This window comes from Acinetobacter sp. SwsAc6 (assembly GCF_013391565.1).
GTDB classification, from domain to species: domain Bacteria; phylum Pseudomonadota; class Gammaproteobacteria; order Pseudomonadales; family Moraxellaceae; genus Acinetobacter; species Acinetobacter cumulans.
This window is the reverse complement of sequence record NZ_JACAXE010000011.1, coordinates 1-101,939: the sequence shown is the minus strand read 5'-3', so window position 1 is coordinate 101,939 and position 101,939 is coordinate 1. Positions and strand designations below refer to the sequence as shown.

Annotated in this window: 79 protein-coding genes and 3 pseudogenes; 52 read left to right on the top strand and 30 right to left on the bottom strand. The window is 40.3% G+C overall.

Going from position 1 to position 101,939, the window contains the following annotated elements; all coding sequences use genetic code 11:
- The 8 genes and pseudogenes from HYG93_RS09740 to HYG93_RS09705 form a co-directional block, all read left to right on the top strand.
- Nucleotides 1-108, top strand: a pseudogene (locus tag HYG93_RS09740) (IS5/IS1182 family transposase); the annotation flags it as partial.
- 283 nt (nt 109-391) lie between these two features.
- The gene (locus HYG93_RS09735; RefSeq protein ID WP_178962443.1) at nt 392-3,019 is read left to right on the top strand and encodes a DUF11 domain-containing protein; all 2,628 of its coding nucleotides are present in this window, start codon (nt 392-394) and stop codon (nt 3,017-3,019) included.
- Between the two features lie 36 nt (nt 3,020-3,055).
- Complete coding sequence (locus HYG93_RS09730; RefSeq protein ID WP_178962442.1) at nt 3,056-5,695, top strand: hypothetical protein; 2,640 nt, start codon at nt 3,056-3,058, stop codon at nt 5,693-5,695.
- Nucleotides 5,682-8,732, top strand: a complete 3,051-nt coding sequence (locus HYG93_RS09725; protein ID WP_178962441.1) for a DUF11 domain-containing protein — start codon at nt 5,682-5,684, stop codon at nt 8,730-8,732. The genes HYG93_RS09730 and HYG93_RS09725 overlap by 14 nt, the downstream gene beginning before the upstream one ends.
- 199 nt (nt 8,733-8,931) lie before the next feature.
- A complete protein-coding gene (locus HYG93_RS09720; RefSeq protein WP_120365774.1) occupies nt 8,932-9,423 on the top strand; it encodes a hypothetical protein in 492 nt (163 codons plus the stop codon).
- Between the two features lie 54 nt (nt 9,424-9,477).
- Nucleotides 9,478-12,249, top strand: a complete 2,772-nt coding sequence (locus tag HYG93_RS09715) for an NEW3 domain-containing protein (RefSeq protein ID WP_120365775.1) — start codon at nt 9,478-9,480, stop codon at nt 12,247-12,249.
- 116 nt (nt 12,250-12,365) lie between these two features.
- The gene (locus HYG93_RS09710) at nt 12,366-18,377 is read left to right on the top strand and encodes an SdrD B-like domain-containing protein (RefSeq protein ID WP_228198918.1); all 6,012 of its coding nucleotides are present in this window, start codon (nt 12,366-12,368) and stop codon (nt 18,375-18,377) included.
- Nucleotides 18,377-19,441, top strand: coding sequence for an OmpA family protein (locus HYG93_RS09705; protein ID WP_120365776.1), 1,065 nt, complete (start codon nt 18,377-18,379; stop codon nt 19,439-19,441). Before HYG93_RS09710 ends, HYG93_RS09705 begins: the two co-directional genes overlap by 1 nt.
- 59 nt (nt 19,442-19,500) lie before the next feature.
- Here HYG93_RS09705 and rsmB read toward each other — a convergent pair whose 3' ends face one another.
- Entirely contained in the window at nt 19,501-20,811 is a 1,311-nt protein-coding gene (gene rsmB / locus HYG93_RS09700; RefSeq protein ID WP_106986446.1) for a 16S rRNA (cytosine(967)-C(5))-methyltransferase RsmB, read from the bottom strand.
- A complete protein-coding gene (gene fmt / locus HYG93_RS09695) occupies nt 20,808-21,770 on the bottom strand; it encodes a methionyl-tRNA formyltransferase (protein WP_106986447.1) in 963 nt (320 codons plus the stop codon). The genes rsmB and fmt overlap by 4 nt, the downstream gene beginning before the upstream one ends.
- Before the next feature lie 293 nt (nt 21,771-22,063).
- Between fmt and HYG93_RS09690 the strand changes: the two are divergent.
- The 8 genes and pseudogenes from HYG93_RS09690 (at nt 22,064) to HYG93_RS09655 (ending at nt 31,581) form a co-directional block, all read left to right on the top strand.
- Nucleotides 22,064-23,038 (top strand): annotated as a pseudogene (locus HYG93_RS09690) (IS110 family transposase).
- Between the two features lie 78 nt (nt 23,039-23,116).
- Nucleotides 23,117-23,937 (top strand): IS5 family transposase gene (locus HYG93_RS09685; RefSeq protein WP_120364608.1). Its coding sequence is split into 2 segments (ribosomal slippage): nt 23,117-23,528 and nt 23,528-23,937, totalling 822 coding nucleotides; the frame shifts between segments, so codons are not numbered across the junction.
- A gap of 76 nt (nt 23,938-24,013) precedes the next feature.
- Entirely contained in the window at nt 24,014-24,820 is an 807-nt protein-coding gene (locus HYG93_RS19660; protein ID WP_252149968.1) for a YadA-like family protein, read from the top strand.
- A 54-nt stretch (nt 24,821-24,874) separates the two neighbouring features.
- Nucleotides 24,875-25,667 (top strand): annotated as a pseudogene (locus tag HYG93_RS09675) (OmpA family protein).
- A 356-nt stretch (nt 25,668-26,023) separates the two neighbouring features.
- Entirely contained in the window at nt 26,024-27,853 is a 1,830-nt protein-coding gene (ilvD, locus tag HYG93_RS09670; RefSeq protein ID WP_117007677.1) for a dihydroxy-acid dehydratase, read from the top strand.
- A 310-nt stretch (nt 27,854-28,163) separates the two neighbouring features.
- Nucleotides 28,164-29,480: a hypothetical protein gene (locus HYG93_RS09665; protein ID WP_120364606.1), complete on the top strand. Its 1,317-nt coding sequence runs from the start codon at nt 28,164-28,166 to the stop codon at nt 29,478-29,480.
- Complete coding sequence (locus HYG93_RS09660; RefSeq protein WP_106986452.1) at nt 29,467-29,754, top strand: chorismate mutase; 288 nt, start codon at nt 29,467-29,469, stop codon at nt 29,752-29,754. The genes HYG93_RS09665 and HYG93_RS09660 overlap by 14 nt, the downstream gene beginning before the upstream one ends.
- Nucleotides 29,755-29,901: 147 nt before the next feature.
- A complete protein-coding gene (locus HYG93_RS09655) occupies nt 29,902-31,581 on the top strand; it encodes a bifunctional diguanylate cyclase/phosphodiesterase (protein ID WP_120365778.1) in 1,680 nt (559 codons plus the stop codon).
- A 109-nt stretch (nt 31,582-31,690) separates the two neighbouring features.
- On the opposite strand, the gene HYG93_RS09650 is transcribed toward HYG93_RS09655, so the two are convergent.
- The 3 genes from HYG93_RS09650 to HYG93_RS09640 form a co-directional block, all read right to left on the bottom strand.
- Complete coding sequence (locus tag HYG93_RS09650; RefSeq protein WP_117007680.1) at nt 31,691-32,995, bottom strand: solute carrier family 23 protein; 1,305 nt, start codon at nt 32,993-32,995, stop codon at nt 31,691-31,693.
- 307 nt (nt 32,996-33,302) lie between these two features.
- Nucleotides 33,303-35,987, bottom strand: coding sequence for a phosphoenolpyruvate carboxylase (gene ppc, locus HYG93_RS09645; protein ID WP_106985635.1), 2,685 nt, complete (start codon nt 35,985-35,987; stop codon nt 33,303-33,305).
- A gap of 151 nt (nt 35,988-36,138) precedes the next feature.
- Nucleotides 36,139-36,756, bottom strand: coding sequence for a TetR/AcrR family transcriptional regulator (locus HYG93_RS09640; RefSeq protein ID WP_106985634.1), 618 nt, complete (start codon nt 36,754-36,756; stop codon nt 36,139-36,141).
- Between the two features lie 151 nt (nt 36,757-36,907).
- Here HYG93_RS09640 and HYG93_RS09635 point away from each other — a divergent pair, with 151 nt between their 5' ends.
- From HYG93_RS09635 to dnaJ, 4 genes are all read left to right on the top strand, one after another.
- Nucleotides 36,908-38,011: an efflux RND transporter periplasmic adaptor subunit gene (locus tag HYG93_RS09635; RefSeq protein WP_106985633.1), complete on the top strand. Its 1,104-nt coding sequence runs from the start codon at nt 36,908-36,910 to the stop codon at nt 38,009-38,011.
- Between the two features lie 2 nt (nt 38,012-38,013).
- Nucleotides 38,014-41,151, top strand: a complete 3,138-nt coding sequence (locus tag HYG93_RS09630) for an efflux RND transporter permease subunit (protein ID WP_178962440.1) — start codon at nt 38,014-38,016, stop codon at nt 41,149-41,151.
- A gap of 123 nt (nt 41,152-41,274) precedes the next feature.
- Entirely contained in the window at nt 41,275-41,652 is a 378-nt protein-coding gene (locus HYG93_RS09625) for a hypothetical protein (protein WP_106985631.1), read from the top strand.
- A 106-nt stretch (nt 41,653-41,758) separates the two neighbouring features.
- The gene (gene dnaJ / locus HYG93_RS09620; protein ID WP_106985630.1) at nt 41,759-42,880 is read left to right on the top strand and encodes a molecular chaperone DnaJ; all 1,122 of its coding nucleotides are present in this window, start codon (nt 41,759-41,761) and stop codon (nt 42,878-42,880) included.
- A 74-nt stretch (nt 42,881-42,954) separates the two neighbouring features.
- Here the strand turns inward: dnaJ and HYG93_RS09615 are convergent, their stop codons facing one another.
- Nucleotides 42,955-44,598, bottom strand: a complete 1,644-nt coding sequence (locus tag HYG93_RS09615) for a PglL family O-oligosaccharyltransferase (RefSeq protein ID WP_178962439.1) — start codon at nt 44,596-44,598, stop codon at nt 42,955-42,957.
- 212 nt (nt 44,599-44,810) lie between these two features.
- Between HYG93_RS09615 and dapB the strand changes: the two genes are divergently transcribed.
- Both dapB and HYG93_RS09605 read left to right on the top strand, forming a co-directional pair.
- Nucleotides 44,811-45,632 (top strand): 4-hydroxy-tetrahydrodipicolinate reductase, encoded by an 822-nt coding sequence (dapB, locus tag HYG93_RS09610; RefSeq protein WP_117007684.1) that lies wholly within the window; start codon nt 44,811-44,813, stop codon nt 45,630-45,632.
- Nucleotides 45,633-45,689: 57 nt separating this feature from the next.
- Nucleotides 45,690-46,334, top strand: coding sequence for an START domain-containing protein (locus tag HYG93_RS09605; protein ID WP_120365779.1), 645 nt, complete (start codon nt 45,690-45,692; stop codon nt 46,332-46,334).
- 3 nt (nt 46,335-46,337) lie between these two features.
- Here HYG93_RS09605 and HYG93_RS09600 read toward each other — a convergent pair whose 3' ends face one another.
- Nucleotides 46,338-46,775 carry a hypothetical protein gene (locus HYG93_RS09600; RefSeq protein WP_120364604.1) on the bottom strand — a complete coding sequence of 146 codons (438 nt, stop codon included), beginning with the start codon at nt 46,773-46,775 and terminating at the stop codon, nt 46,338-46,340.
- Nucleotides 46,776-46,873: 98 nt separating this feature from the next.
- On the opposite strand from HYG93_RS09600, the gene HYG93_RS09595 reads away from it, so the two are divergent.
- Entirely contained in the window at nt 46,874-48,316 is a 1,443-nt protein-coding gene (locus HYG93_RS09595; RefSeq protein ID WP_120364603.1) for a PLP-dependent aminotransferase family protein, read from the top strand.
- 87 nt (nt 48,317-48,403) lie between these two features.
- On the opposite strand, the gene HYG93_RS09590 is transcribed toward HYG93_RS09595, so the two are convergent.
- From HYG93_RS09590 to mutY, 5 genes are all read right to left on the bottom strand, one after another.
- A complete protein-coding gene (locus HYG93_RS09590; RefSeq protein ID WP_120365780.1) occupies nt 48,404-49,426 on the bottom strand; it encodes an NAD(P)-dependent alcohol dehydrogenase in 1,023 nt (340 codons plus the stop codon).
- A 1-nt stretch (nt 49,427) separates the two neighbouring features.
- Entirely contained in the window at nt 49,428-50,009 is a 582-nt protein-coding gene (locus HYG93_RS09585) for a DNA-3-methyladenine glycosylase I (RefSeq protein WP_106985623.1), read from the bottom strand.
- A gap of 18 nt (nt 50,010-50,027) precedes the next feature.
- Entirely contained in the window at nt 50,028-50,273 is a 246-nt protein-coding gene (locus HYG93_RS09580; protein WP_120364601.1) for a hypothetical protein, read from the bottom strand.
- Nucleotides 50,274-50,289: 16 nt separating this feature from the next.
- Nucleotides 50,290-50,796 (bottom strand): M23 family metallopeptidase, encoded by a 507-nt coding sequence (locus tag HYG93_RS09575; RefSeq protein ID WP_120365812.1) that lies wholly within the window; start codon nt 50,794-50,796, stop codon nt 50,290-50,292.
- Between the two features lie 87 nt (nt 50,797-50,883).
- The gene (mutY, locus tag HYG93_RS09570) at nt 50,884-51,915 is read right to left on the bottom strand and encodes an A/G-specific adenine glycosylase (RefSeq protein ID WP_120364600.1); all 1,032 of its coding nucleotides are present in this window, start codon (nt 51,913-51,915) and stop codon (nt 50,884-50,886) included.
- 341 nt (nt 51,916-52,256) lie between these two features.
- Between mutY and HYG93_RS09565 the strand changes: the two genes are divergently transcribed.
- Complete coding sequence (locus tag HYG93_RS09565; protein ID WP_120365782.1) at nt 52,257-52,643, top strand: hypothetical protein; 387 nt, start codon at nt 52,257-52,259, stop codon at nt 52,641-52,643.
- Between the two features lie 203 nt (nt 52,644-52,846).
- Here HYG93_RS09565 and HYG93_RS09560 read toward each other — a convergent pair whose 3' ends face one another.
- From HYG93_RS09560 to HYG93_RS09530, 7 genes are all read right to left on the bottom strand, one after another.
- Nucleotides 52,847-53,209 (bottom strand): HIT family protein, encoded by a 363-nt coding sequence (locus HYG93_RS09560; RefSeq protein WP_106985619.1) that lies wholly within the window; start codon nt 53,207-53,209, stop codon nt 52,847-52,849.
- A gap of 49 nt (nt 53,210-53,258) precedes the next feature.
- Nucleotides 53,259-54,005, bottom strand: coding sequence for a dienelactone hydrolase family protein (locus tag HYG93_RS09555; protein ID WP_120365783.1), 747 nt, complete (start codon nt 54,003-54,005; stop codon nt 53,259-53,261).
- A gap of 191 nt (nt 54,006-54,196) precedes the next feature.
- The gene (locus HYG93_RS09550; protein WP_106985617.1) at nt 54,197-54,889 is read right to left on the bottom strand and encodes an FKBP-type peptidyl-prolyl cis-trans isomerase; all 693 of its coding nucleotides are present in this window, start codon (nt 54,887-54,889) and stop codon (nt 54,197-54,199) included.
- 58 nt (nt 54,890-54,947) lie between these two features.
- Entirely contained in the window at nt 54,948-55,661 is a 714-nt protein-coding gene (locus HYG93_RS09545; protein ID WP_120365784.1) for an FKBP-type peptidyl-prolyl cis-trans isomerase, read from the bottom strand.
- Between the two features lie 270 nt (nt 55,662-55,931).
- Nucleotides 55,932-58,127, bottom strand: a complete 2,196-nt coding sequence (locus tag HYG93_RS09540) for a polysaccharide biosynthesis tyrosine autokinase (protein WP_117007722.1) — start codon at nt 58,125-58,127, stop codon at nt 55,932-55,934.
- A gap of 19 nt (nt 58,128-58,146) precedes the next feature.
- A complete protein-coding gene (locus tag HYG93_RS09535; protein ID WP_106985615.1) occupies nt 58,147-58,575 on the bottom strand; it encodes a low molecular weight protein-tyrosine-phosphatase in 429 nt (142 codons plus the stop codon).
- Nucleotides 58,575-59,630 carry a polysaccharide biosynthesis/export family protein gene (locus HYG93_RS09530; protein WP_120365813.1) on the bottom strand — a complete coding sequence of 352 codons (1,056 nt, stop codon included), beginning with the start codon at nt 59,628-59,630 and terminating at the stop codon, nt 58,575-58,577. Before HYG93_RS09530 ends, HYG93_RS09535 begins: the two co-directional genes overlap by 1 nt.
- A 445-nt stretch (nt 59,631-60,075) precedes the next feature.
- Here HYG93_RS09530 and tviB point away from each other — a divergent pair, with 445 nt between their 5' ends.
- The 21 genes from tviB (at nt 60,076) to HYG93_RS09425 (ending at nt 82,756) form a co-directional block, all read left to right on the top strand.
- A complete protein-coding gene (tviB, locus tag HYG93_RS09525) occupies nt 60,076-61,353 on the top strand; it encodes a Vi polysaccharide biosynthesis UDP-N-acetylglucosamine C-6 dehydrogenase TviB (RefSeq protein ID WP_117007688.1) in 1,278 nt (425 codons plus the stop codon).
- Nucleotides 61,354-61,366: 13 nt separating this feature from the next.
- Entirely contained in the window at nt 61,367-62,389 is a 1,023-nt protein-coding gene (locus HYG93_RS09520; RefSeq protein WP_178962438.1) for an NAD-dependent epimerase/dehydratase family protein, read from the top strand.
- Nucleotides 62,390-62,399: 10 nt separating this feature from the next.
- Nucleotides 62,400-63,572 carry a lipopolysaccharide biosynthesis protein gene (locus HYG93_RS09515; protein WP_178962437.1) on the top strand — a complete coding sequence of 391 codons (1,173 nt, stop codon included), beginning with the start codon at nt 62,400-62,402 and terminating at the stop codon, nt 63,570-63,572.
- 23 nt (nt 63,573-63,595) lie between these two features.
- Nucleotides 63,596-64,165 (top strand): DapH/DapD/GlmU-related protein, encoded by a 570-nt coding sequence (locus HYG93_RS09510; RefSeq protein WP_256733414.1) that lies wholly within the window; start codon nt 63,596-63,598, stop codon nt 64,163-64,165.
- 93 nt (nt 64,166-64,258) lie between these two features.
- On the top strand, nt 64,259-64,807 hold the full coding sequence (locus tag HYG93_RS09505) for an acyltransferase (protein WP_178962434.1): 549 nt from the start codon (nt 64,259-64,261) through the stop codon (nt 64,805-64,807).
- A 31-nt stretch (nt 64,808-64,838) separates the two neighbouring features.
- On the top strand, nt 64,839-65,957 hold the full coding sequence (locus HYG93_RS09500; RefSeq protein ID WP_178962433.1) for a glycosyltransferase: 1,119 nt from the start codon (nt 64,839-64,841) through the stop codon (nt 65,955-65,957).
- Complete coding sequence (locus tag HYG93_RS09495) at nt 65,954-67,048, top strand: glycosyltransferase (protein ID WP_178962432.1); 1,095 nt, start codon at nt 65,954-65,956, stop codon at nt 67,046-67,048. The genes HYG93_RS09500 and HYG93_RS09495 overlap by 4 nt, the downstream gene beginning before the upstream one ends.
- Nucleotides 67,045-68,187, top strand: coding sequence for a glycosyltransferase family 4 protein (locus HYG93_RS09490; protein WP_178962431.1), 1,143 nt, complete (start codon nt 67,045-67,047; stop codon nt 68,185-68,187). Before HYG93_RS09495 ends, HYG93_RS09490 begins: the two co-directional genes overlap by 4 nt.
- On the top strand, nt 68,184-68,792 hold the full coding sequence (locus HYG93_RS09485; protein ID WP_178962430.1) for a sugar transferase: 609 nt from the start codon (nt 68,184-68,186) through the stop codon (nt 68,790-68,792). Before HYG93_RS09490 ends, HYG93_RS09485 begins: the two co-directional genes overlap by 4 nt.
- Entirely contained in the window at nt 68,785-69,441 is a 657-nt protein-coding gene (locus tag HYG93_RS09480; protein ID WP_178962428.1) for a NeuD/PglB/VioB family sugar acetyltransferase, read from the top strand. Before HYG93_RS09485 ends, HYG93_RS09480 begins: the two co-directional genes overlap by 8 nt.
- 35 nt (nt 69,442-69,476) lie before the next feature.
- Nucleotides 69,477-70,646, top strand: coding sequence for a DegT/DnrJ/EryC1/StrS aminotransferase family protein (locus HYG93_RS09475; protein WP_178962426.1), 1,170 nt, complete (start codon nt 69,477-69,479; stop codon nt 70,644-70,646).
- A gap of 60 nt (nt 70,647-70,706) precedes the next feature.
- Nucleotides 70,707-72,551 carry a nucleoside-diphosphate sugar epimerase/dehydratase gene (locus HYG93_RS09470; protein WP_178962424.1) on the top strand — a complete coding sequence of 615 codons (1,845 nt, stop codon included), beginning with the start codon at nt 70,707-70,709 and terminating at the stop codon, nt 72,549-72,551.
- Nucleotides 72,552-72,788: 237 nt separating this feature from the next.
- On the top strand, nt 72,789-73,958 hold the full coding sequence (locus tag HYG93_RS09465; RefSeq protein ID WP_178962423.1) for a nucleotide sugar dehydrogenase: 1,170 nt from the start codon (nt 72,789-72,791) through the stop codon (nt 73,956-73,958).
- Nucleotides 73,959-73,993: 35 nt separating this feature from the next.
- Complete coding sequence (locus HYG93_RS19655) at nt 73,994-75,415, top strand: lipopolysaccharide biosynthesis protein (RefSeq protein WP_178962421.1); 1,422 nt, start codon at nt 73,994-73,996, stop codon at nt 75,413-75,415.
- Nucleotides 75,412-76,287 (top strand): hypothetical protein, encoded by an 876-nt coding sequence (locus tag HYG93_RS09455; RefSeq protein ID WP_178962419.1) that lies wholly within the window; start codon nt 75,412-75,414, stop codon nt 76,285-76,287. Before HYG93_RS19655 ends, HYG93_RS09455 begins: the two co-directional genes overlap by 4 nt.
- A gap of 160 nt (nt 76,288-76,447) precedes the next feature.
- Nucleotides 76,448-77,566 carry a GDP-mannose 4,6-dehydratase gene (gene gmd, locus HYG93_RS09450; RefSeq protein ID WP_178962417.1) on the top strand — a complete coding sequence of 373 codons (1,119 nt, stop codon included), beginning with the start codon at nt 76,448-76,450 and terminating at the stop codon, nt 77,564-77,566.
- Between the two features lie 3 nt (nt 77,567-77,569).
- A complete protein-coding gene (locus HYG93_RS09445; protein ID WP_178962415.1) occupies nt 77,570-78,547 on the top strand; it encodes a GDP-L-fucose synthase in 978 nt (325 codons plus the stop codon).
- A gap of 159 nt (nt 78,548-78,706) precedes the next feature.
- Complete coding sequence (locus HYG93_RS09440; RefSeq protein ID WP_178962413.1) at nt 78,707-79,936, top strand: O-antigen ligase; 1,230 nt, start codon at nt 78,707-78,709, stop codon at nt 79,934-79,936.
- Nucleotides 79,933-80,796: a glycosyltransferase gene (locus tag HYG93_RS09435; protein ID WP_178962411.1), complete on the top strand. Its 864-nt coding sequence runs from the start codon at nt 79,933-79,935 to the stop codon at nt 80,794-80,796. Before HYG93_RS09440 ends, HYG93_RS09435 begins: the two co-directional genes overlap by 4 nt.
- 31 nt (nt 80,797-80,827) lie before the next feature.
- Nucleotides 80,828-81,997 carry a glycosyltransferase family 4 protein gene (locus HYG93_RS09430; RefSeq protein ID WP_178962409.1) on the top strand — a complete coding sequence of 390 codons (1,170 nt, stop codon included), beginning with the start codon at nt 80,828-80,830 and terminating at the stop codon, nt 81,995-81,997.
- Nucleotides 81,998-82,756 (top strand): WecB/TagA/CpsF family glycosyltransferase, encoded by a 759-nt coding sequence (locus HYG93_RS09425; protein ID WP_178962407.1) that lies wholly within the window; start codon nt 81,998-82,000, stop codon nt 82,754-82,756. It abuts the gene before it with no gap.
- A 48-nt stretch (nt 82,757-82,804) separates the two neighbouring features.
- Here HYG93_RS09425 and HYG93_RS09420 read toward each other — a convergent pair whose 3' ends face one another.
- The gene (locus HYG93_RS09420) at nt 82,805-84,232 is read right to left on the bottom strand and encodes a mannose-1-phosphate guanylyltransferase/mannose-6-phosphate isomerase (protein WP_178962405.1); all 1,428 of its coding nucleotides are present in this window, start codon (nt 84,230-84,232) and stop codon (nt 82,805-82,807) included.
- Nucleotides 84,233-84,532: 300 nt separating this feature from the next.
- Between HYG93_RS09420 and HYG93_RS09415 the strand changes: the two genes are divergently transcribed.
- The 5 genes from HYG93_RS09415 (at nt 84,533) to galE (ending at nt 90,806) form a co-directional block, all read left to right on the top strand.
- Nucleotides 84,533-85,897, top strand: coding sequence for an undecaprenyl-phosphate glucose phosphotransferase (locus tag HYG93_RS09415; RefSeq protein ID WP_178962403.1), 1,365 nt, complete (start codon nt 84,533-84,535; stop codon nt 85,895-85,897).
- Nucleotides 85,898-85,964: 67 nt separating this feature from the next.
- Complete coding sequence (gene galU / locus HYG93_RS09410; RefSeq protein ID WP_178962401.1) at nt 85,965-86,840, top strand: UTP--glucose-1-phosphate uridylyltransferase GalU; 876 nt, start codon at nt 85,965-85,967, stop codon at nt 86,838-86,840.
- Between the two features lie 18 nt (nt 86,841-86,858).
- On the top strand, nt 86,859-88,127 hold the full coding sequence (locus HYG93_RS09405) for a UDP-glucose/GDP-mannose dehydrogenase family protein (RefSeq protein ID WP_178962399.1): 1,269 nt from the start codon (nt 86,859-86,861) through the stop codon (nt 88,125-88,127).
- Nucleotides 88,128-88,162: 35 nt separating this feature from the next.
- Nucleotides 88,163-89,794 carry a glucose-6-phosphate isomerase gene (gene pgi / locus HYG93_RS09400; protein ID WP_256733422.1) on the top strand — a complete coding sequence of 544 codons (1,632 nt, stop codon included), beginning with the start codon at nt 88,163-88,165 and terminating at the stop codon, nt 89,792-89,794.
- Nucleotides 89,787-90,806, top strand: a complete 1,020-nt coding sequence (galE, locus tag HYG93_RS09395) for a UDP-glucose 4-epimerase GalE (RefSeq protein ID WP_106985587.1) — start codon at nt 89,787-89,789, stop codon at nt 90,804-90,806. Before pgi ends, galE begins: the two co-directional genes overlap by 8 nt.
- Before the next feature lie 45 nt (nt 90,807-90,851).
- Here galE and HYG93_RS09390 read toward each other — a convergent pair whose 3' ends face one another.
- From HYG93_RS09390 to HYG93_RS09350, 9 genes are all read right to left on the bottom strand, one after another.
- A complete protein-coding gene (locus tag HYG93_RS09390; protein WP_106985586.1) occupies nt 90,852-92,222 on the bottom strand; it encodes a phosphomannomutase CpsG in 1,371 nt (456 codons plus the stop codon).
- 53 nt (nt 92,223-92,275) lie between these two features.
- Nucleotides 92,276-94,114, bottom strand: coding sequence for a glutamine--fructose-6-phosphate transaminase (isomerizing) (gene glmS, locus HYG93_RS09385; RefSeq protein WP_106985585.1), 1,839 nt, complete (start codon nt 94,112-94,114; stop codon nt 92,276-92,278).
- Between the two features lie 12 nt (nt 94,115-94,126).
- A complete protein-coding gene (gene glmU / locus HYG93_RS09380; RefSeq protein ID WP_106985584.1) occupies nt 94,127-95,491 on the bottom strand; it encodes a bifunctional UDP-N-acetylglucosamine diphosphorylase/glucosamine-1-phosphate N-acetyltransferase GlmU in 1,365 nt (454 codons plus the stop codon).
- Nucleotides 95,492-95,511: 20 nt separating this feature from the next.
- Nucleotides 95,512-96,033, bottom strand: coding sequence for a phosphatidylglycerophosphatase A (locus tag HYG93_RS09375; protein WP_106985583.1), 522 nt, complete (start codon nt 96,031-96,033; stop codon nt 95,512-95,514).
- Nucleotides 96,011-96,928 carry a thiamine-phosphate kinase gene (gene thiL, locus HYG93_RS09370; RefSeq protein ID WP_106985582.1) on the bottom strand — a complete coding sequence of 306 codons (918 nt, stop codon included), beginning with the start codon at nt 96,926-96,928 and terminating at the stop codon, nt 96,011-96,013. The genes HYG93_RS09375 and thiL overlap by 23 nt, the downstream gene beginning before the upstream one ends.
- Before the next feature lie 21 nt (nt 96,929-96,949).
- Entirely contained in the window at nt 96,950-97,399 is a 450-nt protein-coding gene (gene nusB, locus HYG93_RS09365) for a transcription antitermination factor NusB (protein ID WP_106985581.1), read from the bottom strand.
- A 4-nt stretch (nt 97,400-97,403) separates the two neighbouring features.
- Nucleotides 97,404-97,874 carry a 6,7-dimethyl-8-ribityllumazine synthase gene (gene ribE, locus HYG93_RS09360; RefSeq protein WP_067731440.1) on the bottom strand — a complete coding sequence of 157 codons (471 nt, stop codon included), beginning with the start codon at nt 97,872-97,874 and terminating at the stop codon, nt 97,404-97,406.
- 18 nt (nt 97,875-97,892) lie between these two features.
- Nucleotides 97,893-99,008 carry a bifunctional 3,4-dihydroxy-2-butanone-4-phosphate synthase/GTP cyclohydrolase II gene (gene ribBA / locus HYG93_RS09355; protein WP_106985580.1) on the bottom strand — a complete coding sequence of 372 codons (1,116 nt, stop codon included), beginning with the start codon at nt 99,006-99,008 and terminating at the stop codon, nt 97,893-97,895.
- Between the two features lie 341 nt (nt 99,009-99,349).
- Nucleotides 99,350-99,919, bottom strand: coding sequence for a TetR/AcrR family transcriptional regulator (locus HYG93_RS09350; protein ID WP_178962395.1), 570 nt, complete (start codon nt 99,917-99,919; stop codon nt 99,350-99,352).
- A gap of 128 nt (nt 99,920-100,047) precedes the next feature.
- On the opposite strand from HYG93_RS09350, the gene HYG93_RS09345 reads away from it, so the two are divergent.
- Nucleotides 100,048-100,797, top strand: coding sequence for an SDR family oxidoreductase (locus HYG93_RS09345; protein WP_178962394.1), 750 nt, complete (start codon nt 100,048-100,050; stop codon nt 100,795-100,797).
- Between the two features lie 49 nt (nt 100,798-100,846).
- A complete protein-coding gene (locus tag HYG93_RS09340; protein WP_178962392.1) occupies nt 100,847-101,431 on the top strand; it encodes a 2-hydroxychromene-2-carboxylate isomerase in 585 nt (194 codons plus the stop codon).
- Nucleotides 101,432-101,513: 82 nt separating this feature from the next.
- Here HYG93_RS09340 and HYG93_RS09335 read toward each other — a convergent pair.
- On the bottom strand, nt 101,514-101,939 hold a 426-nt coding region (locus HYG93_RS09335), incomplete at its 5' end, for an aldehyde dehydrogenase family protein (RefSeq protein WP_178962390.1).

Here is a 101,939-nt window from a genome sequence, read left to right as displayed (position 1 = left end):
AAAACCTTCAAAATCCTTGCTGAGCGATATCGTAACCGTGGCAAAAGATTGGGCTTAAGATTCAATTTAATTGCGGGAATCTATAATATGGAACTGAGTGAAAAATGACTTATGAAAGAAGTCTATTGGTTGAATAATAATTATATAAATAGAGTTAAGAATTTTTAAAATTTGATGTTATTAAATCTAATATTAGAGTGTTGTGTTAAGTTTATTTATTTGAATAGATTTGAAAAAAAATAAATAATGTAATCTACAGTATAGAAAATATACTGATTTTTATGGAATAATGTATAAATATGTGAACTAATATTATGTTTTGTTTTTTTATGTGCATTGGGTGGCGGGCGATATTTTGAATAATATAAAAAAGAACAGACTTCTTGCATCAATGACTCTATTGTTTTCGAGTAGTTTATATGCCTTTCCTTTACCTGGTAGTTATATTTCTAATATTGCATCTGGTGATTATGTTGATGAAACGGGCAGTACCTTAGTCGTCAATTCAAACCCTGTTTCGCTCGAAGTTCAAAAAATATTGGCACTGACATTGGTGCAAAATCAGCAACAACAAAGCACGATTGGTGGATTGGTAAATTTTCCACATGTTTTGACCAACACAGGTAATACTTCTGATCGCTATGCCTTAAGTTTGACTCATTCTGTGAGTGATGAGTTTGATTTAGCTTCTATTAAGGTTTATGCCGACCGTGATCAAAATGGTGTTCCAGATGATAATGTGGATTTACTGTTACCAAATTCATCGATTGATTTGAAGGCAGGGGAGTCACTTTCGATTGTCGCTGTTGGAACTGTACCGAGCTCTGTGCTTGCCAATCAAAAAAGTATTTTTGAGTTAAAAGCAACAAGCCAAACAACGAATACGATTGATGCACGTGTCAATGACACGGTTGTAGTAGTTGATGATGCTGTAATTTCAGTGGTAAAGGCTCAAGATAAAAGTCAAGGTAATGAACAAGAGCTTATCACCTATACCTTAACCTATCGAAATAACGGTACAGATACTGCTAAATTAACGCTTACAGATTTACTGGATGATTCCTTACAGTACGTTAAAGAAAGTGCTCATTGGAATCAGAATTCTATTGCGCTGACAGACAGTAATGATACTGAAAACACAATTAATAGCGGTATAAGCTATCAATTACTTTCTGATCAGAAAACTCTACAAGCTGAGATTCAGTCAGTTCCACCATTGACCTCAGGCACATTGAGTTTTCAAGTTCGTGTAAAAAATACAGATAAAAATAAGATTCCGAATACTGCAAAATATACTTATGTAGGTGAGAAATCTAAAGTACCTTATAACCAAGATTCGAATACGGTCCACTATACGCTGTTGCCATCTTTGGGGGTTGTACTCAACAATAACCCTAACAGCAATAGTGATGCTGGTAATCCAAATAAGGATCCAGACAACTTGTCGACCATTAATGAGTTAAAACCTGGTAAACAAGTTTTTTTCCAAAACTATGTTTGGAATAAGGGAAATATTACCGATGTTTATAATCTGAGTTATAGCACGGCAAATTTACCTGAATGTGCCCAAGTCCGCCTGTATCATAAAGATGGTAAAACCCTGCTGACCGATACCAATGGTGATGGTATCGTTGATACAGGTTCTTTGGCTAGTTCTGCTGTTAAAGAGATTCGTGTTGCTGTATTGGCATCTACGAGCTGCAATACTGAAAAGAGTAATATCGTCATAGATGTGGTCGCTACGTCTGTACTTTCAAGTGATATCTCTAACCCTACGCGCAATGTCATTACTAAATTGGTGGCCTCATCTTCAGAAAGTGATCTGTATAACTCAGATAACTCAGGTAAAGATGTTGGCAAAATTGACAACAATGGTAATGCATGGCTGAAAAAGTCAGTTTTGGATGGCAAAGTTGTATTTCCATTAATTGCCGAAAACAAGTCAACTCAAAGCAATAACTACAATTTATTTGCCTCTTTCTCAGCTATGGATATGCAAAATATTTCAGTTGTTACAGCCTCTGGTTTTACTGTGAAGTTTTATGAGGGGGATGCCACGTGTTCAAATTTGGGCAAACAAATTACCAATACTGGAACGATGGCAGCAGCGGCCACAAAGGCCTATTGTGCGGTCATTCAGGTTGATGCTTCTCAACAGAATTTTGTGAAACCCATCTGGTTTGCTATTCAATCGCCTGTAAATCAACAAGCCGACGTCATTAAAAATGAAATTTCGAGTAGTACTGCACGTCAGCTGATTTTAAGTAACGATCAGCAAGGTCAGGTGAGTGTTGGTGGTACGATTGTTTATGTTCATACTTTAAAAAATACAGGGACAATCACAGAGGGCGCTGACCAAGGCTCAGTTGTAAAACTAAAAGTGAATCCGCAGAAACTGGATGACAACTTTATTTACAGTCTTTATTACGATGTGAATAAAGATGGAAAAATTGATCCCTCTGATAAATTTATTGATGCAAATACAGATTTAAATTCACTTAGTGCTGGATTAGGTATTGCACCTGATCGAGATATTCAAATATTACTCAAGGTTCAAGCACCAGTCACAGCAACTCATGGGGTTGTGAGTGTTGCAGATCTTATTGTTGAGGCAGGAACTTTTGCCAACATTAAATTGGAAAATCTTAAAAATACGGATGTGACCACTGTATCAACATCTGCGATGCAACTGCTGAAATATCAAGTTAAAGCACCGACTTGCACGATGACATTTGATCCAGCCAATGTCACATCACTGAGCTTTAGTGCACAGCCTTTGATTATCAAACCGAATGAATGTGTCATTTATAAGTTAGAAGTTGAAAATAGGGGCTCATCTATTGTCACGAATGTGCAGTTTCAGGACGCCGTTCCTGCTTATACCACATTAGTGGGTACACCATTTTTAGTACCTGCAGGTGTTAATGCTTCAACTGCAGCTAGTATTAAAGGGACCATTGCAAGTTTGTCATCTGGTCAAATGGCGAATATGTATTTCATGATTCGTGTGAACCCATAAGAGTAAAGGCTTTCAGAAATGTTTAAAGAAAAAATAATGGTTCGAAGCCTACGTTGGGCAATCTCTGGATTGTTGGGTTTAACTGTATCTACTGGAGTAATGGCGAAAACTTCAATGGTCATTAGTAATATGGCCACAGGTGAATATAAGGAAGAAGGTTCCACGCTTGTTCAAACTTCGCGTTCAAACTTGGTGCAAACCACGATTATTCCAGTTTACAGTTTTACATTGGTGAATAATAATAATGTTTACGGCGTAGCCAATCAGCCAATTTATTTTAACCATGTGCTGACCAATACGAGTAATGCGAAGGACAGTTATAACTTAAGTATAGATAATATTTCAGGGCCTATATCCCAACCTGGTTATGCGGTTTACCTGGATAAAAATCGTGATGGCATACCAGATAATGATCAGCCCATCACCAATTATGCGCTCAATGCTGGAGAATCCATTGCATTGATTGTAAAAGCATTACTGGGTACAGCTGTAGCAAATGCGACAGGATCTTTAAGGCTTACAGCAACATCAAATCAATTGGGTACAGCTGGGGCGATTAGCAATACCGATACAGTCACTATTTCAGATAAAGCTGTAATGACGATTCGTAAAGCATTTAATAAAAGCACCGTCGTTGCAAATGATGAAGCAATCGTTCGTCTCACTTATTTTAATAATGGTACTGAAAGTGGTGAAGTAGACATCACGGATGTGTTAAATACAGCTGAATTGACTTATGTGAAAGGATCAGAAGTTTGGAATGGCCTTGCACTTAATCCATCGAACGTGGTTGGTGATGATCCAGCGGGTATTAATTATTATCTAGATACGGATAATAAAACCATTCGTGCAACAATCACCAAAGTTCCTGCGAATGCTCAGGGGTATATAGAGTTTAAAGTAAAGGTTGTAAAGCCTACACCAGGGCAAATTCCTAACGTTGCTCACCTTAACTATGATCATGATAAAGATACAGATACAGCTAAATTAACGACACAATCCAATACTGCTTATTTGGAAATTTTACCCGTGCATGGTGTGATTATTAATGCTGATGCTGGTTCGGCTTCAAATGTTAATGATATTGACGATAAAGGATCTGTCGCTACAGGTTCAACTGTTCTGTTTAAAAACTGGGTATGGAACACGGGAAATACGGCAGATCGTTTTAATTTGACATTTGATACGCATAATTTCCCTGCAGGAACTGTGTTTGAATTTTATCGTGCCGATGGCGTAACCCCAATTTTTGATAGCAATGGCGATGGGGTTGTTGATACGGGCTATCTGGCCGCAGGCGCGAGTTTGCCGATTGTTGTTAAAGCGATTTTCCCCAAAGATTACATAGACAACAGTAATACCTTATTTGCGGTAAAACCGAAAGCGCAGTCGATTGGTGATGCGACTAAAACAGATACGGTGACCGATCAGGTGCAATTAAGCCAGAACACGGCTGTGCGGACGGTGGATTTAATCAACATCAATGAACCTAAATCCAACAATAATGGTTTGGGCAACGGAGCAGTTTCAAACAATGGCAAAGCATGGGAAACGAAGAGTGGCGATAATGGAAAAACAGTCATTTTCCCATTGCGGGTCAGTCATGTAGGCCTTGCAACTTCATATCAGTTCAGTGCAGATGATGATGGTGTATTTAGCACATTAAAGCTTCCAGCAGGCGTAACAACTGTACGCTACTTTGAAACTACGGATAACTGTAGCACTTTAGCTAAGGAAATATCGTCTACACGCATTTTACAAAATGGTGAGTCGCAAACATATTGTGCTGTCGTGAGCCTTGATGTCTCAGCACAAACAGCAACAACACAGATTTATTTTAGAGTAGCTTCTTCAGAATTGCCGTCGCCTAATGCGCAAAATGGCTACGATACTATTCACAACGCAATTGAAATTGGCTCAAAAAATAGCTCAGGTACGATTAGTTTAGATCCTGACTTGCGCGGGCAAATTGCACCTGGTGGCACAATCACGTATAGCCATATTTTAAAGCAATGGGGCAGTCAAATATTAAAGTCAACAAATACCTTAACGGTTGAAAATGACCAACAAGGGTTTATTACAACGCTATATTTTGATGCCAATGATAATGGTGTGCTGGATGCTAGTGATGTATTGATGACGAACTTATCTGATGTTCCGACTTCTACGTTAACAGAGAAAAAGCCGATCCGTATTTTTGCCAAAGTCGAAAACTCGTCTTATGGCACAGTTGGGGTAACCAATACCTCTGTTATTCGCTTAAAAGATGGTGTCACTGAGCTAGATAGCGCAACGGATATCACCACGATTACCACTTCACCTATGCGCCTAACCAAATTGCAGGCCAAAGATAATAATTGTGATGGCATAGAAGAAGGTGCATTCACCACCAATGTTTTGCCTATTACTAAAAATACTGATGGTTCGGGGCAATGTGTGATTTATCAGCTGACCGTTAAAAACATGGGTGCGTCTGATATTGGTAAATTCACTTTTTATGATACGACACCAGAAGCAATGGTGATGAGTAAACTGCCAGTTTGTTCAGATTGTGATACAGGTTCAATTATGGCACCTGCAATTGGTCGAAGTGGTGCAATTCAGGGCGCAGTCCCAGCAGTAAAAAGTGGTGCAAGCCATAGTTTGGAGTTTGGGGTGAAGTATGTGGGGAACTGAGTTGAATTATAAGCAAATGAAAAAACAGTTTGGTCATATATTTGCAACTGCATTGGCACTTACAACTGTAAATGCGTATGCGATTCCGACTTTGGAGGTGATGTCTGCTAGTGGAACTAACCGTACTGGAAGTACTACCACTAGCAAAGACACTAAATTCGTATTTAACCCAAAAAACCCAACGGATAATGCAACCCAAAACTATTACCCTGAAGTGAAAGTAAATTATTCGATTTTAAATAATGTTTATGCGAATGGTATTGTGTTTGGTGGGGATAATATTGGAGATTTTGTTCCACTAAAAAGTCAAGGTTTTCCTAGCTCTGGCTATAACAATTATAGTAATAGCTTATCTTCAAGCCGTGCCAGTGGTGATATAGGAAAAGGGATTAGTTTAGATGATAACTATGGTGTTAGATTTTTAACTGCTTTTTCAAAGCTAGATGGGAAAAAATGGTATACAGCAGGTGAAAATAGTGGGATGGGCTATCAAATGGGGGATATTGTTCTCACTTGGGATAGACCTATTACGAACCCAGTGATCAATATTTCAGGGGTCGGGGGCCAATATGATTATGGTATTGCAGCGCAATTCAAACTTTTAACTACGACTGGTGTAAGTAGTTTAGGTTTATTGTCTGGGACAAATGTATCTGTCAATGGGTGGGATATTAAACATACAGGAGCTTATACAAATGAAATAGAGAGGGATTGGTGGGGTAGTATTATTAAAAATAATCTAACGATAGGGCCAACCATTGACGATAAAGGGGCAACAGGAAGTATACAGGTCTATACATCAGCGCCTATTACAACATTAACATTCCGAGTCTATTTTAGAACGGATGCAAGTAGTTCTATTAGAACAGATATTCCCTATAATACTGGCGGTGATGCATTTATCTTTAGTGCTTCTAGTATTGATTCTATGGTGGGTGACTTGCTGATAGAGAAAACAAATAATGTAACTCAAGTTGCAAAAGGCTCGAATACTACCTATACCGTCCGTGTGACCAATAAAGGGCCAGATACTTTTACAGGTACTTTTTTAAATGACCGTCTTGCACAAGGATTGGAACTGGTAAAAGTAGAATGCAGTACCGCTACAAATAACAAATGTACAGATTCTTCAAAAATTGACGTAGCAAAACTTTTTGTTTCCGATGCCGATTTGACATCATCGGCAATCACTGGACAAGATACAGGTGCTTTGGCAAAAGATGCTTTCTATGAAGTGCTAGTTACCGCCAAAGTAACGGGTGATGTGGGTACAACTACACTAAATAAGGCTAGTGTTAAGTTGCCAACGATGGGTTCTTCTACTGGGGTAGCCTGTAGTAACCAAACGGGCGTAGGTGGCAGTACGGGATTGACCCGCTCATTTAATAAAACTTTGGGTATTTGTAGTGTCACAGATACAGATACGATTATAAAACCAATTGTAGACCTTGCTGTGTCTAAGACGGCAGATAAGGCTAGTTATAATGTTGGTGAAACTGCTGTATACACTATTAAGGCATGGAACACTGGTATGCACGCCATGCCTGATGCCGTACTCACAGATGTTATTCCTTCAAATCTAGCACCTTTAAATGTGAGCTGTAAAGCAGTCGGCTTAGGTGTTGATGGTACAGCTCTAAGTTGCCCTACAGCAGATAAAATTATTTTGGTTAACAATCAGCTTACTGTTAAAGACATGGTTTTACCAAAAACCACAATAACAGGAACCAATCCAGTTCTTCCTGCTAGTTATCTTGAATTTACAGTAACGGCTCTAGCAAATACAGCAGGTACAAGTATTGCCAACACAGCAAAGATTGCCGTACCGCTAGTAGGTGGTGTTGCTACTGCAACAGAAACGATTACTGCAAATAATAGTTCAACAGCAACTATTGCAATTAAGGCGCCTTATCTCTTCAGTGGTCGTGTGTTTAACGATAATAGTGGCACGACAAAGGTTGCAGCCAATGCTTATAATGGCATCGTCAATGCAGGTGAATTGGGTATTTCAGGCAGTACGGTGACTTTAAAAAATTGTTCTGGCACTCCTGAGTACGCATCAGTTCAAACCAATGGCAATGGCGATTTTGAAATTCGTACATTTCAAGAAGTATTTGATGTTAATAATCGTGTTTGCCTTGTACAAAAGAATGTAGCTGACTATCAGTCTGTAAGTACTAACAAGTCTGCATCCGTGACTGCAACGACTGACTCTAGCTTTGATTTATTTACCATCACTAAAAATGCAAATACTTACGATGGCTTCTTATTTGGTGACGCACAGCTTCAGCTGATTTTGACTCAAAATGGTCAGAAAAATATTGCTGCTGGAGATGTTGTTGAATATCCCCATGAAATTATTTCAAAGAGCGTACATAAGCTTGGTACGTTAAATTTATCTAACCAGCAGCAACCAGCAATAGATCCAGTTTGGCAAAGTCTTATTTATTATGATGCCAACTGTAATGGTGCTGTGGATGCTGGCGAAAAATCTTATGAGCTAGCCCTACAAAGCGCGCCACTGTCGGCACCGATTTTACCTGAGCAAAAAATCTGTTTAGTTCAGCGTGTAATGTCACCTTCAAATGCGAAAGCAGGTGACAGCTTAAGTGCGCAATTCTCAGTGAAGCATACACCCACGATGAGCGCGGGTGTTACAAGCTTATCAAATTCTGTTCGAGATATCACCACTGTTGGTTCTGCAGGTTTAGATCTCGTAAAAAGTGTCCGAGAAGTAAAGTCTTGTCCTTCTACAAGTACAGATACAGCCACTTTTGTCAAAAGCAACATTTTGACCAAAGTCCAAGATAAAGTGAGCTATTTGGAATACCAAATTAGCTATACCAATAACTCAGCCAAAAATTTAGTAGATGTTGTACTTAAAGATGCAGTGCCATTGGGTACATCACTAAAGAGTATGTGTACTGGGGGGGATTGCACTACTGTAGATAGTGCTACTCCGCTGAGTTGGAATATTGCAGGGGTATTAGCACCTCGTGCAACGGGTACAGTCCGTTTTTGTGCACAAGTAGAGTAGTTTTTTAAATAATATTGTACTCAGCACAATTGGGTTGAGTGCAATTTACCTTAGAAAACACATTATGTACTTTGTAAAAAAATGAACAATAAGTAATTAATTTGTTTAAAAAATGTTTAATTTCATAGTTGAGTTGATATAAAATTGTGATAAACATAACCAAAATGTAATTTTAATTGAAATTGAAATGGATCGAAATATGTTGAAGGCAAATATCGTGCTAAAAGGGCTAACACTTAGTCTATTAATGGGCTTGACTACAACTCAGGTCGCTATGGCTGAAAGTAAAGTCAAAGAGCCTGTATCTATTCAGCTCAAAGCATTTAAAAAAACAGTCGATAACAAAGGCAATTCCCAGTTTATTGCGTCAGATGTGACCAAACCAAAAGATATTATTGAATATCGTGCAACGTATACGAATAACACGGCCGGAACCATTAAAGGTTTGAAAGCAACGTTACCGATTCCTGCGGACACGCAATATACAGGTACAAGTACACCAGCAGGCGCCTTTGCAAGTACAGATGGCATTAACTTCGCAGTTGCGCCACTGAAAAAAACAGTAAATGGCAAAACCGTGAACGTTCCGCTAAAGGACTACCGCGCTTTGCAGTGGCAGGTGGCAGAACTGCCATCTAAAAAATCTGTGACGGTAACAGCACAGACCAAAGTGAATTCTGTAAACGAATAATTTTTTATTACTTTTTAAGCAACATAAACATAACCATTTGGGGTCGGGGCAAGTATGTCAAATCCAATACAAACACTTAAGCGTAACAGCTTATCTTTGTCTATCGCGACAGCGTTGGGCGGTCTAGCTTTAGTTTCTACAGGTGCTCAAGCAGCTACACCTGCAGCGGGCACAAACATTAGTAACATTGCAACAGCAACATATAGCGATGGTTCAACTACACGCACAGTAACGTCAAACGAAGTAAAAACGACAGTTACTCAAGTAGGTAGCTTCCGTTTAGTACAGAGTGTGACGACTTCTGCCAACCAAAACTCAGAAGTACAGTTCCAACATACTTTATATAACGATGGTAACGGTACAGATACGTTTACGATTGATTTGATAAACTTGAAAACTGGTGATGACTGGGATTTTAGTAATATTAAAGTCTTCCTAGACACAGATGGTGATGGTAAAGCGGATTCAAATACACCATTGACATTGGGTGCATCAGGTACTGTTGTGACTGTAGCTGCTGGTGGCAAAGTCAACTTGATCGTGGTTGCAACAACTGCTGGTGGCGTATCAAATGCGACTGCTGGTAAGTTAGAACTCAGTGCAACAAGTAAAATTATTTCTGCAGATACCACAGCGACTACAGCAGATAAGACTAAATCAAATACTGATACAGCAACCATTACAGCTGGCGCAGTCTTTGCTGTAGAGAAAAAAGCTTCAGTCAATGAAGTGAATGTTAAAACTGCTGCTCAAAAAATTGAATACACTTTATCTTACCGTAACAAAGGTAATGATAAAGGTGATTTGGTTATTGAAGATACCTTAAATACCAATCTTGAATTTGACTCAGCAAAACATGTTGTCAAGCTGAATGGTTCGCTACTATCTTCTACGGTATCTACTACAGCAAGCTACTATAAATATGATTCAGGCACAAAAAAATTAACTTTTGTGATCAAAAGTGTAGAGCGTAATACTGACGGTAACATTACCTTTGAAGCAGACGTAAAAGCAGGCACGGTTCCAGGTACTGTACCAAACACCGCAATGTATGACAGTGATGGTCCAGATACATCAGGCAACGCTGTTCCAGATGTACCTACGAACAATACTGAAATTAAAGTTCTTTCAACCAATACTGGTGTGATTAACGATAGTGCAACGACTAAAACACCACAAGGTGTTGATGATACTATTACTGCAGCGTCAGTTGCGCAAGGCAGTAGTGTGAAATTCGGTTCTGGTACTGAGAATACAGGTCTAGAGGTTATCTATGTACACAACAATGGTGATACAACAGATACCTTTACTGTTGAATTAGATGCTTTATCTAATTTACCAGTAGGTACAACAGTTACGTTCTTGCAGCCAAATGGCACGCCACTTACGTCTACTGTAGGCAATGCAAAAGATACAGGACCAATTGCTGTAGGTGGAAGCTATCAGTTGATTGCTGTTGTGAACTTACCGCCAGAGTTCAGTGGCACAAAGGTGAATGAAAAGGATATTCAAGCTGTTGTAAAAATCACCTCAACGAAAGACGCGTCACAAACTGACCCAATTACTTTAAAAATCTCAGAAGTGACTAAAAATTCTGTCGATTTAAGTAATGGTAAGGGTAACAAAGACGGTAAAGATGATGCCAGTGAAAAAACAGGTGAAGGCCAAAATACAAGCTATATCGTAGACAAGATTACAACTAATCCTGGTCAAACGGTAACTTTCCCAATTGCTGTGACCAACCATGGTTCAAGCACAGATAACTATAACCTGACAACTGATCTTCCATCAGATTGGAAAGTTGAGTTCTTTACAGCAGATAAGGATGGGAAATGCACAGGTACAGCACCAATTTCTAACACGGGTGATGTTAAACCGTATGAAAATGCAACAACGCATAATACTCAACATTTCTGTGCAAAAGTAACTCCTCCAGCAAATGCGCCAGCAGGTGACAAAGACATTACATTTACGGTTACATCTGTAGCGACAAAACTTTCTGACACAATGAAAGACCAAGTTGTGGTAAATGCTGTGCGCAATTTAACCTTAGTGACTGGTCAGGAAAGTTCAGTAGCACCAGGCGGTACAGTGACCTATGAACATACATTAACCAACCTTGGTAATGTCACTGAAGGTTCAGCTGCTGGCACACTTTACTTAGACATTACACAAGATGATGCAACTGCTGGCTTTACGACGACTGTATATGTAGATACTAATAGCAATGGCGTACTAGATTCTGCTGATGTGGTATTAACTGCTGCTGAAAAAAATGACTTAGGTGCTGCGCTTGCAGGTCTAGCTCAGAACGAAAGCGTTAAGTTGTGGGTAAAAGTTCAGGCGCCAAGTACAGCGACGAATGGTTTGGTTGATGTTTCAACAATCAAGGTATATGCAGACGGTAAAATTTCAACGATTGATCCAGCTGCTGCGGTTTCAAACAAAGACCGTACTACAGTGACTGCTGGTCAAGTTCGTTTAGAGAAAACTCAAGCGCTTGATGCTAATTGTGACGGAACATCGGTTGGTACATTTGGTACGGCAACCTTGGCTGCTAAACCAGGTGAATGTGTTGTTTACCAAATTAAGGCAATTAATGATGGTAAAGCTGAAGTAACTAACGTTCAAATTACTGATGCTGTTCCTGCTTATACGACAGGAAAATCGCCAACTACAGCTACGAATATTTCTTTCGTACCTGCATCTACAGAGACACCGGCACCAACTTATACATTAAATGGCAAACAACTCTCTGTTAGTCCGTTTAAATTACAGCCAAATCAAAATGCGATATTACAATTCACTGTTGAAGTAGATAAGTAATTGAAAATTTAGGTTCTTAATCTTTTAAGTTTGTAGATAAGCATGAACTTCGGTTCGTGCTTATCTTTGATTCTTTATTTTTATTATTAAAATTTTTTTGGGGTATTGTCGTGTTTATGCGAATTGAGCCAGTCAATAGCAGACATATTGCACTTGTATTCACTACTTTGGCTTCGTCCATTGTTTTGGTGAATGAAAGCTATGCCTCTATGCCAGCGGCTGGTATCACGATCAGCAATACCGCCTATGCCAGTTATACCACCCCAGATGGTGGATTCATTAAAAACTCCCCATCCAATACTGTAGGTGTGACCATTACGCCATTGTATGTGATTGGGCTAAGCACACCACCTTTACAAGAAGTCGATGCAGGCTCAAAAGTCATTTGGTTAAATGAACTCAGAAACGACAGTAATGCACCTGTAGATGTATTGTTGGATCGTTTGAGTCACCCAGATTTAAGTAATGTTAAGATATACCTAGATAGTAATGGCAACGGACAGTTCGACAGTTCCGATCTGGTTATTACAGATAAAATTCCACTCCAAATAGGTGAAACAGTTAACCTATGGGTTGTGGCTGATACTTCTGCGACTTTAAAAGATAAACAACAGGTTGATTTACCGATACGAGCGTATACGGTACAAGATACGACAGCAGAAGCAAAAGCGACCGATTCACTCATTAGCTATATTCCACAACTGATTGCGACAAAAACAGTAGATAAGCAAAAATTTGAACCTGCTGCAGGTCAGTCTTATGACCTTACATATAAATTAGAAGTTAAAAATAATTCGGCAAAAAACTCAGGATTAACCACGATTAATGTGGATGGGGTTTCCACGCAGGCTGTTCTGCTTGTAGATGAGTTACCTGCCAACACAGTATTTAAATCTGCAAAACCTGCCAACTCGAATGCAATTGTGCTCTACAAGTCTGGCAATAATAGCTATACCAAGCAGATTCCTACCAATAAAGATGCCATCAATGAGCTTGTGGTGGCTTATCCGCAAGCCTTAGCAGGGAATGCAACAGAGGCTGTTGAATTGGTTGTCACCATGAACTCGAATATTTCGAGTACCACATTAACTAACCGCTTTAGTGTGGAACATGGGACAGCAACGGGAATTAAAAAAACCATATCAAATGATGCGATTACCCAAGTGGGTGGACACTCAGATGTTTCAAATAATACAGGGGATTACTCAAGTATTATTGGGACAGTCAGTCTCAAAAAACCTTTGTTTATTTCTGCTTCGAGCGCCGTATGTAATGCAACACGCACAACGCTAGATAAAGTAAAAATTAAAGTTGTATCGAATACGACAGGCGATACAGAGTATGTTGAGGCTGTTGAAACAGGCTTAAATACAGGCGTATTCCGCTTTGAATTGCCAACAGAAGAAAACACCAGCCCGAACTCTGGCGACTTTGTATTACAAACGGTCAAGCGCGATAAAGTCTTGATTAGTCTAACGGACTGTTTAGACGAAAATGGCAACTCAACAAAGACCATTACAGACGTTAATGCAGATGTTTTAATTGACCCTTATGGGGTTGTATTTGATGCTAAAACTGGATTACCTGTTGCGGGCGCAACCATTACTTTACGTGATGTAAATGGTCAACCGATTGGAAACAATGTTGCATTCCGTATAGATGAAAAAACGGGTCAATTAATTGCAATACCCGCGACCCAAATTACGGATAGTAATGGACAATTTATTTATCCTTTGGTAATTCCTGGTACATATAGCTTTCATGTAGATACCAGTACAATTCCGGGGGGTACGAGTTATACCTTTACCAGTGACAAGACCATTTACAATGATTTTGGAAGCCGTCCAGTTGACTCGAGTTGGTCTTATGGGGGGAACTTTAGCCTGAAAACAGGTGATGCTGCGTTAAATATTGATATTCCAATTGATCCGCTTGCAACACCATCTGTAAATAATCGTTTGGTGGTCAAAAAAGAAGTCAGTGGCAGTAAGTCTGCTGAGATTGGTGACTTTAAAGACTATATCGTTACGGTTGCGAATAAAGGCAATACCACATTGTACGATGTGGATATGAAAGATACCTTACCACGTGGTTTAGTCTATGTGACTGGAACTACACGTGTGAATAGCAAAAAAGCCAGTGATCCTGAAGGTGGGAAAGGGCCTTTTTTATCATTTGGTTTAGGTACACTGACACCACAACAAGAAATGAAGGTGCAATACCGCGTTTATATTGGTCCAAATGCATTAAGTGGTGATGGCATTAACCGTGCTTATGCAAAAGATCAATTAGGGACAACTTCCAATGAAGCTCAAGCACAGCTAAAAATTTCTCCTGGGGTATTTAGTACTGATGGTTTTGTTGTTGGTAAGGTATTTACAGACTGTAATCGTAACGGCGTTCAAGATGTAGGTGAAGCAGGTGTTCCGGGCATCCGTATTTATATGGAAGACGGGACTTTTGCAGTGACTGATCGTGAAGGAAAATATAATTTCTACGGTGTAAAAGCAATTACACACGTTTTGAAATTAGATACCACGACTTTGCCAGCAAATGCTGAGATGGTACTCATTAATAACCGTCAGGCAGGTGATCCTGGAAGCCGTTTTGTAGACATTAAACGTGGTGAATTACACCGCGCAGATTTTGCGATTACAGACGGCATGGGACAATGTAGTCAGCCTTTGTCAGATCAAATTGATGAGCGTAAAAAAAATATAGACGCGCAATTAGATGCTTTGGAACAGGCGATACGTGCAGATTTAAGTGTTGATCCTATTACAAACTATGTTTCTGATGTACAGGGTCAGCCTTCGAGTGGATGTATTAGTGCAAATGGTGCATCTGCAAATTGTAATATTGAATATAAAAAAGATCATGTCCGCGAAGTTAAAACAGTACAGATCGAACCCATTAAAGCACCAGTGATTTTAGATTTAGAACAGGAATTACAGCGTTCTGAATCCAATCATTTGCATATCTTAAATTTAAAAGAGCAACAAGTACTTCCTGCGACCCAAACGACTGTGCAGTTAAAAGGGGTATATGGAACTGATATTCAATTGTTTGTAAACGATGTCAAAGTCGATGAAAAGCGTATTGGTAAAAAAGCAGTTAATGTTGATGCTGCGGTGGCTGGTTTTGATTTTATTGGTGTCGCGCTTAAGCCGGGTAAAAATGAAATAGAAGCACGTCAGTATGACAATTGGGGCAACATCCGTGAGCGCAATAAAGTTACTGTGATTGCTCCGGGTAATATGTCTAAGTTGGATACCCAAGTTGTTGAACCGAATGTATATGCCAACGGCAAAGATGTATTTCAAGTTCTGGTCAAAATTACCGATGAAGAACGTACGCCGATTGCCTCTCGTACCCCAATTAATATTGAATCAAGCATAGGTGTTGTTCAGCTTAAAGACCTAGATCCAAATAAGCCAGGAATCCAAGTTTTTGCTGAAGGTGGCTCAATTGTTGTTCCTGTGCTTGCTCCAACAGAAGCAGGGGAAGGTGTTCTCAGAATTAGTAGCGGTGTGTATGAATCGAACATCCCCGTTCGCTTTCTTGCAGAGCTCCGCCCAATGCTTGTGGCAGGTATTATAGAAGGCTCATTTGCGCTCAATAATTTTGATCCAAAAGAATTATCAAAATCTTCAACTCAAGATGGTTTTGAAGAAGAATTAAATGATATTTCAAGTTCAGCGGATGGTACACATTCGGCACGTGGACGAGCAGCATTTTTCTTAAAAGGTAAGGTCCGTGGTGATTATCTACTCACCATGGCGTATGACTCTGCCAAATCAGATAATCAGCGTTTATTCCGTGATATTCGCCCTGATGAATATTACCCAGTTTATGGTGATGCTTCTGCCAAAGGGTTTGATGCGCAGTCGACCAGTAAGTTTTATGTTCGCGTTGATAAAGGTCGCTCATACGCAATGTATGGCGATTATGTTACCCGTACAGAAAATGCAGAAGGCCTATCACTTGGGCAATACAGCCGATCGCTTACAGGTGTTAAATCTACAGTAGAAGGTGATCGCTATAAACTGAGTGGTTTTGCTTCACGTACGAGTACGACACAAGTTGTCAATGAATTACGTGCTATGGGCGTTTCTGGGCCATACTCACTTGGTATTAGTGCTGATGAAGTGCTCGAAAATAGTGAAAAAATTGAAATTATTGTTCGAGATCGGAACAATCCAGGTTTAATTATTTCACAACAAACCTTATCGCGTTTCAGTGACTATGAAGTTGATAGTTATAGCAATAGTATCTATCTTACTACGCCTTTGAGTAGTGTCGATCAAGACCTGAATCCTGTGTATTTAAGGATTACCGTTGAAACCGATAAAGGCGGTGATGAATATACAGTGGCTGGGGTAAATGGCTCACTTAAACTGACTGAGAAATTGAGTGTAGGTGGTTCATATATTCAAAATGAAGATCCAGTTGATGAAGAAAAAATAGCCAGTTTAAATACGGTTATTAATGTAAATTCAAAGACTAAATTGATTGCTGAATATGCATATTCAGAACACGATTCAATTAATTTAGACAGCTTAACCAATGTCAATGCATCCAAAGGTGTAGACACGCCTACAGATGGTACGGCAGGTCGTGTTGAGCTGGATTATAAAGATAAGAATATTGAAGTAAGAGCCTATCATCATCAAGCGGATGAAGGATTTAAAAATGCGGCCTCTTCAATTAGCTCTGGCCGTAAAGAAAGTGCAGTCAAGCTAAGTGCACGTGTAGATAAGTTAGGTGTTATTCGTCTTGAAGCATTGCGTACAGAAGATATCGCAAATGCGGGTATACGTAATGGTGTGAGTGCAACAATTGAGCGTGCCATCAACCGTATATTAAGTGCAGAGCTTGGTGTGCGTTATTATGATGAGACCATTGTAGCTGCAAGTGAATCAACGTCTACAGTATCTACGCCTTATAATGGCACGACGATTCGTTCTAAGCTCAAAGCTAGCCTGCCATTTAATGGAACAAGTGTATTTGCGGAATATGAGCAAGATGTTGCGGACAGTGAACGCAAAGTCTTTGCACTTGGTGCAGATACCAATGTTTATAACAATGTACATGCATACGCGCGCCATGAATTTATTTCGAGTATTGGCGGTTTATATGAGTTGAATGACTCACAAAGCCGGAATACGACAGTATTTGGTTTAGACAGTCAGTACATGCGAGATGGTTCGGTATTTAGTGAATACCGCGTGCGTGATGGCATGAGTGCACGTGAAGCTGAAGCTGCTATGGGGGTACGTAACCGCTGGCAGTTAAAAGAAGGCTTATTCTTTAATACCAGCTTTGAAAAAGTTAAAGTGATTGAAGGTGACAATAAAGATTCACTTGAATCAACCGCTGCGACTTTAGGTATTGAGCACCTGAGTAATCCACGTTGGAAAAATGTTGCACGTTTAGAAGGGCGTTGGGCAAGTCAGTCAAATAGCTACTTAAATACGCTAGGCACAGCGTACAAACTAACCGATGAAGTAACGCTTCTTGCTAAGAATGTACTGAACTATACAGATAACAAAGCAAAAGATTCTGGCGATCGATTTATCAACCGCTTCCAATTGGGTGCTGCATATCGCGATGTACAAACCAACCGCTTTGATGCGCTCAGTAAAATAGAACATCGTTATGAAAATAATGAAACCACTTTAAGCGCTCCATACGAACGTAGTGCATATATTTTATCGACGCACCTTAACTACCATACTGTCCGTGATATTCATTTATCTGGACAGTATGCAGTGAAATATCTAGATGAAACTTATGGTTTTATTCAAACCAGTGGTATGACACAAATGCTCAATACACGTTTTATGTATGACATTAGCGAGCGTTGGGATGCGGGTGTGAATACTGGTGTGATGTGGAATAACGTATCTGATGGTATTCGCTATCTTGCAGGGGTAGAAGTGGGGTATTTACTGGCAACCAATTTATGGGTGTCAGGTGGCTATAACTTTATTGGTTATCACGACAAAGACCTCACGGATGGTGAAACCACTATGGATGGAACTTATTTTAGATTCCGATTCAAATTTGATGAAAACTTATTGAATCGAAAAAATAAGTTCGTCAACAAAGCATTGGAGCCAAAATAATGTCAGTTTTAAAATCAAAAATGATGATGTTAATTGGCTGCTTGATGACATCTGGTGCGATGGCGACCGAAGTAGAGCCATATAGCAAAGCGAATGTACAACAATTAAAGCAATCTATTAATGAGCGTATTGCTACAACGACCTCTGGGATTGAGCGTTATCAGTTGGCAAAAGCTGAAGCTTGGTTGAGTTATGCTAATCATGAGTATAGCGAACGCGGATTTACATCAGCAGGTAAAGAGGCTTATGTGCAGGCTAACCAACTTGTTGAGCCGTCCAATATCAATTTAGTGACGCAAATTATTTCGCCTTCACAGGTGATGCGCCGTGATTTGTGGTGGCAAATTGAATATTTAAAGCAACGTGGTGCTTTGGATGCTGAGCCTCAAGCGTTGGCCAATGCCGAGGTCATGTTAGTTTGGGCTGCTGCTGAGTATTGTGAGTTGGGATGGCGTCATGCGCGTGAGCATTTTATAAGTGCTGAACGTCAATTGCAAAAAGTGATTTATGCTTTGCCTGAAGAAAAGCCGTACCTGAATTGGAGCGAGGCAGAAGTCCCTGAGTTATCTGCATTGAATGGCAAAGGCTGTCATGGCGTAAACCCAGATGTATGGCCATTAAAGCCTAAAACATCTGTAGAACCTGAAGTGATTGAGGCTGCTTTACCTAATGTTGTGGTTGAAAATATTGTACATTTTGCGGTAGATCGGGCGGTATTAAATGCAGAAGGCAAAGGTGTTTTGGAGCGAATTGCAAGTATTTTGGCTGAATATCCTGATATGAGTATTACTCTAAAAGGGTATACCGATAGCCGTGCCAGCGTCGCTTATAACATTGCGTTATCTCAACGCCGTATCGATGCAGTGCGTGACTATCTCCTTGAAAAAGGGGTAAATGCGAGTCGAATTACTGCAGAGGCAAAAGGGAAAGTCGAACTGCAGGATGATCAGCAGATTGAGATGGCTCATGCAAAAAGCCGTCGAGTCGTGGTGTATTTTAACGATGCCGAGACGAATTCAATTACTGTACAGCCTCAATGGCGAGACTTGCAAATTGAGCACTGACCGTATGTTTTTGCATAAAAAAGGTGGCCATGGCCACCTTTTTTATTGTGTAAATCGGCTTATGCTGTCTTTTGGATCAAGCAATAATAAAAACCATCACCTTTCGCTTGCTGTGGTAACAATTGACGACCGTGGATTTGTTCAATTCCCCAATCTGCATCAATTTTAATTTCTTGAGCATCTGCATGCGTTGCAAAAAAATCAACCATCTGCTGTTCATTTTCCGCTTTTAAAATTGAACAAGTGATGTAGAGCAAGTGGCCACCAGCTTTCACTTGTTGCCACATGTGTTGCAAAATTTCTTTTTGCAGCGCAACGGTTTGAGCAATATCACTTGATTGGCGCAGTAAGCGAATATCTGGATGGCGGCGCATTACACCAATCGCCGAGCATGGTGCATCTAGAACGATACAATCGACAGCTTCAGGTACAATCCAGTTGGTCGCATCGGCTGTCAAAATTTCAACATCCGCGTGCTGTGTCAATTGAAGGCGTTCTAGATTTTCAGAAACGCGTAATAAGCGTTTTGAATCTTGATCAATGGCATATAACTTTTTCAGGTCAAAGCGTTCAAGTAAATGTGCTGTTTTACCACCTGGTGCTGCACATGCATCTACCACCACTTTGCCATCTAAGTTTGGCAAAATTTGTGCGCAGAGCTGAGCGTGCTCATCTTGTACAGAAAAACCGCCATCTTCAAAGCCAGGAAGGTTTGGAATTTGAACAGCTTGCTCGAGCACGATCCCAACATCTGAAAGTTCACATGCACGGGCAGCAATATTGTGTTCGGTTAAAATGTCTAAGAAGTCACCACGGCTCACTGCACTGTCGTTGACACGGAGTGTGAGTGGGGCAATTTGTTTTAAATCCCAACATAATTTTTCAAGGGTTTCTTCGCCCCAGTCTTTTTTCAAGCGTTTAAATAACCAACTTGGTAGACCATGCGCGTGAGCGAGTTCTTCTTGAAAATGCGTTGTTTCACGTGAAACACGGCGCAGCACCGCATTAACCAAACCACTGAGTGGGCCATAACCCAATTGCTTTACAGCTTCAACAGTTTCAGAAATTACCCCATGTGGTGCAAGTCGTGTGCAAAGCAGTTGGTAAATACCTACATACATGCAGGTTTCGACGGTTTCGTTGTTATCTGATTTTGTCAGTAACGGCAAAGTAATACTTTTTAAGCTATACCACTGGCGTAGTGAACCCAGTACTAATTCATGAAAAAGTGCACGATCACGATCCGCGACTTTTTGTAAATGAATTGGGAGCACGCTAGCAAGAGATTGACCTTGATGGACGGCCAATAAAGTACGAATCACTTGAGCGCGTAAATTAAGGTGGGAAGTTCCCGGTTGTGGCTGACTCATGGGAGAATTTGTCCTACCTGAAGTTTTTGAGTTTGGTTAATTTGAACGGGGTTGAGGGCTTTGCCACCCGGCCATTGAAGACTGGTCAGGCAAATCGCTTTTTCATCGCCGCAAGCAACGTGAACGCCTTGCTTGTCTATATTTAAAATGGTGCCAGCTGTTTTGCCTGAAGCATCTACATTTGACAGCATAGAGCCCCAAACACGCAGATTATTGCTTTCATCTAGCGCAATAAAAGCCACAGGCCATGGGTTAAAGGCACGAATGTTACGGTCAATTTGTACCGCTGTTTCAGACCAGTTAATTTGCGCTTCAGCTTTAGAAAGCTTGTGTGCATAGACTGTTAATGCTTCATCTTGCACTTCTCGTTCAGCCAAATAACGCTGCAGGCTTGCTTCGGAAGCCAAGACTTGAACAGTGGCTTCTGCACCTTGTTGCGCCAATTTGTCGTGCAAAGTAGCAGAAGTATCTGAAGCTTCAATCGGACAGATGGTTTTCAGCATCATATCACCCGTATCTAAACCAGCTGCCATTTTCATAATGGTTACACCAGTTTCGGCATCACCTGTGCTGATAGCACGCTGAATAGGTGCTGCACCGCGCCAGCGTGGAAGCAAAGAACCATGAATATTCAAGCAACCATATTTAGGCATGTCTAAAACAGCTTGAGGGAGAATCAAACCATAAGCTGCAACCACCATAACATCTGCGTTGTGAGCACGAAGTTCTGCTTGAGCTGCTAAGCCGTCTTCAGTAGAAGATTTAAAATGTAAAGGTTGATATACCGGAATGCTGTTCTCAAGTGCTAACTGTTTCACTGGAGATGCAGTGAGTTTTTGACCGCGACCAGCTTTACGGTCAGGTTGGGTGTAAACCGCAACAATTTCATGTTCTGTTTTTAATAATGCGTCCAAAGCTACGGCCGCAAATTCGGGCGTGCCTGCAAAGATGATTTTCAACGTGAACACGCTCAAAAAATGAAGTGAGCTCTATTATACCAAACTCGAAATTTATAGTTTTGATTAATAGACCTTGTATCTTGGAGCTTGTAGTGATTAGCTTCCACTATATGCAAATTGTAGAGTTTGTAATAGACCTAAGACTTTTAGTCTGTGAAAGAGATAAAACCTACAATTTGCCCTAACCACTTGCACAACTCTGGACGGTAACTAAGCACTTTGATGCAGTATTCACAAGAAAAGACGGTGGTTATGCTAAAACAATAATTGGATAAATAAAGCAGGTAAAGATTATGTTTTATCTTGGTATTGATGTTGCTAAAGCTAAAATTGATTGCTGTTTAATTTTAGAAAATTCTGCAAGTAAAAAGAAAACCAAAACTTTTTCAAATACGCCAAAAGGTTTTGAGCAACTTCAAACCTGGCTAAAGTAGCATGCTGCAACTTCTACGCAGACCATTATCTTAATGGAAGCCACATCTATTTATCATGAACTCTTGGCTAAATATTTATTTGATGCGGACTATCAAGTCTGTGTAACCAATCCTGCCAGAGCTCGATATTTTGCTCAGAGTATGTCTAAGCTAAATAAAACAGACAAGGTGGATAATGAAGTTCTAGCTCGATTTGCGATGACTGCCGATCTACATTTTTGGCAACCTTTACCCCAACCTATTCAATTTCTGAATGCTTTGCTAGATAGAAGAGCTGTGCTTTGTGAAGATTTACAACGTGAAAAGAATCGTTTGGAAAAAGCAGAGTCTACCTTCACGATGGAACCCGTACTTTAGTCTATCCATAAGAGTATTAGGCAGTTAAACAAGCACATTCAGGGTATCGACCAGCAAATTGATGCTCATATCGATCAGAATCCTGATTTAAGAAATGATAAAGAACTGCTCAGCAGTATTCCAGCTATTGCAGATCGAACCGGTTTATTAATGCTTAGTTTCTTGCGCAGCCATACTTTTGAAAGCGCTAGTCAAGCGGCCGCCTTTGTTGGCTTGGTCCCCATTCAAAAGCAATCAGGTAGCTCCATTCATGGCAGAAGCCGTTTATCCAAAGCGGGCTCTTCCAAAATACGTGCCGGTTTATATATGGCAGCCATTGTCGCAACTCGGCATAATCCCCACATTAGAGGGATGAATGAAAGATTATTGGCCAATGGTAAAACCAAAATGATGGCGATTGGAGCTGCGATGAGGAAGTTGGTTCATCTTTGTTATGGTGTACTCAAACACCAACAACCTTATCAAGCGGATTATTGAGCATGAATTCTCAATAATTTGCTTGACGTTTCAGACGGTATCTCTTGCGAAAGTAAAAATCACCTCCATATAAATTTCATGAGATATCAGAAATTAAATCGTTTTTCAGATTCTGAATTCAAACGCTTGGTTGGCGTACCTCGACAAGTTTTTACTGAGATGGTAGACGTTCTAGAAAAAGCAGAATCACTCAAAAAGAAATCAGGTCAACCTCATACTTTAGATATAGAGGATCAATTGTTATTAACTCTCAATTACTTACGAAACTACAGCACTCAACTGGAATTAGCGGCAAATTACCATATTGCTGAAAGTAATGTGAATCGGACGATTAAAAAAGTTGAAAATGCATTGATGAAATCAAGACGTTTTACCCTGCCAAAACGAAGCATAACCACAGTAGAAGAACACTTTAACTGGGTCATTATTGATGCGACAGAATGTTCAATCGAACGCCCGAAAAAAAATCAGAGTAAGTTCTATAGTGGTAAAAAAAGAAACATACGCTAAAAGCTCAAGTGATCTATCATCCGAAGAGTAAACAAATCATAGGGCTAGATATATCGAATGGCAGTCAGCATGACATTACACTGGCAAGAAAAACGGTTAAGAAATTTAAACATTGTGAATATGTTATGACCGATTTAGGGTACTACGGATTAGAGCAACATGGCTTTAAATTATTGATGCCCATAAAGAAAAAGAAGAATTTCCCCTTATTTAGTGTTGAGAAAAATTACAATAAACTGATTGGAAAAATACGAGTTGTGATCGAACACATCAATAGTCAATTGAAAACATTTAGAATATTGAGTGAGCGCTATCGAAATAGACGGAAAAGATTCGGTTTACGCATTAACTTAATTGCTGCACTGGTAAACCGAATAAACTCGCAATAAGGACTTTCGCAAGAGGTCTAATATTAATGATGCAATTTCGAGCGTAAATACGGCAGCCACCAAAGCCAAAACCACAGTGACACAAGGTGCAAATATTGTCGTTACACCATCGACCAATACCGATGGTTCTACGAACTATCAAGTTGCAACGGCGAAGGATGTTAATTTTGATAATGTGAATGTCAGCAACAACGTGAGTGTCGGTGGAAATGTCAGCGCAAATGAGTTCAAAGCTGGCAACACCAGTGTGAATAACAACGGCATCACCATTGCTCATACTGACCCGAATAAAGTGGTGAGCGTGACAGATAGTGGCATTAGTGCAGGAGGCAATAAAGTCACCAATGTTGCACCGGGGGCCATTTCATCAACATCTACAGATGCGGTGAACGGTTCACAATTGAATGCAACGAATAATGCCTTCAATAGTTTCCTTGGTGGTGGCGCAACCTATAACGACAATACCAAAACCTATACGGCACCAACTTATGTGATTAACAATGGTTCGGGTAGTAATAGCTATAACAATGTTGGTGATGCGTTGGGTGCACTCAATCAGGCGGATAGCACCATCAATAACAGAATCGATGTGTTAGGCGACCGCTTAGAACAAAGTTTCCGTAATACCAATAACCGAATTGATGATGTAGAGAAAACAGCAAATGCAGGTATTGCAGCAGCTATGTCCTTAGAAAACGCACCTTATATTGCAGGTAAATATACTTATGCAGTGGGTGCGGCCTATCACGGTGGTGAAAATGCAATTGGTGTGACCTTACGTAAAACAGCGGACAATGGTCGCTGGTCATTAACAGGTGGTGTTGCAGCAGCCTCTCAAGGTGATCCAAGTGTTCGAATTGGTATCAGTGGTGTGATTGATTAATACACGGGATATCTACACTTTTCTTAGATTCAAACAATTAGAGAGAATATAACAATGAATAGAACACAGAAGATTGCGATGATGGGCCTGATCGTTGTGGGTATGGCATCATCAGTATGGGCAAATGAAAACCTAAATTTAAACCAAGCCTCTGAGGATGTGACTTTTCCAGAGCCAAAAGATAGTTACTTAAAACAAGTGCATCGTTATGAATATGCAGATGTACTGCGTTTGGATAATGGGCTGACTAAAGATCAAATTCGACGCTTACTGGGTAATCCACAGTTTAGTGAAGGGTTGTTTGCGGTACGCCAATGGAACTATGTTTTAGATATTCGAGTTCCAGAAACACAAAACTACCGCAGATGCCAATTACGAATTGATTTTGATCAACACTATTTGGCAGAACGTTATTCATGGCGAGGCTTGTCAGGGTTTAGCACAGTATGGCGCAAATAATGAAACGCCTCCTGTTGTACCAGCTCCAAGCCCAGAAAAGCATGCAGCTCACTTTCTATTTGCATTTGACCGTAGTGATGCATCCTCGATTGAGCAACAGTCTATTCAATTTAATGAATTGGTAGCTGCATTAAAAAACAGTAATCAGCCGATTCAAATTACAGGTTATACCGACCGAAAAGGCCATGCTGCTTATAATCAAAATTTATCTGCACGACGTGCACAAACTGTGGCGGCATTGCTCACCCAAAATGGAATTGCTGCTGATCGCATTCATGTATCAGCACAAGGCGCGACAGGAGAATACCAAAGCTGTGAAGGGCAATTAAAACGCTCAAGTGAAATCCAATGTTTAGCACCCAATCGGCGAGTTACCGTAAATTGGTAAGCTTTTAAATTTTAACCATATAAAAAAAGCATTCTGAGGAGTGCTTTTTTTATGGCATTGGATCAGTATTTATATAAATAAAACTCATGCAAATTGTAAAAATTATTCATGAAAGTTTTGTATTTAATCATTGATGATAGCGTTATAGTAGTTTTAACATAGAAATTTATTGTGCCTGCATCGAAGCAGATATAGACATATCTAAGCGGTCACACGCATTTTTCGCTACGTTGCATAACAGTAGCTTATTTTATGGTATGTTTAAAATTAAACTGTTTTCATGCTCACAATCATAAAGATTTTGCCAGAGTAAATGCGATCATTTACTCCAGCACAAACATAGTTGGAATAACACCATGCCTGATTATCGTTCAAAAACATCGACACACGGAAGAAACATGGCGGGTGCGCGTGGCTTATGGCGCGCAACTGGTATGAAAGACGAAGACTTCGGCAAGCCAATTATTGCGGTCGTTAACTCATTCACGCAATTCGTACCAGGCCACGTTCATCTCAAAGACTTAGGTCAACTTGTGGCGCGCCAAATTGAACAGGCAGGTGGTGTAGCCAAAGAATTCAACACTATCGCTGTAGATGATGGTATTGCAATGGGCCATGACGGCATGTTGTATTCATTGCCTTCACGTGACTTGATTGCAGACTCAGTTGAATACATGGTGAATGCACACTGTGCAGATGCAATGGTATGTATCTCTAACTGTGACAAAATCACCCCAGGGATGCTAATGGCATCAATGCGTTTGAACATTCCAGTGGTGTTTGTATCAGGCGGTCCTATGGAAGCGGGTAAAGTTAAAATCCGTGGCAATGAACATGCAATTGACCTTGTTGATGCTATGATCGTAGCGGCTGATGACAACTTTACTGACGAAGAAGTAAAAGAATATGAACGCTCTGCATGTCCAACATGCGGTTCATGTTCAGGTATGTTCACTGCTAACTCAATGAACTGCTTAACAGAAGCATTAGGTTTATCTTTGCCGGGCAATGGTTCTACGCTTGCAACACATGCCAACCGTAAAAAATTATTCGAAAAAGCAGGTCAGTTAATCGTAGAGATTACTAAACGTCATTACGAACAAAATGATTACAGCGTGTTGCCGCGTAATATCGCGCCTAAAGCAGCCTATGAAAATGCAATGACTTTAGACATCGCAATGGGCGGTTCAACCAATACGGTATTGCATCTTTTAGCTGCTGCACACGAAGCAGAAGTAGACTTTACGATGGACGATATTGACCGTTTATCACGTAAAGTACCTGTGCTATGTAAAGTTGCGCCAGCGAAACAAGACGTTCACATGGAAGATGTACACCGTGCAGGCGGTATCATGTCAATCTTGGGTGAATTAGACCGTGCAGGTTTACTCGATACTTCTGTGAGTACTGTACATGAGCCAACCTTAAAAGACGCTTTGGATAAGTGGGACATTATCCGCACTGAAGATGAAGAGGTTTATAATTTCTTCAAATCTGCGCCAGGCGGTGTACCAACACAAACTGCCTTCTCACAAGACCGTTACTACTCACGTTTAGACGGCGATCGTGAAAAGGGCGTCATCCGCAATGCAGAACATGCGTTCTCTAAAGACGGCGGTTTGGCAGTGCTTTACGGTAACATTGCGCTTGATGGCTGTATCGTAAAAACTGCGGGTGTAGATGAATCGATCTTAAAATTCAACGGCACAGCACGCGTATTTGAAAGCCAAGATGATGCAGTAGAAGCGATCCTAGGTGGTAAAATCGTTGCAGGTGATGTGGTTCTTATCCGCTACGAAGGCCCGCAAGGCGGTCCAGGTATGCAAGAAATGCTTTACCCAACCAGCTATTTAAAATCGAAAGGCTTAGGTAAAGACTGCGCACTGGTAACAGATGGTCGTTTCTCAGGCGGTTCTTCAGGTCTTTCAATTGGCCACGTTTCTCCTGAAGCAGCTGAAGGCGGTGCAATTGCCTTGGTTGAAGATGGTGACCGTATCGAAATTGATATTCCAAACCGTACCATTCACTTGGCAGTAGACGATGCAACAATGGCGCATCGCCGTACGCAACAAGAAGCGAAAGGTTGGAAGCCTGCGAAAGAGCGTCCACGTAAAATTTCGAAAGCACTCAAAGCTTATGCAATGCATGCTACAAGTGCTGCCAAAGGTGCAGTAAGAGAGATCTAATCTTTCAATAAACCCATAAAAAAGCACGCGAAATAAGCGTGCTTTTTTATGTCTAAGTTTAGGCTGTAGTAGATGTGGCAGGCAATTTTACAAGTAGGTATCTGAAGCTTGAACTGATAAACTAGTGGGCAAATGATCAACGGCTAATTTGATTGATGTTGCCCGCCACCCGCGAAACATTGAACATTGTGACTTGAGTTGCTATAAATTTGGCTGAGGGTTATAAACTAATTTCATATTCCCACATCGGGAGATAAAACTGTGCGATATCATCATGATCGCATGGCTTTGTTTATTGAGGCTTAAATTCATGTCACTGTTACGCCGTTGGTTTGATCCAATCCGATCGGGATGGTTTTACAATAAACCGTCACGTCAAGCGGTGTTGTCCACAGAGCAAGGTTTAAGCGTCTATTTGCGTTTAGATGATGTCTATAGTTATTTGACGGCGCAGCAATTGCCTCAGTTAGAAGACATTTTGAGTGATGAACTAAAACCGCTTAAGGTGATTATTTCTAATCGTTCAGCAGAAGCACCCAATCACATGTCAGAAGCTGAGTGGCATAATTATTGTTTAAATGATGCGCAAATTTTATCGAAGCAACATCGCTTTAGTTTTCACGAAACGCCAGAACAACCCAAACCAGAAGCCTTATTACAGGCCGAAACAATCTTAAAAAATACCCCCTTACGTGGGCAAGATTTTCTCTATTTATTAGAAGATGTGTTTCACATGCTGTGGCAAAAGCAAGATGGCAAATTACGTACTTTATATGCCATGGCCAGCAAACATCATCGTGCACAACATTTTGAAGAACGTATTTTTAACGACACGCCAGTATTGGCCAGTTATTTTGAATTTGGGGAGCGTAAATATCATGCAGTTGATGATTTATTGCGCTTAACCCGCCGTTTGCGTCAGCAAAAACTCCTGACGGATAATCCTATTTTTTTAATTAACCACATCGAATGGCGCGAACATCTGATTAGTGATGCTGAAGAGCTCAATGAAATTCAAGCACTCGACCCAGAGCTAGATTTATATGTGGCCTTAGAAGATCCGATTTCGTGGCTACTTTTGGCTTATATCAAAGAAGAGCTGGCAGACTATTATAATATTCGCCTGAATATTTATCCGCTGAGTTATCACGGCCGCGATTTATTTGATTGGGGCTTGGCAACACGTTTGTCTAAACGAACGGGAGTCAGTTTTACGCCGTTCTGTCGTCCAGACCAGCAGGCAACAGTGCAGATGGCCAATTTGTACTACAGTGTGCCTGAAGAGCAACGCATTGATGCCATGTACAAAATCTTGCATGCAGTATGGTGCAAGGGCAAAGACCTATCATTTAAGCCCCATTTTCAACAGTTACAACAAGAATTAGAACTGACCACGTTTAGCACTGAAGATGTAGTGGGTAAATTAGCTGAAAATGACATGCATTGTGAAATGAAATCACAGCCAGACTTTCCAGTACTTGAGCTCAGAATTGATGGGCAAAGTTATGTATTTAATAGCTTATATCGCGTATGGATGATTGAAAGTATTTTCAGTAATGTGTTAGAAGAGAAGTATAAAAGTGAAAACATTGCTGAGAATGAGTTAAGGAAGAATGAAGAAAGATAAGGTTGAAAATTTGGAACAGGCGCGTGCTCAAATCGATGTGATTGACCATGCTTTAATTGAGCTTATTTCAGCCCGTCAGTTTTATGTCGATCAAGCTGTTCGATTTAAACGTACAACGCACGATGTACAATCTCCAGAGCGTGTGGAAGATGTGATTAAGAAAGTTCGTGGTGCGGCACAAGATCAAGGTGTAGATCCAAATTTAATTGAGCATATTTATCGCGAAATGATTCATCATTTTATTCAACGCGAGTTAAAGGAGCTACGTCCATAATTGGCAGGTCATATTGCAGTGAAAAATCAAATTTTTACTGCAATATGGGATAGTTTGCAGATAAGCTTAATATTTCATTTAACATTCACATTAAAAATGAAATAATGCATGCCTTATGTCCATGACTAAAGTCACTTTTTATTGCCTATGGATTCCCAATTTCAATATAGCAAGATCGTTAATGAGCTTGAAAACTATCAAGTTGCTATTGATGCACATTCAATTGTTGCGATTACAGATACTCAAGGCGTAATTACCCATGTGAATCAGAAATTCTGTGATATTTCTAAATATTCACGTGAGGAATTGCTGGGTTCTACGCATAAAATTATTAATTCAGGTTGCCATCCACGTAGTTTCTTTAAGCAAATGTGGGGCACCATTGCTCAAGGCAAAATCTGGAATGGTGAAATTTGTAATCGAAATAAGCAGGGTGAACTGTATTGGGTGGACACCACGATCGTTCCTTTTAAAGATCGGCACGGCATGTTGCAACAGTACATTGCAATTCGAACGGATATTACGCAGCTCAAACAGTCCGAAGATCATGCCCGCTACATGGCCTTGCATGACGAGTTAACCAGTCTGCCTAATCGGCGCTATATGCAAGATTATATGAAGCAAGTAATTGCTTCTAATCGTAGCAATGGCATGTATAGCGCGATGATCATGCTGGATTTGGATAATTTTAAAAATATTAATGACACATTAGGGCACAGTGTAGGGGATAGCCTACTGAAAATGGTGGCTACCCGTCTTTTACTTAACACCCCACAGCCTAATTCGATTATTCGCTTAGGTGGCGATGAGTTTTTGGTGATCGTGTCGAATTTATCCATGCAATATGAAGAAGCGCATGACGCGGTATTGCAGGTGGCGAATAAGCTCAAAACAGAATTAAATAAACCCTATTTTTTAAATGAGCAAAGTGTTCATACCACGTCCAGTAGTGGCGTATTTATTTTTAAAGACTTTAATTTATCTGAAAATGCCTTTTTAAAATATGCCGATATGGCGCTGTATCATGCCAAAGGCAATGGTAAAAATTGTATTGCGGTTTTTGATCCTTTAATTGAAGAAAGCATTGTATTGAAAGCAAAATTAATTAATGACTTAAGTCGTGCATTACAACATGACGAGTTTGAACTGTACTATCAACGAATCGTCAATGATTCCCAGCAGATTATTGGTTATGAAGCTTTAATTCGTTGGCAACATCCTGAAAAAGGCTTGGTTTTACCTGGACATTTTATGGCTGAGATTGAAAAATCCAGCATGATTCATGAAGTAGGTCAAAAAGTTCTCAACATGGCATGTCAGCAGTTACAAGCATGGCGTGATATCCCCGAATGTGCGCATTGGACAATTTCAGTCAATATTAGTGTCGGGCAATTTAGAGCAATTAATTTTGATCAAGAGGTCATTCAGTTGGTTCATGCATACGGTATTTGTCCAAGCCGTTTACGCTTGGAACTGACCGAAAGTATGTTTTATACCGACATGGACAGTTCAATCGCTAAAATGCATCGCCTCATTGAAGCGGGTTTTAACTTTTCTATGGATGACTTTGGGACAGGGTATTCATCTTTAAATTATTTAAGAATGTTGCCTCTACGCCAATTGAAAATTGACCGCGCTTTTGTTGAACATATTAGTGAAAACCCGCGTGATTTAGCGATTGTAAAAACCATTATTGCTTTGGCGGCAGCATTAGAGTTAAACGTTGTTGCAGAGGGTGTGGAAACTTTAGAACAGTTCCAATTACTCAAAGACAATGGCTGTACGGCATTCCAAGGTTATTACTTTGGTCGTCCTGAAGCATTATAAGGTCGCTTTAAGTTGGACCTTTAGAGGTTTTACTCATATCGAATAAGCCAAATATGCACTCTATAGGCATAAAAAAAGCAGCCATTTGGCTGCTTAAAATATTGTTCAATTATTTAGATTTGTCTGCAAGGCTAAAGAACCAGTTGAGAATAAGGGCTGCGAAAGTTGCAGTACCAATACCACCTAGGTTAAAGCTACCAAATTGTAGTGCAAAGTCACCCGTACCTAAAATAATCGTAACCGCAGCTACCATGAGGTTTTTGTTTTGTGAAAAATCGACTTTGTTTTCAATCCAAATTTTGGCACCAGCAATGGTAATTAAACCAAACACCACAATAGATGCACCAGTTAAAATCGCACTCGGAATGGTATGAATGATTGCACCAAATTTTGGTGACAGGCCTAAGAAGATTGCGAAAATACCCGCGACAACAAAAATAATCGTTGAATAAACGCGTGTAACCGCCATGACGCCAATATTTTCACCATAAGTGGTCATCCCAGGGCCACCCACACTACCCGATAAAGTCGTTGCAACACCATCAGCGACAAAAGCTTTACCAATATGTGGATCGAGGTTTTCGCCTGTCATTGCGCCAACTGCTTTAATATGACCTAAGTTTTCAGCCACTAAAATCAATGCAATCGGTGCAATAATTAGCATGGCATTGACATTAAATTCTGGTGAATGGAACTGTGGAATACCAAACCAAGCCGCTTGTTGGATTGGCGTAAAGTTGATTGGTGTGCCATATCCCATTACATTCGATACGATAAAGTAGATGAAATATGCTGAAAGCAAGCCCACCAATAGTAATAAGCGTTGTAAAAGGCCTTTGGTGAATACGGCAATAGAACCCATACAAAGCACAGTAACCAATGACATCCACATATTAAAGTTATTACCCATTACGCCTTTAACAGTGACTGGTGCAAGGTTAAGACCAATAATCATTACTACAGCACCTGTTACTACAGGTGGCATAAGTTTTTCAATCCAGCGTGTACCCGTAGCCATCACGATAAAACCAAAAATCGTGTAGAGCACACCGCAGGCAATAATCCCGCCAGCAGCCATGGCAATATTGGCATTTGGAGCACCAGTACCAGAGGCTGCATAGCCTGTGGCAGCAATAACCACCCCAATAAAGGCAAAACTTGAACCTAAATAGCTAGGTACACGACCACCCGTCATAAAGAAGAAGAGTACGGTACATAGACCTGACATCAAAATTGCGAGGTTTGGATCAAAACCCATTAAGAAGGGTGCAAGTACCGTTGCCCCAAACATTGCAAAGGCATGTTGTATGCCCAAAACTACACTTTGTGCAGGGGGCAAATATTCATTAGTGCCTACAGGACGTGCATCAATACTGTCTTTATACGGACGCCATTTGGGAAACCAACTGGACATAAAATGAGCACTCAAAAGATAAATTGTGCACATCATACGCTTCTTTTTTGGAAGATTTAATCATTGAGTAAAAAAAACGTTAAAACTAATGTACTGACTTTTCGATTGTTTTACCGCATGGTAAAAGTTTTGGTATTTAAAAATAAAGTGAAATCAGTTATTAATCGCCAATTGTATCGAGCTGTTTAGTTATAAATAAATCTTATTCTTGATATAAATAAATTGTGGATGTTTCTCGCAATCGCTTATAAATAAAGCACATCATGGCGATGTGCTTTATTTATGCTAAAAAAATACAGTGTTTAACTTAGCCTGTATTGCGTAGCCCAGCAGCAATACCTGCAATGCTGACCATCAGTGCATGATCGACAGGGGTATTTTCTGCCTGACAATTGGCCAAGTAAGCGCGGCGTCGTTTCATTAATTCAGCTTGGAGCAGATGCAATGGTAATAAATATGGCTTACGCACTTTCATGGATTGATCTAAAACATCATTGCTACTGAGCAGTTTAGATTCACCTTTGAGCGCTAAAAGTGTTTGCACCGCATCACGTAAACGTTGACGTAGCTCTTCACCTAAAACTTTCAAATCTTCATCTTGAGTCAGATGCGCTTCATAATATAAAGCCACATGACTGTCTGCTTTGGAGAGCACCATTTCCAACATATCAATTAAGGTTTGGAAATAAGGCCACTGATGTAGCATGTCCTCAAGCATGGCTTTTTGGCCTTGGTCGAGCACTTGGTTAATGGCTGCACCTGTACCTAACCATGCAGGGAGCATCAAACGGATTTGTGTCCATGCAAATACCCATGGAATCGCGCGTAAAGATTCGATCCCGCCACTGACTTTACGTTTGGCTGGGCGTGAACCCAACGGCAGCATTTGTAGTTCGAGTTCAGGGGTAACCGTACGTAAGTATTTCACGAAGTGTGGGTTTTCACGCACTGTTTGGCGGTAGACCTGTACAGAGAGGTCCGTCATGCTGTGCATGAGCTCGCGCCATTCTGGTTTCGGCACTGGTGGTGGAAGCAATGTAGCTTCGAGCGTAGCCGCGGTATAGATCTCAAGATTTTGGAGCGCAATGCCTTCTAAACCAAATTTGAAGCGGATCATTTCGCCTTGTTCGGTTACACGAATAGCCCCAGAGATCGAACCTGGCGGTTGAGAGAACAAAGCTTGTTGAGTTGGTGCACCACCGCGACTAATTGAACCGCCACGACCATGGAATAAGGTCAACTGCACTGCATGATTTTTAGCAATTTCAGTCAGTTCTTCTTGCGCACGGTACTGTGCCCAATTGGCAGACATAAAGCCAGCATCTTTGGCTGAGTCCGAATAGCCGATCATCACTTCATGTTTACCCTGAATATGCTGTTTATACCAATGCATATTAAATAGGGTGTTCATGGTTTTAGATGCGCCATCTAAATCTTTGAGGGTTTCAAATAAAGGAACGACACGTAAGGGATGTAAAATGCCCGCTTCTTTTTGCAGTAATAATACTGCCAATACATCACTTGGGTATTCGGCCATGGAAATAATATAAGCTCCCAAACTTTCACTTGGCTGTGAGGCCAATGTGCGCATGGTCGCAAACACTTCTTGCACATCTGGATGGCAAATCAGACTACCTTCAGGCTCACTCAGATGTTTAGGTAATAATGGACGTTTGCTTTGAAGTTCTTGGAGCAAGAAATTTTGTCGTGCTTGTTCTGTCCATGTTTCAAAATTACCTAAGCCCAAGTATTCGGTAATGGCAGAAATCGCTTGGCGATGGCGCCCAGATTCCTGACGAATATCCAGCTTTAATAATTCAATGCCAAAGCAATTTACGCGATGAATGAAGTCCAACAGTTTACCGTTGGCAATTTCAGGCAAATCGCATGCGATGAGCGAACGATAGCAGAGTAAAAGCGGCTGAAGCAGTTCATCCTTACTTTTAATCACTTGGCTGTCGTCGGCATCATGGCCACGTAGTTTTTCTGTCAGCCAAAAACGTGTGGCTTTCAGGCGTTGGCGTGTGTCACGTAAATATTCGCGGTAGGGTTCAGCGTGTTCTTTGCCTAAGGCTGTTCGTAGTTCATCGCTACATTGTTCAATCGACAGTTCCCAACGCAGGGCTTCAATATCACGCACATATAAATCAGCAGCTTTCCAACGAGATAACCACAGCACCTCTTGAGTGATGTCATGGGTGACATTGGGGTTACCGTCACGGTCACCGCCCATCCAAGAGGCAAAGCGAACTGGCGCGATGGTGAGTGGTAAAGATTGACCACAATGTTCTGCCACCATGCCGTCCAATTCACGCATAAACTTCGGCACAGCATTCCATAAGGTTTGCTCAATAGTGGTAAAGCCCCATTTGGCTTCATCTACTGGAGTCGGGCGGTGCTGACGAATTTCATCAGTTTGCCATGCAGAGCAAATCAATTGTTTTAAATCATCTAAAACTGCGCTGCGTTCACGTGGCGTGAGTTTTTGCTGATCCATTTTAAATAGACAGTCATTGATGCCGTCATATTTTTGAATCAAGGTGCGACGGCTGACTTCTGTTGGATGCGCAGTTAAGACCAATTCAATTTTGAGTTCGCAAATTTGTTGATACAGCGTTTCTGAACTGATGTCGCGATCTTTAAATTTTTGAAATAAGTGATCTAAAGGATTTGGTGATGGAGCGTGCTCATCAAATTCGCTTTGGCGACGGCTACGCACCACATTATATTGTTCTGCAATATTGGCAAAATTTAGAAAGTGGGTAAAAGCGCGGGTAAGCGGCAGAATTTCATGGTCTTCTAGGCTTAAAAATAATTTTTCGAGTTCTTTTTCAGCTTCGGCTTGACCATCACGTGCACCCTTGGCCAAGGCACGAATTTGTTCAATTTGATTAAACAAATCTTGTCCAGCCTGCTGTTTCAGGGTTTCACCCAATAAATTTCCCAGCAGGCGTACATCTTCTCTTAGTGGAGCATCAATTTGTTGAATCATTCTACATTCTCCGTATGTCCTTGATTTTGACTATAGCGCGAATCTTGGTCTTGCCAAGTGAAACCTCGACAAAAGTCGGATTTGTTTTGTGTATTAATTAGCAAACTGAATGCCAAAACAGCAGAATGTGAAGGTTTAAGCTAAATGCCAGCTAGGCTTGAGGCGAATAGCGCAGTAAAAATAACTTTAGCGCGGATTGAATAATCTGTTCCTGCTCTTGAGGATTGGGGATTTCACGGACTCCCATGAGGACTTCATGGTGGCGCATACCTAACAGTAAAGAAAACAATAACAGCAGATGTTCACGCTCAGCAGCAGGTTGAATAAACTTTAGCGCCACGGCTTGGTCAAAAAAGTTTTGCCATAAGGCACTGAGTTTTTGATGAGATGCATTATAAAACTGCTGTGCCAGTGGATTATGCTGTGAAGCCAACTCCAACAATAAATATTCCATTTTGAGTGCTTCGGGTAAATTCACTAAATTTAAGGTGAGCTCACAAGCACTGATAAATGCTTGAATGAAATTACTATCAGGGCTTAATACCATTGGACGAGCATTAATCAGAGAATCACAGGTTTCTGCAATTGCACAGGTAAACAAGCTTTCTTTGTCTTGAAAATGGTTATATACCGTCAGTTTGGTGACATCGGCTTTTTGTGCAATTTTATTCATGCTACAGCCGTGGTAACCACATTCTAAAAATAGAATTTTTGCGGCATCTAAAATCCGTTTACGTTTTTCTAAATCTTTCGGTCGGCCAGCAGTCATTTGCTAAAAAAGTTTCCAAAATGTCATTAAAGTCATTGATTTTACCTTAAATAGGTAATTAATGTGCCGTATAGTTTATTAATTAAAAAATAACCATTTTAATTTCGTCTATATTGCCTGAAAAAACAACTTTAGATAAGAGCCTAAGTTCATGAGTACGATCAAGACCGCCTGTATAGGCATAATCATCGTTTGTAGTGTGACCTTGTGGGGGTGTAGTCATCATGATGCACCTACGGAACAGGAAGTTCCTTTGGTCATGGTGGCGCAAGCAAGTAGCAGTCATGCTGAGCAAAAAAGCTATGCAGGTGAAGTGCAAGCGCGCCAACAAACTGCGTTGGCTTTTCGTGTCGCAGGGCAGGTGGTCGAACGTTATGTGGATGTCGGTGATCAGGTCAAAGTTGGGCAGGTCTTAGCGCGTTTAGATGTAAAAGATGCAGAATTACAAAAAAATGCCACGCGTGCGCAATTAGAAAGTGCGCAATCTGCTGCCAAAATAGCAGGTGATGAACTCAAGCGTTATCAGCAATTACTGCCAATGAATGCTGTTAGCCGTTCACAATATGATGCTGTTGAAAATCAATATAAAGCAGCGATGTCGAGTTTAAAACAAGCGCAATCAAATGACGACGCCAGCGCAAACCAAACGCAATATAACCAATTAATTGCAAGTAAAAACGGTGTGATTACACAGCGTAATTTAGAAGTTGGGCAAGTGGTGTCTGCAGGGCAGGCGGTGTATCAGCTGGCGATTGATGGTGAGCGAGATGTCGTGGTGGGTGTACCTGAGCAGCTCATTTCAAGCATAAAAACAGGGCAAGTTGCAGAAGTGAGTCTGTGGTCGAAGCCTGAAGAAAAGTTTCAAGCCTATGTCCGTGAAATTGCACCTGCAGCGGATCAGTCGCGCACGTATCGTGTCAAAGTCGCTTTGCGTGAAGGCTCAGGTGTGATTCAACTGGGACAAAGTGCACGGGTATTTTTAAATACTGCGACTCATGAAACCTTAAACATTCCATTATCAAGTGTGTCTGCACAAGGGCAACAAGCCTATGTGTTAACGGTGAAAGCGGACAATACGGTACATAAAGTCCCTGTGAGCTTAGGTGCCTATGGCCGTGACAGCGTACCTGTGTTGAGTGGTTTAGCACCTTCAGATTATGTGGTGATTGGCGGTGTGCATTTATTACGAGATAAACAAAAAATACGTCCGATTGACCGAGAAAATCGTGCGGTGACTGTTCGAGCTGGGGGTTAAAAATGAATTTTAACCTGTCGGAATGGGCGCTCAAAAATAAAGGTTTGGTCCTTTATTTTATGATCCTCTTGGGCATCGTTGGGGTATTTTCATACTCGAAATTAGCACAAAGTGAAGACCCGCCATTTACTTTTAAGGTCATGATCATTCAGACCTATTGGCCGGGTGCAACAGCGGAAGAGGTGTCTTTACAAGTCACAGATCGCATTGAAAAAGAACTCATGACCACGGGCAATTATGAGCGCATTATGGCGTTTTCACGTCCAGGTGAGTCTATGGTGACCTTTGTTGCCAAAGATTCTTTGCGTTCAAAAGATATTCCAGACGTTTGGTATACGGTGCGTAAAAAGGTGAATGACATTCGTCATCAGTTGCCTAGTGGGGTGCAAGGGCCATTTTTTAATGATGAATTTGGCGATACCTTTGGCAATATTTATGTACTGACAGGCAAAGACTTTGACTATGCCACGCTGAAAGACTATGCCGACCGTTTACAACTGCAATTGCAACGCGTGCGGGATGTCAGCAAAGTCGATTTGATTGGCCTACAAGATCAAAAGATTTGGATTGAAATGTCCAATACCAAGGCTGCCCAATTGGGTGTGCCTGTTTCTGCGATTCAGCAAGCCTTACAACAGCAAAATACAGTGGCCAGTGCAGGCTTTTTTGAAACGCAGTCAGACCGCATTCAAGTGCGTGCCAGTGGTAGTTTAAAAACGGTTGAAGAACTGAAAAAAATGCCCTTACTGGTAAATGGTCAAACCATTCAATTGGGCGATGTGGCTGATATTTACCGTGGCTTTAGCGATCCAGCACAGCCTCGTATGCGTTTTATGGGTGAAAATGGCATTGGTATTGCGGTGTCTATGCGCAAGGGTGGAGACATTCTGGCATTGGGGAAAAACCTCGAAACTGAATTTGCACAACTGCAAAAATCATTACCACTGGGCATGAAATTACAGAAGGTTTCAGACCAGCCTGTGGCAGTAAAGCGCAGTGTAAACGAGTTCATGAAAGTCTTGGCAGAAGCGGTGATTATTGTTCTGCTGGTGAGCTTTTTCTCTTTGGGCTTTCGTACAGGATTGGTGGTGGCATTTTCCATTCCATTGGTCTTGGCCATGACCTTTGCGGGCATGAATATGCTCGATGTCGGCTTACACAAAATTTCTCTAGGGGCTTTAATTCTAGCCTTGGGTCTGTTGGTCGATGACGCCATTATTGCCGTAGAAATGATGGCAATTAAAATGGAGCAAGGCTATAGCCGTATACAAGCGGCTGGTCATGCATGGCGTACCACAGCATTTCCAATGTTAACGGGAACCTTGATTACTGCAGCGGGCTTTTTACCGATTGCCACGGCTGCATCGAGTACTGGTGAATATACCCGCTCAATTTTCCAAGTGGTCACGATTGCACTGATTGTGTCGTGGTTTGCGGCAGTCCTATTTGTGCCTTATTTAGGAGACAAACTGCTCCCCGATTTTAATAAAGACCTGGTACAAAAAGCGCCGTGGTATGCACGCTTGTTGGCACGTTTAAGAAAACAACCTGAGCCTGCACCTGTGGTTCATCATGCTGGTGAGCATCATGATCCTTATCAAACCAAGTTTTATCAGGGCTTTAAGCGATGGGTGAATATTTGTGTGACCTATCGTAAAACTGTGATTGCAACCACGGTGGCCATTTTTGTGTTGTCAGTGATGATGTTTAAACTGGTGCCACAACAATTTTTCCCACCGTCGAACCGTGCCGAAATTTTAGTCGATATTAAACTTGAAGAAGGGGCATCTTTAAAAGCCACTGAAGCTGCTGTACGTAAAGTCGAGTATTTTTTATCGAAACAACAAGGCATTGATAACTTTGTGGCTTATGTCGGCACTGGTTCACCACGTTTCTATTTGCCCTTAGATCAACAATTACCACAGGCTAGCTTTGCACAATTTGTCGTGCTGGCATCATCACTCGATGATCGAGATGAAATTCGCCGTAATTTGAGTGACAAAATTCGTGTGCTGTTACCTGAGGCGCGTACACGGGTGTCTTTATTGGAAAATGGCCCACCTGTGGGCTATCCATTACAATTTCGAGTCTCAGGTGAAAACTTGGACGTAGTGCGTGAATGGGCACAAAAAGTCGCAGCTACAATTAGTGCGAATCCAAATAGTACCAATGTCCATTTAGATTGGGGCGAGCCAAGTAAAGTTATTCAACTGAACATCGATCAAGATCGTGCACGCCAATTGGGCATCAGCAGTTTAGATTTATCTAATTTCTTAAGCAGTGCAATTAGCGGTGCATCAGTCAATCAATACCGTGAAAAACGTGATTTGATTGAAATCCGTATGCGCGGCGACCAAGTTGACCGTGTTGATGTAGGTTCACTCAGTAGTTTGGCTGTACCTACGGCGTCAGGTCAATCTGTACCTTTAGCGCAAATTGCTAAAATTGAATATGCGTTTGAAGACGGTTTGATCTGGCATCGTAATCGGTTACCGACCATTACTGTACGGGCGGATATTCGTAGTCAACTACAGCCTGCAACGGTGGTCAATGAGCTTGCAGAGCCATTGGCAAAATTGCGTGCAGCACTACCAAATGGTTATTTGCTGGAAGTGGGTGGCACAGTAGAAGAGTCTGCAAAAGGTCAATCTTCTGTGAATGCAGGTATGCCAATGTTCCTTGCTGTGGTGCTGACCTTGCTGATGATTCAGCTCAAAAGTATGTCGCGAACCTTTATTGTGTTTTTGACTGCACCACTGGGCATTATTGGCGTAGTTTTATTCTTGCTACTTTTTAATAAGCCATTTGGTTTTGTGGCCATGTTGGGCACCATCGCGCTGTCAGGGATGATCATGCGAAACTCACTGATTTTGATTGATCAGATTGAACAAGATATCCAAGCAGGGCATGATCCTTGGGATTCAATTCTGGATGCGACGGTACGTCGTTGTCGTCCGATTGTACTCACAGCATTGGCTGCGGTTTTGGCCATGATTCCATTATCGCGCAGTATTTTCTTCGGTCCGATGGCCGTTGCGATTATGGGCGGTTTGATTGTTGCGACACTGTTAACATTATTCTTCTTGCCAGCCTTGTATGCACAGTGGTTTAAGGTGAAAAAAAGTCCTGAGAAAGTGTAAAAATGGGTGCGAAATATTGTTTTTTTCAATATAGTAGCACCTAAATCTTTGCTGAAAATTTTTATAAGACAAACACTGTTCGGGGTAAAGATTCACAGGGCAGTGTATGGGGTTAAATCAGACATGACGACAGATAAACTGATCAAGTATCGGCGCTATATTGCGATTTCTTACGTCTTCATGTTTTTGGCGATTTTTACCGTGGTTAGTGGGGTGTTAGCGTATTGGCTGGCACGTAAAGTCACACAGGTCGATTCCGCTGAAGTTTGGTTACAAGCACAGGCATTTTGGGTGATGCGTAGTATCGTAATTTTCACTATTTTGGCTTTGTTTGCAGCACTTTGGTTTATTCCACTCTTCTTCTTTTATTGGGACAGCGCGCTATGGGTAACAGGTTGCACTGTTGCTGGCGTTATTTTTAGTGCCATTGCATTTTTATATTTGTTAAATGCATGGGTACAAGGCTTATCTAAATTCTTTAAAAATAAAGCAGTTTTTTAACTCGTCTTTATTTTTTTCATTGCTGACCCTTGAAAAAATGGTTTGATCCCCCAATTTCAGACCACAGCCCAGTATTAAATAAATTCCGTGAGGAGCATCGCCAGACATGGCTAAACGTGATTATTATGAGGTTTTAGGCGTATCTAAAACCGCAGGTGATGATGAAATTAAAAAAGCCTACCGTAAGTTGGCGATGAAGTATCACCCTGACCGTAACCCAGATAACCCAGAAGCTGAAGAGAAATTCAAAGAAGCTGCTGAAGCTTATGAAGTTCTTTCAGACAGCGAAAAGCGTAGCATGTACGACCGTATGGGCCATCAAGCATTTGAAGGCGGTATGGGCGGCGGTGGTGGCTTTGGCGGTGGTTTCAGCGCTGAAGACATTTTCAGCCAGTTCGGTGACATTTTCGGTGGTGCTTTTGGTGGTGGTGGCCGTGGTGGTCAGCAACGCGCACGCCGTGGTTCAGACTTACGTTATGTGATGGAACTCACCCTTGAAGAAGCGGTGAAGGGCGTGAAAAAAACCATTACGTTCACTGCGCCTGCGCCGTGTGAAACTTGTGATGGTAAAGGCTCTAAAAATCCTAACGACGTTGAAACCTGTAAAACCTGTCATGGCGCGGGTCAAGTGCGTATGCAGCAAGGTTTCTTCTCTGTACAGCAAACCTGTAATACGTGCCGTGGTCAAGGCAAAATCATTAAGAACCCATGTAATACATGTCATGGTTCAGGTGTGTCTGACCGTCAGCAAACTTTGGAAGTCACTATTCCTGCAGGCGTAGACAATGGCGATCGCGTACGTTTAAGCGGTAAAGGCGAAGCGATTCGTGACGGCCAATCAGGCGACTTGTACGTAGAAGTGGTTGTCCGTGAACACGAGATTTTCCAACGTGATGGTGCAGATCTGTATATGGACGTGCCTGTAAGCATTGCTGATGCGGCTTTAGGTAAAGAAATTCAGATTCCAACACTCGATGGCCGTGTCAGCTTGAAAGTGCCTGAAGGTACGCAAACTGGTAAGTTATTCCGTTTACGTGGCAAAGGGGTAAAACCTGTACGTACCAGCATGCAAGGTGATTTACTTTGCCGTATTGTGGTGGAAACACCTGTGAATTTGACTACTCGTCAACGTGAGTTACTCAAAGAATTACAAGCGAGTATGGAAAGTGAAGAAGGCGGTAAATCTTCTCCGAAGAAAAAATCGTTTTTAGATCGCTTATTTGACTAAGTCATGCAGTCAATGCCATCGAAAGCATAAAAAAAAGCGCCTCAAGGCGCTTTTTTTTATGTGCTTAAACAGCCTTAAGGTTGCTTTGGCGCACCGTTAAGTAAGCTGTCATAGTCCATATCCGTTTTTTGGATAATCGCCAGTAGTTTGAGCTGATGTTTCGCTTCGGCTTCATAACCATTAAATGCCAGCATTTTAGCGTATTTAATGATGTGATAACGGGTTGGATAGCTACGTGCCATTTCACCTGCCATTTGCAGTTGTTGTGGGCTTAACTGGGTAAACGGATCAATCAGAATAAAATTAATCCGTTGATCCAATTCGGTTAGTACATAAATTCGATCATGATTGGTGATTTTTTCAGGCTGTAGTTCATTTTTATAGACATTGCCCAACTTCGGCACCAGCGTGTCGTAATCACGGTAGACCAAGGCCAACATGGCTAAACCAAAAACCAAAATCAGTTTATTGCCCAGTGCAGGCAGTGCTACGGTTTTGGTTTGTGCATATTGCGCTTGTAGCGTACCCAAAATAAAGCCTGCAGGAATCAAGAAGAATGCATAATTTTGTGGAAATTCGAGCATCATGTGAATGATGAATGCACCGAGCATCAACAAGGCAACCACAGACTCCGCTGAGTTCACTTGGCGGTGTAATTGAATGAGCCAATACGCCAGATAAGCAAAAAATGGAATCGCAACGATAAAGCCATTCCATAGAATAAAATCGAGGACAAAGTTATGTGCGCTACGAATCCACACAGGTCCTTGGAAATGCTCTGAGATGCTGACAAAAGCGGTACTGGTTTGGTACCAACCATAGCCAAACCACGGCTGTGCGGCGACTGCATGCACCATCTGTTGCCAAATCGCCAAGCGAGACATATCGCCACCGGCACGTTGAGCCAGATCACGACCTTGAATCACGTTCATATTGGCGCTGTCGGCCAGTAATTGTGTCACATGTGGAAGCACCACAATTAAGCCTAGAAACAGACCAAACCACGCCAGACTATAAAACCAGCGTAAACGAACCTGATGGCGGAATTGTTGGTAGGCAAGGTACAGCAGAATGCAAATACTCGCGACCCATGAGGTACGCGATTGACTCAGTACAACACCGATTAAAATTGGCAAAGCGGCCAGCACTAACCAACGTGTGGCAAGGGCTTTTTTCTCATATAAATACAGCGTTGCCATTAAGGCCATGAGCAAGAAGGTTGCCATTAAGTTGGGCTGGGCAAAATTGGCAAATGGACGCGTCGTACCACTGATATTCATCATGATGGCATTTAAAGGCTCATCAAAATTCAGCGCTTGGCAAATCGCAATCAAACCAGTTGCCACACCTGAAATTAAGAAGCTAAAACTTAAATAACGAAAAGTTTTTGCACGCTGTTCTGGGCCTCGAGACAGATTAAAGCCCAAGGTCATTGAGAGCCAAAAAGCAGCGATGTACAGAAATCCGAGGAATGCGATACTAAAAAAGTACACATGGCCGAATGCCAATTGAATAAAAGGCAACACGGCCAAAGCTAAAAAGGGCAAGCCAATTTTAGGAAGATACAATTTGTCTTTGACGCAGGCCGCCATCAAAAACATCAGGGAGATAAACGCATATAGCTCACCGGTATAGGTGACCCAAGGTCGGTAATGGACTGGCATTAGCCATGCGAAAAAAATGCATATTGCAGCACAAGCAAACAGGACGTTTTTCATGCTCATTCAGTATAAAAAAAACTCGCCTATGATACATCGAAAATCACTTAAAAAATGCAATACAGATGAGGCTGCGATAGGGGATTTCATCCGTGCGTGAGTGCAACAGAGCAAGCGATGAAAAAAGCATAATTTTTTTGTGTCAAACTTAGCCAAAGTCAGGAGTTTTGCTATAGTAAGGGCAATTTTGAATCTAGCATTAGGAAAATGTTATGTCAGCAACTCCACGCATTGGCATTTTAGGGGCAGGTGGCCGTATGGGTCGTATTCTTATTCAAGCTGTTGAACAAGCAGGTTTTAAACTTGCAGCAGCTGTAGAACGTCCAGAAAGCTCACTTTTGGGTGCAGACGCAGGCGAACTTGCTGGCATTGGCCGTCTAGATGTGAAAATTGTCGGTAGTTTAGAAGAAGTTGTGAAGGACTGTGATGTCGTGATTGATTTCACTGCACCTGTAGCTACCGTCAATCACCTCAAAATTTGCCGTGAACATGGTGTCGCAATCGTGATTGGTACCACAGGCATGAATGATGAACAAAAAGCCTATTTAGATGCATCTGCAACAGAAACGCCCGTGGTTTATGCAGCCAACTATTCAGTCGGCGTGAATGTTTCAATCAAACTGTTGGAACTGGCATCAAAAGTATTTGGTGACACAGTAGATATCGAAGTGATTGAAGCACATCACCGTCATAAAGTTGACGCGCCATCAGGTACTGCACTGATGATGGGTGAAGCGATTGCTGAAACTTTGGGTCGTGACTTAAAACAAGACGCCGTATATCACCGTGAAGGCCATACTGGTCCACGTGAGCGCCAAAGCATTGGTTTCCAAACCATTCGTGGTGGCGATATCGTCGGTGAGCATACGGTGATGTTTATTGGTGAAGGTGAACGTGTGGAAATTACGCATAAAGCGACCAACCGTATGAACTTTGCTGCGGGTGCAGTACGTGCAGCCGCTTGGGTCGTAGGCCGTGAAGCGCGTAAGTATGATATGAAAGATGTACTTGGATTTAACGATATTCAAGTATAAAAGCACTTCAAAATCCGCTATAAAAATAAAAGAAAACTAAAAAGACGAATAATTGGAATGAAAATAGCTTTGTTGATGGCCTGTGTACTCGCATGTTCTGCGACTACACAGGCAGCACCTACAGATAACGTTAAGCTCAGTATTAATAAAAACAATATTAAAGTTTGGACGATTCAAGACAGCCAAAACCCAATCATGATGTATAAAGCAGAAACCACGCTTAATGTTCCCATTGAACAAGCTGTGGCGCTGATTTTAGACGTGGATCATGCAATGGAATGGGTGCCTTTTTTAAGTCAAATGAAAGTCTTATCGCGCGATGACAAAAAAGGTGAATTCCAACTGTATATGGTGTTGGATTTTCCATTTCCTTTAAAAGACCGCGATTTGGTTGTGCAAGGTAAAATGAGCAAAGATGCACAGGGCATCATTAGCATACAAAATAAAGCCATTAAAAAAGGCTATATGCTGAATAAAAACTACGTCCGACTGAATCAGTATGAAGGCGATTGGTCGTTTCAGAAATTAGGCCCACAAAAAGTCAAAGTATCGACCTATGGTTATGCCAATCCTGAAGGGGCTATTCCCTTGTCAGTCGTGAATATGTTTGTTCAACAGCAGCCTTATCAAATGCTGCAAAAAATGAAAGTAGAGCTAGAAAAACCAAAGAATTTCGCGCCCTTACCTGACATTTTAAAGTAGTGTTTAAAACTTTCTTTCCGGTGAACCCAATGTATACACGGTCAGTTGTTTCATCCGTTCAGGCTGAGGCAACTGTAGGCTAAGCAAGGTTTCTTCAGGTACTGCACCATTTGCCTCTGCTGATGGCGCCAGTTTAATTTGAAACTGCTGAGCACTGTTTTGTTCACAGTTAAAGCGCAATTTTTTTTGACTCGGCATGAGACGGGGTTGATAAGATGTCTGCGCCTGATACACATATAAGCGCTGACTGGCAACATGCTGTAATGCAGGCTGAATATGCCAGAGTTGATATTGGGTCAGATTTTGGGTTTTTAAAAAGCCTTCAATTAATGCACTACAAATAAAATGTTGCTGTTGAGCGACGGTATTGCCTTGTGGCTGGCAAGCTGAAAGTGCAATTGCACAACTGAATAGGCTGAGCGCTGTGGCTATTGTTCTCATGAATCGCTCCTGTATCCTTTTGAAAAACTGTACAGAAAGCTTAAATATGTTAGTGTTTAGGATACAGATACAGAAAATATAAAAAAACGGGTACAGATATGGCATTTCAATATCAGCTGCTGGCACAGCAGCTGAGGCAGAAAATATTGGCTGGGGATATTGTTGCGGGGCAGCGCTTAGCTTCATTACGTCAATTTTCTGAGCAGCATAACATTAGTCTAAACACAGCAAAAAGCTGTTATGAAATGCTCGAAGCGCAAGGGCTGATTTATGTGAAAGCTAAGTCTGGCTATTTTGTACAGCGTCCCTCGACTGTGTCAGGTTGTGCTATTGATGCCCCAAAGCATCCAGATTTCAAGTCGGAAATGCGTGAAGTTTCCAATTTAGCACTGCAAATTGAAATTCATGAAGCCGCTATCAATAGCAAGCTCATTCATTTAGGATCAATTCAGCTTTCTCCGAATTTAGTCCCAGCCAAAGCATTAAGTCGTTCGATTCAACGTGCCTTAAAGTACAGCAAGCCTGAAGATTTTCTATATAGCGACCGCCAAGGGCATATTCGACTGCGTGAAGCACTGTCTGCCCATTGGGCTGAAGATGGCTTTCATATTGCCCCTGAATTGATTTATATCAGCAATGGTTGCATGCCAACATTGGCCGTTATGATTCAAAGCTTGACGCGTGAAGGGGATGGCGTGATTGTGCCAACCCCTAACTATAATGGGCAATTGCAGATGCTGGCCTTACTCAATCGTAAAATTGTGGAGATTCCTGCCAATACGGAAGGTTTTGACTTGGTGCGATTGGAACAAGCCATGCAACAGTCAGGGGCTAAAGTTTGTTTACTCACTGCAAATTATCAAAATCCCTTGGGCTTTTGTTTGAGTAATGCAGATAAAGAAAAAATTGCGCAATTGGCTGCCAAATATCAATGCTATGTGATTGAAGATGATATTTATGCCGAATGTAGCTTTAGCATGCAGCGACCGCTTCCGATTCAGTATTGGGATCAAGAGGGTTATGTGGTGTATTGCGGTTCTGTCTCCAAGTCATTATCACCTTCTTATCGCGTGGGATGGTTTTGTTTGCCTACACGCTTAAAACCAATGCATGCAAAAATTATTCTGCGCAATGTCTCAGTCAATACACCGCTGCAATTGGGCTTGGCAGATTTTATCTTTAGCCGCGAATATCGTCAGCACTTAACGGCATTACGCCCCCAGTTACAACAACAGGTACAGCAGTACCGTCAGTTTATTGCGCAGGCTTTTCATGGCATAGATTTTCGTCTTAATGATCCACAAGGGAATTATGCATTGTGGCTTCAATTTCCAGATCAGATTAATAGTTTAGCGCTGTATTATTTTGCTGCCGAACAAGGGATTAATTTGGTGCCGGGAATTTTATTTGGTGAAGACAGGCGCTATAACAATTGCATCCGCCTCAATGCAGGGCATGAGCTATCGTTTGAGGTTCAGCAAGCTATTCAGTTACTCGCAGATTGGGTTCGGGCAGAGCTGGACAATCAAGCGGTTGCTTAAATATCGAAAGCAATACTTATGCTATGTCGATATAAAAAAGCCTGCAGTGATGCAGGCTTTTTTAGTTTAGATTTGATCGCGCAGGGCCTAAAAATCTGCTTTGAGTACCACACGGTAGCGTACTTTACCTGAATGTAATCGTTCAATCGCCTCATTAATTTGTGACATAGGGAACAATTCAATTTGTGGTGCAATATTTTTACGCGCGGCAAATTTTAACAGTTGGCGCAAAGCGGCAGGTGAACCTGTTGGCGAGCCAGTGACCGATTTAGAACCACTGATGAGCGCACCTGCTGGAATTTGCATGGGTTCGAGTGCCAGCCCAAGCATGTGAATAGCGCCATTGGGTGCTAAAGTCGCAAGATAAGCCTGCCAGTTTAATGTGACATTCACGGTACTCAGTAAGAGGTCAAATTTGCCACGATGTGCTTTGAGTGCATTAGTATCACGGCTACTGACCACATGATCAGCGCCCATGGCTTTAAGCTCCTCTGTTTTATCTAAACTAGAGGTAAATGCAGTAATTTCACAGCCCCAAGCTTTAAGTAGTTTAATCGCCATGTGGCCAAGACCACCAATACCGATGACCCCGACATGATGAATGGCTTGAATCTCGTGTTTTAAAATGGGATCGAATACCGTGATGCCACCGCAAAGCAGTGGGCCTGCAGATTCAGGATCAAGATCATCCGGCAGAGGAATGACCCATTGCCAACCAGCACGGACTTTATCTGCAAAACCGCCTGCATGGCCAACAATTGTTGCAACTTTGTCACCAGTACACTGTACTTGCTGTCCTGCTACGCATGGGTCACAGCATTGGCAACTCTCAGCAGTCCAACCCACACCAACACGCTGACCTAATTTTAATCCTTTGGCTTCTGAACCTAAACGTGCAATGGTGCCAATAATTTCATGGCCAGCTACAACAGGATAAACAGCAGAGTTCCAGTCATTATCAATAACCGAAAGATCTGAATGACACAGGCCACAGTATTCAACTTTAATTTCGACCTGATGTGCGAGTAATTCACCCGCATCAAATTGATAAGGCTGTAGTGCTTCACCTGCCAGCATGGCTGCATAGGCATGAATGGTATTTTCACTCATCTCAACGCTCCTTTTTTGAGAGGATTTGATATTTAAAGTCACAACTATTTTCATGGTCATTGACCATGCCCACAGCTTGCATAAAGGCATAACAAATCGTTGGCCCTACAAATTTAAAGCCTTGCTTTTTTAGGCTTTTGGACATGGCTTGGCTTTCTATTGTTTGAGCTGGCGCTTGATAATAGTTGGGCACATCATTGCACAGTGTTGGTTGGACTGAAAATGACCACAACCATGCCACAGGGTCGATACCCGCGAGTTTTAAATTTTGCCATGCAATGGCGTTGCTACGAATGGCCTGTAATTTACCTAGGTGACGAATCACATTTGGGTCTTTGACAATGTTTCCCAGTTGCGTATCGCTCATATTGGCAATGCTGGCGATATCGTGTTGAAAAAAATGTTGGCGATATGCCTGACGTTTTTTAAGTACGGTGATCCAAGATAGCCCAGCTTGCTGGCCTTCTAAGCACAACATTTCAAACAGTTGTGCTTCATCATGTAGCGGGTGCCCCCATTCATGATCGTGGTATTGGATATACAACGGGTCTTGTGTACACCACGCACAGCGTTGGGCGCTCATGGTTTTGAGTTGATCCAATTAAAGCTTAAATTCAGACCATTGGTCATTTTGATTGTCCCAATAAGACAGTGCCGCTTGATCTAAGTCACTAAATTGAATCCATACATCTTTGCCCGCTTTGTCTGCATAGCCTGTACTGATCATGAGTGCTTCTTCGGTAATTTCCATAATCCAGCCTTGATGGGTCTGTCCAGCCACGGTGATTTTTTGTTGGTTACCTGATTCTGCAAATTCAACAAGGCGGCTGATCAGTGCTTCTGACATGAATGTTTCCTGATAATTAACGTAAATAAGGGAAGGGGTTAACTGCACCTCGGCCTTTGCCATTTAAGTAAATACCATAGTGTAGATGTGGGGTGGTATGGCGAGCGTTGCCGGTATTACCCACATAGCCTATGAGATCACCTTTTTTGACATAATCTCCGACTTTAAGTCCACGCTTATGGTCATCTAAATGTGCATAGTAATGCCAAGAGCCTGCTGGCCCGATTATCCATACCACTTTACCACCCAAATTGTTATTGCGTAAGTCGGCAATCAAGCCTTCGGTGGCGGTGTAGACTTTCGTTCCACGTGGAGCCAAGATATCTATCCCTTCATGTGTACGACCACTGCTACGTGATGCACCCCAAGTATCTTTTAAATTTTTGGCTTTAATATCGTCTACAGGCACTGGCAGTTTGGTTGGCAAGCGCATCTGTTGGAGTTTTTGAATTTGTGCGGGGGGCAGTGGTTTGGAGGATGCTGGTGGTGTGCTGGTACAAGCGGCCAGCCAAAGCAGATTCATTCCTAAAATGACAATTGCAATCCAGCGCAGCACGGCAATCCCTCTATGATCTAATTGGATGTGCCGAAGCACTGTGTTCTGACTATGTCATAGATTGATGGCTGAGATCAATTTTTTCATTGCGGTTGGAATTCCGAGTGCAGATGCGGCTTGTGGTGTTAGCCATTGCGCATTGAACTCGATTGCCAAATGTTCTTTTTGATCTGGAGGAAGTTCAACGGCAATCGCATCAAGGTGCCAGGTAAAATGGGTAAAGCTATGTGAAATTTGTGCACGAGAAATTTCTTTTTTCAGTGCATAGCGTTGCAATTCATTTTGGAAATCAAGTGAACTTTCATAAATTGGCAAACACCATAAACCACCCCATAAGCCCTGATTTGGACGCTGTATCCAAAGCCATTCTCCAGCAGATTGAATCAACAAGACTTGTGCTTCTTTAACTGGAACAGGCTTTTTGGCTTTTTTAAATGGCAGTTCAGTTTCAATGCCTTGCTGATGCGCCTTGCAATGCTGCTGCATTGGGCAATAGAGGCAAAGCGGTTTTTTGGGCGTGCAGACGGTTGCACCTAAATCCATAATTGCTTGCGTATAGTCATGATTACGCTCAGTAGGACATAACTGCGTTGCTAAAGCCCACATTTCACGTTCATGTTGTGGCTTAGACAGGTCATCTTCAATGGCAAAAAAGCGTGAGAGCACACGTTTAACGTTGCCATCCATAATCACGCCGTATTCACGTAAGCCCAGAGACATTAAGGCCCCAGCGGTTGAACGACCAATGCCAGGCAGTTCAATCCATTGTTCTAAATTGCTAGGAAATGCTCCTTTTTGCGCGACAATGCCAGCTGCTTTATGTAAATTTCGCGCGCGGGCATAGTAGCCTAAACCAGCCCAATAAGGCGCCACATCATCCCAGCTGGCACGACCTAAGTCCTGTACAGTGGGAAAACGCATAATAAAACGCTCAAAATACTGCAAGACGGTTTTGACCTGCGTTTGTTGGAGCATTATTTCAGACACCCAGACTTTGTATGGATCATCGACAACTTGCCAAGGCAAATCATGGCGACCATGAACATCAAACCAAGCCAGTAAAGCATCTGAAAATTTAAAAGACATGGAACATCATTAATACAGTGAAAAACGCGCTTTATTGTAGACCATTCAAATTTGATGCGCTTTGATTTAACTTTAAAATTGTAAAATCAATAATGAATTTAGTGTTTATTATTGTTTTATTTAGATATTTTCTTAGGGTTAAGTGAAATGGCATAAAACTATTGAATATGACTAGTTAAATAAATGTGAAACTTGAGCATTTCTATGAAAATATAAGATTATGATTTAAAAAGGAAACTACAAGTATTTCGCATAATATGGATGAGGTTAATTTTAGAAATCGTTAACTTAAACCTAGGGTTGAGATCGATGTGCATTCTAATTTGTAGGTATTAAAAATAATGGGAATTGCTGAATATTCAAAAAGACATTATGTTCAAATTAGTCTGATCATTATATTTTCCTCATTCACAATACATACTTTAAGAGAGCATTTTTTTCTAATTAATAAAGCTAAAGAACTATCAAAAAATCATCAGAATATATATTTAGGATGCTTGTATTTGGAAAAAGCATTTTCAACTAAGCATGGAATCGAAAGACATGATGTCAATATAAATGGTGAGAAGCTTTTACTTCAAAATATGAATATTCATGGTTTTCCATTTCACTATAAGTATTTTGTTTTTCAACAAAAAATTAAGCATAAAACCTGCTATAAAGTTCGATATATTCAAGTGAATTATCTACTCGCAAACAGAACATATATTTATGATTTAGTAGAATAAATCTGTCATAAGGATCATTAATCTATTGAACCAAATGGCTGTTATTAGAAATCTAAAGTGCTCATGTCGGATAGGAATCGTTGTTCACGATTTAGTTAGATTAAGTGCCCATGAATATAAGCATAAATATCAACATTCTAAAAGCGTAGAAAAAAAGATACAGGCCCCAATAGGACCTGTATCTAAACATCGTTACTCAAAAATTAAGGCTGTGCTATGTTGCCCCAGCGCTGATCAAGGACTAAGTCTTGGTTGTCATAATAGGGGATAATGTGAATATGCAAATGCTCAGCTTCTGTGCCAAATGCATGACCGTCATTAAAGCCAATATGAAAACCCGCTGGCTGATGAATTAAATTTAATTCATTGCGCGCTTGTTCCAATAAAGACATTAAGCTTTTACGTTCTTTGTCAGTGATTTCAAAAAATGAACTGACATGACGTATTGGAATAATGACACAATGTCCTTTAGATAGGCTTTGGGGTTCTGGGAGAATCAATCCAAATTCATTTTGTGCCAGTACTGCATAATCATTGTAGTCACAATAAGGGCAGTGCGTATTCATTGTTCTATCCTCCTTCGAATCAGTGGATATTCAAATTATAAACTTAAATTTACTCAGCAGTTTTAAGATTGCGGTCGAGTAAATCGTACATGGCAGCCAGACTCTTTTTTTCTGCTTCGGCGTTATAGCCTAAGTCAACGCCATTGGCTTGAGCACGTTCATCTGCTAATGGATTTGAGAATCCATGTTTAGCATCTTCATATACAATGACGTCATGCTCAACCTGAGCGCTAAACATTTCTTCTTTAAATTTTGCGACATCATCTAGACTAACCATGCTGTCCTCTGCACCATGGAGGACCAAAATTTCTGCCTGAACTTGACCTGCTTGTGCAGGCGTTTGTGCAGATAAATTGGCATGGAATGTTGCAACAGCTTTGAGCTGTGCACCAGAGCGCGCCAAATCCAATACAACTTTGCCTCCATAGCAAAAACCAATCGCACCCAGTTGGGATGCATCCACTTCTGCTTGAGATGCAAGACAGTTCAGTGCTGCTGTAGCACGATCTACAATGGTATTGCTTTGCTCGAAAGTTTGCATCATCCAAGCATAGGCTTGTTTTGCATCTGTGGTGACGTTTTTATTGCCGTACATGTCGAGGGCCAAAGCGGCATAGCCATGTTCTGCTAATTCTCGTGCGCGCTGCTCTGTATAGTCATTTCGTCCCCACCATTCAGGTGAAACCAGTACGCCAGGTACGACTTGATCTGTTTCAGGTGTGGCAAAATATCCAATTAAAGTTGTTCCATCTACCGCCTTATATTGAATTTCACGTGTTTTTATTTTCAGAGCCATGAAGCCAAATCCTTGTTCCAATACGAATGCAAAGATTAAAGCATAAAAATATGATTTATTTATGATAAATGCGTAAATTGCAGGCTAATAAATTAGGGTAAAAGTACACTATCCTGCACGGAATATAGAGCTGACTTAGGGCTGAGGCAGGCTTATCATCCCGTAGGGCAATAAGCCAAAATTGTAATGAATTATTTAGAATTCACGTTGAGTAACTCAACATCAAAAATTAAGGTGCTATTGGGTTCAATGACATCACCTGAACCAATTTGACCATAGGCCAAATTTGCAGGAATAAAGAAGCGATATTTCGCGCCTTCTTTCATCAGTTGTAAGCCTTCCGTCCAGCCTTGAATCACTTGGCTGACTTGAAAGTTAGCGGGGTGGTTACGTGCAATTGAACTGTCAAAAACAGTATCATCAATTAAGCGACCTTCATAATTGACGGTCACATTTGAATTGGCCTTAGGCGATTTGCCGGTTCCCTCTTTGATGACAATATATTGCAAACCAGACTTGGTGGTTTTAACCCCTTCTTTTTTGGCATTTTCAGCTAAAAATGCAGTACCAATTTTTGCATTTTCGTCGGCTTTTTGTTTTAGCTCGATCAATTGTTTCGCTTCTGCTCGACGCTTAAATTGGGTCAATACACGCGTCATTTCTTCGTCAGTTAAGGTTGCAGTTTGCCCTTGAGATGATGCTTTTAAGCCCTGTACAAAGGCATCAAGATCCATATCTTTCATGGCATCGGCATTACTACGACCCATTAAGTAACCAAAGCTATAGCCCACTTGTTCGGCAGTGCTACTTTGCGTATTAATGTCTTTTGCGAAGGTCGTGCCACTCAAAAGTGCACAGCATAGCAGGCTTATTTTAATTTTCATGTTGTTTATTTCCAGAAGAAATGAAGGAGAGCAAATGCTCTCCTTGGAATCATTTTTGTTATTTCACTTTAATCAATTCAACATCAAAAATAAGCGTGCTATTTGGTGGAATTGTGCCAGGAACGCCGTTTTCACCATAACCTAATTTTGCTGGAATATAGAGTGTTGCTTTACCGCCTTCTTTCATCAATTGTAAGCCTTCAGTCCAACCAGGAATCACTTGATTCAGTGGGAACTCAATTGGCTCTCCGCGCTCAATTGAACTATCAAAGACTTTACCATCGACCAATTGGCCTTTGTAGTGGACTGTCACGATCGAATTGGCTTGAGGCTGTTTCCCTGTACCTTCTTTCGTAATTTTATACTGTAAGCCAGATGTGGTTGTTACAACACCTGGTTTCTTAGCATTTTCAGCAAGGAAGGTGTCGCTAGCAACTTGTACTTGTTGCACTTGATCATGCTGTTTTTGTTGCATGTCTTTTTGGAACTGTACATAGGCTTGTTGTAATTCTTCTTCTGTATAAGCTGGTTGGGTGCGAGCATGGCCTGCACGAACACCTGTCACAAAGCTATCAATATCGAGCTCTGGAGGAGTTTGGTGAGCAACTTCATAGCCCAATGCATAGCTAATTTTTGCGACAGCAGAGGCATTGGCTGCAGGTTGAGTTGAAGTCGCAGCCTGTACAGCTGGTTTTTGTGACGCAAAATACACTGGAACAAGTGCAGCACCGCCTAGTACAACAGCGACAGCAATGGGTAGGGCCTTACTCATAAAATTTCCCAAATTATTCTAAATCTATAAAGTTGCTGAAAGATTAGCAGACTTTTCCAGCTGTGGTGCAATAGCTTGTGTGAATTACACCTGATTTGAGCTGGAAAACTCATCATAGTCATGTCATATAAAATATTCTATAACAGACTGAATGTATAAAACATTTATCATACAAATAAAATGGATTTAATCGCCTATTCTACTGTGCTTTAAAGTCTTTGCTGGTATAAAAAAACCAATGCAGTGCATTGGTTTTTAAACAATCAAGATTTAGTCCTGATCTTTATTGGCTTTATAACCATAAGAGTAATTATAGCCATAACCGTAGCCATAACCACCTGTGCCACGCTGAATATCATTCAGAATCACACCATTAATTTTGACACCCACTTGTTCAAAGCGGTTCATGGTCAATTCAAGCTCTTTCATTTGCGTTTTAGCAAAGCGTGCAATCACCAGATTTATACCAGTATATTGTGAAATGATAATACCATCGGTCACAGCCAACACAGGCGGTGTATCAATAATAATATGGTCATAGAGTGGTGAAAGTTGCTCTAAAAGTGCTGCGAATTTTGCAGAGCTGAGAAGTTCTGATGGATTCGTTGGGCTCTTGCCACGAGTAATTACACTTAAGCCAGAAATTTCAGATGGTTTGATAATCGCATCTAGATTCTGTTGGTTATTTAAGTAATCAGCAAGACCAGGGGTATTTTCAGTGTTGAAATATTTATGCAAATAACCGCGACGCATATCTGCATCAATAATCAATACGCGTTTATTGCTTTGCGCCAAAATTGCGGCCAAATTGGTCGAGATAAATGATTTACCTACTTCAGGTGCTGGGCCTGAAATCATAATTAAATTATTTTTGGCACTACTCATTGCAAAATGAATCGCGGTACGCATGCTACGTAGGCTTTCAATAGCAATGTCATCGTTATTTTTAACTGCAAGAACAGGAATAGTTTTCTTTTTCTTTAACAGTTTAATACGACTTTCTTGTACTGGTGAACGCGGTACAGTGGCATAAACAGGTAAATCAAGTTCATTTTCAATTTGTGATGAGTCTTTAATACCTGTGCGCATCATATTACGCAGTAATGCAAGGAGTGTACCTAAGAAGCCACCTACAAAAATGGATAAAACTAAAATGATTAATTTCTTGGGTTTGATCGGCTCTACAGGCTCGATCGCATGGTCTACGATGCGAACATTGCCAATTTCACCCGCTTTAGCAATACGCAGTTGTTGGTAAGAGTTTAGTAGGGAAGTATACAGTTGATTTTTCACTTCAACTTCACGATATAACTGCAAGTAACGACGTTGTAGGTCAGGCAGTTGCTTGAGTGTATTTTCTAATTCACCAATTTTTTTATTCAGCGCACTCAGCTGGGCCGTCATCTGTTGCATCACAGGATGTTCGTTCGTGTACTTCGCACCAGCTTCGGCAACTTTTTGCTCTAACTCTGCTTTTTGTGTTTCTAGGGTTACACTTTGTGTTAAGTAGAGTTCAGATTCTTTGGTGACATCAACCGTATTATATTGTTGACGGAATTTGTTAAATTCACGTTCAGCTGTATCCAGTTGTTTTTTTAATTCTGGTAATTGTTCATCCAAGAATTTTAGGGTTTGTGCACTTTCTGCAGAGCTACGATCAATATTCTGTTGTTTATAAACATCTAAGATGGCATTGAGTACTTTGGTGATATGTTCTTGATCTTGACCTTGATAATTAAGGCCAAGTACACCAGTTAGTTTTCCTTTTTCTGCAACAGAGTAGTCGTCAAGAATATTTTTTACTGCATTCGGAAGAGAAAGTTTTTGAATTATATATTGGTCATTGAATTGATCTTGACTAAATATGGTAACGATCCAAAGGCCTTCGGGTGTCGATACTCTATTTTCCTTATTTAGATCACCAGAAAATACAATTTGTTCTGTTTTTTTATCTGTAAGTGTGAACTTTGTATTTTGGAATTTGAGTTGTAATGGTTTATCTAGATAACTGTTAGGAACTGACAATTTTCGGATATCAAAAGCCTGCTCATTGTCTTTAAACACCACTGAATTTTTGAGATATTCTGTAGAGTAATCGTGCGGTGCAAATAAACGATTTGTAAAGGTATCTGAATTGCCTTGAATTGTGATATCTAAATTTAAATTTTGAATGACTGTGCCAAGTACTAGGCGTGAGCGTAAAAGTTCAATTTCAGTTTGAGCGGGTTGCTTTTGATCAATCATATTCGAAAGATCACCCAGTAAGGCTGCAGATGCCCCTTTACCTTCTTCTACTTGTACTAAAGCATCGACAGAATATGTATCTGGCGTGGTACGTAAATAGAGCAGGGCGCAGACCAAACTTAAAATAACGCAGAGCGCAATCAGTTTCCACTGAGCAATTAATGAGAAAAATAATTCTTTTAAGTCAATGGTATCTTCAGTATTGGTGTTTTGTTGGCTCATAATCGTCATTCAAAAATAATTAAATATGGTTTTTCCAGTCAGTGACACATTGCTGAATGAGTGCACAGGCTTCATTAAATGTTTCTTGATCCTTTTGATAAGGATCGGCAACGTTGCGTCCTTGCCAATGACCTAAGCGAAAGGTTTTTCCCTTGGCAAAAGGCCAAGTCTGCTCGACATGTTTTTGCTGATTTTGACTCATCACCAGAATCAGATCTGCTTGTTTGATGAGTTCAGCATTCAATTTACGCGCCACATGTGCCTGCATTTGAATCCCCAATTCCGCCATGCAATGTTGCGCTTTTTCATCTGCAGGATGCCCCACCAGACCTGAAATACCTGCAGAATGGATTTTTAAATGAGGAAGTTCCTGTTTAAAAAAATATTCTGCCATAGGACTACGACAAATATTACCAATGCAGACCACTAAGATATTTTGAATCTGCATTACTGACCTAACCGATCTAAGTTGGAAATTGCGCTAGAGAAGGGCAGTACTTGATTGACTACACGTTGCCAGCGCGCAAGCCCAGATGCATCTACATACACAATATCATTACTACGCATCTTGAACTGATTGGCCAAGCCAAAGTCACCAATGCTGGCTAAATTTAAATGATAAATTTCAGTTACTGGATGATCGGCACCACTACGTACGACGTAAATTTTGCCACGACTTGCAGAAAGTGGATTTAAACCTAAGCTTTCACCCAACACATCGCTGAGCGTCATCCCTTGATCACGCATTGGTAGGGATTGATTTTTTCCAGATTCACCCATCACATAAATCTTTTGGTTTTCACGTGAGTTGACGTAGAGCGTGTCATTTGGCTGAATCAGCAGGTTATGCAGAGAATAGCCTGCTTTTTCTAATTCAATACTATTGAGCGTATAGGTTTGTCCTTGGCGCACGAGGGTAATTGAAGTATTGTCACCAAATTGTGTATTTACCCCACCAGCAAGACCTAAGGCAGTATATACACTAACAGGTTGATCACTGAGGAAGAACTGTCCACCTTTCATGACATTACCCTGAACTGAGTAACGCTGGCCTTGATAGGATAAAACACGTGCGACTACATCAGGTGTTTTAAGATAACGTGACAATTGACTACGAAGTTCTTGGTTGACTTGGGCCAACGATTTACCTGAGGCTTTATAACGACCAATGACAGGGAATTGAATATAACCCTGCTGGTCAATTTGATAACCATTAGATTGAACACCAACGTCATTATTAATATTGTTTACTGGTGGTGTAATTTCTGGATAAGCCCATAAATAAATAGACAGAATATCGCCAGCACTGAGTTTATAATTGTTATGTGTGCGATTAAATAAATGCGCAAAACTTTGTTGATTAAATTGAGCAGGTTGAAAAGCAGGAAGAGATTCTTGTGTGATTTTTACCACATTAACCTGTGTTCCAAGTTCAGTTTGGTATAAACCTTCACTTGGTAAATCATAGGTTTGTAAGCCTGAAGTAATTGCACAGCCAGTCATTCCCAAGCTGAGAGCTGCGATTAAACTGTAACGGTATAAGTCCACTCTAAATCAAATCCTATTTATAAAAATAATTGGGTCACACACATACGGGTTAACAAAACCCCAAATATAGATTAAAACACGGTATGAATTTATACCATTATTGTGCGCTAATATAACACAAGAAAACTTTGCGTCGTAAGCTTTTCAAAAATATCTGATGTAAGCCAGTTCATCTGTTTTTAGGTGCTGCTTAATATGTATTTGAATATTGAACTGATTTATTAAAATAAGCATTTATAAATATTGTTAAGACTATTTCTATAATGTATCTCGGGTTGTATTCCAGTTGATTTATGTGGTGATCGCTTATTCTAGCGCATCATTTAGTAGCAAATTCTGCTATATTAGCAAGCTCATTATCATGTCATGATGATTCATCATCGATCGCATAGGCTTCTGTATGTTACAGCTTTCTGAACTAAAAATAGCAATTATTGGTCTAGGTTATGTGGGACTTCCTCTTGCAGTAGAATTTGGAAAAAAAGTACCCGTGGTGGGTTTTGATATCCATCAAAAGCGTATTGATGAGCTACAAAGCGGGCAGGATCATACTTTAGAAGTTTCACCTGAAGAATTACAACAAGCAGCACATTTAAGCTACACCACGAATTTACAGCAACTCGAAGACTGTAATTTCTTTATTGTTACTGTTCCGACCCCAATTGACGAATATAAACAACCAGATTTAACCCCATTGGTTAAAGCTTCAGAAAGCATTGCAAAAGTGTTGAAAAAAGGTGATGTGGTTGTCTATGAATCAACGGTTTATCCGGGTGCAACGGAAGAAGTTTGTATTCCTGTTTTAGAGAAAAACTCAGGTTTAACATTCAATCAAGATTTTTATGCAGGTTATAGCCCTGAGCGTATTAACCCGGGCGATAAACTGCACCGTGTGACGAATATTTTAAAAATCACCTCGGGTTCTACACCTGAAGTCGCTGATTATGTTGATGCAGTTTATAACCTGATTATTGAAGCAGGCACACACAAAGCAGCCAGCATTAAAGTTGCAGAAGCAGCCAAGGTAATTGAAAACACCCAGCGTGATGTGAATATTGCCTTAATTAATGAATTGGCATTGATTTTCAATAAAATGGGTATTGATACCGAAGCGGTATTACAAGCGGCAGGTACTAAGTGGAACTTCTTACCGTTCCGCCCTGGTTTGGTTGGCGGTCACTGTATTGGCGTTGACCCGTACTATTTAACCCATAAAGCACAAGCGATTGGCTACAACCCTGAAATTATTTTAGCGGGTCGCCGTTTAAATGATGGTATGGGCGCTTATGTGGTAACGCAGTTAGTGAAAGCCATGCTGAAAAAACGCATTCAAGTAGAAGATGCCAAGGTTTTAATTTTAGGTTTAAGCTTTAAAGAAAACTGCCCGGATATTCGTAATACCCGCATCATTGATATTGTGAAAGAATTGCAAGAATATCATGTCAATGTTGATGTATATGACCCATGGGTAGATGCTGCTGAAGCTGTGCATGAATATGGGATTCAGCCTGTACAAGCGCCTGCACAAGGTGAATATGATGCTGTGATTTTGGCAGTCGCGCATGAACAATTTAAAGACATGGGCGTAAATGCCATCCGTGCTTTGGGTAAGGCTGATCATGTACTCTATGATTTGAAATACGTGTTATCTCAAGCTGAATCTGATCTTCGTTTGTAAGAGGCATACCAAAATGAATCAATATCAACAGGTATGTGAAAACCTTAAAACAGCGCCTAAAACATGGCTGGTGACAGGTGTTGCGGGCTTTATTGGCTCGAATCTTCTCGAAACATTGCTCAAGTTAGGTCAAACCGTAGTGGGTTTAGATAACTTTGCTACAGGTCATCAGCATAATTTGGATGAAGTGCAAAGTTTAGTCACTGCTGAGCAATGGGCAAAATTCAGTTTTATTGAAGGTGATATTCGCCAATTTGCCGACTGCCAAAAAGCCTGTGTTGGCGTGGATTATGTCTTGCATGAAGCCGCTTTAGGTTCTGTACCGCGTTCGATTGCCGATCCGATCACCACCAATGACACCAATATCAGCGGTTTCTTAAATATGCTTACTGCTGCGCGTGATGCAGGTGTTGCCAGCTTCACATACGCAGCCAGCAGTTCAACTTATGGTGATCATCCTGCATTGCCAAAAGTTGAAGAAAACATTGGTAATCCATTGTCGCCTTATGCAGTGACCAAGTATGTCAATGAGCTATATGCCGATGTCTTTGCACGTAGCTACGGTTTTAAAGCGATTGGCCTGCGTTACTTTAACGTATTTGGTCAGCGCCAAGATCCAAACGGTGCTTATGCAGCAGTGATTCCAAAATGGACGGCATCGATGATCGCTGGCGAAGATGTGTACATTAATGGTGATGGTGAAACCAGCCGTGATTTCTGTTTTATTGATAATACGGTTCAAGCCAATATTTTGGCGGCAACAGCATCTGATGATGCTAAAAACCAAGTGTATAACGTGGCTGTGGGTGACCGTACTACGCTCAATGAGTTATATCGTGCTATTCAAGTCGCGCTTGCTGAAAATGATGTTCAATTTGAGCGTGATCCTGTGTACCGTGAATTCCGTGCAGGAGATGTACGTCATTCACAAGCCAGCATTGCTAAAATTGAGCAAGGTTTGGGTTATGCACCGCAGTTTAAAATTGCCGAAGGCATTCAATTGGCCATGCGTTGGTACGTCAATAACTTAAAATGATATTGAACCGATGATTGCGAAACTCTTCGCAAAATATCAGTCTATTGGACTGATTACCTTAAGTTTACTGGCAGGTGCGATAATGACATTTATCGCACTTCCTGTTTTAACACGCCTCTATTCTGTTGCTGATTTTGGCGCGTATGGCATTGCTTTGGCGATTGTCAGTGTACTTTCAACAGTAGCCAATTTACGTTTGGATCAAGCGCTGTTGGTCGCTGAGGAACAAGATAAAAAAAGCCTGATTTTTGAGGGTGCAGTCTTTTCAACAGTAATCGCTGTGATGAGTGGCATCGTTATCAGTCTGATTTTAAATGTTGAAATGGCATGTGCTGTGGCAACTGGTGTGCTTGCCAATACCTTGCTTCAAAGCGTTTATAACTATCAATTTGCTGCGCATAAGGAATATTTTTGTGCGAGCTTAAATATTTTTAGAAGTGCGATTGTGGTTGCAGTGCAATTGAGTTTGCCACTGTTTATGCAGATCAGTTTGGTGAATAGCTACAATGTTAGCTCGATCCTGATGATTGTGGCAGTGCTGATTTATTTAATGAGGTATCAGCTCTATCAAGTCAGTTGGCGCGCGTTTAAAAATTATCAAGACTTTATCTATGCCAATACGCCTCATGCCTTGCTGAATAGTTTTTCACATAATTTGCCGTACTATGTGGTGTCGCATTTTGTCGGTGTGCAGGCGATGGGTTTTTATGCCATTGTTGAGCGGACTTTACGTGTTCCGATCAATTTGATTTCACAAACCTTACGTCAATTTTTTATCCGTAAGTTTAAAAGCACGGATTCAAACAAAAATGCCTTGAAGGCAAGTGTGCTTTTAAGCTTGGTGTCGCTGCCTCTTTTTGCAATTTTCTTTATCTTGCCTGAATCGGTATATCTTTGGATTTTCGGTTCTGAATGGGTTGGCATCTCAACTTATTTCCAAATTTTGGCGTTGGGCTATTGGGCGGTTTTCTGTAATCCGCCAAGTTCGGCTTATTTAATTGCCAAGCGCAATAGCCAAGTATTATTTAAACTGCAAATGGTAGAACTCATCATTAAGTTCGCTTTATTTGCAGGTTTATATGTTTTATGTGCCGATAAAATTTATATGCTCTTGGCGGTGCCTGTGGCACTAATCATTTATAACTTTGCCATTTTATATGTAGTGTGGAGAAACAAAAGCTGATGTTTTTTAAATTGTTAAAGCTGATGAGTTGGTTCACTGCACAATGCCGTCAGCAATTTTATAACCTGGCTTTTGGCACGAAATTTCGTTATTTCGGTAAAGCCTGTACGGTCGAAATTAGTGGACAAGTGAAGATTGGTCAGAATGTTTATATTGGCGATCATGTCAGTTTAATCGTCGAGCAAGGTGCAAGCTTAGAAATCGCGGATAATAGTTTCATTGGTGAAAGTTGTTATATCAAATGCTTTGGTGGCAAGGTGTCGATTGGTAAAGATGTCAGCATTAACTCTAAGTCATTTATTAATGGCTGTGGCGGTGTGAGCATTGGTGATAACACTCGTATAGGCACGCAAAGCATTATCATTGCCAGTAATCATAAATTTGGTGAACCTGATGTGTTGGTGAAAGATGCGATTACCAAACAAGGCGTGAGTTTAGGCGAAAATATTTGGCTGGGTGCGCGGGTGACGGTACTCGATGGTGTGAAAATTCCAAGTGATTCAGTGATTGGCGCATGCAGCCTCGTGTCGAAACCTTTGGATGAATCGGGTGTCTATGTCGGCAGTCCTGCTAGAAAAATCAAATCACTGTGACTGCTGATCCATACCGTTCAGTATATTTTCAGCGTAAAATAGCGGACTTATTTTACTCCTTTTAAGTTGCCTCGCCTCATTCAGGTATTGTGTATGTCATTTATGATTTCTGCTTTTCGACAGTTGTTTGATTTGGCTTATTTTATGGCAAAAGGCAGTGTGGCTTATGCACGTAAAAAAGGTGTGACAGTCGGGGAAAACTGCCGAATTTATATTAAAAGCTGGGGCTCAGAACCATTTTTGGTCAGCATTGGTGATCATGTGACTGTGACCTCAGGAGTGAAATTTATTACCCATGATGGCAGTACCTGTTTGGTGAAAGATGAGCAAGGTAAACGCTACCAACGCTTTGCACCAATTCAAGTCGGTTCGCATGTATTTATTGGGGTCAATAGCATTATTATGCCCGGTGTGAGCATTGGCTCTAATGTGGTGATTGGTGCAGGCTCGGTGGTGACCAAAGACATTCCAGATCATAGCGTGGCGATTGGCGTACCTGCCAAAGTGGTATCCAGTTTTGCTGATTATCAAGCCAAAATTCAAAGCACCTGTGCCAGTGATAGTGAGCTGGCAGGCATCACGGATTATCGTGAGCGGGTTGAGCGCGCCATGGCAATTCAAGCTTCAAAAACACCGTATTAATATTCTCCCATTTTAAAATTTAGGTCTGATTATGTTGAATAAAGTCATGTTCTTTTTGCCGAGCTTGGGCGGTGGCGGTGCAGAACGTACAGTCATTCAACTCGCCAATAGCTTTGCAGAACAAGGTCTGAATATTCATTTGGGCGTGTGTGATGTCACAGGTGATAAAGCCAAGTTGTTGCCTGAAGTCAGCCCGAAAATTCAATTGGTGAATTTTAATTGCGGTCGAGTGATGAATAGCATCACACCGTTAAAGATGAAGCTGAAAGCTGAGCAATATGACTGCTTGGTGGCAACGCAAACCCATACCAATATTGTGGCAGGTATTGCAAAAAAACTGGCAGGCGTTCAAACCGCATTGATCTTGCGCGAAGTATCGACACCCTCTAAAAATATGAAGTTGCAGGGCATTGCCAAATTTGTGCTGAAAACTTTGGTGAATTGGACTTATCCCATAGCACAGCAAGTGGTCTGTGTCTCGAAAGGCGTAGAAACTGATTTTCGTGAATATTATGCTTATAAGAAAAATAACCTGAGCACCATTTATAACCCTGTGCTGGATGATGCTTATTTTGAAAAGCTCAAAGCGCCTGTCACGCATCGCTTTTTTGATGGTCACAATAAAGTGATTTTGGCGGTAGGTCGTCTGACTGAAGCAAAAAACTTTGGTTTTCTAATCCGTTCTTTTAAAGCCTTATATGATCAGCATTCTGAAACCCGTCTGATTATTTTAGGGGAAGGGGAACTGCGTGTTGAATTTGAAGCTTTGGTATCGGACTTGGGCTTAAGTGATGTGGTGGATTTACCGGGTTTTGATTCAAACCCGTATGCCTATTTTAAATATGCATCGCTTTTTGTTTTAAGCTCCAATTGGGAAGGTCTACCGGGTGTCTTGATTCAGGCACTTGCTTCCAAAGTGAAAGTAGTCAGTAGCGATTGCCCAAGTGGACCAATGGAAATTTTGGACCATGCAAAATTTGGCTTATTGGTCGAATGCAATGATCAAGCAGGCTTGACGCAAGCTATGCAACAGGCAATTTTTGCCGATTATGTAGATTATTCAGAAGCTGATTTTGAAGCGCATATTCAGCAATTCCACAAAGTAACGGTATTGAGGCAGTACTTAAACATGATGGAGTCTGCAACATGAGCAAACCATTGATGGTGCATGTGATTACCAACTTTGCAGGGGTAGGCGGTGCAGAAATGATGCTGGCGCGTCTGATTCAATATACTGAAAATCAATACCAACACGTGATCATCAGTTTGATGAAAACCTCAGAGGTCTATCAAAGCACGCTCGATCGTTGTCAGTCACATTATGCTTTAGGTTGGAATGGCATCAATACCCTGAGTACCATTCAAAAATTACGTAAATTGCTAAAGCAGTTACAACCAAAAACCGTGCAATGTTGGATGTACCATGCCAATGCCTTAACCAGTTTGAGTGTCATTGGCTTAGCTAAAAAACCAAAGGTGGTGTGGGGCGTTCATCATTCTCTTGCTTCACCGAAAGATGAATCCATCAGCACCAAGATTGCTCTAGGTTTAAGTAAAATCTTATCAAAACAGCCAAATCACATTATTTATTGTGCGCATTCTTCATTGGAACAGCACCAAGCGTTTGGCTTTCAAAACCCAAATAGCCAAGTGATCGCCAATGGGGTATTTCTTGATAAATTTCAGCCGAACCCTGAATTGCATCAGCCAACCGTGATTGGTTTTGCAGGGCGTTACCACACGGCAAAAGGCTATCCGTATTTATTTGAAACCATGGGCTTACTGAAAGATGAGAACATCATCTTTAAAATTGCAGGTAGTGGTGCAAGTTTAGAGAATGTGGACGTCAAAGCCTTATTTGAACAGTATCAATTAGATGTCGAAAAGGTACATCTACTGGATCAAATTTCAGATATGCCTGCGTTCTATCAATCGATTGATGCATTTCTTATGACGTCAATTACTGAAGGTTTTCCGAATGTCTTGGTAGAAGCGATGGCATCAGGGTTACCGTGTATCAGCACCGATGTTGGCGATGCTAAATACATTGTGCAGGACTTAGGCGCAATTGTACCGCCACGCAATGCACACGCTTTGGCAGAAGCAATCTTGGCGTATGTGCAAAAAACAGAAGCAGAAAAACACGCTTTAAAACAAGCAACGCGTAAACGAGTTGAACAGAATTTCAGTATCGAAACGGTCAGCGGTCAATATATGCAGGTGTGGAGTCAACAGGCATGAAGTTTTTAATGATATGTAGTTATTTGCCCTCTGCACTGAACTTCCGTGGCAAGTTATTAGAAGCGATTGCAAATCAAGGCTATGAGATTCACATCATGGCGCCTGAGCTGAGTACGTTTCCTGACGAATATCAACAGTTGCAGTCGCTCGGATACACCGTACATGATATTCCAATGCAACGCACCGGCACTAATCCTGTTGCAGACTTAAAATTACTTAAAAACCTGTATCAGCAGATTCGTCGCATTCAGCCTGACTATGTGCTGTCTTATACCATTAAGCCAGTCATTTATGGCATGCTCGCATCATGGTTGGCAAAAGTCCCACATCGCTTTGCTTTAATTACCGGTCTAGGTTATGCCTTTCAAAATGTTGAATCAGGTAAACGTAGTCTGTTTCAAAAAATGGTGCATGGTTTATATGCACAAGCCTTGAAACATAGTGATAAAGTCTTTTTCCAAAATCCTGATGATTTAAAGTTATTCCAAGACATGCATTTGCTTGAAGCTGAAAAACCGACGGTGGTGGTGAATGGCTCAGGTGTCAATGTACAAGATTTTGATGTCTTGCCCTTACCGCAAAATGATGCGGGCGTAGTCAAAGCCTCATTCTTACTGATTGCACGTTTGCTCGGTGATAAAGGCGTACGTGAATATGCTGAAGCCGCACGGATCATCAAAGCAAAATACCCAGCAACTGAGTTTCATTTGGTCGGTTGGATTGATGATAATCCCTCAGCCATTGCCCAAGTTGAACTTGATGAATGGATTTCCGATGGTCGCCTCAACTATTGGGGTAAACTGAGTGATGTACGTCCTGCGATTAGCCAAAGCTCGGTCTATGTATTGCCGTCGTATCGTGAAGGTACGCCACGTACCGTGTTAGAAGCGATGGCGATGGGACGTGCGATTATTACTACTGATGCACCAGGTTGTCGTGAAACTGTTCAACATGGGCAAAATGGTTATTTGGTCGGGGTGAAATCAGTCGATGATTTGGTGCAAAGCATGCAGTACTTTATTGAAGATCCAAAATTGATTGAATATATGGGACAGCGTTCACGTGAAATCGCGCTGAATAAATACGATGTACATCAGGTTAATGCACACATGATGGCTGAAATGGGAATGTGGCGATGATCAAACGTATTTTAGATATTGCGATTGCATCGACCGCTTTAATTCTGCTGTCGCCTGTGTATTTTATGGTGGCGCATAAGGTGAAAAAGAATTTAGGTTCGCCTGTCTTATTCCGTCAGGTACGTCCGGGTTTGCATGGCAAGCCGTTTGAAATGGTGAAGTTCCGCACCATGAAAGATGCACTCGATGCGGACGGCAATCCATTGCCTGACAGTGAGCGTCTGACGCCATTTGGAAAAATGCTTCGTGCCACCAGTTTGGATGAAATGCCTGAACTGTGGAATGTGATTAAAGGCGATATGAGTATTGTCGGACCACGACCATTATTGATGGAATATTTACCGCTCTATAATCGTGAGCAAGCCAAGCGTCATAACGTGCGTCCGGGCATCACAGGTCATGCTCAAGTGAATGGTCGCAATGCCATTTCATGGGAAAAAAAGTTTGAACTCGATACTTGGTATGTGGAAAATCAGTCTTTATGGCTCGATTTTAAAATCATGCTGAAAACAATAAAAAAGGTGATTGCTAAGGATGATATTAGTGCTGAAGGCGAGGCAACCATGACAAAATTTACCGGCACACCGGATAAAAATAATGACTAAACTTTTCGCGATTTACGGTGCTTCAGGTTGTGGGCGTAGCCTGATGCCTGTCGCGCGTCAGCAATTGGCACGTGAACAAGATCAATCTGAAATCGTATTCATTGATGATGCTTTAACAGACATCGCACTGGTAAATGGTCATCGTGCCATGAATTACCAAGCGTTTCTCAATGAATTTGCATCGACAAAATACGTGCAAATCGCGATTGCCAATAGTCGTGTGCGTGAAAAAATCGCTCAGCGTTTAGAAGCGGATGGCATTCAGCTTTGGTCGATCACTGCGGACCATGTGGTTTTAATGGATCAAATTGAACTCGCTGAAGGTTCTGCTTTGAGTCCTTTTGTCAGCATTGGCTCCAATGTCAAAATCGGCAAGTGTTTTCATGCCAATTTATACAGTTATGTCGAGCATGATTGTGTGATTGGGGATTTCGTTACTTTCGCGCCAGGCGTAAAATGCAACGGCAATATTCATATACACGCGCATGCCTATATTGGCGCGGGTGCGATGATTAAGCAGGGCACACCTGATCAGCCTTTAGTGATTGGTGTAGGTGCAATTGTGGGTATGGGTGCTGTCGTGACCAAAAGTGTACCCGCAGGCGTCACTGTGGTCGGTAATCCTGCCCGAATTGTGGCTTCAAAATAGATTTTTAAACTCGATTTTTAGACTGGGAAAATTCCATGTTAAACAGTGCATTTGAGCCTTGGCCAAGCTTTACCCAAGCAGAAGCCGATGCGGTGTCAAAGGTCCTATTATCCAATAAAGTGAATTATTGGACAGGTCAGGAATGCCGTGAATTCGAAAAGGAATTTGCACAGTTTGCAGGAACCAAGCATGCGGTTGCCGTTGCCAATGGTACAGTCGCACTCGATTTAGCCCTCAAAGCTTTGGGTATTGGTGCAGGCGATGATGTGATTGTCACCTCACGGACTTTCTTGGCGTCAGCAAGTTCAATTGTCACCGCAGGTGCCAACCCAATTTTTGCCGATGTGGAACTGGATTCACAAAATATCTCACGCCGTACCATTGAGGCGGTAATCACGCCAAATACCAAAGCCATTATTTGTGTGCATTTAGCAGGCTGGATGTGTGATATGGATCCGATCATGCAATTGGCTGAGGAAAAAGGCATCTTCGTGATTGAAGACTGTGCCCAAGCACATGGCGCGATGTACAAAGGTAAATCGGCAGGTTCAATTGGTCATATTGGCGCATGGTCATTCTGCCAAGACAAGATTATGACCACAGGCGGTGAAGGTGGGATGGTCACCACCAATGATGAAGGTCTTTGGAAAACAATGTGGTCGTATAAAGATCACGGCAAAAACTTTGATAGTGTTTATAACAAGCAACATCCACCGGGCTTCCGTTGGTTGCATGATTCATTTGGCACCAACTGGCGCATGATGGAAATGCAAGCGGTGATTGGTCGTCTACAGCTCAAACAAATGCCTGAGTGGACGGCAAAACGTAATGCCAATATGGCACGTATCCAAGCCGTATTTGAAAGTAGCCCTTATTTTACCGTAGCGAAACCGTCAAATGATTATGTACATGCCGCTTATAAATGCTATGTGCAAGTCAATGTTGATGCTTTGCCAGAAGGCTGGTCACGTGACCGCATCATGGCGGAAATTTCATCTCAAGCTGTTCCATGCTTTAGCGGTTCATGCTCAGAAGTATATTTAGAAAAAGCCTTTGATGGCACAGCATGGCGTCCAAAACAATCATTGCCACAAGCAAAACAACTCGGTGAAAGCAGTTTGATGTTCTTGGTACATCCAACATTGTCGGATGCCAGCCTGCAAAAAACCGTGGATGTCATTACGCAAGTCATCGCAAAAATCTAAACCTGAAAAGCGCGTATAATAATACGCGCGAATATTCCCTTGACCTGATTCGAGCACGTTGTGAAAGACATTATCCGATCTATAGCATCATTACCGCGTCGCCAAAAGCAAATTGTTTTGGTGCTGATGGATATCTGTGTTTTACCGTTGATGATGTGGCTGGCGTATGCCATTCGTTTGGCGCGTCCGAATGTACAGGTCATGCAAGGCTTAGACGCTTGGTATATCTATGTCGGTATTTTTGGCATTGCTATTTTTGCTTTGCTCGGGATTTACCGCGCAATTGTCCGTTCTTTTAATGAAGACTATTTACTGCGGATATTAATCGGGACATTTATTCAAATTGTGGCGCTGTACACGATTAAAAAACTGAATGTTGCATTTATTCCCATGAGTATTCCACTGATGTATGGCTTTATGCTGTTTTCATATATGTGGTGGAGCCGAGCGGTCATTCGTTATGCAACATTAAAAACCTTTGCCAAAAAGCAAAGCCGTAAACGTGTTGCAATTTATGGTGCAGGCTTAGCAGGTCAGCAAATTGCAGCAGCGCTAAACCGTTCAGATGATTATTTACCTGTTTGTTTTATTGATGATAAAAAATCATTACGTAGCCAGTCTTTAAGTGGTTTAAAGATTTATTCACCCAAAAAAGCACAAACTAAATTGGGTAAATTTGGTATTGAAGAAGTCTTACTTGCGATGCCTTCGGTCGGACGTGCACGAAAAAAAGAGATTATTGAATCTTTTGATTCGGCAGATGTCAAAATTATGGAGTTGCCTGGGGTAACGCAACTGGTGGATGGGCAAGTCCAAGTCTCAGATATTCGTGAAGTGGATATTATTGATTTACTAGGGCGTGATCCTGTACCGCCTAAAGCTGAATTGTTAGAAAAGAATATTAAAAATAAAGTGGTCATGGTGACAGGAGCAGGGGGGTCGATCGGCTCTGAATTATGCCGTCAGATCGTGAAGCATCAGCCGAAATTGCTGGTGCTGTTTGAAATGTCTGAATTTGCTTTGTATTCGATTGACCGTGAATTGCAGGCATCTGATATACAAATTATTCCAGTCTTAGGTTCTGTCACCAATCAGTCAAAACTGGAACGTATATTGCAACAATATGCGGTACAAACGGTGTATCACGCGGCAGCTTATAAGCATGTGCCGCTTGTGGAGGCAAATCCATTTGAAGGTATTTACAATACCTCAATTGGCACACAGCGCAGTGTAGATGCTGCGGTGAATCAAAATGTTGAAACTTTTGTTTTAATTTCAACGGATAAAGCGGTACGTCCAACCAATGTGATGGGTGCTTCTAAACGTATGGCAGAGCTGTATTGTCAGGGTTTAGCATCGACCAACCCAAAGACTCAAATCAGTATTGTGCGTTTTGGTAATGTGCTAGGTTCATCAGGTTCTGTGGTGCCATTGTTTAAAAAGCAAATTGCACAAGGCGGACCTGTCACGGTGACGCACCCTGAAGTAACGCGTTACTTTATGACTATTCCAGAGGCTGCACAGCTGGTAATTCAAGCAGGGGCGATGGGTACTGGCGGTGATGTATTTTTATTAGATATGGGTGAGCCTGTTAAAATTGTAGACTTAGCCAAACAAATGATTCGCTTGAGTGGTTTTAAGCCTGTAGATGAAAAAGGGCTTGGGGATATTAAGATTGAATTTACTGGGCTAAGACCAGGTGAGAAATTGTATGAAGAATTATTAATTGATGTAGAAAATGTTGAAAAAACAAAGCATGAGCGGATTTTAAAATCTTTTGAGCAATTTTATAGCATTAAAGAAATGAAGGAAGTTTATGTAAATTTTGAAAAGATACATAAAGATGAAGATAGGTTAAGTTTGTATAAAATCCTTGAAAATCATGTGGATGGATTTGTTAGGTAAAAATACAATCTGATTATATTATAATGAGAGAATTATATTTAAATAAAATGAAGCGTATTTTTCGCAGATTTTGTAAAAAATATGTATAATTCCTCGCGTTAAAATTTTTTGAATGATTATTTTATAAGTTATGGCAATTATTATGCCTGCAATTTACTTTGAAACATAATGTAAATGAATGCCAATGGAATAATGGGACATGTGCATATATTTAACCAAGAAGAGCGGTGAGGACGAATGTCTAAAATAACAGTAGTTGGTACGGGTTATGTGGGGCTTTCAAATGCGATGCTTTTCGCAGAGAAACATGAAGTTACTGCATTAGATATAGATAAACATCGTGTAAATTTGTTACAACAATTAAAATCACCCATCCAAGATGAGTTAATTGAACAGTATCTCACTAAAAAAAATATTCACTTTAAAGTGACGATGGATCAGCATGAAGCTTATGCTATGGCTGATTTTATTATTGTTGCAACACCAACAAACTATGATGAGAGCACAAATTATTTTGATACAAGCTCAATCGAGCAAGTATTAGCTCATTTAAGTGAAATTCAAAGTAAATCGATCATTATTATTAAATCGACAATACCAGTTGGTTTTACAGCAAAAATGCAAAATCAATATTCAGATTTGCATATTGTATTTGCCCCAGAGTTTTTGCGTGAAGGCAAAGCACTCTTTGATAATTTGTACCCATCGCGGATTGTCGTTGGTGAAAAAAGTGATGTTGGTGAGACCATCGGGCTTTTATTTAAAAATTCTTGCTTAAAAGATGATGTTGATGTTTTGTTGATGGACGCAACGGAAGCAGAAGCTGTTAAATTGTTTTCAAATACATATTTGGCAATGCGTGTAGCTTATTTTAATGAGCTAGATAGTTATTGTGCACTTCGTGGTTTAAATTCGAAAGATATTATTCAGGCTGTTGGTTTAGATCCACGTATTGGTTCGCATTATAATAATCCTTCTTTTGGTTATGGTGGCTATTGTTTACCTAAAGATACCAAACAGCTTTTAGCAAATTATCAAGATGTACCTCAGAGCTTAATTTCTGCGATTATTCAGTCAAATACTACGCGTAAAGATTTTGTCGCAGAACAAATCCTGCAGCTAAAGCCTCATGTGGTAGGAATCTATCGTTTGGTCATGAAACAAGGATCTGATAACTTTAGAGAGTCTGCTATTCAGGGTATTATGAAGCGTATTAAGGCTAAAGGTGTCGATGTAATTGTTTATGAACCGAATCTAATAGATACGCATTTCTTTAATTCGGAAGTGGTACAGTCTTTTGAGGACTTTAAGCAGCGCGCAGATGTGATTATTGCGAACCGTGCTGTGGCGGAATTGAGTGATGTTGCGGATAAGGTTTACACGCGTGATTTGTTTGGGGAAAACTAAATGCAGCTTGATAAATTTTATAGTGAAGCTAAATTGTGAGTTTTGCCAATAATACGAAATGGGTGGCGCTTGCCCAATTTATAAAAATTCTATGTCAAATTATGAGTTTGGTGGTATTGGCGAGATTAATACCTCCAAATGAATATGGAATCATGGCTATGGCCGGGGTTATTGTAGCCTTAGGATTTCTTTTTCGTGATATGGGAACATCTGCAGCATTAATTCAAAAAGAAACCATAAACGAGAATTTAAAAAATGCAGTTTTTTGGCTAAATGTACTTACTGGGGGCTTGTTGGCCGTCGTTATTTGTTTACTTTCTCCATTGGCAGTTAGTTACTTTAACGAACCAAAATTATTAAAGGTATTGATGCTGCTGTCATTATCATTCCCTATAACAAGTTTGGCATCTTCGCATTTGGCTTTAATGGAGAGGGATTCTAATTTTAAAAAAATTGCATATATTGAATCGATCAGCAGTTTGCTTTCTACGTTATTTGCTATATTTGCAGCTTATAAAGGGGCAGGAGTTTATAGTCTTGTTGTGCAGTCATTAATGAATGCACTTTTATCTACATTGTTAATTTGGAAATCTTCAAATTGGATTCCATCCCTATATGGTTATAAGTATCTTAAAGATATTAAACAAATCATTGGTTTTAGTGGAAATTTGGTTGCATTTAATTTTATAAATTATTTCTCTAGAAATGCAGATAGATATGTAATTGGCCACTTTATGGCAAGTACTATATTAGGTGCCTATGATTTAGCATATAAAATCATGCTTTTCCCATTGCAAACACTTACTTTTGTAGTTAGTCGTTCAATGTTGCCAATACTTAGTAAGCATCAAAATGACACTATTAGCTTTAATGATACCTATTTGAAAGCACTTTCTTGGATCACTTTCATCTCTTTTCCTCTTATGACTGGAATCATGGTGCTTAAAGATCAGTTTGTGGCAATTGTTTTTGGAAATCAATGGTCTTTAGTTGCTGGCATACTGTGGTGGTTAGCGCCGGCAGGCATGCTTCAATCTATGAACAGTACAACTGGAGCAGTTCTTACAGCGAAAGGAAAAACTAATGTATTGTTTTATACAGGGATTATGAGTGCAGTAATATATGTATCAGGGTTTCTGATTTCTGTGAAATATGGGATCATAGAATTCTCAAAATTTTACTTTTACTCAAATGTTTTAGCTGTAGGGCTGAATTTATTAATTCTTTTTAGATTAATTGATTTAAATTTGAGAGATTTATTTGGGAAAATATTTCCATCTATTGTATCTAGTTTTTTAATGTTTTTTGTGTTGATGAATTTAAAGGTTTTCTTTGATGAGAGTGTATTAAGTTTTATTTTTTTAATATTTTTAGGTATGGTGTTGTATATATTTTTTAATGTTTTGCTTCCTAATAATTTAATTTCTAGATTTATTGATGAGAGGAAAAGAGTGTGAAGTACCTCAATACTAAAGTTTCTTCTATATATAATGCTATGTATGTATTTGCTATTAAGATATATTTGTTATTTTGTTATTTTGTTATAAAAAGAAAAATACCTTTATCAAAAGAAAAAGCTGATGTTATTGTGAGTTTAACTTCATATCATAAAAGATTTAAGTCTCTAAAATGGACTTTAGAGTCTCTGATGCAACAAAAAACTCAATATCAGTATCGATTAATTCTGATTTTAAGTCAGGAAGATATCAAAAAATATGGAAAACTTCCTGGATACTTATCTAACTTTCAAAAAAGAGGATTAGAACTCTTAATTGTTGAGGAAAACCTAAAATCTTATAAAAAAGCTTTTTATACTTACGAAATGGGAGCTCCATTAGTAACTGCTGATGATGATATATATTATCCCTTGTATTGGTTGCAAAAAATAATGGAAGAGTCGGTAAAGACACCAAATATAATTTTAGCATATAGAGGTCATTATATACTTAATGAGAATAATAAAATTTTACCTTATGTTGAATGGATGAAATGGTCGGAGAAAAATTTTTATAAAGAAGAAAGATATAGTTTTTTGCCAACTGGAACTTCGGGAGTTTATTATCCAATTGATTCTTTGAAAGGGTTGAAGGAGAGTAAAGAGAATTTTTTGCATATTTGCCCACATGCAGATGATTTTTGGTTTAAATATTTAACGGTCTGTAATGCTTTTAAAGCAAGACGAATTAGTGAAAAGAATATTCATTTTCCTATAATGAATAAAGGAGAATCATTGTTTGAGGTTAATGTTGGTGAAGGTTTGAATGATATTCAGTTTGAAAAAATTTTTTTGAAAGATTTAGCTTTTTTTAGAAAAATCATTGAAGAGTAAATTTTTAAACGATGGGCTGATTTTATTTTTAATTAAAAATAAAATTGGATTAAAAAATATCTTAAATTGTTTTACATGATTATTCTGGTTTGGTTTTAATTAATTTTATCTGAATTGAATTAGAATGGTTTTATAAAATTTATTGAAAATTGGATAGACTATGAAAAAGGCACTTATTACAGGTATTACAGGTCAAGATGGCTCATACCTTGCAGAATTTTTATTAGAAAAAGGCTATGAAGTTCATGGCATCAAACGCCGTTCGTCTTTATTTAATACCCAGCGTATTGACCATATCTACCAAGATCCGCATGAGTCACATGCACGTCTGCATTTACACTATGGTGATTTAACCGACTCATCAAATTTGACCCGTATTTTAGCTGAAGTACAGCCTGACGAAGTCTATAACTTAGGTGCACAGTCACACGTAGCAGTATCATTCGAATCACCAGAATATACAGCCGATGTCGATGCAATTGGCACTTTACGCTTGTTAGAAGCGATTCGTTTCTTAGGTTTGGAAAAGAAAACTAAATTTTATCAAGCCTCTACTTCTGAGCTCTATGGTTTAGTGCAAGAAATTCCGCAAAAAGAAACCACGCCATTCCATCCACGTTCACCGTATGCAGTTGCAAAGCTTTATGCTTACTGGATTGCTGTAAACTACCGTGAAGCATATGGCATGTTTGCCTGCAACGGTATTTTGTTTAACCATGAGTCACCTCGCCGTGGTGAAACTTTTGTTACTCGTAAAATTACCCGTGGTTTAGCCAATATTGCTCAAGGCTTAGACCAGTGTTTATATATGGGTAATTTAGATTCACTGCGTGACTGGGGGCATGCTAAAGATTATGTGCGTATGCAATGGATGATGTTACAGCAAGATCAGCCTGAAGATTTTGTTATTGCGACAGGTGTTCAGTATAGTGTGCGTCAATTTATTGAATGGTCAGCGCTTGAATTAGGCATTACTTTGGAATTCACGGGTACAGGTGTGGATGAAAAAGGTATTGTAGTTAAGGTAGAGGGTGATAATGCGCCTGCAGTGAATGTTGGGGATGTATTGATTGCTGTAGATCCACGTTATTTCCGCCCTGCAGAAGTTGAAACATTACTTGGTGACCCATCTAAAGCAAAAGAAGTCCTTGGCTGGACACCAGAAATTACAGTACAAGAAATGTGTGCTGAAATGGTGGCTGAAGATTTGAAGGAAGCACAACGAATTGCACTTTTAAAAGCCCATGGTCATAACGTATCTGTATCTTTGGAGCACTAAGAAATGTCAGTTGATTTAAATCAACGCATTTTTGTGGCTGGCCATCGTGGGATGGTCGGCTCAGCAATTGTGCGCCAGCTTCAAGCCAAAGGCTACATAAATATTATAGTAGCAACACATGCTGAACTTGATTTATGTAGTCAGGTGGCAGTAAATAACTTTTTTAAAACCCATCAAATTGATCAGGTGTATTTAGCTGCAGCAAAAGTAGGCGGTATTCATGCCAATAATGAATATCCAGCGGACTTTATCTATCAAAATTTGATGATAGAGGCAAATGTAATACATGCTGCTCATGTAAATGATGTACAAAAGCTGATGTTTTTAGGGTCATCATGCATTTACCCTAAAATGGCACACCAACCTATGGTTGAGTCTGAGCTTTTGACGGGTGTCTTAGAAAGTACTAATGAACCTTATGCCGTAGCAAAAATTGCTGGTATTAAGCTGTGTGAAAGTTACAACCGTCAGTTTGGGCGTGATTATCGTAGCGTAATGCCAACGAATTTGTATGGTCCGCATGATAATTATCATCCTGAAAATAGCCATGTAATTCCTGCATTACTTCGCCGTTTCCATGAAGCGGTAAAAGACAATGCTGAAGTGGTAACGATTTGGGGTAGTGGTAAGCCAATGCGTGAATTCTTGCATGTGGATGATATGGCAGCAGCCAGTATTCATGTTATGGAATTAGACACTGAAATATTTAAAGCTAATACGCAACCGATGCTGAGTCATATCAATGTTGGTACAGGTATGGACTGTACCATTCGTGAACTGGCAGAAACTGTTGCTAAAGTAACGGGTTTTCAAGGTCGTTTAGAGTTTGACGCAACCAAACCTGATGGTACACCGCGTAAATTGATGGATGTAAGCCGTTTAGCTGATTTAGGCTGGAAGGCGAGCATTTCATTAGAAGATGGTTTGCGTGATGCTTATCAGTGGTATTTAAACAATATTGATTTTGCAAGATCTAGCTAAGATAGGTTTAGTTGCTTACTAAAAAAATCCATTATTTTATTCCTCATTTCTAAATTATTCGGTTTTAGGAGTGGGGTAAATTAATAATCATAGCAATTATTTAAAAAATATTTTTTGGGATTATGTTATGATTTATATTAAAAATTGTATCAATAAATTATGAAATTAAAGTTATCGCCAGTAAGATTATATACATATATCGTTTTAATGATTTTTACATTATTATCATTAACGCCGATTACACAGCTGATAGCGACAGGCGGTGCTGTTCAAGAGGCAACAGGTGATATATATGTAGATCCATTAGCAACTGCATCAAACTATTTAGTTTTTCTATTGGGATTGACGCTCATGTTATTGTTGTGGAAAAAATCTAGTTTGAGTAAGATAATAAGTTACAAAATATGGATTTTTTTTATATCATCTTTATATGTTTTTTTAATTTCTCTTTTTTTTTCATTAAATGTTAATTTGAGTTTATTTGTTAATAATATAATTTATATAATTTTATTTTTTTTGATATTTGATAAATATGGTTTTGATTTTTTAATTAAGGTAATTATAAGGTGTTTTTTATTAATACTTTTTATGAGTTATATTTTTATCTTTATGTTTCCTGATTATGGTGTTTCTATCGGAACTCATGATGGGGCATGGCAGGGTATATTTACACATAAAAACCAATTTGGTGTTTTTTTGTCATGTTTTTTGATGTTTTTAATATTAGCTAGATATAATCATATTATAAGTAAAAAACTTTTTGTTTTTTATATCTTGTTGGTATTTTTGGCTTTAGTATTTTCTAAATCTTCAACGGCTTTGGCTGTGTCTGTGATTTCTCTTTTTTTGTATTACTTGGGGAGATTTAAGTATATTTTTTATAAGGGTTTATTTGGTAGTTTTTTTGCAAAAATATTTTTCATATATATTATTTATTTTTCAATTATGAATGGTGCTGAATTATATGCTGATATTTTGGGGAAGCAAACAGTTGGATATTCAAATCGGGATATTATATGGGGTTTAGGTATAGCAGTTTTTTTAAATCATATTTGGTTTGGTTCTATTCTAGATAAAAGTTTTAATATTTTAGATTATTTATCTGTGTATTTTGGGGCGATGATTGGAACATTTCATAATACATATATAGAAAGCTTTGCTACGTATGGTATTATAGGTGGATCTTTCTTTATGTTGCCTTTGATTTATTTGATTTTTAAAATAGATAAAAATAATTTTATTTTATTTTATTCAATTCTTATTCCACTGTTGATTTACCTGTTTATGGAAAGTTTATTTACAGTAAAGAGTTTTGTTGTTTTTTTGTTGTTGGTTTTGTACATTTCTTCAGTCTTTAGTGTTGGAGAGTTTAAAAAAGGTAATTTATGAATACTCCTTTAGTTACTGTTTATATCCCAACCTACAATAGAGTTGATCTATTAAAACGTGCAGTTGAATCTGTTCGTAATCAAACTTACACCAACTTAGAGATAATTATTGTTGACGATTGCTCAACTGATAATACTCATAAATATTTAAAAGAAGTTTCAGGTTTAGATCAAAGGATTCGTTACTTTATCAAAGAAAAAAATTCTGGTGCATGTGTTAGTCGTAATATTGCTATTGAGAATGCAAATGGTGAATATATTACAGGCTTAGATGATGATGATTATTTTTTAAAAAATAGAATAGATTTATTCCTGGATAATGTATGCTATCTAAAAAAATTTAAATTTATATATTCTAGTGTAATATATGAGAAAAATAATATTACAAGAAAACAGGGTAGTATTAGATTACATGAGGTTGATTACAATAGTTTAATTTATATGAATCATGTCGGTAATCAAATTTTTTGCAAGCTATTAACTCTTAAAGAAAATAAATTTAACACTAATCTAGCTGCTTGGCAGGACTGGTATTGTTGGATGACAATATTGCAGAAAGGTGGGAAAGGTAAATTTATTGAGGGATATACGTATGTCCTAGATGATAATGATAGAGTTAGAATAACAAATAGAAATAAGGACGATAAGATAAAGAAAGTGTATAGTCAATTTGTTAATGATTATAAATTGAATTTTATTGAGAGTAGAATACTGTCTGCTAATATGGTTCCATATGGTATAAATGTGCCTTTTTTTTGCGGTTTTATTTTAAAAATTAGTGATTTATCTTTTATATTTCGGTTTTGGTACTGGAAGAGGATTTTTAATTTTTTTAAATTTTTATTGAATAAGCCGCATTAGTATTTTTTCTCATTTAAAAGAGGATGTTTTTTTGAAAATTTTGATCTTACATAATGAGTATCAACAATATGGCGGAGAAGATACAGTTGTAAAAAATGAATTAAAACTTTTACAGGATGCAGGGCACTCTGTGCATGTTGAAATTATTTCAAACCATCAGATAAATGGGATTTGGAGTAAGCTGAGTGCGGCTATAGGTTTGGTTTTTTCATGGAAATCGTATTTTGCTGTAAAAAAAATAATTAAAGAAGCTAAACCTGATATTGTGCATGTTCATAACTTTTTTCCATTATGGTCTCCATCAATTTTTTACGCATGTAAGTCTTTAAATGTACCTGTTATTTTGACATTGCATAATTATAGAACATTATGTCCAACAGCTTTACTTATGCATGATGGAAAAGTCATTGAAAAAAGTATTACTGACGGCCCTTGGTGGAGTGTACCGAAAAAGGTATATCGTGATTCATTATTAGGTACGTTTTTACTCGCATTAATGATAAGTGTTCATAAATATTTAGATACATGGAATAAGCAAGTGTCTAAATTTATTGTACTTACTAAGTTTGCAAAAGCGAAATTTAGCTCAGCAGGATTTTTAGGAAATAAAATTGTAGTAAAACCTAATTTTGTTGATATTGACTTTAATCAAGATCAAAAAACCTTAGATTCTACCTTTCTATATGTAGGGCGTTTATCAGAGGAAAAGGGAATTAGTACGTTAAAGAAAGTGGTTGAAAAAAATAATGCTTTAAAAGTGACAATCGTGGGTACAGGACCTCAAGAAGAAGAACTTTCTCATTCAAATTTCAATCATTTAGGGAAACAGTCACTTGAATCTGTTTTCAATCAAATGAAAAAACATATGGCGCTCGTTATGCCGAGTATTTGGTATGAAGGTTTTCCGATGACATTAGTCGAAGCATATGCAAATGGGTTGCCAGTGATTGCCAGTCGTATTGGAGCATTAGAAGAGTTAGTAGAACATCAGGTAACAGGTTTACTGTTTGAAGCGGGTAATTCTGATAGTTTGGTACAGACTATGCAATGGGCATTAGATCATCCGCAAGAAATGTATCAAATGGGTTTAAATGCCCGAAAAAAATACGAGCAATTTTATACCGCACAAAAGAATCTACAGCAACTTGAAGATATTTATATGGATGCGATTCAATCTTGTAATTATGAGAGACAAAATTAAATGAGTGTACAGCCCAAGAAAATCATACACGTAATTGATGCACCCATTGATCAAGTTACTTGGGAAGATGCTGTTCAGCGATTATCGTCATGGGGTGAAAATCATGAAAGTCGTGTGGTTTGTATCTGCAATGCGCATTCAGTGGTAACTGCAAAGCAAGATCCAGAATTTAATCAGGTATTAAAGCATGCAGATATGTCTACGCCTGATGGAGCTCCTGTGGCGTGGATGATCAAAAAGGTTTCTGGACAACCACAAGATCGGATTAATGGCCCAGATCTGATGTTGAAATACTGTGCACATGCAGAAAAAATAGGGCAGTCTATTTATTTGTATGGCGGTAAAGAGTCGACTCTTGATATTTTGGTGGATGTACTTCAAACCAAATATCCAAATTTGAAAATATCAGGCTATTTATCTCCACCATTTCGTGAATTAACTAGCGAAGAAAAAGATAAAATCGTTCATGATATTAATAAATCAGGCGCACATACTGTTTGGGTTGGCTTAGGTTGTCCTAAGCAAGAAAAATGGATGCTTGAACATAAAGGTAAAATTAATGCCCCTATGATTGGTGTTGGTGCTGCTTTTGATTATCATGCTGGAACAATTAAACGTGCCCCAAAGTGGATGCAAAATTCAGGATTAGAATGGTTTCATCGTTTATGTTCAGAACCAAAGCGCCTTTGGAAGCGTTATTTAGTTACTAATACGTTGTTTGTTTTATATGCATTTAAGCAATTGTTGACCTTCAAGTAAAATATAAAAGGGCATAAGTTTATGCCCTTAAATTTGTACTATTTTTTATTAAACTCGCCCATATACGTCTTCAAAACGCACAATATCATCTTCACCTAGGTAAGAACCGGACTGAACTTCAATCAGTTCTAGTGGTACTTTTCCGGGGTTTTCAAGCGCATGTGTTTCTCCGAGCGGAATATATACGGATTCATTCTCAGTGAGTAAGAAGGTTTCTTTGCCTTTGTAGATGCGAGCTGTTCCACTGACTACAATCCAATGTTCTGCACGGTGGTGATGCATTTGTAAAGAAAGCTTTTGGCCAGGGTTCACTGTAATGCATTTGACTTGGTGGCGCTGTCCATTATCAATGGAATCATAGCAACCCCAAGGGCGATATACTTTACGGTGAGTATCCACCTCGGTACGTTCATTTGATTTTAATTTTTCTACAATCTTTTTAATGTCTTGGACTTTATTTTTATTTGCAACCAAAACAGCATCAGGTGTTTCAATCACAACAACATCATCTAATCCAAGGACGCTAACTAAGCGACTGTCAGCGTGAATTAAAGAGTTGGATGTGTTTATAGCGATGATATCGCCACGGCAAACATTGCCATTTTGATCTTTGCTACTAACTTCCCATACACTTTTCCAAGCGCCTACATCACTCCAGTTGGCTTTAAGAGGTACAACAACAACCTGATCAGATTTTTCCATTACGGCATAATCAATAGAGTCATCAGGGGATTTTTTAAAACTTTCTTGATCTAATCGTACAAAATCTAAATCATTTTTGCTGAGTTTGAACGATTCTTTGGCTTGATTTGCAATCGCCGAATTAAATTTCTGTAACTCTTGTAAGTAGACAGAAGCTTTAAACATAAACATGCCACTATTCCAAAGATACGAGCCTTGGTCTAAATATTGTTGGGCAGTTTGAGCATCTGGTTTTTCTACAAATTGCTCAACTTTACATGCTTTTATTGCTTGGTCTGTAGAAATTGAGTCTGATGCTTTAATATAACCATAACCGACTTCTGGTGAGGTAGGAACAATACCAAAAGTCACCAGTAGACCAGATTCAGCTGCTTCTAAGCCCACTTTAACAGCATCATTAAAAGCTTCTTGTTGCTGTATAACGTGGTCTGCAGCAAGAATGAGTAAAACAGGATCATCTCCATAAGAGAGGGCAAGTTCTGCGGCGGCAGCAATAGCAGGTGCAGTGTTTCTAGCAACAGGTTCAAGTAAAATTTTTGCGTTGATTTTCTGTTGCCTTAGTTGTTCGGCAACAATAAAGCGATGATTTTCATTGGTGACAATAATAGGGTTTTGAAAGTTATCTATAGCATGATTTAATTTTGTAATTCTTTCTAAAGTAAGCTGAAATAATGTTTTTTCTTCAGTAATGGGTAAAAATTGTTTAGGATAGTTAGATCTTGAAAGTGGCCAAAGTCTCGTGCCAGAACCACCAGATAGAATCACAGGAATCATATTATGGGTCTCTCATAATTTTATTATTGCTTATCCTACATGAATATATATCTAAATCAAAATAAATACAGTATTTCGTTCGGCATTCAATAATATAGTAAACAATGATGAAAGTAATTTTAGAGTTTAATTGTCAAAAAATGATTGCGTGTTTATAATGCTGAAGAAAATATTAATTAATTATTTTATTGATTTTTCAAGACTTGGGATGGACTTTCTAAATAAATCAAGAATCTATGCAAAGGGTTTCATTGATAAGAATGGCTGTTTATATAATAAATTAAGCGATATGGGGAAAAAATGGCTTCTCGATTAAATGCGTCTTACGTATCAATTTTACAAAGATTTTGTGATGTGGTAGCTATTTATTGGGCTTTGTATGCTGTTTTTAATTTAAACTCATTAGCGATCAGCCATCAGGTTATGCTTATATTTTTAAGTATGGTCAGTTTTTTTCAATTGATTGGTGGATTGACAGATTTTTATCGTTCTTGGCGTGGTGTAAGTCTATTTAATGAATTAGTTGCTTGCTTAAAAAATATCTTCTTCAGTGCTTGCTTGCTTCTTCCATTTTGTCTTTTTTATTCTGATATTAGTTTAAAGATTCTGATTCAATATTTTTGTGCAGTCTTAGTCTTTATGGCAGTATTACGGATTTTTGTTCGTTTAATATATGCGATTTCCTTTAAAATATTCAAAAAATCTCGAAATGTAATTGTTATTGGTGATTCTGTTAAAGCACATAAGCTTTTTACTGATTTAAAAAAATCAGAGTGGATTGGATTTAATCCGCTGGGTATTTATTCATTTAATGAAAAAGCAGATCAATATGATTTTAATGGTAATGTAAATGATGCAATTGGCATTATTCATTCAGAAGATATTAATCAAGTCTATATTGTGACAAGTCAGGAAAATATTCATCAAGTCGATAACCTATTAAAAATGCTTTCGGATACAACATGTTCAACAGTTATTGTCCCTGAGTTATTTAGTTATGATTTTTTATATTCTCGAGTAGAAGATATTAATGGTACTCCAATTATTCCAATCATCGATACACGTATTAAAGGAATAAATATCTTTCTTAAGCGTGTCGAAGATATCTGTGTTGCTTCAACTATTTTAGTGCTTATTTCCCCCTTGTTATTGTGTATTGCGATTGCGATTAAGCTCAATTCTAAAGGTCCTGTATTCTTTAAACAAATCCGTTATGGCTTAAATGGTAAACCAATTTTAGTTTATAAATTTAGAAGTATGTCTGTTATGGAAAATGGCGCTAAAGTTACACAGGCTGTGAAAAATGACCCACGTGTGACTAAGGTTGGTGCATTTTTACGAAAAACATCTTTAGACGAGCTTCCTCAATTTATTAACGTTGTTTTAGGCAATATGTCTGTTGTAGGACCTCGACCGCATGCCGCTGCACATAATGAAGAATATCGTAAACTGATTACCGGCTATATGTTGCGTCATAAAGTGAAGCCAGGTATTACAGGCTTAGCGCAAATTAGAGGTTGGCGTGGCGAAACAGATACCTTAGATAAAATGGAAAAGCGGGTTGAGTGTGATTTAGAATATATCCGTACATGGAGTATTTTACTGGATATTAAAATTATCTTTCTTACTATATTTAAAGGATTTATTAATAAAGCGGCATATTAATATGTGGCTTATATTTAATAACCAAACATTTATTAACTTAATATTTTAAACTTAGAAGTGTAGTGTCATGATTAAAAAGGCAATTCTTCCAGTCGCAGGCTTAGGTACGCGTTTTTTACCTGCAAGTAAATCTATTCCTAAAGAAATGGTTACAGTTGTAGACCGTCCAGCCATTGAATATGTGGTGCGTGAAGCTGTTGCGGCTGGTGTAGAGCAAATCATTTTGGTCACACATAGCTCTAAAGCTTCAATTGAAAACTATTTTGATCGTAACTTTGAGCTTGAAACAACTTTAGAAAATAAAAAGAAATATGATCTGTTAAAAACAATTACAGAAATTTTACCTGCACATGTGAGTGTTGTGAGTGTACGTCAGCCTCAACCATTAGGTTTAGGGCATGCTGTACTTTGTGCAAAATCTATTGTAGGTGAAGATGATTTTGCAGTTTTACTTCCAGACGTACTGGTTAAAGATGATGCGGCGGATAATGATTTGAGTTTGATGATTCGTCGTTTTAATGAATCAAAAGCTTCGCAAATTATGGTCGAAGCTGTTCCTGATGAGTTAGTCGATCAGTATGGTATTGTTGATGTGGCAACAACCCCAGAGGAAGGCCATAGCATCGAAATGCAAGGGATTGTTGAAAAGCCTGCAGTAGGGACAGCACCTTCTAACCTATCTGTGGTGGGACGTTATGTGCTCCCAGCAAAAATTATGCAATTACTTGAGCAGACACCTAAGGGTGCAGGCAATGAAATTCAATTGACTGATGCAATTGCATTGTTGCAACAAACAGAATCAGTTGAAGCTTATCGTATGAAAGGTCAAACCTTTGACTGTGGTAGCAAAATTGGCTATTTAAAAGCAGTTTTGCACTATGGAATTGCACATCCGCAACTTGGTGAAGAATTTAAAACACTTATTAAAGAGCTCAATGCTTAAAATAAACAGAGGATGTATATGAAAATTGCGGTATTTGGTTCGACGCTTAATGCAGCGGTTATGGGGGCATTATTTGCTGAACATGGACATAGTGTGATCTGGTGTCCAGAGTCTGATATCCGCTTTTTTCATGTACATAATTTGCCTTTCGATTCCAATTTAAAAAAGATTATTGAATTACAGCAGCTGAACGGTGCTTTAAAAATTTGTGATTTGTCGCAGATTTTAAAATACGAATTTGATGTCTATTTTTTGGCCTTCAACCCTTCAAAATTAGATGTAGCAATTGAACTGGCTCATAAATTAAAAGCTGAACCGATTATTCATCCTAAATTGATGGTTAATAGTTCGACCTTTGGTTTACAAGGAACAAAGACGCTACAAGATATTTTGTCTAAAGATGCCTGGGTATATATTCCTGATATGACGCAGGAAGGTTCTTCAGTTGAAAATATCGAACAATCGACTTCAATTGTAATTGGTACGAATGAAGATGCGTTTGCTAAGAAACAGATAAAAGAATTGTTACGGCCGATTTATCCACGTATGCATCAGCTGATTTTTATGCCAATATTAGATGCTGAATTTACTAAAATGAGTATTTCAGGCATGTTGGCGACGCGGATCAGTTATATGAATGATCTGTCCTTAGTTGCTGAAAAACTCAATATTGATATTGAAAATGTACGTTTAGGGGTAGGAGCTGATAGCCGTATCGGGCCAAGCTATTTATATTCTGGTGTGGGGTTTGGTGGGGAAAACTTCTCACGTGATATTTTAGCTTTGTCGCAAACTGTCACTGATTCAGGCAATCGTAGTCGATTATTACAACAGGTTTGGGAAATTAATGAGCAGCAGAAAGAATTGCTGTTCAGAAAATTTTGGAACTATTATCAGGCAGATATTCAGGGTAAAACAGTCGCAATATGGGGGGCTTCATTTAGAGAAAGCTCATCCAGTATTATCAATTCACCTATCCACAGTTTACTACAAGCATTCTGGGCACAAAAGGTGACCGTTCGATTGCATGACCCAAGAGCATTGCCTGAAATTGAAAAGGTTTATGGGGCGCGCGATGATCTAATTTTGTGTGACGACCAATATGAAGCAGCAGAAAATGCGCATGCACTGTGTTTAGTTACAGCATGGAAACAATATTGGAGTCCTGATTATCGACGATTAAAAAACGTGATGCAGCATCCTTTTATATTAGATGGTCGTAATATTTATGACCCACACTATGTAAAAGAAGAGGGCTTTGCATACGAGGGGGTGGGACGATTATGAATAATATAGAGCAATTTCCGAAACAAGATTCACATATGATCTATACGAAGCTAAAGGCTTTAGCGGACAATCAAAAAGAAACGCATTTAAGTCAACTATTTGCAAAAAACCCATTAAGATTTGAGCAATGTTCAATTCATATCAACCAATTGTGCTTCGATTTTAGTAAGCATCGTGTCAATGGCAAAGTATTTGAGCAACTGATTGCTTATGCAAAATCTCATCAATTAAAAGATTGGATTCAAAGTCTATTTTCGGTAGAAAAAATCAACTACACCGAAAAACGTGCTGCCATGCATTGGGCATTGCGTTTACCTAAAAATAGTCATGAGCATCCACAACTTGCAAAACAAGTACATGGTCAATTGGATCGAATGTATGAATTGGTAGAGCGAATTCATGCTGGTCAATATCGTGGTGCGACTGGTGAAGTGATTCGAGATGTAGTGAATATTGGTGTAGGTGGGTCAGACTTAGGCCCACTCATGATTTCACACGCTTTAACTGATTTTAAAGTGCAAACGGCAAAAGATCTGAAAGTCCATTTTGTTTCTACAATGGATGGGAGTCAGCTTTCTGATTTATTGCACCAACTGCGCCCAGAGACGACTTTATTTATAATTTCATCAAAATCCTTCGGAACGATAGATACACTTTCTAATGCCCAAACAGCTCGATGCTGGTTGCAACGCACTCTAAAAGCATCTGATAGTGCATTGCAGTGCCATTTTGTGGGTGTTTCAACAAAACCTGACAAAATGACCGAATGGGGAATTAGAGAAGACAATCAATTCTTACTTTGGGATTGGGTAGGTGGTCGTTATTCTCTATGGTCTTGCATTGGTTTACCTATTGCATTAACAGTAGGTGTGGAAAATTTTAAAGACTTACTGGCTGGCGCATTTGAAATAGATCAACATTTTCAAACCGCACCATTTGAGCAAAATATTCCAGTGTTGATGGCACTTTTAGGTGTTTGGAATAATAACTTCTTAGATATTCAGACGCATGCGGTTTTACCTTATGATGGGCGCTTGAAGTATTTTGCCTCGTATTTGCAACAGCTCGAAATGGAATCAAATGGTAAGTCTGTACAGCGTACAGGTGAAAAAGCTGTAGTGGATACCTGCCCGATTATTTGGGGAGAGGTGGGGCCAAATGCACAACATGCTTTCTATCAACTGTTACATCAGGGTACTCATGCAGTAAGTTGTGACTTTATTGCTCCTGTACATCGTTATAATGCAAATCAATTTACTTATATTGATAATGCTGATGCCTTGGTTGAACAGCATCATTTAGCACTTTCTAACTGCTTGGCACAGTCTCGTTTACTTGCCTTTGGTAATGAAGTGTTAGATCAAACAGAACTTGAAAATTTACCTGCTTATAAGCAATATGCTGGAAATCAACCGAGTACTACCGTGTTATTGGATCAATTAACGCCGTATACATTAGGGATGTTAGTTGCGCTATATGAGCACAAAGTATTTGTACAATCAGTCTTGTGGAATATCAATGCTTTCGATCAATGGGGTGTAGAAAAGGGTAAAGAAATTGCCAATCACCTTTTGCCGATTTTAAATCGTGAAGCAGAGGATGTTTCTCACTTTGATTCTTCGACACAAGGTTTGTTAAAGATTTTATTAGGAAAAAAGAATGGCTAAGATTTTAGTGACGGGTGGTGCAGGTTATATTGGCTCACATACCTGTGTTGAGCTTCTTTGCGCTGGTCATGAAGTTGTAGTCTTAGATAATTTATCCAATAGTGCTGAAGAGGCCTTAGTGCGTGTGCAGAATATTGCATCAAAGTCTTTAGACTTTGTACAGGGTGATATTCGCGATGCTCAGGTTTTGGATACATTATTTGAGCAGCATACAATTGATGCAGTCATTCATTTTGCTGGCTTAAAAGCCGTAGGCGAAAGCCAACAATTTCCTGCGATGTATTTTGATAATAACATTGCGGGTTCTATCTCTTTAGTACAAGCCATGGCGCGAGCAGGCGTATATAAGCTGGTATTTAGTTCATCGGCTACGGTTTATGATGAAGCGAATGTATCGCCCTTAAATGAAGAAATGCCAACGGGCATGCCAAATAACAATTATGGTTATACCAAGTTGGTTGTTGAGCAAATGCTACAAAAGTTAGCTGAAGCAGATGAGCGCTGGTCGATTGCCTTGTTGCGTTATTTCAACCCTGTTGGCGCACATAAGAGTGGTCAAATGGGGGAAGACCCACAGGGCATTCCTAATAACTTAATGCCTTATTTGACACAAGTAGCTGTTGGTCGCCGGGAAAAGTTGTCTATTTTTGGCAATGATTATGAAACCGCTGACGGGACTGGTGTACGTGATTATATTCATGTGGTCGATTTGGCCAATGCGCATTTATGTGCGCTGAATAATCGTCTGCATCAGACAGGTTGTCGTGCATGGAATATTGGTACGGGTACAGGTTCTTCTGTTTTAGAACTTAAAAATACGTTTGAGCAAGTGAATCAAATCACCATCCCGTTTGAATTTGCACCACGACGTGCAGGCGATGTAGCAATTTCATTTGCGGATAATGCGCGTGCTGTTGCAGAATTAGGCTGGCAACCGAAATATGGATTAGAAGATATGTTGGCAGACAGTTGGAACTGGCAAAAGCAGAACCCACAAGGTTACCAATCCTAAGCTAGAAAAAAAGAGCCTCGAAAGGCTCTTTTTTATTGCTATCAATTAAGCTTCAATGAGCTGGGTAAGTAGATCAACATAGTATTGAATAGATTCTGGATTTTTCGATGCTGTTGTTTCGATATTTAGGCGTAACAGTGGCTCAGTATTCGAAGCGCGCACGTTTAGGCGCCAGTTGCCAAAATCGAGGCTAATGCCATCAGTTTTATCAATCGCAGGATTTTGTGCTGCAAAAAACTCAAAGATCTTTTGAATCGTCACTTGTGTATCTTGTACTTTAAAGTTGATTTCGCCAGAGCAAGGGAATTTTGCAATCATGCCTTCTACTAAAGAAGACAGTGTTTGCTGCGTTTCAGACAATACTGAAACAGCCAACAACCATGGAATCATGCCGCTGTCGCAGTAAGCAAAATCACGGAAATAATGATGTGCAGACATTTCGCCACCATATACCGCATTTTGTTCACGCATCACTTGTTTAATAAATGCATGCCCTGATTTTGATTGTACAGTTTGGCCCTTATATTGTTCTACGATGTCCACGGTATTCCATACGAGGCGTGGGTCATGCACAATTTTTTCACCTGCTTGCTTGAGCAAAAATGCTTGAGCAAGTAAGCCAACAATATAATAGCCTTCAATAAATTGACCTTTTTCATCAAATAAGAAGCAACGGTCAAAGTCACCATCCCAGGCAAGGCCCATATCTGCCCCATGTTCAAGTACTGCATTACGTGTACTGTCACGGTTTTCAACTAGGAGTGGGTTGGGAATACCATTGGGGAATGTGCCATCCGCTTCATGATGGATTTTAATAAATTCTACAGGCACATTGAGGCTTTTGAATTTTTCTTCAATGGCATCAATTACATGGCCTGCTGCACCATTCCCCGCATTGACCACCAGTTTTAATGGACGAATTTTTGCTGGGTCAATATAGCCCATCAAATGCTCTACAAATTCAGGCAAAATATTGTATTTTTCTGTCGTGCCTTTATGCTCAACTTCATTGAATACACCAGCTTCAGCTAAAGCTTGAATTTCTTTTAAGCCTGTATCAGCGCTAATTGGACGTGAATTTTCACGCACCAATTTCATGCCATTATAATCCATAGGATTATGGCTGGCAGTGACTTCAATTCCCCCTTGTACATCAAGATGGAATGCACCAAAGTAGACTTCTTCAGTCCCTGTCATACCAAGATCAAGCACATTGACGCCTGCATCATTCAGGCCTTTGATGGTTGCTTGTTTTAAGCCTTCACTGCTTAAGCGAATGTCACAGCCGACCACGATGGTTTTAGGTTGGTAAATTTGACCATAGGCGCGGCCTACTTTATAGGCGATGTCTTCGTTTAATTCTTCCCCAAGTTTTCCACGAATGTCATAAGCTTTAAAACAAGTTAAGGTTGTCATATAAAGTTCTCAAATTGTAGTTAGGAAAAAGGCTGACAACGTCAGCCTTTTTGTTATTCAACAGTTACGGATTTTGCTAAGTTTCGTGGCTGGTCTACATCTGTACCACGTAAAACAGCAACATGGTATGACAACAGTTGCACAGGAATACTGTAAACAATTGGAGCCAGTAGAGCATGAATGTTTGGCACATTCACAATATGTTGGCGATCTTTATTTTTGATGCCACTGTTTTCATCAGCAAAAACAAAGAGCTCACCGCCACGTGCTTGAACTTCTTCCATGTTAGATTTTAATTTATCCAACATGTCATCTTGCGGTGCAAGAATCACGACAGGCATGTCATTGTCAACCAAAGCCAATGGGCCATGTTTGAGTTCGCCTGCAGCATAACCTTCGGCATGAATATATGAAATTTCTTTCAGTTTCAATGCGCCTTCTAGTGCAATTGGGAAATTCGTACCACGGCCTAAAAATAGGCAGTGTTGTTTTTCTTTAAACAGTTCAGAGAGGCGAAGGATTTCTTCGTTATTTTGTAAAGTATCTAAAATAACTTTTGGAAGGTGCCATAGCTCAGCTGTAATTTCTTCAATTGCTTGATTTGAAATATTGCCCTTGATTTGACCAATTTTTAAGGTCAATAACATTAAGGCAGCGAGCTGTGTGGTAAAGGCCTTGGTTGATGCAACACCAATTTCTGGGCCTGCAAGTGTCAGCAAGCTGTGATTGGTTTCGCGCACCATAGACGATGTTGCAACGTTACAAATCGTCATGGTTGTAATGTCTAGGCCTTTTGCGAGAGCGCGTTTTTGCGTATCACGAAGTGCCGCTAAAGTATCTGCTGTTTCACCAGATTGTGAAATACACACATAGAGTGTGTTATTTACAATCACAGGTGAACGATAACGGAATTCGCTGGCAATTTCGACTTGGCAAGGTACATCAATGAGCTGTTCAAACCAATATTTTGCAATCATACCCGCATGGTAGCTGGTACCACAGGCAATGATTTGCACTTGTTGGATCTTCGCAAAGTCAGCTTCAGCTTCTTGTAAGAAATCTGAGCGTAATGCATTGCCATTTAAGGCTTGAGAGATGGTTTGCTGAATTGCTTCGGGTTGCTCATAAATTTCTTTGAGCATGAAATGCTTATATTCACCCTTTGATGCATTGCTGACAGTCGCATCAAGTTCTTTAATTGGGCGTTCTACACGGTTGCCATTTACAAATACTTCAATGCTGGTACGTGTTAGGCGCGCGATATCACCTTCTTCAAGGTAAATGAAGCGATTAGTAATAGGCAGGAGTGCCAATTGGTCTGAACTAATAAAGTTTTCACCAAAGCCGACACCAATCACCAGTGGTGAGCCTTCACGTACCGTGATCAATTCATTTGGGTGATCTGTATGGACAATACCAAGCGCATAAGCACCTTTCAGCTGTGGTACAACTTGGCGTACAGCTTCGAGTAAGCTCGGTGTGGATTTCAGTGCATCATTCACCAAATGTGCCACAACTTCAGTATCTGTTTGTGAGGTAAACACATAGCCCAAAGCTTCTAAGTCATCTTTGAGCTCTTGGTAGTTTTCGATAATCCCGTTGTGTACAACCGCAACCGTACCAGAAATATGTGGATGCGCATTATTTTCAGTTGGTTTGCCGTGTGTTGCCCAGCGGGTATGTGCGATTCCAAGTGAACCTGAAATTTGTGATTGATTAACCGCCTCTTCAAGATTCGCAACTTTACCCACGCGACGTTCGCGTAGTACATGACCTGAATTGATGAGGGCTAGACCTGCAGAGTCATAGCCACGGTATTCAAGGCGTTTTAAGCCTTCAATTAAAATATTAGTGATGCTGCGTTCAGCAATGCCGCCTACGATGCCACACATAATTTTGACCTCTTATTTCTTAATTTTTTGCGGACGCTGATAATTTTCTTTGGCAAATTGTTTAGAGCGTTCTACAGCTAAACAATTGTCAGCAACATCGCGGGTAATTGTTGAACCCGCACCGACTGTTGCACCATTGCCAATGGTAACAGGAGCAACGAGTGAGCTGTTTGAACCAATAAAGGCTGCATCGCCAATAATGGTTTTAAATTTGTTGGCACCATCATAGTTACAGGTAATCGTGCCTGCACCAATATTTGAGCCTGCACCTACTTCTGCATCGCCGAGGTAAGTGAAGTGATTGGCTTTAGAACCGAGGCCAATTTTAGTATTTTTGACTTCAACAAAGTTGCCAATATGCACATCATTGGCTAATTCTGCCCCTGGGCGTAAACGTGCGAAAGGCCCAATTTGAGCATATTCACCTACGACAGCGCTATCAAATACGCTATAAGGTTGAACTTTGGTGCCTGACGCAATTTTGGTGTTTTTAATTACACAGCCTGCACCAATTTCCACATTGTCACCAAGCTCGCAATCACCTTCGATAATCACATTGATATCAATGCGTACATCCTTGCCAGCTGTGAGATTGCCACGTAAATCAAAACGACTCGGATCAATCAAATGTATGCCTTGTTGCATGAGCTGTTTTGCTTGGAATATTTGAAATTCACGTTCTAAGGCAGCCAGTTGTACGCGGTCATTGACGCCTTCAACTTCAAAAGCAAGCTCTGGTTCTACAGATGCGACTTCTAAGCCATCCGCAATCGCCATGGCAACGATATCGGTCAGGTAATATTCGCCTTGCGCGTTATTGTTATTTAAGCGTGGAAGCCATTCGTGCAATTTGGCATTGCTCACAGCATAAATGCCCGTATTGAATTCTTTAATTTTACGTTGTTCTTCAGAAGCGTCTTTGTGTTCTACAATCGCTTGAATTTTACCGTTTTCACGTACAATTCGGCCGTAGCCTGTTGCATCAGCAACAGTTAAAGTGACTAAGCCAATACCAGAAGATTGAGATGCGTCGAGTAGCTTTTGCAGGGTTTGCTGCGTAATGCATGGCACATCACCTGAAAGGATGAGCGATAGGCCTTCTTTTGGTAAGACGGGGAGCGTTACTTTTACCGCATGGCCTGTACCGAGTTGTTCAGCTTGTTCGACCCATTGAATGTGTTCTTGAGTAAAAGCCTCTTGAACCAAACTGCCACCATGACCGTAGATCGTAATAATATTGGCTGCATTGAGTTTTTTTGCAGTTTCAATTACGTGTCCCAGTAGAGGGCGTCCTGCTAAGGGTTGCAAGACTTTTGGTAAATTAGAGCGCATACGCGTTCCTTTACCAGCGGCGAGAATGATAACGCTTGTTGACATGGTTGATCCTAGAAGTATCTTCACATCGATAAGAAATAAAAGTATAGGCAAATACACAAGGCTGCCCACAAACCTGCAATGATGTCATCGAGCATGATCCCGAATCCACCATCGACGCCACGGTCAATGGCACGAATAGGCCATGGTTTCCAAACATCAAAGAGCCGGAATAAGCCGAATCCAATCAATGCCCAGATCCAATTCATATTGCCTAAATATAGAAGAGGCAAGAAGGTAATGGATTGGCCTGCGAATTCGTCCCAGACGATACGCCCATCATCGTGTACGCCCATAATTTGTGCTGTTTTGCCACAAATATAGATTCCAATGACTGACATCAGCACAATAGCAATAATGGTGGCATTCAAACCAATTGCAAGCCACGCAGGGATAAACAGTAATGCGAAAGCAGAACCAAAAGTCCCTGGTGCTTTAGGAGCTAAGCCTGACCCAAAACCTACGCCACAAAACACGACGCAACGTTCAAACCAAGTCATACGCTGGAAATGAATTTTAGGTTTATGCAAAGTGTTGATATCCATTAGATTGAATGGAGTAATTTACGCCATTTTTTAATAAATTTAATCCCAAGTTTTGGGTAATTTGTCCAATAATCGTAATCGATGTATTGACGCACTGTTGTTTAATTTTTTGGTAATTTTCAGGGCTGATACTAAAGCATAACTCATAGTCATCGCCACCTGCTAATGCAGATTGAAATTTTTCTTGTTCAGATAATTTGTTTACAGTTTCGCTGAGAGGAAGCTTATCTAACTCAATGGTCGCACCGACATTTGAAGCCGTGAGAATATGTCCCAAATCTTGAGCCAAACCGTCTGAGATGTCGATCATGCTCGAGGCTAAGCCTTTGAGTTGCTCACCCAGTTCACAGCGAGGTGTTGGATAGTCTAGGCGTTGCTGTAAGGGGTGCCCACGGTGTTTTAAGCCATAAGCTGCATCACCAACTGTGCCGCTGACGCAAATGAGGTCGCCGATTTGAGCACCCGAGCGTGTAATGGCTTGACCAGTTTCAATCCAGCCCAGTGCGGTAATGGTAATGGTTAAGTGAGGACTTTGGGTGGTATCGCCACCAATTAAACTCACACCAAATTGATCGCAACAATCATATAAACCCTGACTAAAGCCTTTGAGCCAGTCATGATCAATTTGGGGTAAGCTCAATGCGAGTAAAATGCTATGCGGTTTAGCGCCCATGGCCGCAATATCAGAAAGATTGACGGCAACAGATTTCCAACCAATGGCATGTGGATCTGTATCGAAGGGGAAGTGTCGTCCAGCAACTGAAGTATCGGCACAGATGACCAATTGTTGCTGTGGAGGAGGGGTGAGCAGGGCTGAGTCGTCACCGACCCCTAAATCGACAGAATTTACATTCTTGCGATTAAAATAGGTGTCAATAATCGAAAACTCAGCCATACAACAATTCGACTTAAAAACTTAGTTCGCTTGCTGCTTTTCTGCTGCACGTAATGTGGTCGCTAAACGATCCAATACACCATTGATGTATTTATGGCTGTCTGCACCGCCAAAATGTTTAGCTAGCTCGATAGCTTCGTCTAAAACGACGCGATATGGAATTTCAAGATGTTCTTTCAATTCATACGCACCTAAACGAAGCGTCGCAAGTTCAACGCCATCAAGCGCTGATAACTCGCGGTCAAGCACAGGGATTAAAAGCGCATCCAATGCTTCATGATTGGCAACCACCTCGGTCAACAATTCATGATAATAGCCGAGATCCACTTTATGCATAGCATTTTCCACGCGAGTACGCGCTTCAATTTCATGCACTGGATTGTGGCTCATTTGCCATTCATAAATTCCTTGTACAGCAAAACGGCGTGCTTTGCGTTTTGCTGCATAAGTTGCTTGAAGTGTTTGCGACATAGCGTTAAATAGCCTTTAACAAGTTAACCATTTCAATTGCAGTCAATGCAGCTTCGCTGCCTTTATTGCCTGCTTTTGTTCCTGAGCGTTCAATCGCTTGTTCAATACTGTCCGTAGTCAATACACCGTTGATTACTGGCAAGCCAGCATCTAGGCCAACAACGCCTAAACCTTTAGCACATTCACCTGCAACAAAGTCGAAGTGAGGTGTGCTACCACGAATCACGGCACCAAGTGCAATGATAGCGTCAAAACGACCTGTTGCTGCGAGTTTTTTCGCAACGATAGGAAGTTCCCAAGCACCAGGCGCATGAACAACAGTGATATTATCCTCTGATACGCCATGACGTTTCAATGTATCAACGGCACCTTCTAGCAAATGTTCTACAACAAAGCTATTAAAACGACCAACTAAAATCGCATAACGGTCTTCGTTCGCGAGATGTAACATACCTTCAATACGGCGAACTGCCATAGTAACCTCGATAATTTCTTAAGATGTTTGATTTGCGGTGATGTATTCCACCACTTCTAAGTTAAAGCCTGATAGGGCATTGAAACGTAATGGAGAGCTAAGAAGCTTCATTTTTTCAACACCTAAATCACGTAAAATTTGTGCACCCACACCAATGGTTTGGTATTGCTGAGATAAAGCTGCATTTGATTTGGTTGGTTTTGGTGCGGTCAAGCTTTCAAGCGCAGGGCCTAGGTCTTGCAAATGACGCTGACCAATCCAGACCAATACACCACGGTCACTGCTGGCAATTTCTTTCAGTGCTTTGTCTAGGTTCCAAGCTGGCTCGCCATCTTTTTTGTTGATTTTCAACAAATCACGTGCTGGGCTAAAGCCATGTACGCGCACAGTAGTTACGCCTGCTTTTGGTTCACCTTTGACCAAAGCCAAATGAATGTCTGGGTTACCCACTTCACGGTAACGGAACAATTCAAATGTGCCGTATTCTGTGTCGAGGGTTTGTTGATCTAAACGTTCTACCGTTTGTTCATTGGTCATACGGTAGTGAATAAGATCGGCAATGGTCCCCATTTTAAGACCATGCTTTTCAGCAAATACTTCTAAATCTGGACGGCGCGCCATGGTGCCATCTTCATTAATAATTTCACAAATGACAGAAGCAGGTTCTAGCCCAGCTAAACGTGACAGGTCGCAACCCGCTTCAGTATGACCTGCACGGTGTAATACGCCACCAGGCTGTGCCATCAGTGGGAAAATATGCCCAGGTTGTACGATGTCTGCTGGTTTTGCATGTGCAGCTACAGCCGTTTGAATGGTGTGCGCGCGTTCTGCAGGTGAAATGCCAGTCGAAATGCCATTTGCGGCTTCAATCGACAATGTAAAGTTTGTTCCATGCTGTGCGCCATTGGCATCGACCATGAGTGGTAGATTTAACTGTTGGCAACGCTCTTTGCTTAATGTTAGGCAAACTAAGCCACGTGCATGCGTAATCATGAAGTTAATGTCTTCAGGGCGCACGTGGGTGGCAGCGATGACTAAATCACCTTCATTTTCACGGTCTTCGTCATCCATTAGAATGACCATTTTACCTGCACGAATATCCGCGACGAGCTCTTCAACTGTATTGAGCGGCATCAGCCTTCACCTTCTTTTTCGTCTTCTGTGAAGACATTAAACTTATATAGATTGTTGCATAGTCTAACGTTTTTTTGTGCGTTTTGCCTATGCTTATCATTTTCCCTTTCAGGTCCATTGTTATACACAGTCCGAACCAATTTTTAAAGTCAGGCTGAATTTAAAAGAATCGCTTTATGCATAATCTTTAAGCAATTGAAAAGAATAAAAAATGACAAAGTTAGTGTGGAAAGGCATAAAGCACAGCATTTTGTCCCTTAGTATCGATGGCTATGACTGCTTTACGAAAAAGTAATTATGAGCAATGACCCTTGATCAGCGTTATTTACATGTATATGAATTTATTGTGCCAAATGATGAAGATAATTTCGCATCATGGTTTTATTGGCCTGAAGAATCTGCTGTTGGAGACTAGGGTCTGGAATCGCACGAGCAATTAAAATGGCACCAACCAGCTGGCAGAGCATAGCCCAAGCTTTATCTGGGCATCCTAAGTGTTGTGTAAACAGTGCATGACCACGAAGCAGTTCTTGTTGATAGGTATATTTGATGTCGTCATTGGCGCGTGCCACTTCACTGGCCAATGCAGGGAGTACACAACCTTGATCTGCATGTTTTAAATGCGAAGGGGTCAAATAACGGTCCAACTCAAAATCAACCCATTCTGCTAACGTCTGATGGGGATTATTTTCCCAATGGGCAAAACTGTGTTGCAATTCTGTTTCTATTAATGCTTTAAACAAATCTTGCTTACTCGAAAAATGTGAGTAAAACGCACCGCTGGTGACACCAGCTACCTTCATAAAGCTGTCTACGCCTGTAGCAGCGAAGCCATTTTGTTTTGCTAACTGGCCACTGATGTGAAGCAATTCTTGCCGTTTTTGTTGTTTGTATTCGGGTTTGTAGCGCATGAGCACGACCCTGAAATTAAGATTGACGATAATTTAATCATAACATAGTATTCGTTATAGTAACGATCGTTATCTAATAGAATATTGATAGCGCATGGAATAAAACAATCCAGCACGAGGGGATCGTCATGGAAAATAATCAGCTGTCTCATCCAGCCAAGGGCGTGGCATTAATCATTGGTGCAGGAGATGCGACTGGCGGTGAAATTGCCAAGCGTTTTGCCCGCGGTGGCTATATAGCCTGCATGACGCGAAGAAATGCAGATAAGCTCGTGCCTCTAATAGAAGAAATTGAACAGCAGGGGGGCACGGCATTTGGTTTTGCTTCTGATGCGCGTAAAGAAGAACAGGTCGTTGAGCTGATGGAGCGGATTGAGTCTGAAATAGGGCCGATCGAAGTGCTGGTATTTAATATTGGTGCCAATGTGCCTTGTAGTATTTTGGAAGAAACAGCACGTAAATATTTTAAAATATGGGAAATGGCCTGCTTTGGCGCATTTTTGACTGGCCGTGAAGCGGCGAAACGCATGGTGACACGGGAGCGTGGCACGATTATTTTTACTGGTGCAACGGCGGGTATACGTGGTGCAGCCGGCTTTGCGGCTTTTGCAGGTGCAAAACATGCGCTTCGTGCCTTGGCGCAAAGTATGGCGAGAGAACTTGGCCCCCGTAATATTCATGTGGCGCATGTGGTGGTCGATGGTGCGATTGATACTGACTTTATTAAAGATACCTTTCCTGAGATGTATATGAAAAAGGCGCAAGACGGTATTTTAAACTCTGCACATATTGCTGAAAATTATTGGCATCTTTCACAGCAACCACGGGATGCATGGACACATGAATTAGACCTCAGACCCTGGATGGAGCGCTGGTAAGGATATAAAAAGAATTGAATGGACACATAAAATGACGAGGACTTTGAAAATGAGCAAGATTGAATTTTATTTTGATTTAGGTAGCCCATATAGCTTTTTGGGGTTTCACCGTATACAGCAGATTGCCGAGCAACATCAGGCAGAAATGATATGGAAACCGATGTTATTAGGAGGGGTCTTTAAAGCGACTGGGAATAACAGTCCAATGGCTGTGCCAGCCAAGGCACGCTATTCGATGATTGATTTACAGCGCTGGGCTAAGCTGTGGCATATTCCGGTACAGATGAATCCTTATTTTCCAATCAATACCTTAATGCTAATGCGTCTGCTGACTGCTGTGCAGTTGTATCAGCCAGCGCAGTTTCAACGGGTTTTGACTGTGCTGTTTGATGCGATATTTGGCCAGCCACGTAATTTAAATGATGTGACAGAGCTGATGAATTTAGCGCAAGAATTAGGTTTTGAAGTCACTCAAGTACAGGCGTGGCTAGAAGATGAAAAGGTGAAATCTGAGCTGAAGGCGGTCACACAAGAAGCGATTGATCGTGGGGTGTTTGGTGCACCAACGTGGTTTGTAGCAGATGAAATGTATTGGGGGGTTGACCATCTGCATTTTGTGGAAGCTGCGCTATAGAGAATTGAATAGCTTCTAAACAGGTCAAATAAAAAAGCGAACCGAAGTTCGCTTTTTAGGGTTTAACCATAGACTAACTCAATTAGAAGAAGCCCATAGGTTTAGTAGAATAGCTCACCAACAGGTTTTTGGTTTGTTGGTAATGGTCGAGCATCATTTTGTGGTTTTCACGGCCGATGCCTGATTTTTTGTAGCCACCGAAGGCCGCATGCGCAGGATAGATATGGTAGCAGTTGGTCCATACGCGACCGGCTTGAACCGCACGGCCTGCTCGGTATGAAGTATGTGCTGATCGTGACCATACGCCTGCGCCAAGGCCATAAATCGTGTCGTTGGCGATCTTGATGGCATCATCGAAATCTTTAAATGTGGTTACAGCAAGTACGGGCCCAAAAATTTCTTCTTGGAAAGTTTTCATGCTGTTGTTGCCTTTAAAGATGGTTGGTTCGATGTAGAAGCCTGTACCAACTTCTTGGCGTTCACCACCACCGGTCAGCACTTGCGCACC

Bases quoted from the DNA above. Each gene is read 5' to 3' on its own strand.
- HYG93_RS09735 (WP_178962443.1), top strand. From the start codon at position 392: ATGACTCTATTGTTTTCGAGTAGTTTATATGCCTTTCCTTTACCTGGT.
- HYG93_RS09730 (WP_178962442.1), top strand. From the start codon at position 3,056: ATGGTTCGAAGCCTACGTTGGGCAATCTCTGGATTGTTGGGTTTAACT.
- HYG93_RS09725 (WP_178962441.1), top strand. From the start codon at position 5,682: ATGTGGGGAACTGAGTTGAATTATAAGCAAATGAAAAAACAGTTTGGT.
- HYG93_RS09720 (WP_120365774.1), top strand. From the start codon at position 8,932: ATGTTGAAGGCAAATATCGTGCTAAAAGGGCTAACACTTAGTCTATTA.
- HYG93_RS09715 (WP_120365775.1), top strand. From the start codon at position 9,478: ATGTCAAATCCAATACAAACACTTAAGCGTAACAGCTTATCTTTGTCT.
- HYG93_RS09710 (WP_228198918.1), top strand. From the start codon at position 12,366: ATGCGAATTGAGCCAGTCAATAGCAGACATATTGCACTTGTATTCACT.
- HYG93_RS09705 (WP_120365776.1), top strand. From the start codon at position 18,377: ATGTCAGTTTTAAAATCAAAAATGATGATGTTAATTGGCTGCTTGATG.
- rsmB (WP_106986446.1), bottom strand. From the start codon at position 20,811: ATGAGTCAGCCACAACCGGGAACTTCCCACCTTAATTTACGCGCTCAA.
- ilvD (WP_117007677.1), top strand. From the start codon at position 26,024: ATGCCTGATTATCGTTCAAAAACATCGACACACGGAAGAAACATGGCG.
- HYG93_RS09665 (WP_120364606.1), top strand. From the start codon at position 28,164: ATGTCACTGTTACGCCGTTGGTTTGATCCAATCCGATCGGGATGGTTT.
- HYG93_RS09660 (WP_106986452.1), top strand. From the start codon at position 29,467: ATGAAGAAAGATAAGGTTGAAAATTTGGAACAGGCGCGTGCTCAAATC.
- HYG93_RS09655 (WP_120365778.1), top strand. From the start codon at position 29,902: ATGGATTCCCAATTTCAATATAGCAAGATCGTTAATGAGCTTGAAAAC.
- HYG93_RS09650 (WP_117007680.1), bottom strand. From the start codon at position 32,995: ATGTCCAGTTGGTTTCCCAAATGGCGTCCGTATAAAGACAGTATTGAT.
- ppc (WP_106985635.1), bottom strand. From the start codon at position 35,987: ATGATTCAACAAATTGATGCTCCACTAAGAGAAGATGTACGCCTGCTG.
- HYG93_RS09640 (WP_106985634.1), bottom strand. From the start codon at position 36,756: ATGACTGCTGGCCGACCGAAAGATTTAGAAAAACGTAAACGGATTTTA.
- HYG93_RS09635 (WP_106985633.1), top strand. From the start codon at position 36,908: ATGAGTACGATCAAGACCGCCTGTATAGGCATAATCATCGTTTGTAGT.
- HYG93_RS09630 (WP_178962440.1), top strand. From the start codon at position 38,014: ATGAATTTTAACCTGTCGGAATGGGCGCTCAAAAATAAAGGTTTGGTC.
- HYG93_RS09625 (WP_106985631.1), top strand. From the start codon at position 41,275: ATGACGACAGATAAACTGATCAAGTATCGGCGCTATATTGCGATTTCT.
- dnaJ (WP_106985630.1), top strand. From the start codon at position 41,759: ATGGCTAAACGTGATTATTATGAGGTTTTAGGCGTATCTAAAACCGCA.
- HYG93_RS09615 (WP_178962439.1), bottom strand. From the start codon at position 44,598: ATGAAAAACGTCCTGTTTGCTTGTGCTGCAATATGCATTTTTTTCGCA.
- dapB (WP_117007684.1), top strand. From the start codon at position 44,811: ATGTCAGCAACTCCACGCATTGGCATTTTAGGGGCAGGTGGCCGTATG.
- HYG93_RS09605 (WP_120365779.1), top strand. From the start codon at position 45,690: ATGAAAATAGCTTTGTTGATGGCCTGTGTACTCGCATGTTCTGCGACT.
- HYG93_RS09600 (WP_120364604.1), bottom strand. From the start codon at position 46,775: ATGAGAACAATAGCCACAGCGCTCAGCCTATTCAGTTGTGCAATTGCA.
- HYG93_RS09595 (WP_120364603.1), top strand. From the start codon at position 46,874: ATGGCATTTCAATATCAGCTGCTGGCACAGCAGCTGAGGCAGAAAATA.
- HYG93_RS09590 (WP_120365780.1), bottom strand. From the start codon at position 49,426: ATGAGTGAAAATACCATTCATGCCTATGCAGCCATGCTGGCAGGTGAA.
- HYG93_RS09585 (WP_106985623.1), bottom strand. From the start codon at position 50,009: ATGAGCGCCCAACGCTGTGCGTGGTGTACACAAGACCCGTTGTATATC.
- HYG93_RS09580 (WP_120364601.1), bottom strand. From the start codon at position 50,273: ATGTCAGAAGCACTGATCAGCCGCCTTGTTGAATTTGCAGAATCAGGT.
- HYG93_RS09575 (WP_120365812.1), bottom strand. From the start codon at position 50,796: ATGAATCTGCTTTGGCTGGCCGCTTGTACCAGCACACCACCAGCATCC.
- mutY (WP_120364600.1), bottom strand. From the start codon at position 51,915: ATGTCTTTTAAATTTTCAGATGCTTTACTGGCTTGGTTTGATGTTCAT.
- HYG93_RS09565 (WP_120365782.1), top strand. From the start codon at position 52,257: ATGGGAATTGCTGAATATTCAAAAAGACATTATGTTCAAATTAGTCTG.
- HYG93_RS09560 (WP_106985619.1), bottom strand. From the start codon at position 53,209: ATGAATACGCACTGCCCTTATTGTGACTACAATGATTATGCAGTACTG.
- HYG93_RS09555 (WP_120365783.1), bottom strand. From the start codon at position 54,005: ATGGCTCTGAAAATAAAAACACGTGAAATTCAATATAAGGCGGTAGAT.
- HYG93_RS09550 (WP_106985617.1), bottom strand. From the start codon at position 54,889: ATGAAAATTAAAATAAGCCTGCTATGCTGTGCACTTTTGAGTGGCACG.
- HYG93_RS09545 (WP_120365784.1), bottom strand. From the start codon at position 55,661: ATGAGTAAGGCCCTACCCATTGCTGTCGCTGTTGTACTAGGCGGTGCT.
- HYG93_RS09540 (WP_117007722.1), bottom strand. From the start codon at position 58,127: ATGAGCCAACAAAACACCAATACTGAAGATACCATTGACTTAAAAGAA.
- HYG93_RS09535 (WP_106985615.1), bottom strand. From the start codon at position 58,575: ATGCAGATTCAAAATATCTTAGTGGTCTGCATTGGTAATATTTGTCGT.
- HYG93_RS09530 (WP_120365813.1), bottom strand. From the start codon at position 59,630: ATGACTGGCTGTGCAATTACTTCAGGCTTACAAACCTATGATTTACCA.
- tviB (WP_117007688.1), top strand. From the start codon at position 60,076: ATGTTACAGCTTTCTGAACTAAAAATAGCAATTATTGGTCTAGGTTAT.
- HYG93_RS09520 (WP_178962438.1), top strand. From the start codon at position 61,367: ATGAATCAATATCAACAGGTATGTGAAAACCTTAAAACAGCGCCTAAA.
- HYG93_RS09515 (WP_178962437.1), top strand. From the start codon at position 62,400: ATGATTGCGAAACTCTTCGCAAAATATCAGTCTATTGGACTGATTACC.
- HYG93_RS09510 (WP_256733414.1), top strand. From the start codon at position 63,596: ATGAGTTGGTTCACTGCACAATGCCGTCAGCAATTTTATAACCTGGCT.
- HYG93_RS09505 (WP_178962434.1), top strand. From the start codon at position 64,259: ATGTCATTTATGATTTCTGCTTTTCGACAGTTGTTTGATTTGGCTTAT.
- HYG93_RS09500 (WP_178962433.1), top strand. From the start codon at position 64,839: ATGTTGAATAAAGTCATGTTCTTTTTGCCGAGCTTGGGCGGTGGCGGT.
- HYG93_RS09495 (WP_178962432.1), top strand. From the start codon at position 65,954: ATGAGCAAACCATTGATGGTGCATGTGATTACCAACTTTGCAGGGGTA.
- HYG93_RS09490 (WP_178962431.1), top strand. From the start codon at position 67,045: ATGAAGTTTTTAATGATATGTAGTTATTTGCCCTCTGCACTGAACTTC.
- HYG93_RS09485 (WP_178962430.1), top strand. From the start codon at position 68,184: ATGATCAAACGTATTTTAGATATTGCGATTGCATCGACCGCTTTAATT.
- HYG93_RS09480 (WP_178962428.1), top strand. From the start codon at position 68,785: ATGACTAAACTTTTCGCGATTTACGGTGCTTCAGGTTGTGGGCGTAGC.
- HYG93_RS09475 (WP_178962426.1), top strand. From the start codon at position 69,477: ATGTTAAACAGTGCATTTGAGCCTTGGCCAAGCTTTACCCAAGCAGAA.
- HYG93_RS09465 (WP_178962423.1), top strand. From the start codon at position 72,789: ATGTCTAAAATAACAGTAGTTGGTACGGGTTATGTGGGGCTTTCAAAT.
- gmd (WP_178962417.1), top strand. From the start codon at position 76,448: ATGAAAAAGGCACTTATTACAGGTATTACAGGTCAAGATGGCTCATAC.
- HYG93_RS09445 (WP_178962415.1), top strand. From the start codon at position 77,570: ATGTCAGTTGATTTAAATCAACGCATTTTTGTGGCTGGCCATCGTGGG.
- HYG93_RS09440 (WP_178962413.1), top strand. From the start codon at position 78,707: ATGAAATTAAAGTTATCGCCAGTAAGATTATATACATATATCGTTTTA.
- HYG93_RS09435 (WP_178962411.1), top strand. From the start codon at position 79,933: ATGAATACTCCTTTAGTTACTGTTTATATCCCAACCTACAATAGAGTT.
- HYG93_RS09425 (WP_178962407.1), top strand. From the start codon at position 81,998: ATGAGTGTACAGCCCAAGAAAATCATACACGTAATTGATGCACCCATT.
- HYG93_RS09420 (WP_178962405.1), bottom strand. From the start codon at position 84,232: ATGATTCCTGTGATTCTATCTGGTGGTTCTGGCACGAGACTTTGGCCA.
- HYG93_RS09415 (WP_178962403.1), top strand. From the start codon at position 84,533: ATGGCTTCTCGATTAAATGCGTCTTACGTATCAATTTTACAAAGATTT.
- galU (WP_178962401.1), top strand. From the start codon at position 85,965: ATGATTAAAAAGGCAATTCTTCCAGTCGCAGGCTTAGGTACGCGTTTT.
- HYG93_RS09405 (WP_178962399.1), top strand. From the start codon at position 86,859: ATGAAAATTGCGGTATTTGGTTCGACGCTTAATGCAGCGGTTATGGGG.
- pgi (WP_256733422.1), top strand. From the start codon at position 88,163: ATGATCTATACGAAGCTAAAGGCTTTAGCGGACAATCAAAAAGAAACG.
- galE (WP_106985587.1), top strand. From the start codon at position 89,787: ATGGCTAAGATTTTAGTGACGGGTGGTGCAGGTTATATTGGCTCACAT.
- HYG93_RS09390 (WP_106985586.1), bottom strand. From the start codon at position 92,222: ATGACAACCTTAACTTGTTTTAAAGCTTATGACATTCGTGGAAAACTT.
- glmS (WP_106985585.1), bottom strand. From the start codon at position 94,114: ATGTGTGGCATCGTAGGCGGCATTGCTGAACGCAGCATCACTAATATT.
- glmU (WP_106985584.1), bottom strand. From the start codon at position 95,491: ATGTCAACAAGCGTTATCATTCTCGCCGCTGGTAAAGGAACGCGTATG.
- HYG93_RS09375 (WP_106985583.1), bottom strand. From the start codon at position 96,033: ATGGATATCAACACTTTGCATAAACCTAAAATTCATTTCCAGCGTATG.
- thiL (WP_106985582.1), bottom strand. From the start codon at position 96,928: ATGGCTGAGTTTTCGATTATTGACACCTATTTTAATCGCAAGAATGTA.
- nusB (WP_106985581.1), bottom strand. From the start codon at position 97,399: ATGTCGCAAACACTTCAAGCAACTTATGCAGCAAAACGCAAAGCACGC.
- ribE (WP_067731440.1), bottom strand. From the start codon at position 97,874: ATGGCAGTTCGCCGTATTGAAGGTATGTTACATCTCGCGAACGAAGAC.
- ribBA (WP_106985580.1), bottom strand. From the start codon at position 99,008: ATGCCGCTCAATACAGTTGAAGAGCTCGTCGCGGATATTCGTGCAGGT.
- HYG93_RS09350 (WP_178962395.1), bottom strand. From the start codon at position 99,919: ATGCGCTACAAACCCGAATACAAACAACAAAAACGGCAAGAATTGCTT.
- HYG93_RS09345 (WP_178962394.1), top strand. From the start codon at position 100,048: ATGGAAAATAATCAGCTGTCTCATCCAGCCAAGGGCGTGGCATTAATC.
- HYG93_RS09340 (WP_178962392.1), top strand. From the start codon at position 100,847: ATGAGCAAGATTGAATTTTATTTTGATTTAGGTAGCCCATATAGCTTT.